General features: G+C 72.6%; 93 protein-coding genes, 1 tRNA gene and 8 pseudogenes (2 of these 102 running past the window's edge). 40 read left to right on the top strand and 62 right to left on the bottom strand.

What is annotated here, in order from left to right; genetic code table 11:
• Both mycP and ACOBQU_RS31615 read right to left on the bottom strand, forming a co-directional pair.
• Positions 1 to 738, bottom strand: partial view of a type VII secretion-associated serine protease mycosin gene (gene mycP / locus ACOBQU_RS31620; protein ID WP_423631813.1) — the 5' portion only. The gene continues 438 nt to the left of window position 1, outside the view; only the first 738 of its 1,176 coding nucleotides appear in the window; its start codon is at positions 736 to 738; its stop codon lies beyond the left edge, outside the window.
• A complete protein-coding gene (locus tag ACOBQU_RS31615; protein WP_423631811.1) occupies positions 738 to 2,186 on the bottom strand; it encodes a hypothetical protein in 1,449 nt (482 codons plus the stop codon). Before ACOBQU_RS31615 ends, mycP begins: the two co-directional genes overlap by 1 nt.
• Before the next feature lie 209 nt (positions 2,187 to 2,395).
• Here ACOBQU_RS31615 and ACOBQU_RS31610 point away from each other — a divergent pair, with 209 nt between their 5' ends.
• On the top strand, positions 2,396 to 3,658 hold the full coding sequence (locus tag ACOBQU_RS31610; protein ID WP_423631809.1) for an amino acid deaminase/aldolase: 1,263 nt from the start codon (positions 2,396 to 2,398) through the stop codon (positions 3,656 to 3,658).
• Between the two features lie 74 nt (positions 3,659 to 3,732).
• Here the strand turns inward: ACOBQU_RS31610 and ACOBQU_RS31605 are convergent, their stop codons facing one another.
• The 5 genes from ACOBQU_RS31605 to ACOBQU_RS31585 all read right to left on the bottom strand — a co-directional run bounded on the left by ACOBQU_RS31605 (position 3,733) and on the right by ACOBQU_RS31585 (position 9,697).
• Positions 3,733 to 4,674, bottom strand: coding sequence for a DUF2510 domain-containing protein (locus ACOBQU_RS31605; protein ID WP_423631807.1), 942 nt, complete (start codon positions 4,672 to 4,674; stop codon positions 3,733 to 3,735).
• A 74-nt stretch (positions 4,675 to 4,748) separates the two neighbouring features.
• Positions 4,749 to 6,050 carry a haloacid dehalogenase-like hydrolase gene (locus tag ACOBQU_RS31600; RefSeq protein ID WP_423631805.1) on the bottom strand — a complete coding sequence of 434 codons (1,302 nt, stop codon included), beginning with the start codon at positions 6,048 to 6,050 and terminating at the stop codon, positions 4,749 to 4,751.
• 121 nt (positions 6,051 to 6,171) lie between these two features.
• Complete coding sequence (locus ACOBQU_RS31595; RefSeq protein WP_423631804.1) at positions 6,172 to 6,951, bottom strand: 3-oxoacyl-ACP reductase; 780 nt, start codon at positions 6,949 to 6,951, stop codon at positions 6,172 to 6,174.
• Entirely contained in the window at positions 6,948 to 8,360 is a 1,413-nt protein-coding gene (locus ACOBQU_RS31590) for an aldehyde dehydrogenase family protein (protein WP_423634841.1), read from the bottom strand. Before ACOBQU_RS31590 ends, ACOBQU_RS31595 begins: the two co-directional genes overlap by 4 nt.
• On the bottom strand, positions 8,327 to 9,697 hold the full coding sequence (locus ACOBQU_RS31585; RefSeq protein WP_423631802.1) for a glutamine synthetase family protein: 1,371 nt from the start codon (positions 9,695 to 9,697) through the stop codon (positions 8,327 to 8,329). Before ACOBQU_RS31585 ends, ACOBQU_RS31590 begins: the two co-directional genes overlap by 34 nt.
• A 78-nt stretch (positions 9,698 to 9,775) precedes the next feature.
• Between ACOBQU_RS31585 and ACOBQU_RS31580 the strand changes: the two genes are divergently transcribed.
• From ACOBQU_RS31580 to ACOBQU_RS31570, 3 genes are all read left to right on the top strand, one after another.
• Positions 9,776 to 10,498 (top strand): FadR/GntR family transcriptional regulator, encoded by a 723-nt coding sequence (locus ACOBQU_RS31580; RefSeq protein ID WP_423631800.1) that lies wholly within the window; start codon positions 9,776 to 9,778, stop codon positions 10,496 to 10,498.
• Between the two features lie 106 nt (positions 10,499 to 10,604).
• Complete coding sequence (eat, locus tag ACOBQU_RS31575; protein ID WP_423631798.1) at positions 10,605 to 12,050, top strand: ethanolamine permease; 1,446 nt, start codon at positions 10,605 to 10,607, stop codon at positions 12,048 to 12,050.
• A gap of 45 nt (positions 12,051 to 12,095) precedes the next feature.
• Positions 12,096 to 12,797, top strand: a complete 702-nt coding sequence (locus ACOBQU_RS31570) for a gamma-glutamyl-gamma-aminobutyrate hydrolase family protein (protein WP_423631796.1) — start codon at positions 12,096 to 12,098, stop codon at positions 12,795 to 12,797.
• A gap of 135 nt (positions 12,798 to 12,932) precedes the next feature.
• On the opposite strand, the gene ACOBQU_RS31565 is transcribed toward ACOBQU_RS31570, so the two are convergent.
• Positions 12,933 to 13,835 carry a LysR family transcriptional regulator gene (locus tag ACOBQU_RS31565; RefSeq protein WP_423631794.1) on the bottom strand — a complete coding sequence of 301 codons (903 nt, stop codon included), beginning with the start codon at positions 13,833 to 13,835 and terminating at the stop codon, positions 12,933 to 12,935.
• Between the two features lie 142 nt (positions 13,836 to 13,977).
• On the opposite strand from ACOBQU_RS31565, the gene ACOBQU_RS31560 reads away from it, so the two are divergent.
• Positions 13,978 to 15,108: a TDT family transporter gene (locus ACOBQU_RS31560; RefSeq protein WP_423631792.1), complete on the top strand. Its 1,131-nt coding sequence runs from the start codon at positions 13,978 to 13,980 to the stop codon at positions 15,106 to 15,108.
• Here the strand turns inward: ACOBQU_RS31560 and ACOBQU_RS31555 are convergent.
• The 4 genes from ACOBQU_RS31555 to ACOBQU_RS31540 all read right to left on the bottom strand — a co-directional run bounded on the left by ACOBQU_RS31555 (position 15,077) and on the right by ACOBQU_RS31540 (position 20,492).
• Positions 15,077 to 15,817: a helical backbone metal receptor gene (locus ACOBQU_RS31555; protein WP_423631790.1), complete on the bottom strand. Its 741-nt coding sequence runs from the start codon at positions 15,815 to 15,817 to the stop codon at positions 15,077 to 15,079. The two genes, ACOBQU_RS31560 and ACOBQU_RS31555, sit on opposite strands and share 32 nt — an antisense overlap.
• A 3-nt stretch (positions 15,818 to 15,820) precedes the next feature.
• Positions 15,821 to 16,396 (bottom strand): helix-turn-helix domain-containing protein, encoded by a 576-nt coding sequence (locus tag ACOBQU_RS31550; RefSeq protein ID WP_423634839.1) that lies wholly within the window; start codon positions 16,394 to 16,396, stop codon positions 15,821 to 15,823.
• 240 nt (positions 16,397 to 16,636) lie between these two features.
• Positions 16,637 to 19,255 (bottom strand): ABC transporter permease/substrate binding protein, encoded by a 2,619-nt coding sequence (locus ACOBQU_RS31545; protein WP_423631788.1) that lies wholly within the window; start codon positions 19,253 to 19,255, stop codon positions 16,637 to 16,639.
• Complete coding sequence (locus tag ACOBQU_RS31540) at positions 19,248 to 20,492, bottom strand: quaternary amine ABC transporter ATP-binding protein (RefSeq protein WP_423631786.1); 1,245 nt, start codon at positions 20,490 to 20,492, stop codon at positions 19,248 to 19,250. Before ACOBQU_RS31540 ends, ACOBQU_RS31545 begins: the two co-directional genes overlap by 8 nt.
• Before the next feature lie 416 nt (positions 20,493 to 20,908).
• On the opposite strand from ACOBQU_RS31540, the gene ACOBQU_RS31535 reads away from it, so the two are divergent.
• Together ACOBQU_RS31535 and ACOBQU_RS31530 are read left to right on the top strand one after the other, a co-directional pair.
• On the top strand, positions 20,909 to 21,823 hold the full coding sequence (locus ACOBQU_RS31535) for a 5'-3' exonuclease (protein ID WP_423634837.1): 915 nt from the start codon (positions 20,909 to 20,911) through the stop codon (positions 21,821 to 21,823).
• A 50-nt stretch (positions 21,824 to 21,873) separates the two neighbouring features.
• A pseudogene (locus ACOBQU_RS31530) lies at positions 21,874 to 22,718 on the top strand (siderophore-interacting protein).
• 181 nt (positions 22,719 to 22,899) lie between these two features.
• Here the strand turns inward: ACOBQU_RS31530 and ACOBQU_RS31525 are convergent.
• A complete protein-coding gene (locus tag ACOBQU_RS31525; RefSeq protein WP_423631784.1) occupies positions 22,900 to 23,502 on the bottom strand; it encodes a GNAT family N-acetyltransferase in 603 nt (200 codons plus the stop codon).
• Positions 23,503 to 23,558: 56 nt separating this feature from the next.
• Between ACOBQU_RS31525 and ACOBQU_RS31520 the strand changes: the two genes are divergently transcribed.
• On the top strand, positions 23,559 to 24,512 hold the full coding sequence (locus ACOBQU_RS31520) for a pseudouridine synthase (protein ID WP_423631782.1): 954 nt from the start codon (positions 23,559 to 23,561) through the stop codon (positions 24,510 to 24,512).
• A gap of 42 nt (positions 24,513 to 24,554) precedes the next feature.
• On the opposite strand, the gene ACOBQU_RS31515 is transcribed toward ACOBQU_RS31520, so the two are convergent.
• The 17 genes and pseudogenes from ACOBQU_RS31515 to ACOBQU_RS31435 form a co-directional block, all read right to left on the bottom strand.
• On the bottom strand, positions 24,555 to 25,976 hold the full coding sequence (locus ACOBQU_RS31515; protein WP_423634836.1) for a cytochrome P450: 1,422 nt from the start codon (positions 25,974 to 25,976) through the stop codon (positions 24,555 to 24,557).
• Between the two features lie 141 nt (positions 25,977 to 26,117).
• Positions 26,118 to 26,747: a GTP-binding protein gene (locus ACOBQU_RS31510; RefSeq protein ID WP_423631780.1), complete on the bottom strand. Its 630-nt coding sequence runs from the start codon at positions 26,745 to 26,747 to the stop codon at positions 26,118 to 26,120.
• A complete protein-coding gene (locus ACOBQU_RS31505; protein ID WP_423631779.1) occupies positions 26,728 to 27,165 on the bottom strand; it encodes a DUF742 domain-containing protein in 438 nt (145 codons plus the stop codon). Before ACOBQU_RS31505 ends, ACOBQU_RS31510 begins: the two co-directional genes overlap by 20 nt.
• A complete protein-coding gene (locus ACOBQU_RS31500) occupies positions 27,162 to 27,569 on the bottom strand; it encodes a roadblock/LC7 domain-containing protein (RefSeq protein ID WP_423631777.1) in 408 nt (135 codons plus the stop codon). The genes ACOBQU_RS31505 and ACOBQU_RS31500 overlap by 4 nt, the downstream gene beginning before the upstream one ends.
• A pseudogene (locus ACOBQU_RS31495) lies at positions 27,566 to 29,199 on the bottom strand (ATP-binding protein). Before ACOBQU_RS31495 ends, ACOBQU_RS31500 begins: the two are co-directional and overlap by 4 nt.
• 608 nt (positions 29,200 to 29,807) lie before the next feature.
• Complete coding sequence (locus tag ACOBQU_RS31490; protein WP_423631775.1) at positions 29,808 to 32,654, bottom strand: DEAD/DEAH box helicase; 2,847 nt, start codon at positions 32,652 to 32,654, stop codon at positions 29,808 to 29,810.
• Positions 32,655 to 32,693: 39 nt separating this feature from the next.
• Positions 32,694 to 33,584: a diacylglycerol kinase gene (locus ACOBQU_RS31485; protein ID WP_423631773.1), complete on the bottom strand. Its 891-nt coding sequence runs from the start codon at positions 33,582 to 33,584 to the stop codon at positions 32,694 to 32,696.
• 88 nt (positions 33,585 to 33,672) lie between these two features.
• On the bottom strand, positions 33,673 to 34,569 hold the full coding sequence (tatC, locus tag ACOBQU_RS31480; protein WP_423634834.1) for a twin-arginine translocase subunit TatC: 897 nt from the start codon (positions 34,567 to 34,569) through the stop codon (positions 33,673 to 33,675).
• Positions 34,570 to 34,665: 96 nt separating this feature from the next.
• On the bottom strand, positions 34,666 to 34,953 hold the full coding sequence (tatA, locus tag ACOBQU_RS31475) for a Sec-independent protein translocase subunit TatA (protein ID WP_423631771.1): 288 nt from the start codon (positions 34,951 to 34,953) through the stop codon (positions 34,666 to 34,668).
• 239 nt (positions 34,954 to 35,192) lie between these two features.
• A complete protein-coding gene (locus ACOBQU_RS31470) occupies positions 35,193 to 35,390 on the bottom strand; it encodes a hypothetical protein (RefSeq protein ID WP_423631769.1) in 198 nt (65 codons plus the stop codon).
• A 9-nt stretch (positions 35,391 to 35,399) separates the two neighbouring features.
• On the bottom strand, positions 35,400 to 35,654 hold the full coding sequence (locus ACOBQU_RS31465) for a hypothetical protein (protein WP_423631767.1): 255 nt from the start codon (positions 35,652 to 35,654) through the stop codon (positions 35,400 to 35,402).
• A gap of 133 nt (positions 35,655 to 35,787) precedes the next feature.
• The gene (locus tag ACOBQU_RS31460) at positions 35,788 to 36,840 is read right to left on the bottom strand and encodes a helix-turn-helix transcriptional regulator (protein ID WP_423631765.1); all 1,053 of its coding nucleotides are present in this window, start codon (positions 36,838 to 36,840) and stop codon (positions 35,788 to 35,790) included.
• Positions 36,841 to 36,856: 16 nt separating this feature from the next.
• A complete protein-coding gene (locus ACOBQU_RS31455) occupies positions 36,857 to 37,870 on the bottom strand; it encodes a helix-turn-helix transcriptional regulator (RefSeq protein ID WP_423631763.1) in 1,014 nt (337 codons plus the stop codon).
• A 166-nt stretch (positions 37,871 to 38,036) separates the two neighbouring features.
• Positions 38,037 to 38,411: an FKBP-type peptidyl-prolyl cis-trans isomerase gene (locus ACOBQU_RS31450; protein WP_423631761.1), complete on the bottom strand. Its 375-nt coding sequence runs from the start codon at positions 38,409 to 38,411 to the stop codon at positions 38,037 to 38,039.
• 58 nt (positions 38,412 to 38,469) lie between these two features.
• On the bottom strand, positions 38,470 to 39,465 hold the full coding sequence (locus ACOBQU_RS31445; RefSeq protein ID WP_423634832.1) for an FKBP-type peptidyl-prolyl cis-trans isomerase: 996 nt from the start codon (positions 39,463 to 39,465) through the stop codon (positions 38,470 to 38,472).
• A gap of 174 nt (positions 39,466 to 39,639) precedes the next feature.
• Positions 39,640 to 41,001, bottom strand: a complete 1,362-nt coding sequence (pafA, locus tag ACOBQU_RS31440; RefSeq protein WP_423631759.1) for a Pup--protein ligase — start codon at positions 40,999 to 41,001, stop codon at positions 39,640 to 39,642.
• Positions 41,002 to 41,010: 9 nt separating this feature from the next.
• Positions 41,011 to 42,270: an MFS transporter gene (locus ACOBQU_RS31435; protein ID WP_423631758.1), complete on the bottom strand. Its 1,260-nt coding sequence runs from the start codon at positions 42,268 to 42,270 to the stop codon at positions 41,011 to 41,013.
• 183 nt (positions 42,271 to 42,453) lie between these two features.
• On the opposite strand from ACOBQU_RS31435, the gene ACOBQU_RS31430 reads away from it, so the two are divergent.
• On the top strand, positions 42,454 to 43,527 hold the full coding sequence (locus ACOBQU_RS31430) for a LacI family DNA-binding transcriptional regulator (protein WP_423631756.1): 1,074 nt from the start codon (positions 42,454 to 42,456) through the stop codon (positions 43,525 to 43,527).
• Positions 43,528 to 43,587: 60 nt separating this feature from the next.
• On the opposite strand, the gene prcA is transcribed toward ACOBQU_RS31430, so the two are convergent.
• The 6 genes from prcA to arc all read right to left on the bottom strand — a co-directional run bounded on the left by prcA (position 43,588) and on the right by arc (position 49,712).
• A complete protein-coding gene (prcA, locus tag ACOBQU_RS31425) occupies positions 43,588 to 44,370 on the bottom strand; it encodes a proteasome subunit alpha (RefSeq protein WP_423631754.1) in 783 nt (260 codons plus the stop codon).
• A 57-nt stretch (positions 44,371 to 44,427) separates the two neighbouring features.
• Positions 44,428 to 45,273 carry a proteasome subunit beta gene (prcB, locus tag ACOBQU_RS31420; RefSeq protein WP_423631752.1) on the bottom strand — a complete coding sequence of 282 codons (846 nt, stop codon included), beginning with the start codon at positions 45,271 to 45,273 and terminating at the stop codon, positions 44,428 to 44,430.
• Entirely contained in the window at positions 45,225 to 45,458 is a 234-nt protein-coding gene (locus ACOBQU_RS31415) for an endonuclease VII domain-containing protein (protein WP_423634830.1), read from the bottom strand. Before ACOBQU_RS31415 ends, prcB begins: the two co-directional genes overlap by 49 nt.
• Positions 45,459 to 45,835: 377 nt before the next feature.
• Complete coding sequence (locus tag ACOBQU_RS31410) at positions 45,836 to 46,054, bottom strand: ubiquitin-like protein Pup (protein WP_006350198.1); 219 nt, start codon at positions 46,052 to 46,054, stop codon at positions 45,836 to 45,838.
• A gap of 120 nt (positions 46,055 to 46,174) precedes the next feature.
• Positions 46,175 to 47,686 (bottom strand): depupylase/deamidase Dop, encoded by a 1,512-nt coding sequence (gene dop / locus ACOBQU_RS31405; RefSeq protein ID WP_423631749.1) that lies wholly within the window; start codon positions 47,684 to 47,686, stop codon positions 46,175 to 46,177.
• Positions 47,687 to 47,945: 259 nt separating this feature from the next.
• Positions 47,946 to 49,712 (bottom strand): proteasome ATPase, encoded by a 1,767-nt coding sequence (gene arc / locus ACOBQU_RS31400; RefSeq protein WP_423631747.1) that lies wholly within the window; start codon positions 49,710 to 49,712, stop codon positions 47,946 to 47,948.
• Between the two features lie 254 nt (positions 49,713 to 49,966).
• On the opposite strand from arc, the gene ACOBQU_RS31395 reads away from it, so the two are divergent.
• Positions 49,967 to 50,281 carry a ferredoxin gene (locus tag ACOBQU_RS31395; RefSeq protein WP_423631745.1) on the top strand — a complete coding sequence of 105 codons (315 nt, stop codon included), beginning with the start codon at positions 49,967 to 49,969 and terminating at the stop codon, positions 50,279 to 50,281.
• Positions 50,282 to 50,389: 108 nt separating this feature from the next.
• Here ACOBQU_RS31395 and ACOBQU_RS31390 read toward each other — a convergent pair whose 3' ends face one another.
• From ACOBQU_RS31390 to ACOBQU_RS31380, 3 genes and pseudogenes are all read right to left on the bottom strand, one after another.
• The gene (locus ACOBQU_RS31390) at positions 50,390 to 50,965 is read right to left on the bottom strand and encodes a hypothetical protein (RefSeq protein ID WP_423631743.1); all 576 of its coding nucleotides are present in this window, start codon (positions 50,963 to 50,965) and stop codon (positions 50,390 to 50,392) included.
• A 256-nt stretch (positions 50,966 to 51,221) separates the two neighbouring features.
• Positions 51,222 to 52,124 carry a tRNA (adenine-N1)-methyltransferase gene (locus ACOBQU_RS31385; protein WP_423631741.1) on the bottom strand — a complete coding sequence of 301 codons (903 nt, stop codon included), beginning with the start codon at positions 52,122 to 52,124 and terminating at the stop codon, positions 51,222 to 51,224.
• Positions 52,125 to 52,169: 45 nt separating this feature from the next.
• Positions 52,170 to 53,708: pseudogene (locus ACOBQU_RS31380) on the bottom strand (site-2 protease family protein); the annotation flags it as partial.
• A gap of 660 nt (positions 53,709 to 54,368) precedes the next feature.
• Here ACOBQU_RS31380 and ACOBQU_RS31375 point away from each other — a divergent pair.
• Entirely contained in the window at positions 54,369 to 55,256 is an 888-nt protein-coding gene (locus ACOBQU_RS31375; protein ID WP_423631739.1) for a RecB family exonuclease, read from the top strand.
• A gap of 15 nt (positions 55,257 to 55,271) precedes the next feature.
• Positions 55,272 to 55,943 (top strand): response regulator, encoded by a 672-nt coding sequence (locus tag ACOBQU_RS31370; RefSeq protein WP_030356234.1) that lies wholly within the window; start codon positions 55,272 to 55,274, stop codon positions 55,941 to 55,943.
• Between the two features lie 105 nt (positions 55,944 to 56,048).
• Here ACOBQU_RS31370 and ACOBQU_RS31365 read toward each other — a convergent pair whose 3' ends face one another.
• The 4 genes from ACOBQU_RS31365 to metH all read right to left on the bottom strand — a co-directional run bounded on the left by ACOBQU_RS31365 (position 56,049) and on the right by metH (position 64,163).
• Positions 56,049 to 57,626 (bottom strand): ABC transporter substrate-binding protein, encoded by a 1,578-nt coding sequence (locus ACOBQU_RS31365; RefSeq protein WP_423631737.1) that lies wholly within the window; start codon positions 57,624 to 57,626, stop codon positions 56,049 to 56,051.
• A gap of 41 nt (positions 57,627 to 57,667) precedes the next feature.
• Complete coding sequence (locus ACOBQU_RS31360) at positions 57,668 to 59,275, bottom strand: ABC transporter substrate-binding protein (RefSeq protein WP_423631735.1); 1,608 nt, start codon at positions 59,273 to 59,275, stop codon at positions 57,668 to 57,670.
• 436 nt (positions 59,276 to 59,711) lie between these two features.
• The gene (locus tag ACOBQU_RS31355) at positions 59,712 to 60,407 is read right to left on the bottom strand and encodes an HAD family hydrolase (protein ID WP_423631733.1); all 696 of its coding nucleotides are present in this window, start codon (positions 60,405 to 60,407) and stop codon (positions 59,712 to 59,714) included.
• 225 nt (positions 60,408 to 60,632) lie between these two features.
• Positions 60,633 to 64,163: a methionine synthase gene (gene metH / locus ACOBQU_RS31350; RefSeq protein WP_423631731.1), complete on the bottom strand. Its 3,531-nt coding sequence runs from the start codon at positions 64,161 to 64,163 to the stop codon at positions 60,633 to 60,635.
• 300 nt (positions 64,164 to 64,463) lie between these two features.
• Between metH and ACOBQU_RS31345 the strand changes: the two genes are divergently transcribed.
• The 15 genes and pseudogenes from ACOBQU_RS31345 (at position 64,464) to ACOBQU_RS31275 (ending at position 79,443) form a co-directional block, all read left to right on the top strand.
• Positions 64,464 to 65,228: an IclR family transcriptional regulator gene (locus ACOBQU_RS31345; protein WP_423631729.1), complete on the top strand. Its 765-nt coding sequence runs from the start codon at positions 64,464 to 64,466 to the stop codon at positions 65,226 to 65,228.
• Positions 65,229 to 65,606: 378 nt separating this feature from the next.
• Entirely contained in the window at positions 65,607 to 66,392 is a 786-nt protein-coding gene (locus tag ACOBQU_RS31340) for an MIP/aquaporin family protein (protein WP_423631727.1), read from the top strand.
• A 46-nt stretch (positions 66,393 to 66,438) separates the two neighbouring features.
• Entirely contained in the window at positions 66,439 to 67,977 is a 1,539-nt protein-coding gene (gene glpK, locus ACOBQU_RS31335) for a glycerol kinase GlpK (RefSeq protein WP_423631726.1), read from the top strand.
• Positions 67,978 to 68,013: 36 nt separating this feature from the next.
• Positions 68,014 to 68,535 (top strand): FAD-dependent oxidoreductase, encoded by a 522-nt coding sequence (locus ACOBQU_RS31330; RefSeq protein WP_423631724.1) that lies wholly within the window; start codon positions 68,014 to 68,016, stop codon positions 68,533 to 68,535.
• Positions 68,484 to 69,125 (top strand): annotated as a pseudogene (locus ACOBQU_RS31325) (FAD-dependent oxidoreductase); the annotation flags it as partial. The gene ACOBQU_RS31330 and the pseudogene ACOBQU_RS31325, both read left to right, overlap by 52 nt.
• Before the next feature lie 27 nt (positions 69,126 to 69,152).
• Positions 69,153 to 69,632, top strand: a complete 480-nt coding sequence (locus ACOBQU_RS31320) for a glycerol-3-phosphate dehydrogenase C-terminal domain-containing protein (protein ID WP_423634828.1) — start codon at positions 69,153 to 69,155, stop codon at positions 69,630 to 69,632.
• A gap of 118 nt (positions 69,633 to 69,750) precedes the next feature.
• Positions 69,751 to 70,815: an LLM class flavin-dependent oxidoreductase gene (locus tag ACOBQU_RS31315; protein ID WP_423631722.1), complete on the top strand. Its 1,065-nt coding sequence runs from the start codon at positions 69,751 to 69,753 to the stop codon at positions 70,813 to 70,815.
• Between the two features lie 116 nt (positions 70,816 to 70,931).
• Positions 70,932 to 71,699, top strand: a complete 768-nt coding sequence (locus tag ACOBQU_RS31310; RefSeq protein ID WP_423634826.1) for a purine-nucleoside phosphorylase — start codon at positions 70,932 to 70,934, stop codon at positions 71,697 to 71,699.
• Between the two features lie 85 nt (positions 71,700 to 71,784).
• Positions 71,785 to 73,113: an amidohydrolase gene (locus ACOBQU_RS31305; RefSeq protein WP_423631720.1), complete on the top strand. Its 1,329-nt coding sequence runs from the start codon at positions 71,785 to 71,787 to the stop codon at positions 73,111 to 73,113.
• Between the two features lie 88 nt (positions 73,114 to 73,201).
• Complete coding sequence (locus ACOBQU_RS31300) at positions 73,202 to 73,759, top strand: sulfite oxidase-like oxidoreductase (protein WP_423634825.1); 558 nt, start codon at positions 73,202 to 73,204, stop codon at positions 73,757 to 73,759.
• Positions 73,760 to 73,781: 22 nt separating this feature from the next.
• Positions 73,782 to 74,528, top strand: coding sequence for a ferredoxin reductase (locus tag ACOBQU_RS31295; RefSeq protein WP_423634823.1), 747 nt, complete (start codon positions 73,782 to 73,784; stop codon positions 74,526 to 74,528).
• 123 nt (positions 74,529 to 74,651) lie between these two features.
• Entirely contained in the window at positions 74,652 to 75,323 is a 672-nt protein-coding gene (locus ACOBQU_RS31290; RefSeq protein WP_423631718.1) for a FadR/GntR family transcriptional regulator, read from the top strand.
• A gap of 131 nt (positions 75,324 to 75,454) precedes the next feature.
• Positions 75,455 to 76,654, top strand: coding sequence for a PAC2 family protein (locus ACOBQU_RS31285; RefSeq protein WP_423631716.1), 1,200 nt, complete (start codon positions 75,455 to 75,457; stop codon positions 76,652 to 76,654).
• Between the two features lie 286 nt (positions 76,655 to 76,940).
• Positions 76,941 to 78,698 carry a S8 family peptidase gene (locus ACOBQU_RS31280; RefSeq protein WP_423631714.1) on the top strand — a complete coding sequence of 586 codons (1,758 nt, stop codon included), beginning with the start codon at positions 76,941 to 76,943 and terminating at the stop codon, positions 78,696 to 78,698.
• A 52-nt stretch (positions 78,699 to 78,750) separates the two neighbouring features.
• A complete protein-coding gene (locus tag ACOBQU_RS31275; protein WP_423631712.1) occupies positions 78,751 to 79,443 on the top strand; it encodes a hypothetical protein in 693 nt (230 codons plus the stop codon).
• 106 nt (positions 79,444 to 79,549) lie between these two features.
• On the opposite strand, the gene mshC is transcribed toward ACOBQU_RS31275, so the two are convergent.
• From mshC to ACOBQU_RS31255, 4 genes and pseudogenes are all read right to left on the bottom strand, one after another.
• Positions 79,550 to 80,779: a cysteine--1-D-myo-inosityl 2-amino-2-deoxy-alpha-D-glucopyranoside ligase gene (gene mshC, locus ACOBQU_RS31270; RefSeq protein WP_423631710.1), complete on the bottom strand. Its 1,230-nt coding sequence runs from the start codon at positions 80,777 to 80,779 to the stop codon at positions 79,550 to 79,552.
• Between the two features lie 102 nt (positions 80,780 to 80,881).
• Positions 80,882 to 81,811, bottom strand: a complete 930-nt coding sequence (locus tag ACOBQU_RS31265) for an SCO1664 family protein (protein ID WP_423631708.1) — start codon at positions 81,809 to 81,811, stop codon at positions 80,882 to 80,884.
• Positions 81,775 to 82,364 (bottom strand): annotated as a pseudogene (locus ACOBQU_RS31260) (DUF3090 domain-containing protein). Before ACOBQU_RS31260 ends, ACOBQU_RS31265 begins: the two are co-directional and overlap by 37 nt.
• Positions 82,365 to 82,494: 130 nt before the next feature.
• A complete protein-coding gene (locus ACOBQU_RS31255) occupies positions 82,495 to 83,181 on the bottom strand; it encodes a histidine phosphatase family protein (RefSeq protein ID WP_423631706.1) in 687 nt (228 codons plus the stop codon).
• A gap of 62 nt (positions 83,182 to 83,243) precedes the next feature.
• On the opposite strand from ACOBQU_RS31255, the gene corA reads away from it, so the two are divergent.
• Positions 83,244 to 84,242 (top strand): magnesium/cobalt transporter CorA, encoded by a 999-nt coding sequence (gene corA, locus ACOBQU_RS31250; protein ID WP_423634821.1) that lies wholly within the window; start codon positions 83,244 to 83,246, stop codon positions 84,240 to 84,242.
• 84 nt (positions 84,243 to 84,326) lie between these two features.
• Here corA and ACOBQU_RS31245 read toward each other — a convergent pair whose 3' ends face one another.
• Together ACOBQU_RS31245 and ACOBQU_RS31240 are read right to left on the bottom strand one after the other, a co-directional pair.
• A complete protein-coding gene (locus ACOBQU_RS31245) occupies positions 84,327 to 85,115 on the bottom strand; it encodes a ferritin-like domain-containing protein (protein ID WP_423631704.1) in 789 nt (262 codons plus the stop codon).
• A 305-nt stretch (positions 85,116 to 85,420) separates the two neighbouring features.
• Positions 85,421 to 86,476, bottom strand: coding sequence for an LLM class F420-dependent oxidoreductase (locus ACOBQU_RS31240; protein WP_423631703.1), 1,056 nt, complete (start codon positions 86,474 to 86,476; stop codon positions 85,421 to 85,423).
• A gap of 266 nt (positions 86,477 to 86,742) precedes the next feature.
• Here ACOBQU_RS31240 and ACOBQU_RS31235 point away from each other — a divergent pair.
• A pseudogene (locus tag ACOBQU_RS31235) lies at positions 86,743 to 87,730 on the top strand (aldo/keto reductase).
• Positions 87,727 to 90,192, top strand: a complete 2,466-nt coding sequence (locus ACOBQU_RS31230; RefSeq protein ID WP_423631701.1) for a helix-hairpin-helix domain-containing protein — start codon at positions 87,727 to 87,729, stop codon at positions 90,190 to 90,192. Before ACOBQU_RS31235 ends, ACOBQU_RS31230 begins: the two are co-directional and overlap by 4 nt.
• A gap of 324 nt (positions 90,193 to 90,516) precedes the next feature.
• Here ACOBQU_RS31230 and ACOBQU_RS31225 read toward each other — a convergent pair whose 3' ends face one another.
• Positions 90,517 to 91,446: a hypothetical protein gene (locus ACOBQU_RS31225; RefSeq protein WP_423631699.1), complete on the bottom strand. Its 930-nt coding sequence runs from the start codon at positions 91,444 to 91,446 to the stop codon at positions 90,517 to 90,519.
• A 47-nt stretch (positions 91,447 to 91,493) separates the two neighbouring features.
• On the opposite strand from ACOBQU_RS31225, the gene ACOBQU_RS31220 reads away from it, so the two are divergent.
• Positions 91,494 to 91,682, top strand: coding sequence for a DUF5703 family protein (locus ACOBQU_RS31220; RefSeq protein WP_016641768.1), 189 nt, complete (start codon positions 91,494 to 91,496; stop codon positions 91,680 to 91,682).
• Positions 91,683 to 91,811: 129 nt separating this feature from the next.
• Here ACOBQU_RS31220 and ACOBQU_RS31215 read toward each other — a convergent pair whose 3' ends face one another.
• The 3 genes from ACOBQU_RS31215 to ACOBQU_RS31205 form a co-directional block, all read right to left on the bottom strand.
• Positions 91,812 to 92,753, bottom strand: a complete 942-nt coding sequence (locus tag ACOBQU_RS31215; RefSeq protein WP_423631697.1) for a chaplin family protein — start codon at positions 92,751 to 92,753, stop codon at positions 91,812 to 91,814.
• Between the two features lie 188 nt (positions 92,754 to 92,941).
• Positions 92,942 to 93,175 carry a chaplin ChpH gene (chpH, locus tag ACOBQU_RS31210; protein WP_423631695.1) on the bottom strand — a complete coding sequence of 78 codons (234 nt, stop codon included), beginning with the start codon at positions 93,173 to 93,175 and terminating at the stop codon, positions 92,942 to 92,944.
• Between the two features lie 238 nt (positions 93,176 to 93,413).
• A complete protein-coding gene (locus ACOBQU_RS31205; protein WP_423631693.1) occupies positions 93,414 to 94,757 on the bottom strand; it encodes a M20/M25/M40 family metallo-hydrolase in 1,344 nt (447 codons plus the stop codon).
• Positions 94,758 to 94,943: 186 nt separating this feature from the next.
• On the opposite strand from ACOBQU_RS31205, the gene ACOBQU_RS31200 reads away from it, so the two are divergent.
• Positions 94,944 to 95,030: transfer RNA gene (locus ACOBQU_RS31200), tRNA-Leu, on the top strand.
• 68 nt (positions 95,031 to 95,098) lie between these two features.
• Here the strand turns inward: ACOBQU_RS31200 and ACOBQU_RS31195 are convergent.
• From ACOBQU_RS31195 to ACOBQU_RS31185, 3 genes and pseudogenes are all read right to left on the bottom strand, one after another.
• Positions 95,099 to 97,917, bottom strand: a pseudogene (locus ACOBQU_RS31195) (peroxidase family protein).
• Positions 97,918 to 98,265: 348 nt separating this feature from the next.
• A complete protein-coding gene (locus tag ACOBQU_RS31190) occupies positions 98,266 to 98,676 on the bottom strand; it encodes a YchJ family protein (RefSeq protein WP_423631691.1) in 411 nt (136 codons plus the stop codon).
• A gap of 898 nt (positions 98,677 to 99,574) precedes the next feature.
• Complete coding sequence (locus ACOBQU_RS31185) at positions 99,575 to 100,321, bottom strand: FadR/GntR family transcriptional regulator (RefSeq protein WP_423631690.1); 747 nt, start codon at positions 100,319 to 100,321, stop codon at positions 99,575 to 99,577.
• 135 nt (positions 100,322 to 100,456) lie between these two features.
• Between ACOBQU_RS31185 and ACOBQU_RS31180 the strand changes: the two genes are divergently transcribed.
• A complete protein-coding gene (locus ACOBQU_RS31180; protein WP_423634819.1) occupies positions 100,457 to 100,975 on the top strand; it encodes a gluconokinase in 519 nt (172 codons plus the stop codon).
• A 181-nt stretch (positions 100,976 to 101,156) separates the two neighbouring features.
• A complete protein-coding gene (locus ACOBQU_RS31175) occupies positions 101,157 to 102,554 on the top strand; it encodes a GntP family permease (protein ID WP_423631688.1) in 1,398 nt (465 codons plus the stop codon).
• Between the two features lie 132 nt (positions 102,555 to 102,686).
• On the opposite strand, the gene ACOBQU_RS31170 is transcribed toward ACOBQU_RS31175, so the two are convergent.
• The 3 genes from ACOBQU_RS31170 to ACOBQU_RS31160 all read right to left on the bottom strand — a co-directional run bounded on the left by ACOBQU_RS31170 (position 102,687) and on the right by ACOBQU_RS31160 (position 107,370).
• The gene (locus tag ACOBQU_RS31170) at positions 102,687 to 104,312 is read right to left on the bottom strand and encodes an APC family permease (protein ID WP_423631686.1); all 1,626 of its coding nucleotides are present in this window, start codon (positions 104,310 to 104,312) and stop codon (positions 102,687 to 102,689) included.
• 247 nt (positions 104,313 to 104,559) lie between these two features.
• Positions 104,560 to 105,516: a hypothetical protein gene (locus ACOBQU_RS31165; RefSeq protein ID WP_423631684.1), complete on the bottom strand. Its 957-nt coding sequence runs from the start codon at positions 105,514 to 105,516 to the stop codon at positions 104,560 to 104,562.
• Positions 105,517 to 105,714: 198 nt separating this feature from the next.
• Positions 105,715 to 107,370 carry an FAD-binding dehydrogenase gene (locus ACOBQU_RS31160; protein WP_423631682.1) on the bottom strand — a complete coding sequence of 552 codons (1,656 nt, stop codon included), beginning with the start codon at positions 107,368 to 107,370 and terminating at the stop codon, positions 105,715 to 105,717.
• 174 nt (positions 107,371 to 107,544) lie between these two features.
• Between ACOBQU_RS31160 and ACOBQU_RS31155 the strand changes: the two genes are divergently transcribed.
• The 3 genes from ACOBQU_RS31155 (at position 107,545) to ACOBQU_RS31145 (ending at position 108,843) form a co-directional block, all read left to right on the top strand.
• Positions 107,545 to 108,075 carry an NUDIX hydrolase gene (locus ACOBQU_RS31155; protein WP_423631680.1) on the top strand — a complete coding sequence of 177 codons (531 nt, stop codon included), beginning with the start codon at positions 107,545 to 107,547 and terminating at the stop codon, positions 108,073 to 108,075.
• 64 nt (positions 108,076 to 108,139) lie between these two features.
• The gene (locus tag ACOBQU_RS31150) at positions 108,140 to 108,532 is read left to right on the top strand and encodes a YidH family protein (protein WP_423631678.1); all 393 of its coding nucleotides are present in this window, start codon (positions 108,140 to 108,142) and stop codon (positions 108,530 to 108,532) included.
• Positions 108,529 to 108,843 (top strand): DUF202 domain-containing protein, encoded by a 315-nt coding sequence (locus ACOBQU_RS31145; protein WP_423631676.1) that lies wholly within the window; start codon positions 108,529 to 108,531, stop codon positions 108,841 to 108,843. Before ACOBQU_RS31150 ends, ACOBQU_RS31145 begins: the two co-directional genes overlap by 4 nt.
• Positions 108,844 to 108,867: 24 nt before the next feature.
• Here ACOBQU_RS31145 and ACOBQU_RS31140 read toward each other — a convergent pair whose 3' ends face one another.
• Positions 108,868 to 109,818 (bottom strand): NADP-dependent oxidoreductase, encoded by a 951-nt coding sequence (locus ACOBQU_RS31140; RefSeq protein ID WP_423631674.1) that lies wholly within the window; start codon positions 109,816 to 109,818, stop codon positions 108,868 to 108,870.
• 180 nt (positions 109,819 to 109,998) lie between these two features.
• On the opposite strand from ACOBQU_RS31140, the gene ACOBQU_RS31135 reads away from it, so the two are divergent.
• The 3 genes from ACOBQU_RS31135 to ACOBQU_RS31125 all read left to right on the top strand — a co-directional run bounded on the left by ACOBQU_RS31135 (position 109,999) and on the right by ACOBQU_RS31125 (position 112,740).
• Entirely contained in the window at positions 109,999 to 110,295 is a 297-nt protein-coding gene (locus tag ACOBQU_RS31135) for a hypothetical protein (RefSeq protein WP_423631673.1), read from the top strand.
• A gap of 156 nt (positions 110,296 to 110,451) precedes the next feature.
• Positions 110,452 to 111,504 carry a phosphotransferase family protein gene (locus tag ACOBQU_RS31130; RefSeq protein WP_423631671.1) on the top strand — a complete coding sequence of 351 codons (1,053 nt, stop codon included), beginning with the start codon at positions 110,452 to 110,454 and terminating at the stop codon, positions 111,502 to 111,504.
• Between the two features lie 6 nt (positions 111,505 to 111,510).
• Positions 111,511 to 112,740 (top strand): acyl-CoA dehydrogenase family protein, encoded by a 1,230-nt coding sequence (locus ACOBQU_RS31125; RefSeq protein ID WP_423631669.1) that lies wholly within the window; start codon positions 111,511 to 111,513, stop codon positions 112,738 to 112,740.
• A 212-nt stretch (positions 112,741 to 112,952) separates the two neighbouring features.
• Here ACOBQU_RS31125 and ACOBQU_RS31120 read toward each other — a convergent pair.
• A pseudogene (locus tag ACOBQU_RS31120) lies at positions 112,953 to 113,545 on the bottom strand (TetR/AcrR family transcriptional regulator).
• Between the two features lie 105 nt (positions 113,546 to 113,650).
• Positions 113,651 to 114,288, bottom strand: partial view of an SDR family oxidoreductase gene (locus tag ACOBQU_RS31115; protein ID WP_423634817.1) — the 3' portion only. The gene runs 115 nt beyond the window's last position; the window shows 638 of its 753 coding nt (coding positions 116-753); its start codon lies off the right edge, out of view; the stop codon is at positions 113,651 to 113,653.

Below are 114,288 nucleotides of genomic sequence, written 5' to 3'. Positions count from 1 at the left end.
GCTCACCGTGGCGTACCAGCGGCGGGTGGAGAACGAGGCCCGCTCCCCGTTCTCGTCGACGGCGGTCGCGGCGATCACGCCGGGGTACGCGGCCGGGTAGGAGATGTGGTCGCCGCGCTCGCCGCCGTTGCCCGCGGAGGCGACGACGACGGCACCTTTCTTCAGGGCGTACTGGACGGCGGCGTCCTCGGCCGGTTCGGGGTGCGCGGACTTGGAGTCGTCGCCGAGGGAGAGGTTGATGACGTCGGCGCCGTGGTCGACGGCCCAGCGGATGCCCTCGGCGAGGGCGTTGCCGCGGGTGGAGCGGGCCCGCTTGCGGGCCGGGTCGCCGTCTTCGAGGATCACCCGCACCGGCAGGATCCGCGCCTCGGGGGCGATCCCGAGGACGCCGTCGCCGCGCCCGGCGCCGTGCCCGTGGCCCGCGACGATCCCCGCCATGGCGGTGCCGTGCCGCGCCCAGGTGCGGTCGCCGCGGCGGGCGCCGAAGCCGACCATGTCCCGGCCGGGCAGCACGTTGTCCCGCAGGTCGGGGTGCGAGCCGTCGACGCCGGTGTCGAGGACGGCGACGGTGACGCCCTCGCCCTTGGTCGTGCGCCAGACCTCGTCGGTGTCCATCACGTCGAGGGCCCACTGCTGGGCGCGGATGCCGTCGTCGGCGTACGCGGGAGCGGCGGGCAGCAGCGCGAGGAGCGCGGCGAGCGCGGTGACCGCGGGGGCGGTGGTTCTGCGGGGGGTCATCAGGGCCGCTCCGGGTCCGCGGTGGCGGTCTTGCGCAGGCCGCGCTCGACGCGGTCGGCGATGCCCTTGGCGTCGTTGCCGAGCCCGGACTGCGCGGGCGCCGACGTGGCCCCGGCCCGTACCGCGTCGGCGGCGGGCTCCGGCTCGGTGACCACACGGCCGTCGGCGAACCCGGAGACGGCGTACGCGACGACGGGCGCGTCCGGCAGCACGGACAGGCTCCAGGTGGCCCGCTGCGCGTCGCCGAACCGGGCGGCGACGGTGCCGTCCACGGCGTACGGACGGGGCATCAGGTCGGTGCGCCGGTCGAGTCCCTGGTCGGTGAAGCGGGCGCGCAGGGCGCTCATCGCGTCGGCGTCGGCCTTGGTGAACAGCAGGCCGACGGTGGTGACGTGGCTGCGGGTGGCGTCGGCGTAGGTGGCGCGCAGCAGCCGCAGGCAGCCGACGGGCGCGAGCGCCTTGCGCAGCAGCGGGTCGAAGGCGCCCTGGCAGCCGCTGTCGGGGGCGACGGCGACCCGGTTCCAGGTGCGGTCGGCGCCGCCGGGGCCCGCGCCGTCGCCCGCGAGGGTCGGCGGGAACAGGTCGTCGACGGGCACGCTGTGCCACAGCTGCCCGGCCCGCGCGTACGCGTCCCGGGTCCCGGCGGCGTCCGGCTCGCCGGTCAGCCAACTCCCCGTCACGGCCCCGCCGATCAGGCCGAGCCCGAGCACGGCGCAGCCGACGGCGGCGGCCAGGCGCGGCCTCAGCCAGGCGCGGACGGGGCGCAGCCGGGTGGTGGTGTCGTCGTACAGGGTGGGCCGCGCGAGGAACACGAAGGGGCGCCCCGCGTCGGGGCGCGGCCGCAGGTCGACCGACCCGACGGGCCTGCGGGCGGCGGGAGTCGGGACGGGCGGGCGGTCGCTCTCCGCCGCGTGCGGGGCGTCGGCGGCCGGGCGCGGGGGCGTGGCGGGCCGCGGCGGCGGCACGGACGGGGCGGCCGCGGGCCGCGGCGGGGCGTCGGGCAGCCGCGCTGAGGCGGGCGGCGGCGGAGGCGCCTGCCCCGCACCGGGCACCGCGGCGGCGTCGGCGCCCCCGGCCTCCTCCGAGGCGGCGTCCGAAGCCGCGTCCGAGGCGGCGTCCGAAGCCGCGTCCGAGGCGGCGTCCGGTGAATCCGCCGCGGGAGCGCCGTCCGGCCCGGGCACCGGCTCCGCGGGCTCGTCGGGCTCGTCGGGCTCGTCGGCGGCAGTGGCGTCCGCGTCCGCGGTCCGGGGCCGTGCCCGGTCGAAGGGGGCCAGCAGACCGGCCAGTATCGCGTCGGGCGACTCGTCGGGGGCGCCGCGCGGGGCGGTGACGCGGGGGCCCGGCGCGGCCGGAGGGCGTGCGTCGGGGAAGCGGGCGCTGGCGGGCGGGGGCGGTGGCGCCGGGGTGTCCGCCGGGTCCGGCACGTCGGCGGCGTCCTGCGGCGGCACCCCTGGTGGCGTGCCCGGACGTGGGGGGACGGGGGGCCGTCGCGCCTCCGTGCTCATGCACCCCCCGTTTCCGTCGCGTCGCGCGCTCCCTGCGTGCGCGTCACTCTACGGGCTGACATGACCGCCACGGGAACCCAGTCCTGGCCACCGGGTGATCTGCCCGGATCATCCCCCTACCCTCGGGTAGCCGCGTCTGGCAGGCTGCGCCCATGACAGGCCGAGCCGCAGACAGAGCCACGCACAGGGCCGCTGACCGTGCCGCTGACCGGGCCACTGACCGGGCCACTGACCGGGCCCGCTACGACCGGGCCACCGCCGCCCATGACGCGCCCCTCGCCCTCGTGGACCTGGCGGCGTTCGACGCCAACGCCGCCGATCTGACGCGCAGGGCGGGCGGCAAGCCGATCCGGGTGGCCAGCAAGTCCGTGCGCTGCCGGGCCCTGTTGGAGCGGGTGCTCGCCCGGGACGGCTTCGCCGGGGTCATGTCGTTCACGCTGGCCGAGTCGCTGTGGCTGGCCCGCTCCGGCTTCGACGACGTGCTGCTGGCCTATCCGTCGGCGGACCGCGCCGCGTTCGCCGAGCTGGCCGCCGATCCGAAGCTGGCGGCGGCCGTGACGGTGATGGTGGACGACCCGGCGCAGCTGAACCTGATCGACGCGGCGCGCGGCGGCGGCCGTGAGGAGCTGCGGGTGTGCCTGGAGCTGGACACCTCCCTGCACCTGCTCAAGGGCCGGGTGCGGGTCGGGGCGCGGCGCTCGCCGCTGCACGACCCGGCCCAAGTGGCGGCGCTGGCGCGGGCGATCGGCCGCAGGCGGGGGTTCCGGCTCGTGGGCGTGATGGCGTACGAGGGCCATGTGGCCGGGGTCGGCGACGACGTGGCGGGGCGCCCGGCGCGGTCGCGGGCGGTCCGGGTGATGCAGTCCGCGGCCCGCAGGGAGCTGGCGGCGCGGCGGGCGGAGACGATCCGCGCGGTGCGGGAGGCGGTGCCGGACCTGGAGTTCGTCAACGGCGGCGGCACGGGCAGCGTGCAGCACACGGCGGCGGAGGACGCGGTCACCGAGGTGGCCGCCGGGTCGGGGCTGTACGTACCGCGGCTCTTCGACCACTACACGTCGTTCAGCGGGCGTCCGGCGGCGCTGTTCGGCCTGCCGGTGGTGCGCAGGCCGGGGCCGGGGGTGGTGACGGTGCTCGGCGGCGGCTATCCGGCCTCCGGGGTGGCGGGGGCGGACCGGTCGCCGGTGCCGTACCTGCCCGAGGGGCTGCGGTACGACCCGCAGGAGGGCGCGGGCGAGGTGCAGACCCCGCTGCTCGGCCCGGCGGCGGACGACCTGCGGATCGGTGACAAGGTCTGGTTCCGCCACGCCAAGGCGGGCGAGCTGTGCGAGCGCTTCGCGGAGCTGCACCTGGTGGAGGACGACCGCGTCACGGCCGTGGTCCCCACGTACCGGGGTGAGGGCCGCACGTTCCTGTGACCCGGGCCCGCGCGCCCGTTGGGCCGACGCCGACCCGGACGCCCCTTGGGCCGCCCGCCCTTCGGCCCGCGCCGCTACGGCGTCGGCCCCACGCTGCTGCCCACTCCGCCGCCCATCTCGCTGTCGCCGACCGGCCTGATGCCGTCGATGACCTCGTCGAAGTCGGACAGCGGCGGCGCCTCGTCGCTCGCGTCGAGGTGGAAGCGGACGATGACCATGGCCTCGGAGCCGGTGCTGGAGGGGAACGCGAGGGACTGGACGTAGCCGCCGGGGCCCTTGGCGGTGTGGACGCGCCAGCGGACGAAGTAGCCGCCGCGGCCCGCGACGGCGACGGTACCGCTCTTGACCTGCCGGTGGCTCGTGATGCCGCCGAACGGCTTGCGGTCCAGGGTGTCGTGGTCGTACGCGGCGTCGGCGGCGTCGGCGATGTCGGCGCGGGCCAGCTTGCGGGGTGAGCGCTCGTCGGTGCCGGTGACCGTGCGGGTGCTGATGCTGCCGTGGCGGCAGAAGCCGGTGTCGCCGGGGCAGTCGTAGGTGTCCGGTGTGTGGAGGGTCAGTTCGTCGCCGACGACGTTGTCCGCCTTCTCCCAGCCGTCGGGCACGGGCAGGGTGATGCCGTTGAGCTGGTCGACGAGGGTGTCCGGGTCCGGGTCGGACGCGGAGGTCGTCGGCTCGGGCGCCGAGGTGGTCGGGTCGGGCGAGGGCGGCTGCGAGGTGCTGGGCGGGGGCCCGGCGGTGGGGTCGCCGTCGTCGTCCTGGAGCACGAGGACGCCCGTGACGATGGCGGCGATCAGGACGGCCGCGGCCGTGCTGAGCGCGATGACCCGGGCGCGGGCGCCGCCGCCGGTGGACGGCGGCTGGACCAGGGCGGGGTCGAGGCCCGGCAGTCCCGGCGCCGTGGGCGGCAGGTCGGCGGGCGTGCGCCGGTGCTCGCTCCACGCGGACCCGTCCCACCAGCGCTCGACGCCGGGCGTGGACGGGTCCGGGTACCAGCCGGGCGGGGGCGACATGCTCATCCCGGCACTCTAGGGCGTGCCGCGGCGGCCGGTACACCTGCGTCCGGCCGCCGCCGGCGGATGCGCGCGGAGCGTCAGTACACCCGGTCCGTCTGGTCGGGGACCACGGAGCCGTCCTCGCGCAGGACGGGGCCCTTGCGGCCGTCGGGCTCGTTGTACGCGGACGTCGAGCACGGGTAGGTGCCCTGCTTGCGCGGCAGCGGCTCGATGAACATCGGGTTGATCACCCAGCGGCCGTCGGCGTTGTCGTAGGCCCGGCACATGAACTCGCCCTTGTTGCGGTTCAGGACCAGGTGGGCGCCGGTGGCGTCGCCGACGAAGGTCACGTCGGTGTCGGCGTCGCCGCCGCCGACCGCGATGCGCTTGCTCCAGCGCTGCTTGTCCCAGGCCTTGTCGCCCTTGACCTTGTAGATCTCCTGGTTGATGAAGCAGCGCTTGCCGTCGATGTACGGGATGACCTCGCCCTTGTTGGCGCCGACGCCGCCGCAGCCCTGGTTCCAGGTGGTGATGCGGCCCTCGCGGTCCAGGACGGAGCGGATCGCGATGGTGTGCTTCCGGTCGATGCCGACGCCGCGCGACCACACCTCGGCGACGGGCTCGGAGCCCGCGGAGACGATGTAGACGTCGAATCCGGCCTTCTTCAGGGTGCGGATCAGGTCGCGCTGCTGGTCGTAGTAGCGGGCGTAGCCGGGCACGGTGTGGCTGCCGATGGTGCGGGTGGTGCCGACGGGCGCGGCGAGGGCCTCCGTGCGGGCCTTCTTCGCGTACGACTCCACCTCCTTGACGGTGTGTCCGGCGAACAGCTGGGGCACCCAGGCGTACTGCGGGACGGTGCGCCGGTGGTTCCAGGTCCCGGCGAACGCGGCGGCGCCGCTCATGGTGGTGCCGTCCTCGCGGATCTGGAGGATCTCGTCGGCGCAGGCGGTGTTCGTGGAGGTGGGCAGCGGCTTGCCGACGGGCACGGTGGTGCCGCAGGCCCGGGTGAGGGCGCGGTGGCCCGCGTCCGTCATCCACTTGCTGGAGGACTTCCAGCTCTTGGGGCGCAGGATCTTGTCGTGCCGGAGCGCCCAGCTGATGGTGGCGTCGGTGACGTCGTTCTTGACGACCGTGTTGTCCCAGTCGAACGCGGCGACGGGGCGCTTGTGCGTGCCGTGGTCGAGGTGCGGGTTGGAGCAGGTGCCCCGCTCGTCGATGACCTTCTGGAGGCGGGCGCGGTTGTCGCCGTACCAGGAGAGCTTCTTCGACAGCTGGGGGCAGTGGGCGCCGGGGTGCGACGCGGGTGCGGCCGTGGCGGCGGCAGCGGGGAGCGCGACGGGCCCGGCCACCAGGGCGGCGGCCGAGACCAGCGTCAGCGCCAGAACGTTTCTGTTACGCATGTGCGTGGACGCTACAGCAGTGTTACGGGGCCGTCGACGCCCCGTGCTCCGTGTCCTGTTGATCCCGAAAAGCCGGGCGTCGGATGACGCCCGGCTGTCGGCTGGGTGACGTCGGGGTGGACTACAGGGGCGTGACGTACGCGCCGGAGATACCGCCGTCGACGAGGAAGTCCGTGGCGTTCACGAACGCGGAGTCGTCGCTGGCGAGGAAGGCGACCGCGGCGGCGATCTCCTCGGCCTCGGCGAAGCGACCCACGGGGATGTGCACCAGGCGGCGGGCGGCCCGCTCGGGGTCCTTGGCGAACAGCTCCTGGAGCAGCGGGGTGTTGACCGGCCCCGGGCACAGCGCGTTCACGCGGATGCCCTCGCGGGCGAACTGCACGCCCAGCTCCCGGGACATCGCGAGCACGCCGCCCTTGGACGCGGTGTACGAGATCTGCGAGGTGGCGGCGCCCATGCGGGCCACGAAGGAGGCGGTGTTGATGATGGAGCCCTTGCCCTGGCGGCGCATGTAGGGGATGGCGGCCTTGCAGCACAGGTACACGGAGGTGAGGTTGACCTCCTGGACGCGCTTCCAGGCATCGAGGCCGGTGTCCAGGATGGAGTCGTCGTCGGGCGGCGAGATGCCCGCGTTGTTGAAGGCGATGTCGACGCTGCCGTAGGTGTCGTACGCCGTCTTGAACAGCGCCTCGACCTGCTCGGCGTCGGTGACGTCGACCTTCACGTACGTCCCGCCGACGTCCTCGGCGGCCTTCTTGCCCGCGGTCTCGTCGATGTCGCCGCAGACCACGTGGGCGCCCTCGGAGGCGAGGCGGCGGGCGGTGGCGAGGCCGATGCCGCTGCCCGCGCCGGTGATGACGGCGGTGCGGCCGACGAGGCGACGGCAGATGTTCTCGGTCACTGGGCGGGCCCTTCCGTGCTGATGAAGACGTTCTTGGTTTCGGTGAAGGCGGCGAGGGCGTCCGGACCCAGCTCGCGGCCGAGCCCGGACTGGCCGTAGCCGCCGAAGGGGGTCCAATAGCGCACGCTGGAGTGCGAGTTGACGGACAGGTTCCCGGCGCGCACGGCCTGGGAGACGCGCAGCGCGCGGCCCACGTCCCGGGTCCAGATGGAGCCCGACAGGCCGTAGTCGGTGGCGTTGGCGAGGCGCACCGCCTCGGCCTCGTCCGCGAACGGCAGCACCACGGCGACCGGCCCGAAGACCTCCTCGACGGCGACCGGCGAGGTGGGGGCGGCGTCGGTGAGGACGGTCGGCGGGAACCAGAAGCCGGGGCCCTCGGGGGCGCTGCCGCGGATGCCCGTGCCGGACGGCACGTAGGAGCGCACCCGCTCCAGCTGGGCGCGGGAGATCAGCGGGCCCATCTGCGTCTTCTCGTCCGCCGGGTCGCCGACGACGTACGACTCGACGACGGGCGCCAGGACCTCGACGAAGCGGTCGTAGACGGAAGCCTGGACGAGGATGCGGGTGCGGGCGCAGCAGTCCTGCCCGGAGTTGTCGAGGAACGAGCCGGGCGCGGCGAGGGCGGCGGCCTCCACGTCGGCGTCGGCGAAGACGATGTTCGGGCTCTTGCCGCCGAGTTCCAGGGTCAGGCGCTTCACCCGGTCGGCGCACTTGGCCATGATCCGCTTGCCCACGCCCGTCGATCCGGTGAACACGATCTTGGCGACGCCGGGGTGCTCGACGAGCGCGTTCCCGGCGACGGCACCCTCGCCGGGCAGGACCTGGAACAGGCCCTCGGGCAGGCCCGCCTCCAGGGCGAGTTCGGCCAGGCGCAGCGCGGTGAGCGGGGTGGTCTCGGCGGGCTTGAGGACGACCGCGTTGCCCGCCGCGAGCGCGGGGGCGGTGCCCCAGGCGGCGATGGGCATGGGGAAGTTCCAGGGCGCGATGACGCCGACGACGCCGAGGGGTTCGAGGATCGTGACGTCCAGGCCGCCGGGCACCGGGATCTGACGGCCATTCAGGCGCTCGACGCCGCCCGCCGCGTAGTCGAACAGGTCGCGGGCGTTGCCCGCCTCCCAGCGGGCGTTGCCGATGACGTGCCCGGCCTCGCGGACCTCAAGGCGGGCCAGCTCCTCGATGTGCCCGTCGATGACGGACGCGAAGCGGCGCAGGAGGCGGGCGCGGTCGGCGGGGGCGACGGCGGCCCACGCGGTCTGCGCGGCGGCGGCGCGGGCGACGGCCGCGTCGACGTCGGCCGGGGTGGCGGCGGGGACGGTCGCGACGACGTCCTCCGTGGCCGGGTTGAGTACCTGGAGTTGTTCGAGCAAGTCGTGCCTCACATGCGTTCGAAGGAGCGGCGCAGCTCCCAGTCGGTCACCGCGGAGTCGAAGGCGTCCAGCTCGACCCGCGCCATGTTGCGGTAGTGCGCGACGACGTCGGCGCCGAACGCGGCCTTGGCGATGGGGCTGTTCTCCCACAGCTCGGCGGCCTCGCGCAGGGTCGTCGGGACGTGTGCGTAGTCGGCCGTGTAGGCGTTGCCCTCGCAGGCCTCGGGCAGTTCGAGGCCCTGCTCGATGCCGTGCAGGCCCGCGGCGACGAGTCCGGCGACGGCCAGGTGCGGGTTGACGTCGCCGCCGGGCAGGCGGTTCTCGAAGCGCAGGGAGCGGCCGTGGCCGACGACGCGCAGCGCACAGGTGCGGTTGTCGTAGCCCCAGGCGGCGGCGGTCGGGGCGAAGGTGCCCGGCTGGAAGCGCTTGTAGGAGTTGATGTTGGGCGCGTACAGCAGGCTGAAGTCGCGCAGCGCGGCGAGCTGTCCGGCGAGGAAGTGCCGCATGACGGGCGACATGCCGCCGGGGTCGTCCGGGCCCCCGGCCATGGCGTTGTTGCCGTCGGCGTCCTGGAGCGAGAGGTGGATGTGGCAGGAGTTGCCCTCGCGCTCGTTGTACTTCGCCATGAAGGTGAGCGAGACGCCCTCCTGCGCGGCGATCTCCTTGGCGCCCGTCTTGTAGATGGCGTGCTGGTCGCAGGTGACGAGGGCCTCGTCGTAGCGGAACACGATCTCGTGCTGGCCGGGGTTGCACTCGCCCTTGGCGGACTCCACGGTCAGGCCCGCGGCGGCCATCTCGTTGCGGATGCGGCGCAGCAGCGGCTCGATGCGGCCGGTGCCGAGGACGGAGTAGTCGATGTTGTACTGGTTCGCCGGGGTCAGGCCCCGGTAGTCGGCGTCCCAGGCCTGTTCGTAGGTGTCCTTGAAGACGATGAACTCCAGCTCGGTGCCGACGTGCGCGGTGTAGCCGTGCTCGGCGAGCCGGTCCAGCTGGCGGCGCAGGATCTGGCGCGGGGCGGCGGCGACCGGGGAGCCGTCGCTCCAGGCCAGGTCGGCGATGAGCAGGGCGGTGCCCGCGTTCCAGGGCACCCGGCGCAGGGTGGCCCGGTCGGCGTGCATGGCGAAGTCGCCGTAGCCGCGCTCCCAGGAGGACATCGCGTATCCGTCGACCGTGTTCATCTCCGTGTCGACGGCCAGGAGGTAGTTGCAGCCCTCCGTGCCGTGCTCCAGGACCTCGTCGAGGAAGAAGCGGGCGGCGAACCGCTTGCCCTGGAGCCGCCCTTGCATGTCGGGGAAGGCCAGGACGACAGTGTCGATCTCGCCGCTCGCCACGAGGGCTCTCAGCTCCTCGACGCCGAGCGGGGGTGTGCGGTCTGCCACGGGAAAAGCCTCCTTGGGTCAGCCGAGTGGCCATAAGGTATGGGGAGAAACCATTGCTTGGGAAGGGGGTCCGGCAACATGTCGCACACGGATGCCGACGGCGGCCTCGCGACGGTACTGCGGCCCGTGCGGGCGGGCAACGGCTTCGAGGAGGCCCTGGAGCAGATCCTCCAGGTGGTCCGCCTCGGCCTGGTGCCCGGGGGCGAACGGCTGCCGTCGGAACGGGAGTTGGCCGACCGGCTCGGCATCAGCCGGGTCACCCTGCGGGAGGTCCTGAAGGTCCTCCAGGACCAGGGGCTCGTGGAGTCGCGGCGGGGGCGCTACGGCGGCACGTTCGTCCGCCCGCGCCCCGAGGCGCCGGGCGAGGACGAGCTGCGCCGCCGCATCCGGGGCGTCGACGTCGAGGACGCGCTGCGCTTCCGCGAGGTCCTGGAGGTCGGCGCGGCCGGTCTGTGCGCCGACGGCCTCGACGACGAGCAGGGCGGGCGCCTGCGCGCCGCCCTCGCGGACACCCACGACGCGCCGCTCGCCGACTACCGCAGGCGCGACACGTTCCTGCACCTCACGCTGGCCGAGCTGTCCGGCTCGCCGACGCTCGCCGCGCAGTACGCGGCGGTCCGCGCGACCGTCAACGACCTGCTGGACTGCATCCCCCTGCTCGTACGCAACCTGGAGCACTCCCAGCGCCAGCACACCGCCCTGGTGGAGGCCGTGCTCGACGGGGACCCGGACGGGGCGCGGGAGATCATGCGGGAGCACTGCGCGGGCACGGCGGCGCTGCTGCGCGGCTTCCTGACCTGAGCGGCACGGGTTCACCAGCACGTTGCGCACGGGGCTTGATTTCTGCCCGCCCGCACCGCAAAGGTATGGCCCCAATCCATTAACGCCGCCCCAGGGGAGCTCCCTCATGACGCTGGAGTCCGCCAAGCCACGTGCCGCCGACGAGGGCGACGACTACCTCCGGCGGCGTGCCCTGCGCCGCGGCAACGCGGGCTGGGTACTGCTCACCGGCCTCGGCGTCGCGTACGTCGTCTCCGGTGACTACTCCGGCTGGAACTCCGGCCTGAAGGAGGGCGGCTTCGGCGGCCTCGCCATCGCCATGGCGCTGATGGGCCTGATGTACACGTGCATGGTGTTCTCGCTGGCCGAGCTGTCGTCCGTGCTGCCGACGGCGGGCGGCGGCTACGGCTTCGCCCGGCGCGCGCTCGGCCCCCTGGGCGGCTTCCTGACGGGCACGGCCATCCTCATCGAGTACGTCCTGGCGCCCGCCGCGATCTCCATCTTCATCGGCGACTACGTGGAGTCCCTCGGCCTGTTCGGCCTGGAGTCCGGCTGGCCCGTCTACCTGGCCTGCTTCACGCTCTTCATCGGCATCCACCTGTGGGGCGTGGGCGAGGCGCTGCGCTTCAGCTTCGCCGTCACGGGCATCGCCGTGGCCGCGCTGCTCGTCTTCGCCGTCGGCGCCCTCAGGGAGTTCGACGGCTCACGGCTCAACGACATCCCCGTGGACCACGGCGCGTTCGGCGCCAACTCCTGGCTGCCGCTGGGCATCCTCGGCATCTGGGCGGCGTTCCCGTTCGGCATGTGGTTCTTCCTGGGCGTGGAGGGCGTGCCACTGGCCGCCGAGGAGACGAAGGACCCGGCGCGGACGCTGCCCCGTGCGATCCGCTGGTCGATGGGCATCCTGGTGGCGCTCGCGCTGCTCACCTTCCTCGCCGCGGCCGGGGCGCGCGGCTCCGCCGCCATCCAGGCCACGGGCAACCCGCTGGTGGACGCGCTCAAGACGGACGGACGGCAGACGGCCCTGAGCCGGATCATCAACTACGCCGGTCTCGCGGGCCTGGTGGCGTCGTTCTTCTCCCTGATCTACGCGGGCTCCCGGCAGCTGTTCGCCCTGTCCCGCGCGGGCTACCTGCCCCGCTTCCTGTCCCTGACCAGCCGCCGCAAGGCGCCCTATCTGGGCCTGCTCGTGCCGGGCGCGATCGGCTTCTCGCTGGCGGCCGCCACCGGGGACGGGCCGCGCATGCTGAACGTCGCCGTCTTCGGCGCCACGATCTCGTACGCCCTGATGTCCCTGTCGCACATCGTGCTGCGCCGCCGCGAGCCGGGCCTCGCCCGCCCCTACCGCACGCCCGGCGGAATCCTCACCTCGTCGGTGGCGCTCGTCCTGGCGTGCGCGGCACTGGTGGCGACGTTCCTCGTGGACGTGACGGCGGCCCTCATCGCGCTCGGCGTGTACGTCGTGGCGATCGCGTACTTCGGCCTCTACAGCCGCAAGCACCTGGTGGCGCGGGCCCCCGAGGAGGAGTTCGCCGCGCTCGCCGCGGCCGAGGCCGAACTGGAACGGAACTAGCAGGACGAGAGCAGGACGAGAGAGGGACGGGAGAAGGAGTTGACGGTGAACGGGAACGGCAAGCGGCCCCTGATCGGCGTGAGCACGTATCTGGAGGCCGAGGCCCGCTGGGGCGTGTGGGCGCTGCCCGCGGCGCTGCTGCCCGCCGGGTATCCGCGCCTGGTGCAGGCGGCGGGCGGCCTCGCGTCGATGCTGCCGCCGGACGATCCGGCGTACGCCGCCGAGGTCGTCGCCCGGCTCGACGGCCTCGTCGTCTCGGGCGGCCCCGACGTGGCGCCCGAGCGGTACGGCGCGGTCCGCGAGGAGCGCACCGGGCCGCCCGCGCGGGAGCGGGACGCCTGGGAACTGGCCCTGATCGAGGCCGCGCTGGCGACGGACACGCCGCTGCTCGGCATCTGCCGCGGCATGCAGCTGCTGAACGTCGCGCTCGGCGGCACGCTGGTCCAGCACCTGGACGGCCACACCGAGTCCGTCGGCGTCTTCGGCACCCACCCGGTCAAGCCGGTCCCCGACACGCTGTACGCGTCGATCGTCCCGGACGCGACGACGGACGTCCCCACCTACCACCACCAGGCCGTGGACCGCGTCGGCACCGGCCTGCGCCCCAGCGCCCACGCCGAGGACGGCACCGTGGAGGCCATCGAACTCCCGGACCGGACCTGGGTCCTGGGCGTCCAGTGGCACCCCGAGATGGGCACGGACACACGGGTGATGGCGGCGCTGGTACGGGCGGCAGCCGTGCGGTAGCCGTTGTGGGCGGTCGTTCCGCTGGGGCGGAACGGGTGGGCACAACGGACGGCGCCCTTTCCGCCGCCGGGCAGCCCCACCGCGGGCAGCCCCACCGCGGGCACGCGCCGCAGGCGCCCACCGCGGGGCACCCGCCTACCGATCCCCCCGCGTGAGCCCCAGCAGCTCCCGCGCGGGCCCGGTCGGCACGTGCCCCGTCGGCCACACCGCCCGCAGGTCCCGCCGCAGCCGGATCCCCTCCACGGGAACCCGCACGAGCCGCCCCGCCCCCAGCTCCTCCCCCACCGCCAGCTCACTGAGCACGGCGGGCCCGGCCCCGCTGACCGCGGCCGACTTCACGGCGGTGGTGGAGGACAGCTCGAGCAGCGGCGCCGCCAGCCCGCCGAGCGCCGCGTCGAGGACCTGCCGGGTGCCGGAGCCCTCCTCCCGCAGGATCAGCGGCGTCGCCGCCAGCTCCGCGGCGCCGAGCGGCGCCCGCCGCCGCGCCCAGGGGTGCCCCGGCGCGGTCACCACCAGCAGCCGGTCGTGCCCGACGACGGCCGCGTCGAGCCCGGCGGGCACCCCGACCCCCTCCAGGAACCCCAGGTCGGCCTCCCCGCCGAGCAGCTTCCGCGCGACCTGCGCGGAGTTCCCCGCGAGCAGCGACACGGCCGTGTCGGGCCGCCGCGCCCGCAGCGCGATCAGCCAGCCCGGCAGCAGGTACTCGGCGATGGTCATGCTGGCGGCGACCCGAAGCCGCGAGTCCCGCCGGTCCCGCAGCGCCTGCGCGCCCGCGTCGAAGGCCTCCGCAGCCTCCACGATCCGCCGCGCCCAGTCGGTGACCAGCGCCCCGGCCTCCGTCAGGCGCGAACCGCGCGGCGAGCGGTCCACCAGGGCCACGCCGAGCTGCCGCTCCATGGACCGGACGCGTCCGCTCGCGGCGGGCTGGGTGATGCCCAGCTCGCGCGCCGCCCGCCCGAGGCTCCCCAGGCGCGCCACGGCGAGCAGCAGCTCAAGCGCGGCCAGGTCCGGCACCCGGTGCGCGAGCCGCACCCCCATGGACGTATCCGACGTAGACGTAGCCGACGTAGGCGTATACGACGTAGACGTATCCGACGCACCTGAGGTCATAAGCCCAGGTTATGCCCCCATAGCCCGAAGATCCCTACTGGCGCCGCCCCGCCGGGCGCACCGTGGACTCATGGTCACCGCAGCACCCAGCCGCCCCCGCGCCCGCCTCCGCCCGGCCCCCCGCCCCGGCACCGCCCGCGCCGCCGTCCGCCACCTCGGCCCCAACTGGTACGCCGCCGTCATGGGCACCGCGATCATCGCCAACGCGGGCGTCGCGCTGCCCTGCGCGATACCGGGCCTGCGCACGGCCTGCGCGGCGATATGGGCGCTCGCCCTGCTGATGCTGACCGCCCTGCTGCTCGCCCGCGCCGCGCACTGGGTCCACCACCGGGACCAGGCCCGCGCGCACCTCCTCGACCCGGCGATGGCACCGTTCTACGGCTGTCTGTCCATGGCGCTGCTCGCGGTGGGCGCCGCCACCGTGCTCGCGGGCCGGGACTGGATCGGCCTGGACACGGCGGTGGCGCTGGACGCGGCGCTGTTCACGGCCGGTGCGGCGATCGGCCTGGCCGCGGCCGTGGCGATCCCGTACCTGATGGTGGTCCGGCACCGGATCACCGCCGAGCAGGCGTCGCCGGTGTGGCTGCTGCCCGTCGTGGCGCCCATGGTCGCGGCGGCCGTGGGCCCGCTCCTGGTGCCGCACCTGCCGTCCGGGCAGGCTCAGCGGACGCTGCTGTACGCCTGCTTCGCGATGTTCGGCATGAGCCTGCTCGCCACCCTGGTCATGCTGCCGCTGATCTTCGGCCGCCTGGTGACGGGTCCCGCGCTGCCGCTCGCGCTCACCCCGACCGTGTTCCTGGTGCTGGGCCCGCTCGGCCAGTCCACGACGGCCGCAGCCAAGTTCGCCGACGCCGCCCAGGGCCCGCTGCCCGCCCCCTACGACCAGGGCTTCGCCGTCTTCGCCGCGCTGTACGGGGTGCCGGTGCTGGGCTTCGCGCTGCTGTGGCTGGCCCTGGCGGCCGCGCTGGTGGTGCGCGCCCGGCGCGCGGGCATGGGCTTCGCGATGACCTGGTGGGCGTTCACCTTCCCCGTGGGCACCTGCGTCACGGGCGCCGAGGGCCTGGGCAGGCACACCGGCCTCGCCGCGTACGACTGGCTGGCCGTCGCCCTGTTCGCCCTGCTTGTGGCCGCCTGGGCGGTGGCCCTGACGCAGACCGCTCGCGGCCTGCTCAGCGGACGGCTGCTCGCAGCGCCGCGCTGAGCACGGCGGGGGCCTCGGCGAGGGACGGCCCGTACCAGGTCAGGTGGCGGCCGCTGACCAGCGCGACCGGCACGCTCGCCGGGAACGCCTCGGGGCCGTCGTCGCGCGTGAAGCGGTACGGCTCGTCCGGCAGGACCACCAGGTCCAGGTCGGCGGCGCGCAGGTCGTCCAGGGGCACGCGGGGATAGCGCTCATCGTGCCTGGCGTACGCGTTGTCCACGCCGAGGCGGGCCAGCAGGTCGCCCGCGAACGTGTCCCGGCCGAGCACCATCCACGGCCTGCGCCAGATGGGCACCGCCGCTCTCGGTCTGATGGCCGGGCGCGCCGGGTCGAGCCAGGCGGCCTCCGCCCGGTCGAGCCAGGGCGGGCGCGCGGGGCCGCCGCAGGCCGCGAGGACCCGCGCCAGCTCGGCGAAGGCCTGGTCCAGGCCGCGCACCTCGGTGACCAGGACGTCCAGGCCCGCGGCGCGCAGGGCCGCGAGGTCGGCGGGGCGGTTCTCCTCCTCGTTGGCGATCACCAGGTCCGGGGCGAGCGCGACGATCGCGGGCACGTCCGGGTTCTTGGTGCCGCCGACGCGGACCACCCCGAGGTCGTCGAGGTCCGCGGGGTGGCTGCACCAGTCGGTGGCGCCGACCAGCGCGCCCGGCACCGTCACGGCGACCGCCTCGGTCAGCGACGGCACCAGGGAGACGACCCGCGTGTCCGCCACCGCTCAGTGCCGCCGGTCGTCGACGGCCTCGATGTGGTCTCCCACGGCGACGACGAGGACCCGCGCGTCGGCGGCCGTCGCCCGCCACCGGTGGCGCACCCCGCCCGTCAGGTACAGCGAGTCCCCGGGCCCCAGGCGGTAGGCGCGACCCTCGGCCTCGACCTCGACGGCGCCGCCGATGACGTACATCAGCTCGTCGTTGCGGTGCTGGAACTCGCGGCCCTCGTCGTGGTCCCCCACGTACTCGAAGGCGTGCAGCTGGTGGTGGCCGCGCACCAGGTCCCGCACGTGCGTCTCGGGCGTGCCGCCCTCCAGGCTCACCTCGTCGGCGGCGCGCACCAGGTCGACCGTGCCGGTCGGGTCGGCGGCGGCCAGCAGCTCCACGGCGGTGGTGCCGAGGGCGTCGGCGACCCGCTCCAGGGAGCGCATGCTGGGCCGGGCCCGCTCGTTCTCCACCTGGCTCAGGAACGGCACCGACAGGCCGCTGCGCCCGGCGACGACCGCGAGGGTGAGCTCAAGCTGGCGGCGGCGCCGCCGTACGGCCGAGCCCACCCGGAGGTTGTCCTTGTGCTCGTCCATCGCCTCGGCTCCCTTCTTCTTCTCTGCGCGCATCGGTCAACTTGCCGTGCCTGTCCGGTCACCCTGAAGGGTTTTCTGCACCCTACGCATGTTCGCCAAACGGTTTTACCCAGTTGGGCGGTTCCGGCCGGGCGCGAGGGGCGCGCGCGAACGCCGGACGGGCCCCATTCAAGCCCGTCCGGCGTTCGAGGACGAGGCGCCGAGCGCCGACGAAGAAGACGAAGAAGACGAAGAAGGGGCCTACTGCGGAGCCATCCGCCCGGGAACCTCCGGGTGCTCCTTCAGCCACGCGGCCACGGCCTCCTCCTCGTGCCCCTTGCCGCGCTTCTTGATCTCGTTCTCCAGGCCCGCCAGCTCCGCCTCGCTCATCTTGAAGTTCTTGAACCACTTCGTGAGCTGCGGGTACTGCTTCGGGAACTGCTTGCTGGCGATCGTCCGGATCGTGTCGCCCTTGCCGAAGGCGCCCTTGGGGTCCTTCAGCTTGGTCAGGTCGTACTCGTTGTACGCCCAGTGCGGCGACCAGAGCAGGACCGCGACCGGCTCCTTCTTGGCGTACGCGCGCTTCAGCTCGGCGAGCATCGCGGGCGTCGAGCCGCTGGCGATCTTGTACTCGCCGTCCAGGCCGTAGCCGGGCAGCACCTCGTCCTTGAGCTTCTGCATGACGCCGGTGCCCGGCTCGATGCCGACGATCTTGCCGCCGAACTTCCCGGCCTTGCCCTTGAGGTCCGCGAGCGACTTCACGTCCTTCACATACGACGGCACGGCGACCTCGAGCGACGTCGGGCTGTACCAGGTGCCCAGGTCGACGAGGTTGTCCTTGTGCTTGTCCCAGTAGTTCTTCTGGGTGCTGGGCAGCCAGGCGTCGAAGTTCACGTCCAGGTCGCCCTGCGCGAGGCCGGTGTAGACCGGGCCGACGTCGGACTGCGACAGCTTCAGCTTGTAGCCGCGCCGCTCCAGGACGTTCTTCCACAGGTAGGTGACGGCGACGTCCTCATCCCAGGGGAACCAGGCGACGTTCAGCGTCCGCTTGGCCTCGGCGGGCGTCGACCCCTTGCCGCCCGCGACGGGGGCCCACTTGTCGACCAGGCCGGGGTGCCGCTTCAGCCAGGCGCGCACGGCGTCCCGCTGGTTGCCCTTGCCCGCCTTGTTGATCTCCGCTTCCAGACTCGTGAGCTGCTTCTCGCTCATCTTGAAGTCCTTCAGCCACTTGGCGACCTCGGGGTGCTCGCCGCCGAAGCCCTCGCGGGCCAGCGTGTGCACGCCGTCGCCCTTGCCCCAGGCGCCCTTGGGGTCCTTCAGCTTCTTCAGGTCGAAGTCGCTGTACGCCCAGTGCGGCGACCACAGCGTGACCAGGATGGGCTCCTTCTTGGCGTACGCGCGCTTCAGCTCGGCGAGCATCGCGGGCGTGGAGCCGTCGACGACCTCGTAGTCCTTCTCCAGGCCGTACTCCTTGAGGACCTTGTCCTTGAGGAGCTTCATCATGCCCGCGCTGGACTCGATGCCGATGACCTTGCCCTTGAAGGTGCCCTTCGCGCCCTTGAGGTCATCGAGGGAGTCGACGTCCTTCATGTACGACGGCACGGTCAGCTCCAGCGATGTCGGGCCGTACCAGGCGCCGAGGTCGTCCAGCTTGTCCCCGTACTTCTTCCAGTACGACTCGTGCGTCACCGGCAGCCAGGCGTCGGTCTGGAAGTCGATGTCGCCCTGGGCGAGCGAGGTGTACAGCGGGCCCGCGTCGAGCTGCTTGGTGTTCACCTTGAAGCCGCGCTGCTCCAGGATCTCCTTCCACAGGAAGGTGGAGGCGACGCCCTCGTCCCAGGGGATGTAGCCGACGTTCAGCTCCTTGCCGTGGCCGACGTTGCTGCCGCCGGACGCGGCGGTCGCCTCGTCGTCGGAGCCGCCGAAGACGCCCACGCCGCCCGCGACCAGCGCCAGCACGACGACGCCGACCACGGCGAACGCCGGGCGGGGCCGGTAGTTCCAGGGCTTGACGCCCTGCGCGGCGCGCGCCTTGGCGGCGGCGCGGCGGCCGAGCGGGGACACCTGGGTGCCCAGGGCGCTGGTCATGCGGTCCAGGTAGATCGCGAGGATCACGATGGAGACGCCGGACTCGGCGCCGAGGCCCACGTCGAGCTGGCCGATGGCCTCGTTCACGTCGGCGCCGAGGCCGCCGGTGCCGACCATGCCCGCGATGGCGGCCATGGACAGGCCGAGCATGATGACCTGGTTGACACCCGCCATGATCGTCGGCAGGGCCAGCGGGAGCTGCACGCGGAACAGGATGTTGCGGGGCGTGGTGCCGAACGCGTCGGCCGCCTCCACCAGCTCCTTGTCGACCTGGCGGATGCCCAGCTCCGTCATGCGCACGCCCGGGGCGAGCGCGAAGATCAGCGTCGCCACGATGCCCGCGGGGCCGCCCATGCCGAAGAACAGGATGGCCGGAATGAGGTAGACCATCGCCGGGAGCGTCTGCATGAGGTCAAGGACGGGCCGGAGCAGCGCGCTGACCCGGTTCGAGCGGGCCGCCCAGATGCCGAGCGGCACGGAGATCACCAGCGCGATCACCGTGGCCACGAGCACCAGCGAGAGCGTGATCATCGCGTTGTCCCACAACTCCAGGGAGTCGATGAACGCGAAGCCCACGAACGCCAGCACACCGGCGCTCAGACCGCGCAGCCAGAACGCGATGACGGCGAAGATGCCCGCGAGCAGCAGCGGCTCGGGGGCCTGGAGCAGGTCGACCAGGTTGTCGTTCATGCCGCTGAGCACGGACTTGACGAAGTCGAACAGCCAGTCGAGGTGCTGGGTGAGCCAGTCGACCGCGTCGTTGACCCAGTCGCCGAGATGAATCCTAGGCACCGCTGCTCACCTTGCCCACGCTCTTGCCGCCGTCGCTCCCGGCGCGCCGGGCGCCCTCGACGTCGTCCTTGCCCGCGTCCTTGCCCGCGCCCTTGCCGCTCTTGTCGGGACCCCTGTCGGCGTCCCTGACCTGCGCCGGGACGGCGGCGTTCGGGGCCGCCTCCTGCTGCGTGCTGGGCTCGCCGAGCACGGCGAGCAGCCGGGCCCGCGGGACGACGCCGATGAGCGCGCCGCCCTCGTCGGTCACGGCGACGGCGACGCCGCTGGTGGAGCACGGCGTGAACAGCTCGATGATGGGCGTGTCCGCCGAGACGGTCGCGGGCGCCGCCGCGAGCACGTCGGCGGCGGTGTGCAGTTCCTTGCCGTCGGGCGTGGTGGTGCCGTACGCGGTCTCGGGGTCGGCCATGATGGCGCCCGCGGTCAGCACCCGGGAGCGGTCGACGTCCTGCGTGAACGCGGCGACGTAGTCATTGGCCGGGGTGACGAGGATGTCCTCGGCGGTGCCGGTCTGCACGATGCGGCCGTCGCGCATGACGGCTATCTGGTCGCCGAGGCGCATGGCCTCGTTCAGGTCGTGGGTGATGAAGACGATGGTTTTCTTCAGCGTCTTCTGCAGCTCCAGGAGCTGGTCCTGCATGTCGCGCCGGATCAGCGGGTCGAGCGCGCTGAAGGACTCGTCCATCAAGAGCAGGTCGGCGTCGGTGGCCAGCGCGCGGGCGAGGCCCACGCGCTGCTGCATGCCGCCGGACAGCTCGTCGGGCCAGGACTTCTCCCAGCCCTTGAGCCCGGCGAGCTCAAGCGCCTCGGTGGCCCGCTTCTCGCGCTCCGCGCGCGGCAGGCCCTGCACCTCCAGGCCGTACGCGGCGTTCTCCAGGACGCTGCGGTGCGGGAAGAGCGCGAAGTGCTGGAAGACCATGCTGATCTTTTTGGAGCGCACCTCGCGCAGCTCGCGGGGGCTGAGCCCGGTCAGGTCCTGACCGTCGAAGAGCACCTGTCCGGCTGTTGGCTCCGAAAGACCGTTGAGCATGCGCAGCAACGTGGACTTGCCGGATCCGGAGAGACCCATCACGACGAAGATCTGGCCCGGCTCGACGGTGAAGGACGCGTCGATCACCGCGGCGGTGGTTCCTTCGGCGCGCAGTTCCTCACGGTCGGCTCCGTGGCGGAGTCTCTCCACCGCGTCAGCGGGTCGTCTGCCGAACACCTTGTACAGGTGCTCGGCTTGCAGCCTGGACACATACACCTCTCGGGTTGAAGCACGACGGCCCGCCTCCCCCGTTGGCGGGCCGTGGAGCGGCGCGGGGTCTGCCCGCTTCCCGGTCGGTCGACCTCAAGAATCCACACTTCAAGAAGTTGAAAACGCGACCGAGCCCGCTCCGCGTGCGCGCCTGCCCCCACTGGCGTGGCGCAAACCAAAGAGTGCCCCAGGTCACACCGGCCTCCTCATCGGCGCTTCGCGACGGCGCGTGCGGTAGATCCAGCCCGTCCGGCGTTTGAGGACGAGCCGCGCAGCGGCAATCAAGCGGGGTGTCAGGGGCGGCAGCCCCTGGTTTCGGTGAAGGGGCGGGCCTGGGGCGCCACCCGCGAGGCCACCCCCCGGCTGTCGTACCCGTGCGGCAAGATGCCCCCGTGACTCAGCAACCGCGGCGGCTCATGCTGCTCGACACGGCATCCCTGTACTTCCGCGCCTACTTCGGCGTGCCGGAATCCGTCCGCGCCCCCGACGGCACCCCGGTCAACGCCGTCCGCGGCCTCCTCGACTTCATCACCCGCCTCGTCCAGGACCACCGCCCGGACGACCTGGTGGCCTGCATGGACGCGGACTGGCGCCCGCACTGGCGGGTGGAGCTCATCCCCTCGTACAAGGCGCACCGCGTCGCCGAGGAGGCCCCCGCCGACTCCGCGGCCCCGGACGTCGAGGAGACCCCGGACACCCTCTCCCCGCAGGTCCCGGTCATCGAGGACGTCCTGGACGCGCTCGGCATCGCCCGGGTGGGCGTCGCGGCGTACGAGGCCGACGACGTGATCGGCACGTACACGGCGCGCGCCACGGGCCCGGTCGACATCATCACGGGCGACCGCGACCTGTTCCAGCTGGTGGACGACGCGCGCGGCATCCGCGTCCTGTACCCCCTGAAGGGCGTCGGCACCCTCCAGGTGACGGACGAGGCCCTGCTGCGCGAGAAGTACGGCGTGGACGGCCCCGGCTACGTCGACCTCGCCCTGCTGCGCGGCGACCCCAGCGACGGCCTGCCCGGCGTCCCCGGCATCGGCGAGAAGACCGCGGCCAAGCTGCTCGACGCCTACGGCGACCTGGCGGGGATCATGGCCGCGGTCGACGACCCGTCGTCCAAGCTGACGCCGTCGCAGCGCAAGCGGCTCGACGCCTCCCGGGCGTACGTGGCGGTCGCGCCGAAGGTGGTCCGGGTCGCCGACGACGTGCCGCTGCCGGACGTCGGCACCGCGCTGCCCCGCGAGCCCCGCGACCCGGTCGCCCTGGACGACCTGGCGGCCCGCTGGGGGCTCGGCGGTTCGCTGGAGCGCCTTCTCAGCACGCTGCGGCAGTGAGGTGTTAGGTTAGGTAAACCTAACAAATAGTAGATCAGGGGAGGCACGTCATGGCCGAGCGGCCCGCACGCAAGGCTCCGAAGCCCCATCTGGCACAGGTCGTCCGCACGGAACGCCTGACCCCCCATATGCAGCGCGTGATCCTGGGCGGCGACGGCCTCGCGGAGTTCAGCGCCGAGGAGTTCACCGACCACTACGTGAAGATCCTCTTCGCCCCCGAAGGCGTGACCTACCCGGAGCCCTTCGACATCCAGCGCGTCCGCGCGGAGCTGCCGCGCGAGCAGTGGCCCGTGACGCGGACGTACACGGTGCGCTGGTGGGACCCCAGGGCCCGCGAGCTGGCCATCGACTTCGTGGTGCACGGCGACGAGGGCCTGGCCGGGCCCTGGGCGCTGCGCGCCGAGCCCGGCGACACGGTCCGCCTCCTCGGCCCCGGCGGGGGTACGCCCCGGACCCGGCCGCCGACTGGCACCTGATCGCCGGTGACGAGAGCGCCCTGCCCGCGATCGCCGCCGCGCTGGAGGCGCTGCCCGACGGCGCCGAGGTCCGCGCCTTCGTGGAGGTCGAGGGCCCCGACGAGGAGCAGCCGATCAAGACGGGCGCGGAGGTCGTCTGGCTGCACCGCGGCGCCCGGCCGGTCGGCGAGATGCTCGTCGAGGCCGTCCGCGCCCTGGACTTCCCGGCGGGCGACGTGCAGGCGTTCGTCCACGGCGAGGCGGGCTTCGTGAAGGAGCTGCGCCGGATCCTGCGCGTGGAGCGCCAGATCCCGCGCGAGCGGCTGTCCATCTCGGGCTACTGGCGCCTCGGCCACAACGAGGACGGCTGGCAGGCCTCGAAGCGGGAGTGGAACGCGCAGGTGGAGGCGGAGCAGGAACCCGCTGCTGCGCAGGGCTGAGCCGTTTTCTGGCGTGGGCGCCCTTTCCTGGCGTGGGTGCCCTCTGCCGGGCATCCGCTGCCCGGCGCCCCCCTGTCATCGGCCTCCGGCCTCGTCCTCAAACGCCGGACGGGCTTGATTTCCTACCGGCGCCGCAGGCTCGCGGAAGGCGGCCTCAGAAACCCCGGGCGCCGGGGTGGCCTCAGGTGCCGGACGGGTCTGGTTCCCTGGCGGCGATCCGCGCGTGCAGGTGCATGTCGTGCCAGCCGTCCTCGTGCAGCAGGGCGCTGCGCTTGGTGCCCTCCGCCGCGTAGCCCGCCCTCAGGGCCACGCGGCACGACGCCTCGTTCTCCGTCGAGTGAGTCAGCTCCAGGCGGTGCAGGCCCACCTCGTCCAGGGCCCAGGACGTCAGGGCCTGCACGCCGCGGGACGCGACACCGCGGCCCCGCGCGCCCGGTGCCGTCCAGTACGCCATCTCCGCCTGGCCGTCGCCAAGGGCGATCATCCGCAGGGCGACCCGCCCCAGCACGGCGTCGGAGTCCGCGTCGACGACGGCCCACTGCGCGGACTTCTCCTCGTACCACTCCTCACGCCAGGTCTCGATCCACGCGCGGGCCTCGTCGACGGAGTCCGCGACCCGCGCGTGCCAGCGCTGGAGCAGCGGGTCCTGGAAGGCCGCGTACACGGCGGGCGCGTCCTCGGGGTCCCACGGGCGCAGGCGCAGGCCGCCGGACGCGGGCAGGGCGGGCTGGTCGCGCTCGGCGAACGTACCCGGGCGCACGACGTCGGAGATCTTGTAGGGCATGGGCTCATCCTGCGCCACGGCCCGGCCCCCGCCCCAGCGAATTACGCTTGCCCCTTGTGAGACGCAAGACCCGCATCCCGCCCGCTCCCCTGCCGCAGCGCGACGGCGTCGACCCCGTGCGGGTGCGGCTCCCGCAGGGCGGGGCGTGGCCGACCGTGCGCGACCACCTCGTGGCGCGGCTCGCGGCCGGGCCCGACGTCATCGACGGGATGTTGCGCGCGGGCCGGATCGTCGGCGCGGACGGGACGCCGGTCACGCCGGACACCCCGTACGCGGCGGGCCTGTACGTGTGGTTCCACCGCGACCTGCCCGCGGAGCCCCGCGTCCCGGGCACCCTGGACGTGGTGTACCGCGACGAGCACATCGTCGTCGCCGACAAGCCGCACTTCCTGGCGACCATGCCGCGCGGCAGCCACGTCGCCGAGACCGCCCTGGCCCGGCTGCGCGCCCGGCTCGGCGTCCCCGCGCTCAGCGCCGCCCACCGCCTGGACCGGCTCACCGCCGGGCTGCTGCTGTTCACCGTGCGGCCCGAGGAGCGCGGCGCGTACCAGGCGCTGTTCCGCGACCGGCGGGTGCGCAAGGAGTACGAGGCCGTGGCCGCGTACGACCCCGATCTCGCGCTGCCCCGCACGGTCCGCAGCCACCTCGTCAAGGACCGCGGTGTGCTCGCCGCGTACGAGGTGCCGGGCGCCGAGCCGAACAGCGAGAGCCGCGTCGAACTCCTCGCGCACGACGGCCGCCTAGGGCGCTACCGGTTGATCCCGCACACCGGCCGCACCCACCAGCTCCGCGTCCATATGAACGCCCTCGGCCTGCCCCTGCTCGGCGACCCGCTGTACCCCGCGGTGCGCCCGCCCGCGGCCCCCGACGACTTCCGGCGCCCGCTCCAACTGCTCGCTCGCGCCCTGGAGTTCACCGACCCGCTCACCGGCGTCGCGCACCGCTTCGTCAGCGGGCGGGCCCTCGGCGCGTGGACGTCGTACGAGACCTGGGCCGACGGCGGCGCCTGACAGCCGCGCCGCCGTTCCCGACGCTCCCGCCGCTCCCGGCGCTCAGTAGCCGCGCCACCACTCCAGGAACCGCCGCCAGGCGCCCTTGCGCCGCGCGGGCTCCGGCTCCGGCTCCGGGGCGGCGGCGGGGGCGGGGGCCTCGGCCACCGGCGGCGGGGCCACCGGCGGCACCGGCTGCGGCAGCGGCGACGACACCTCCCAGCCCTTGCGCGGCCCGGGGACATGCGCCGCGGGCCGGGCGGTGACGTCCTGCGGCGGCCGGGCGCCGAACGTCACCGGCAGCGCCACCAGGTGCCGCGACATGATGGTCGAGCGCCAGCTCAACTCGCTCTCGTCCACGGCGAGTTCCACGTCGGGCAGGCGCATCAGGAGCGCGTCCACGCCGGTGTCGGCGATGGCGCGGCCGATGTCCTGGCCCGGGCACTCGTGCGGCCCGCCGCTGAAGGCGAGATGGGCGCGGTTGCCCTGCATGCTGGCGCTCAGGTCGGGGCGCACCACGGGGTCGACGTTGCCCGGCTGGATGCCGAGCAGCAGGCCGTCGCCCGCCTTGATGTGCTGGCCGCCGAGCTGGGTGTCCTGCTTGGCGAAGTAGCCGACCATCGCGCTGAACGGCGGCTCGTCCCACAGCGACTGCTCGACCGCCTCCGGCACGGTCATCTGACCGCCGCTGAGCTGGGCGCGGAAGCGGGGGTCGGTGAGCACCATGCGCAGCACGTTCGCGATGAGGTTGGCCGTCGCCTCGTACGCGGCGATCAGGACCAGGCGCAGATGGGCGGCGACCTCGTCGTCGGTGAGCTGCTGGGGCTGGGCGATCAGGGCGCTGGTGAAGTCCTCCTCGGGCTGGGCGCGGCGGCGCACCACGTGCCGGGTGAGGGCGTCCATCACGAACTGGTTGCTGGCGATGGCCGTCTCGGTGCCCTTGATCATGTCGCGGGCGGCCTGCACCATGCGCTCGCTGTAGTCCTCGGGCATGCCGAGGACGTGCAGCATCACCATCATCGGCAGGTGCTCGGCGAACTGGCTGACCAGGTCGGCCGTGCCGCGCTCGCAGATCTCGTTGAGCAGCTTGTTGCTGTAGCGGTTGATGTGGCGGCGGATGCCGCGGTGGTCGATGGTGTCCATGGCACCGGTGACCGCGCCGCGCAGCCGCTGGTGCTCGGCGCCCTCGGCGAAGGTGCACATCGGCTGCCAGGTGAAGACGGGCGCGAGCGGGTGGTCGGGGCCCGCGGTGCCGTCCTTGACCGCGGTCCAGATGCGCGAGTCGCGGCAGTACTGGGACGGCGTGCGGACCATGTGCAGGTTCTCGCTGTGGCCGAGGACCGCCCAGACGCGTACGTCGTTGTGGATCAGCGCGGGCGCCACGGGGCCGTGCTCGGCGCGCAGCTTCTCGTACACGCCCGCGAGGTCCTCGTCGGCCTCGGGGCCGTACAGCCTGCGCAGGCCGCCCGCGCCGATGCCGGAGATCCGATGGGCCGGGCAGCCCGGCGGGGCCTGGTCGGTGCCCGGCGGGGGCTGGGCGGGAAGAGGGGAACGGGAGGAACGGGAGGGGCTGGGGGAGGCGTCACGGTGGTCGCTCCGGGGGTTCGCTGACGTTGCTGGGATGGCTCAGGCCTTGGCCATGGCGAGGGAGTGCAGATACCGCATGAGGGTCATCAGGGTGTCCCGGCTGGAGGCGCGGCGGCGCGCGTCGCAGTGCACGATCGGCACCTCCGGCTCCAGGTCGAGCGCGGTGCGCAGGGCCTCTATCGGGTGCCGGGGCGCGTCGGGGAAGTCGTTGACGGCGATGATGAACGGCACGCCCTTCTCCTCCAGGCGTCCGATCACGTCGAAGCTGACCTGGAGGCGCCGGGTGTCGATGAGCACGACGGCGCCGAGCGCGCCTTCGAACAGGCCGTTCCACAGGAACCAGAACCGCTCCTGGCCGGGGGTGCCGAACAGGTACAGGACCAGCTCCTCGGAGATGCTGATCCGGCCGAAGTCCATCGCCACGGTGGTGGCGGTCTTGGTCTCGGAGCCGTAGTTGTCGTCGACGCCGATCCCGGCCTGCGTCATGGTCTCTTCGGTGGTCAGCGGGCGGATCTCGCTGACGGAGCCCACCATCGTCGTCTTGCCCACGCCGAACCCGCCCACGATGACGACCTTGACGGCCGCGGCGGCCGTCGCGGGCAGCACGTCCTGCTCGCGCGGCCCGGTGATCGTGCCGGAGGTGAGCGTGTCAGAGCTTTTGAAGTCCATGCATCACCGCTTCGAGAAGGGAACGGTCGGGGAGCGCGGAGCGCACGATCGGGGCGCGCGCCTGCACTAAGTCCGCCGCGAGCAGCTCCGTCAGGAGCACGGTCACCACGCTGAACGGCAGCGCCAGATAGGCCGAGACCTCCGCGACGGACAGCGGTGTCTGGCACAGCCGCAGCACGGCGGACTGCTCCGGCTGCGCCGTCGGCGACGGGTCGCCCTTGGCGACGATCAGCGTGACCAGGTCGAGCGGGGCCCGTTCGGTGTCCTCTCCGGTGAGGATGTACAGCCGCGCGGGGTTCGTCGACAGCTCCGGGCTCTCGGGGGGCACGGGGCTGCGGCGCTCCCGCCGGACCGGCACGTCGGCCTGGAAGCGGGGATCGGTCGGATCGTGGTGGACGGGGTCTTGCGGATGAGTCATACGGCCTGCCCGTCTCGCCGGGGCGGGCTCGTCAGATGGGCGCCGATCCGTACGACGAGGTCACGCATGCGGTTGCCGATGAGGCCCGCGTCGACGGTCTCCTCGGCGAGCACCGCCAGATAGGCACCGGCTCCGGCGGCCATCATGTAGAAGTAGCCGCCGTTGACCTCGATGATCACCATGCGCATCTTGCCGTCGCTCTCGGGGATCTCGGTGGCGACGGCCGCCGCGAGGCTCTGCAGTCCGGCGCAGGCGGCGGCGAGGCGGTCGGCCGCGTCCGGGTCGCCGCCGTAGCGGGCGATGCGCAGGCCGTCGGCGGAGAGCACCACGATCTGCCGGGTGCCGTGCACGCCGTCGGCGAGTTCCTTGAGCATCCAGTCGAAGTTGGCCCGCTGCTGGATCACTTCCAGCCTCCCTCGTCGGCGTGGTCGGTGCTGCCGTGGTCGTTCTCGGTGCGGACCTGCCCCGGTGCCGCCGGGCCGCCCGGCCGGTCACCCGCGCCGGGGTCCTCGCCGTTCACGCCCTTCATGAAGGCCTCGATCCACAGGCCGGGTTCCTTCTCCTCGTGCTTGCGCACCGGTTCGGGCGGGGGCGGCGGGGCGGCCGCCATGGCCTCCTCGGCGCGCCGCTGCGCCTCGGCCTCCTGGGCGTAGCGCTCGCTGAGCGGCATCTTGACTCGACTCCTGCGCTGCGGGAGGCCGTTGGCCGTCCACTCGGTGACTTCGGGGATCTCGTCCTCCATCGACGCGGTGAGCGGCATGGAGGGGCGCGGCACCGTGGTGACCTTCCGCGGCTTCTTACGCCGGATGCCGCGTTCCTCCACGATGATCGTGCCGTCCGCGTCGACGCGCGGCACCGCGGAGGCGCCGATGCCGTGGGCGAGTCCGGGCGCGGGCTCGGTGGTGAGCATGTCGCGCGGGACGATCAGGACGGCGCGCACCCCGCCGTAGGCGGACTGCCGCAGGGACACCTGGAGGTTGTACATCTGCGAGAGCCGTCCGACGACGGCCATGCCGAGCCGGGGGGTCTCGCCGAGGTCGTTGAGGTCCATGCCCTCCTTGGCGCGCTCCAGCATCCGCTCGGCACGGGCGCGGGCCTCCTCGCTGAGGCTCACGCCGCCGTCCTCGATCTCCACGGCGATGCCGGTCTGCACCTCGACGGCGGTGACGTGCACCCGGGTCTGCGGCGGCGAGTAGCGCGTCGCGTTGTCGAGGAGTTCGGCGCAGGCGTGGATGAGCGGCTCGACCTTGGTGCCGTGGATGTTGACGTTGGCGATGGAGTGCAGGTCGACGCGCTGGTACTCCAGGATGCGGGACATGGCGCCGCGCAACACGCTGAACAGCGGTACGGGCTTGGGCCACTGGCGTCCGGGGCGGGCGCCGCCGAGCACGGTGATGGAGTCGGCGAGGCGGCCGATCAGCGCGGTGCCGTGGTCGATGCGCAGCAGGTCGTCGAAGACCTCGGGGTTGCGGCCGTGGAACTCCTCCATTTCGCGCAGTTCGGCGGACTGCTGGTGGACGATGGACTGCACCCGGCGGGCGATGTTGACGAAGGCGCGCTGGGAGTTCTCCCGCATCGCCTCCTCGCGGTCCAGGATGTCCAGGATGGAGCGCAGCAGGATGCGCTGGGACTGCGGGATCCCGCGGTTGGCGGGGTCGCCGTCGATGACGCGCCGGATGACCTCCGAGGGGGCTCGCCCTGCCGGACCCGGTGGAGGGTGACGGGCAGCAGCTCGCGGCCCAGGCGCACGGTGTCCTCGTCGAGGGACTCGATGCGCCGCCGCAGCTGGGCGACCTGTTCGGCGTGGCTGCCGCGCAGGTCCCGGATGACGCGGCCGCGGCGGGCGGCCTCGGCTCCGACGGCGATCACCAGGAGGGTGGCGACGGCTCCGCACAGGGCCACGGCGCTCCGGGCGGGCACCGCCACCACGGCGACGGCGGCTCCGGAGGCGGCCGCCATCAGCAGGGCGGGCAGCAACAGCACACGTGCGTAAGGGACTTCTCGGCCACCGGGAGGCGATTGAACACTCACCATGTATGCCCTCTGAACACTCGTCTTGGGGAGGAAGGTTGGGGGAAGTTGCGGGGGATGTCGTGGGGGAAGCTGAGGAGGAGATCGGGGAGGAAGCCGACCAGGACGTCGAGGAGGAGGCGGGGAGGAGGCGGGGAGGAGGCGGGGGAAGAAGCTGAGGCGATGGGCAGGGAGGAAGGGGAGGAAGCAGGGAAGGAAGCAGGGGAGGAAAACGACCTATCGAAAAATGACGAACAAGCGCGCGAATCTAACGCAACTCGTTCAACTCGCCGCGCTCCGGGCGAGCTTAGTCCGCTCACATCACCCTGGAGTCATATTCGGCAACCCTCTGCGAGCGCCCGCCAACACCCCTAGACTCGTCTCTATTTACACGCTTGGCGATCACTCGAACGCGGGTGGTGAGCACCTCGAACGCGGCCGCGCCGAGCCCTCGGGGCCGGTGACCCCCGCTCTTCGCCCCCGCCCCGCCCTCCGGCCGCCCCGTCCCGCGCCCCGCGTGTACGAAACCGGAGTCAATGCCCCGCGCCCGCGACCGGCCCTCCTCCGTACACGAGTGGCCCCCGCCGAGTCACCCGGCGGGGGCCACACAGAGTGCGCGCTGCGGCGGCGCCTCAGCCCACGGAGCTGTACGCCACGACGCCGCGCAGCAGTTGGTCGACCGCCTTGCGGGCGTTCCTCCCGACCGTGCTGTTCTCGCGCGGTGCCGCCGCCGAGATCTGCCCGAGCACGTCGATGACCTGCTTGCACCAGCGCACGAAGTCACCCGCGGGCATCTCCGCCTCGCGCAGCACCTCGTCCAGACCCTTGTCGGACGCCCACATGTACGCCGCCCAGGCGAAGCCCAGGTCGGGCTCGCGCTGCCCGACGCCCTCGGCCTGACTGATCCGGAACTCCTCCTCCAGGCCGTCCAGGCGGCCCCAGATGCGGACCATCTCGCCGAGCGCGGCCTTGGCCCTGCCGGAGGGCAGCTTCGGCGCGAGCGCGTCGTCGCCTACCCGCGCCTCGTACACCAGCGCCGAGACGCACGCCGCCAGCTCCGCAGGGGCCAGGCCCTCCCAGACGCCCGCGCGCAGGCATTCGCTGGCGAGCAGGTCCAGCTCCCCGTACAGCCGGGCCAGGCGCTTGCCGTGCTCGGTGACCTCGTCGCCGCGCAGGTAGTCCAGCTCGGTCAGCAGGGCCACGATGCGGTCGAAGGTGCGCGCGATGGTGTTGGTGCGGCCCTCGATGCGGCGCTCCAGCTGCTGGGTGTCGCGCAGCAGCCGGTAGTACCGCTCGGCCCAGCGGGCGTGGTCCTCGCGGTCGTCGCAGCCGTGGCACGGGTGGGCGCGCAGCTCGGCGCGCAGCCGGGCGATCTCGCGGTCGTCGGCGGCGGCCGCGCGGCCCTTGCGGTGCCGCTCCGGCACGATGTGCCCGGCCTTGGTGCGCAGCGCGGAGGCCAGGTCGCGGCGGGACTGCGGGGAGCGCGCGTTGAACGACTTGGGGATGCGCATCCGCTCCACCGGCTCCACCGGCACCGGGAAGTCCATCGCCGCGAGCCGCTTGACCTGCCGCTCGGCGGTGAGCACCAGGGGGCGCGGGCCGTCCTGGTGGTCGAAGCCGCGGTGGCCGTTGGCCCGGCCCGCGGGCAGGCCCGGGTCGAGGACCAGCGCCAGGCCCGCGTACTTGCCCGTCGGCACGTGGATCACGTCGCCCGGCTTGAGCTTCTCCAGGGCGGCCGCGGCGGCGGCCCTGCGCTGCACCGCGCCCTGCTTGGCCAGCTCCGTCTCGCGGTCCTTCAGCTCGCGGCGCAGCCGCGCGTACTCCTCGAAGTCGCCCAGGTGGCAGGTCATCGAGGCCTTGTAGCCCTCCAGGCCCTCCTCGTTCTTCTGCACCTGGCGGGAGATCCCGACGACCGACTTGTCGGCCTGGAACTGCGCGAACGACGTTTCGAGCAGTTCGCGCGAGCGGTGGCGGCCGAACTGCTCGACCAGGTTCACCGCCATGTTGTACGACGGCTTGAAGCTGGAGCGCAGCGGGTAGGTGCGGGTGCCCGCGAGACCCGCCAGGTGCTCGGGGCTCATGGCGCGCTGCCACAGCACCACCGCGTGGCCCTCGACGTCGATGCCTCGGCGGCCCGCACGGCCGGTGAGCTGCGTGTACTCGCCGGGGGTGATGTCGGCGTGCTGCTCGCCGTTCCACTTCACCAGCTTTTCCAGGACCACGGAGCGGGCGGGCATGTTGATGCCGAGCGCCAGGGTCTCCGTGGCGAACACGGCCTTGACCAGGCCGCGCACGAACAGCTCCTCCACGACCTCCTTGAAGGTCGGCAGCATGCCCGCGTGGTGGGCGGCGATGCCGCGCTCCAGGCCCTCCAGCCACTCGTAGTAGCCGAGGACGTGCAGGTCCTCGTTCGGGATGGAGGCCGTGCGCTCCTCGACCAGCTCGCGCACCGCGACCCGGGCCGCGTCGTCGTTCAGCCTGAGCCCCGCGTACAGGCACTGCTGGACGGCGGCCTCGCAGCCCGCGCGGCTGAAGATGAACGTGATGGCGGGCAGCAGGCCCTCGGCGTCGAGCCGCTCGATGACCTCCGGCCGCGACGGCGTCCAGATCCGCGACCGCTGGCGGCGCTCCCGCTCGCGGTCCGCCTCGCGGACCATCTTGCCCTTGCGGCGGTCGCGCGGGTTGTACCCCCGGCTGGCCTCCAGGCGGGCCATGCGGGTCAGGTCCGGGTTGACCGTCTTCTTGCGGCCCGCGCCCTCCTCCTCGAACAGGTCGTACATCCGCCGTCCGGCGAGGACGTGCTGGAACAGCGGCACGGGCCGGTGCTCGGACACGATCACTTCGGTGTCGCCACGGACCGTGTCCAGCCAGTCACCGAACTCCTCGGCGTTCGACACGGTGGCCGACAGGGACACCAGCGTGACCGACTCCGGAAGGTGGATGATTACTTCCTCCCAGACGGCGCCGCGGAAGCGGTCGGAGAGGTAGTGCACCTCGTCCATGACCACATGGCCGAGGCCGAGGAGCGACTGGGAGCCCGCGTACAGCATGTTCCTCAGGACCTCGGTGGTCATGACGACGACCGGGGCCTCGGAGTTGACGCTGTTGTCGCCGGTGAGCAGGCCGACGCGGTCCGCGCCGTACCGCTTGGCGAGGTCGGCGTACTTCTGGTTGGAGAGCGCCTTGATCGGCGTGGTGTAGAAGCACTTCTTGCCCTGCTGGAGCGCGAGGTGCACGGCGAACTCGCCGACGATCGTCTTGCCGGAGCCCGTGGGGGCGGCCACCAGCACGCCCTTGCCCGCTTCGAGCGCCTGACACGCCTCGATCTGGAAGGGGTCGAGGCCGAATTCGTACATCTCGCGGAAGGACGCGAGCGCGGTGGCCTGCTCGGCAGCGCGCTGCCGCGCTGCCGCATACCGCTCGGCCGGAGAGAGGTCCTCTGTCATCGTGCTTTCGAGCCTACCGGCCACCACTGACATCGGACGATCATTATCCGGACCAGCGCATATGCCCGCTGGTCAGGGCCCGAGGACCCGCACGGCGCCGCGCACGCACTCCGCGGTCAGCGGCAGCGGCCCGAGCCGCTCCCCGTCCGCGTAGCCGGTCACCCCGGGCGCCGCGATGCTCACCTTCGCGGCGCGGTACACGCTGACCCTGGGGTGGTCCAGGTGGGTGCCCCGGTAGACGCGCGGGAAGACCCTCAGGAGCGTGGCGCGGCCGCACGCCCCGACGACCGTGACGTCGAAGAGCCCGTCGCTCAGGTCGGCCCCGGCGCAGATCCTCATGCCGCCGCCGTACGAGGACCCGTTGCCGACGGCGACGAGCGTCGCCTCGATCTCGCGCACCGCCCCGTCGTCGAGCGTGAGCCGGTACGGGATGGGCTTGAGCGCGGCGAGTTCGGCGACCATCGCGAGGTCGTACTTGAAGCGCCCCGCGGGCCAGCGCATCCGGTTGCCGCGGTCGTTGACCCGGGAGTCGAACCCGGAGGCGAGCACCGACCCGAACCAGGTGCCGCCCACCCGCCCGAGGTCCACGTCCCGCGTCCGGGCCCCCTTCAGCGCGTCAGCGACCAGCGCACCGGCGGCGGCCGGGTCCCGCACGGGCAGCCCGAGGGCCCGCGCGAAGTCGTTGCCGGTGCCCACCGCGATCACGCCGAGCGGGGTGCGCGTCCCGGCGACGGCCTGGAGGGCGAGGCTCGCCATGCCGTCGCCGCCGACGGCTATCAGCGCGCCGGTGCCGCCGTCGACGGCGGCGCGGGCCCGGCGCAGCGCGTCCCCGGCGTCCTCGCCGACGACGGTGCGTACGGAGAATCCGGCGCTCCGCAGCGCCGCCGCGGCGGGCTGAGCGGCGTGCGCGCCCCGGCCGCGGCCCGCGGCGGGATTGACGAAGAGGGTGATCTCGCTGGTCACGGCCCGGACCCTACAAGGCCCCGCCGCACCCAACCAGCAGGGACCGGACGCGACGGGCGTCCGGTCCCTGTGCCGTGGGTGGGCTCGGTCAGGTCACGTCGTCGTAGCCGTTGTACTTCGCGGAGCGGGAGTCGTCGCCGTTGACCTGCTCCGGCAGGGCCTTGGCGGCGGGCACGGGCTTGATGTCGCCGATGGGCTCCGGCGTGAGGTCGAGGTCGGAGGCCTCGTCGTCGTCCAGGTCCGCGTCCGGGTTGGCGCGGCGGCGGCGCTTGTCGTTGAGGAGGGAGAAGCCGACGGCGAGGAAGTAGAGGACGACGATGGGGCCCGCGAGGGCGATCATCCCGAACGGGTCGGTCGTCGGGGTCGCGACCGCGCCGAACACGAACACGCCCATCACGACACCGCGCCACCAGCCGACCATGCGGCGCCCGCTGACCATGCCGGTCATGTTCAACATGACGAGCAGCAGCGGGAGTTCGAAGGAGACACCGAAGACCAGGACCATCCGGACGCTGAAGTCCAGGATCTTGTCCATGGGCAGGATGTTCTCCGAGCCGTCCGGAGTGATGCTCAGCAGCACCCGCATGCTGATGGGCATGATCTCGTACGCGAGCCAGGCGCCACCCATGAACAGCGGCACGGCAGCGCCGACGAAGGCGTAGGTGTACTTGCGCTCGTGCTTGTGCAGCCCGGGCGCGACGAAGGCCCACAGCTGGTAGAGCCACACCGGACTGGCCACCACGACGCCGACCATGAGGGACACCTTCACTGTGGTGGTGAAGGGTGAGAGCAGGTCCATGTACGCGACCTGCGCGCAGACGCCGCCCGTGGTGGGCTTCCCGTTCTCGCAGCGCGGCACGGGGTCGGCGAGGAACTCCATGAGCTCCTCGCTGTAGAACGCGGCGACGATCGACACGACGACGATCGCCAGCATTCCCTTCGCAAGCCGGTTGCGGAGCTCGCGCAGGTGGTCCGCGAGCGGCATCCGCCCCTCGGGATCCCGCTCCTTCTTGCGGGCAGACTTAAGCAACCCACGTCCTCATCTCGTGCGGCAGGCCGACGCGTCGGCGTCGGCCTTGGGTCAGCGCTTCGTCGTGTGGTCGGTCGGCTCGGCGACGGGGCGCGAGCTGGTCACGTCGCCGGGCGCGGCCTGGATGGTGCGCTGCTGCGGTGCGGAGGCGTCGGCGGGCGGGTCGGCCGGGGCGGCCTCGTCCTTCTTGCCGTCCGACTTCATCGCCTTGGCCTCGCTCTTGAGGATGCGCGCCGACTTGCCGAGGGACCGGGCCATGTCCGGGAGCTTCTTCGCACCGAAGAGCAGGACCAGGATGACGAGGATCAGAATGATCTCGGTGGGGCCGAGCCTACCCATAGCTGTCTACCTTCTTCACCGAGGCGTCAGATTTCGGGACCGGCCGTCGGACAGGCGTCCGAACCACCGGGCTTGGCAGCGATCGTAACCCCCTGCGGTAAACGCGGGGCAATCCCCGTGCATACTCCCAGTTGCGGCCCGCGCCTCACATTTCGGGCCACTTCAGCAGCGTACCCGCACCATCAGGACGGTTGACAGACCGCACCGCGCCACACCTCGCCCCACGGGCGCCGCGCGCCTCAGGTCAACTCGCGGCCCGCCCTGGCCACTCCGGCCGCCGCGCGCTCCAGGTCCTCGGCCGCGCTGTTGATCCGGCGTGTGGTCTCGGTCACTTGGCGCCCGAGCCGCTGGGCCTCCACGAAGACCTTGATCGCGAACACACCCAGTACGGCGAGACCGCAGAATCCCACGGCCACCGCCAGCATCGCCCAGAACATGCGCCGAGCCTAGACGGTCGAGTGCAGCCGCAGGGTCCGCACCCCTCCGCCGGTGAGGAGCTCCACGATCCGCTCCCCCGCGGGCTTGCGCACGGCCGTGCCGCACTCGGGGCAGGTGAAGGAGTAGAAGGTGGTGCGGCGGCTGGCGCCGATCGCGAGGCGCAGGGCGCCCGCGGCGAGCTCGAAGCGCGCACGGCAGTCGGGGCACGCGGCCTTGAAGAGGACCGCGGCCACCGGGCCGGACGCAAGGGACGTCAGCGACATACTGTGCAACTCTCCTCAGCTCGGTTCTCCACGCGGGCCCGCGTCTCCACGCGCCACACGCCCCCGCCGGTCCCCCGGCCGGGCCGGACCCGCCGCGGGGCCGGGCCGGACACCACGCCCGCGCCCCGCACCCTCACACCCCGGTCCCGCCGGACTCCGGCCCGCCGGTGCGGCCCGCGCCGGGCCCCGGCGGGGCCTCCCGGGCCACGCCGTCGTACGCCACGTCCTCGTACGCCACGCCGTCGTACGCCGCCAGCGCCTCGCGCGCCGCCGCGCGGGCGCTGTCCGCGAGGTCCTGCGGCGCCACGATGCGCCCGTCGCCGCCCAGGCGCAGGGCCAGGCGGCGCAGGGACGCCGGGTCGGGGGTGCGCAGCGTGATGCGCAGGCCGCCGTCGGGCAGCTCCTCCGCGCTGTCGTGCGGGTAGTACTCGGCGACCCAGCGCCCGCCCGGACCGACCTCCACGACCACCTCGGGATCCTCGGCGGCGGGCTGCACAAGCCCCGCCGACAGGTCCCGCAGCTCGATCTCCGGCGGCGCCGACGGCTCGTCCAGGACCTTGATCTCGGCGACCCGGTCAAGCCGGAAGGTGCGCCGCGCCTCGGAGCGGCGGCACCACGCCTCCACATAGGTGTGGCCGACGCTGACCAGCCGGATCGGGTCGATCTCCCGCTCGGTGACCTCGTCGCGCGCGGGCGAGTAGTAGCGGATCCACAGCCTGCGCCGCTCCGAGATCGCCCGGTCGACGTCCGCGAAGACACCGCCCTCGGACTCGAAGGTCACCGACAGGCGGGAGCTGGCCCCGGCCGCCTCACCGGCGGCGGCCTCCAGCTTCGCGGTGGCGCGCAGCAGCGCGAGCCGGTCGCTCTCCCGCAGCCCCGGCAGCGTGGCCACCGCGCGGGCCGCCACCAGCAGCGCCGTGGCCTCGTCGGCGGCGAGCCGCAGCGGCGCCGCGACGTCGTCCGGGTTGTGCCACCAGATGCGCTCGCCGTCCGTGTCGATGTCGAGCAGGTCACCGCCGCGGAAGCTGGTCCCGCACAGCGGCAGCACGTCCAGGTCGGAGATCAGCTCGTCCTCGCTGATGCCGAAGGCACGCGCCACGTCCGCGACCCGGGCCCCCGGGCGCTCACGCAGATAGGTCACCAGGGACAGCATCCGCCTGGTCTGGTCGATGGCGTTCGCGGCCATGCTCGGTACGCTCCCCTCAGCCCTTGGCCACGGCACGCAGCCGGTCCACCACGTCGGCCCGCAGCTCCGCGGGCTCCAGGACCACCACATCCGGCCCGAACTCCACCAGCCAGGCATCCAGGCCGTGCCCGTACGGGATCTCCAACTCGTCCCAGTCGCCGTCCAGTTCCCGCGCGCCCACGGCCTTGGCGCGCAGCGGATAGCCCGCGCCCTTGCGCAGCCGGATCAGCGCGGTCCGGTCGGCCTTCTCCCCCGCCCACATCGCCACGGTCTCCCGCACGGTCACCACGTCGGGCACATCGGCGCGGAACCTCCCGGCCCGCGAGCGCACCTTGCCCGTGATCCGGGAGAGCCGGAACACCCGCTCCGCCTCCCGGTCGCGGTCCCAGCCCGCCAGATACCAGTGGCCGCGCCAGCACTCCAGCGCCCACGGCTCGACGTGCCGCTGCTCGGGGCGCGCCGCCGTCGCCTTGCGGTAGTCGAACACCACCGGCCTGCGGTCGCGGCAGGCCAGCATCAGCGGCTCGAAGGCCGCCTCGTGCACGGGGATGCGCGGCTCCAGAGCGCCGTGCGCCTCGTACGGATCGACGTCCTCCGGCAGCCCCGCGGCCCGCAGCTTCTGCAGTGCGCCGCTGGCCGCGCCCGCAAGGCGGGCCTGCTGCCACACCTTCGCCGCCAGGCCGAGCGCGGCGGCCTCCTCGGCGTCCAGGGTGATGGGCGGCAGGCGGTTGCTGTCCCGGCGCGCCAGATAGCCGGTCTCCCCGTCGAGGTTCTCCACCGTCTCGATGACCAGACCGAGTTCGCGTAGATCGTCCTTGTCGCGCTCGAACATCCGGTTGAAGGATTCCTCGGCGGCGGCAGCGGCACCCGTGACACCGGCACCCCGGCCCGACCCCGCACCCCGGCCCGGCCCGAAGGCCTCGACATAGGCCTCGATGGACTCGCGCAGCTCCCGCTTGCTGAGCGGCCGCCTCGTCCCGAGCAGGCACAGCGCCAGGTTCATCAGCCGCTCGGCCTTGGCAATGGCCATCGACGCCCTTTCTCGGCCCACTCACCCATGCTTCCGGTACTTCCGAACGATGACCGTACCGCCCCGGCGTGTCGTGGCAAAAGCCGAGGGCCCTTGCCACAGCAGGCAGGGCCCTCGACGGACACGTTCGGTCACGCGCGGTCGCGCCACCGGGAAACGCACGGGGTCAGACGGACACCAGGTCGCAGACGAAGATCAGCGTCTCGCCCGGGGCGATGCGGCCGCCACCGGCGCCACGGTCCCCGTACGCCAGGTGGGCCGGAATGGTCAGCTTGCGGCGCCCGCCGACCTTCATGCCCTGCACGCCCTGGTCCCAGCCCGCGATGACCTGACCGGCGCCCAGCTGGAACTCCAGCGGCTTGCCGCGGTTCCAGGAGGCGTCGAACTCCTCACCGGAGGAGAAGGACACGCCCACGTAGTGGACCTTGACGAAGTCACCCGCCTTGGCCTCCGCGCCGTCGCCCTCCCAGATCTCGTCGATCTGCAGCTCGGTCGGGGCCGGGCCCTCGGGGAAGTCGATCTCGGGCTTGTCGATGTTCACGTGACTAGCTCCTGCTCATGTGCGATAGGACAACCGGGACAGTCTGCCATCCCCGGCCTCACATCTTCGCGAGGATGTCCACGGAGAAGACGAGCGTGGAGTCCTTCTTGATGGGGGTGCCCTGCGGCGGCTTGTCGCCGTACCCCTCCTTCGGCGGGACGACGACCAGGACGCGGCTGCCGACCTTCTTGCCCGTCAGGCCCTTCCGCCAGCCCGGGACGACCTGCTGCAGCGAGAACTGCGCGAGCTGCTTGCGCTTGTACGAGGAGTCGAACTCCTTGCCGCCGTCCCAGAGCACACCCTTGTACTGGCACAGGAGCGAGTCGCTCTCCTTGACCTCGTCCCCGTCGCCCTCGATGACATAGCTGGCGACGACCTTCTTCGGAGCGTCCGCCTTCGGGACCTCGATGGAGGGGGCCTTGCCGTCCGTGTCGGTCCCGACCTTCGGCAGGTCCTTGGCGTCCTGCGCGACGGTCTTGCCCTTGGCGGCGCTCTTCGGGCCGTACGTGTTCACGATGTCGACGACGAAGACCAGGGTGTCCGTGCCCTTGATGCCCGCCTGCTTGTTGCCGTCCTTGCCGTACCCGAGGGCCGGGGGGATGGCCAGCTCGACGCGGCTGTCGACCTTCTTGCCGACCAGGGCCTGGTCCCAGCCCGGGATGACCTGGCCGACACCGATCGGGAAGATCGTGGGCGCCTTGCGGTCGTACGAGTTGTCGAAGACCTTGGCGGTGTCCCAGATCTGGCCCAGATAGTGGGCCTGGAGGTAGTCGCCCTTGGCGACCTCGACGCCCTTGCCCGCGATGACCGTCTTCACCGCGAGGTCGGACGACGGCTTGCCCGAACCCTTGGCGACCGTCGGCTTCTCGCCGAACTTCGTGCCCTTGGTGATCTCGGGCACGGGGCCGTCGACGATCTTCGCCTTCGGGGGCGTGGAGTTCGTCGGGCTGGTGCTGTCCTTGGACTTGGCCTTGTCGGACTTCTTGTCGTCACCACATCCGGCCAGGGTCAGCAGGCCGGCCGGAACGGCCAGGAGAAGAGAGCGTCGGCGCACGGTGGGGGCCTCGTATCGGTCGATCTTGTCGGTTGGCGTGCGCGCAACTCTACGCATGGAGCAGGGCACCGTACGAGGAACGTACGATGCCCCGCGTTGCGTTCCCGCCAGACACCACCGTCTCAAGGCCCCCACCGGACCGGGCCAAAACGGCACCCAACGGGCACTGCGCCCCTACATGCCAGCGATCAACTTCTCCACCCGGTCATCCACCGAACGGAACGGGTCCTTGCACAACACCGTGCGCTGCGCCTGGTCGTTGAGCTTCAGATGCACCCAGTCCACCGTGAAGTCCCGGCGCTGCTCCTGGGCCCGGCGGATGAAGTCGCCGCGCAACCGCGCCCGAGTCGTCTGCGGCGGCACCGACTTCCCCTCGAAGATCTTCAGATCGTTGCAGATCCGCGCCGCCTGCCCCTTCTTCTCCAGCAGGTAGTACAACCCACGACGACGGTGGATGTCGTGGTACGCGAGGTCTATCTGCGCGACCCTCGGGTGCGACATCGTCATGTTGTTCTTCGCCCGGTACCGCTCGATGAGCTTGTACTTCATCACCCAGTCGATCTCCGTGGCGATCCGGTCCAGGTCCTCCGACTCGATCGCCTCCAGCGTGCGCCCCCACAGCTCCAGGACGCGCTCCACCGTGCCCGTGCGGATACCGCGGCGCTCCACGAAGTCCACGGCCTTCTCGTAGTACTCGCGCTGCACCTCAAGGGCCGAGGCCTCCCGGCCGCTGGCCAGACGCACCTTGCGGCGGCCCGTCGTGTCGTGACTCACCTCGCGGATCGCCCGGATCGGGTTCTCCAGCGTCAGATCCCGCATGACCGTGCCCGCCTCGATCATGCGGAGCACCAGATCCGTCGCCCCCACCTTCAGGAGCATCGTCGTCTCCGACATGTTCGAATCGCCCACGATCACATGCAGGCGGCGGTACCGCTCCGCGTCCGCGTGCGGCTCGTCCCGCGTGTTGATGATCGGCCGCGAACGCGTCGTCGCCGACGACACGCCCTCCCAGATGTGCTCCGCACGCTGACTCACGCAGTACACCGCGCCCCGCGGGGTCTGGAGCACCTTCCCCGCACCACACAGCAACTGCCGAGTGACCAGGAACGGAATCAGGATGTCCGCGAGCCGCGAGAACTCCCCGTGCCGCGCCACCAGGTAGTTCTCATGGCACCCGTAGGAGTTTCCCGCCGAGTCGGTGTTGTTCTTGAACAGATAGACGTCGCCCGCGATTCCCTCCTCGTGCAGGCGACGCTCGGCGTCGACGAGCAGGCCCTCCAGAATCCGCTCGCCCGCCTTGTCGTGCGTGACCAGCTCCGTCACGTTGTCACACTCGGGTGTTGCATATTCCGGATGTGAACCCACGTCGAGATACAGGCGGGCGCCGTTCCGCAGAAAGACGTTGCTGCTGCGGCCCCATGACACAACACGGCGGAAGAGGTAGCGCGCCACTTCGTCAGGCGACAGACGGCGCTGTCCCCTGAACGTGCACGTGACACCGTACTCGTTCTCCAGCCCGAAAATGCGGCGGTCCATGACTGAACATTACGCCTGATGCCCCGCACTGAAACCGGGTTCGACAGCACGGCTTCGATCATTTTCCGATGAATCCTCAACCGTCCCGCCACCGCCGGGAACTGCGAGGACCCGCCGCGTCCCCACCAGCACGAGCAACGCCGCCGCACCCGCGAGCCCCGGCACCGCGTACCCCCACACCGCACCGCCCCACTCCACCACCGGGCCACCGGCGGCCGTCCCCACCGCCGTCCCCACCGTGAACGTCGTCACCAGCCACGAGAACGCCTCCGTCACCGTCCCCCGCGGCGCATGCCGGTCCACCACCACGAACGCACACGCCAACGACGGCGCCAGGAACACCCCCGCCAGCGTCGACAACCCCACCATCGCCACCGCCCCCGGCGTCAGCACCAGCGGCACATAGAACACCGCCAGCAACCCCACCAGCACCACCAGCCGCCGCTCCGGCACCCCCGCCCACTGCCGCGCCCCGTACACCACACCACCCACCAGCGCACCGAGCCCCAGACCCGCCACCATCGCGCCGTACACCACGTCCCCACCGTGATCATCGGCGTACGACACCCCCGCCACCGTGATCGCCCCCAGCGCCGTGCCCACGAACAGGAACGCCCCGAGCAGCGCCAGCAGCCCCGGCGACCGCAACGCCCCCAGCCAGTGCGCCTCCCGCGGCGCCGAACGCCACGCCCGCGACGGCCGCGACAGCACCACCGACAGCGCCCCCAGCACCCCCAGCACGTTCACCGCCAGCAGCGCCGCCCGCTCCGACCACAGCGACACCATCCCCGTCACCAGCAACGGGCCCACCGTGAACATGACCTCCTGCGCCACCGCGTCCATCGCGTACGCCGTGTGGACCTGCTCCTCCTTGCCCAGCACATCCGGCCACAGCGCCCGAAGGCCGCCCTCCAGCGGCGGCGTGAACACCCCGGCGACCACCATCGCGGCATACGCGGCCCCCCGCGCGTCCGGCCCCACCACCGCGAACGCCGCCATCCCGAGCGCCGACACCACCGCCGACGGCAGCATCACCCGCGGCTGCCCGTACAGGTCCACCAGACGGCCCAGCAGCGGCTGCCCCACCGCCGTGGCCACCGCGTACACCGCCGCGAGCCCGCCCGCCAGGCTGTACGTACCGCCCTCCGCCCGCACGAACAGCACGATCGCGATCGCCGCCGTCGCGTTCGGCAACCGCCCCACCAGCGTGCCCACCAGCAGCCGCGTCGCGTGCCGCGCCCGCAGGATCTCCCCGTAACCGGTCGCCATGACCACGCCTCCCAGCCCGCCCGCGCTCCACAGCGCCCGAAGTTGTACGTATAACCTCGCGCAGCATACGTACCATGAGCGCTGTTCACCAGCCCACCGACCGCCCCCCCCCGCTCACACCCGGCACCCCCCGATCACCCCCGATCACCCTCAGCAACCCCCGACACCCACCAGGAGACGTCCGTGGCCGGACCCCAGCACGACACCACGGCCCCCCGCCCCACCAGCCGCGACGTCGCCCGCGCCGCCGGAGTCTCCCAGGCCACCGTCTCCCTCGTCCTCGGCGGCAAATGGCACGGCCGCGTCGCCGAACGCACCGCCGAACGCGTCCGCGCCACCGCCAAGGAACTCGGCTACCGCCCCAACCTCGCCGCCCGCAACCTCCGCCTCGGCCGCACCCGCACCGCCCTCCTCGTCGTCCCCGCCCTCACCAACGAGTTCTTCGCCCGCCTCCACACCGGCGCCGCACGCGTCGCCGCCCGCCACGGCTTCAGCGTCGTCCTCTACCCCTCCCCCGACAGCGTCAGCCCCAGCGGCCACCCCACCCAGACCCCCCGCGTCAGCGACCCCTTCGACTCCGCCCGCGCCGCCCTCGACGGCGTCCTCGCCTCCTCCATGGCCTCCGACGCCCTCGCCACCCTCCGCGGCGACGCCCTCCCCCTCGTCATGCTCGACAGCGACCCCACCCACAGCCTCGGCGCCGCCACCGTCAACCTCGACATCGCCGACGGCACCCGCCAACTCGCCGCACACCTCCTCGCCCTGGGCCACCGCGACTTCCTCCACCTCGCCGCCGACATCGACTCCTGGACCTTCCACGTACGCCGCGACGCCCTCGCCGCCGCACTCCGCGGCACCAGCGCCACCCTCCGCACCAGCAAAGCCGCCCTCACCGTCGACGACGCCCGCACCGCCACCGAAGCCGCCCTCACCGCCACCGGCCCCCGCCCCACCGCCCTCATCAGCGACGACGACGTCCTCGCCGCCGGCGCCTGCAAAGCCGCCCGCCGCCTCGGCCTGCACGTACCCCACGACCTCAGCGTCACCGGCTTCGACGACCTCACCCTCGCCACCGCCGTCGAACCCGAACTCACCACCGTCCGCCTCCCCGCCGAAGACTTCGGCGAGCAAGGCATGGCCACCCTCCTCGCCGTCCTCGACGGCCACACCCCACGCCCCGAACCCCTCCCCGTCCACCTCGTCGTCCGCGGCTCCACCGCACCACCCCCCACAGCACAACGCCCCGCACCCCGGTGACCACACCGGAGCACGGGGCAACCGCGCCGCGCGCTACCAACTAACGCACTGAAACACCCACTACTCCTCGGACGAACCGCCCTCCGAGCCAGCGCCCTCGGACCCGCCCTCCGCCTCAGCGGCCTCCGCGTCCGACGCCGAACCCTCCTCGCCGAGCAGCCGCTCCAACTGACGCCCCACGATCCGCTTGAACTTCCGCTGCTGCGGCCGCGTCCGATCCAGCACCGCCACCTCAAGGCGCTCCGCCGGAATCTCCCGCTCACTGCCGTTCGTATCCCGCGACAGCGCCTGCACCGCCAGCTTCAACGCCTCCGCCAGCGACATCCCGTCCCGGTGCCGCTGATCCAGATACGTACTGATCTGCTCGGCATTGCCACCCACCGCGACCGAACCGTGCTCGTCCACGATCGAACCGTCATGCGGCAACCGATAGATCTGGTCACCCTCCGGAGTCGCCCCCACCTCGGCGACCACCAGCTCCACCTCGTACGGCTTCTCCGCGTTGCTGGAGAAAATCGTGCCCAACGTCTGCGCGTACACGTTCGCCAGGCCACGCGCCGTCACATCGTCACGGTCATACGTATACCCACGCAGATCCGCGTAGCGCACACCGCCGATACGGAGATTCTCGTACTCGTTGTACTTACCAGCCGCCGCGAAACCGATCCGGTCATAGATCTCGCTGAACTTGTGCAGCGCACGGGACGGATTCTCACCGACGAACACAATGCCGTCGGCATACTGGAGCACAACCAGACTGCGACCACGGGCGATGCCCTTCCGGGCATACTCCGCCCGGTCGGCCATGGCCTGCTGGGGTGAGACATAGAACGGCGTCGACACCGGCTTCCGTCCCTTTCTGTCAAGACGTCACAACAACAAAACGAGACACTCAGCCGCTCAGAGCAACGCGGCCCGCGGGCCGTCCGGCTGCTCAAGCCGCCGCTCCAGGATCGACCGCGCGATCGCGGACGTCTCCTCCTCCGACAGCCTGCGGAACCCCTCCTCCGAGATCACCGTCACGATCGGATAGATCCGCCGCGCCACATCCGGACCGCCCGTCGCCGAGTCGTCGTCCGCCGCGTCGTAGAGCGCCTGCACCACCAGCGTCGTCGCCTCGTCCTGGGACAGGTCGTCGCGGTACAGCTTCTTCATCGACCCGCGCGCGAACACCGAACCGGAGCCCGTCGCCGCGAAGCCCTGCTCCTCACTGCGGCCACCCGTCACGTCGTACGAGAAGATCCGGCCCTTCGCCCGGTCCACGTCGTACCCCGCGAACAGCGGCACGACCGCCAGGCCCTGCATCGCCATGCCCAGGTTCGACCGGATCATCGTCGACAGCCGGTTGGCCTTGCCCTCCAGCGACAGCTGAGCGCCCTCGACCTTCTCGAAGTGCTCCAGCTCCAGCTGGAAGAGCTTCACCATCTCCACGGCCAGACCCGCCGTACCGGCGATGCCCACCGCCGAGTACTCATCGGCCGGGAACACCTTCTCGATGTCCCGCTGCGCGATCACGTTCCCCATCGTCGCCCGCCGGTCACCGGCGAGCACGACGCCACCGGGGAACGTCGTCGCGACGATGGTCGTCCCGTGCGGGGCCTCCACGACACCCTGCACCGGGGGCAACTGGCGGTTCCCCGGCAGCAGTTCCGGCTGGTGCGCGGAGAGGAAGTCCACGAACGAGGACGACCCCGGTGTCAGGAAGGCAGCCGGTAGACGCCCGGTGCTACGAGTGTTGGCTTCCACGGGTTTCCTTCCAGATAGCTAATGGCCCGACGGAGTGCGTCGGGATCATCTCCCAACTTGCCGATGGCCGAATTGCAGTTGAAGCACAGTACGCCACGGACCCTACCCGTCTCGTGACAGTGGTCCACATGCACGGGATCCCTCTTGAGGCAGATCACGCAGAGCCACTTCTGCTCGGCGATCATCTCGTCACGCTCTTGCATCGTGATGCCGTAGGTGCGCTTGAAGTAGCTCTGCTGATTCCGCTCAGCCCGGCACGGCTTGCAGTAGCTGGCGTAGCCGTCCGACGACGTGGAGTTCCGTTCCCACTCAGAGTGCGGCTTGACCTCCTCACACTGAGGGCAACGCTTATACCCGTCCGGTACGTCCACCTTCGCCCGGACCGCTTTCCCGATGGCCTCCCTGCGTCGGCGGTAGTGCGCAGCGCTATATTCCGCTACGCACTCCCGACAACGCACCTGAAGGCCGTCACGCCGATTCTTGTCCCGAGCGAATGAAGCGAGGGGCAATATTCGCCGACATCCCGAGCATTGCTTCCCCGCCCCAGAATCGGACATTAGGGTCATTCTCCACCTTTTTGCACAAATGACCGCACAAAGTCCTCTGCGTTCTCCTCGAGTACATCGTCAATTTCGTCAAGAACCGAGTCGACGTCGTCGCTCAGCTTCTCCTGGCGTTCCTTGAGGTCCTCCGAGGCCTGCGCGTCCTGCGTCTGCTCCTCGACCTCCTCGGTGGAGCGCGTCGCCTTCTGCTGTCCGCCGCCGGTGTCCTTGGTCGCCATCTACCTCACCCCGCTCGGTTAGACGTTCTTGATCAGACCCTACAATCCGGGTCCGACATCGGCCCCGCACTTCCGTCAACGTGCGGGGCCCACCTCTGTGATTCCCCGGCCGCCGGGCTTTCAGCCCCCGGACAGGACCCTGACCAGATCCTCCGCCGTGCGGCACCGGTCGAGCAGTTCCTTGACGTGATTACGCGTTCCGCGAAGCGGCTCCAGGGTCGGGACGCGCTGGAGGGAGTCCCGGCCGGGCAGGTCGAAGATCACGGAGTCCCAGGAGGCCGCGGCCACGTCGTCGGCGTACTGTTCCAGGCAGCGGCCGCGGAAGTAGGCGCGGGTGTCCTCGGGCGGCTTGGAGCGGGCCCGGTCGACGTCGGACTCGTCCAGGAGGCGCTTCATCTTGCCGCGGGCCGCGAGGCGGTTGTAGAGGCCCTTCTCGGGGCGCACGTCGGCGTACTGGAGGTCGACCAGGTGGAGCCGGGCGGCGTCCCAGTCGAGGCCGTCGCGGCGGCGGTAGCCCTCCATGAGTTCGCGCTTGGCGACCCAGTCGAGCTCGCCGGAGAGGCTCATGGGGTCGTGCTCCAGGCGGTTGAGGACGTCCTCCCAGCGGGTGAGGACGTCCTTGGTCTGGGCGTCGGCGTCGGCCCCGTACCGCTCCTCGACGTACTTGCGGGCGAGTTCGTAGTACTCCATCTGGAGTTGTACGGCGGTGAGCGAGCGGCCGCTACGGAGAGTGACCAGGTGCTGGAGGGTCGGGTCGTGGGACACCTGGTGGAGGGTGCGGACGGGCTGGTCGACGGCGAGGTCCACGGCGATGAAGCCGTCCTCGATCATGGCGAGGACGAGGGACGTGGTGCCGAGCTTCAGGTACGTGGAGATCTCGGAGAGGTTGGCGTCGCCGATGATCACGTGCAGGCGGCGGTACTTCTCGGCGTCGGCGTGGGGCTCGTCGCGGGTGTTGATGATGGGGCGCTTGAGGGTGGTCTCCAGGCCGACCTCGACCTCGAAGTAGTCGGCGCGCTGGCTGAGCTGGAAGCCGTGCTCGTGGCCGTCCTGGCCGATGCCGACGCGTCCGGCCCCGGCGAAGACCTGGCGGGAGACGAAGAACGGCGTGAGGTGGCGCACGATGTCCGAGAAGGGGGTCTCCCGCTTCATCAGGTAGTTCTCGTGCGTGCCGTAGGAGGCGCCCTTGTTGTCGGTGTTGTTCTTGTAGAGGTGGATGGGCTGGGCGCCGGGGAGCTGGGCGGCGCGCTCGGCGGCTTCGGCCATGATGCGCTCGCCCGCCTTGTCCCAGAGGACGGCGTCGCGGGGGTTGGTGACCTCCGGGGCGCTGTACTCGGGGTGGGCGTGGTCGACGTAGAGGCGGGCCCCGTTGGTGAGGATGACGTTGGCGAGGCCGATGTCCTCGTCGGTGAGCTGGCTGGCGTCGGCGGCTTCGCGGGCGAGGTCGAAGCCCCGTGCGTCCCGCAGCGGGTTCTCCTCCTCGAAGTCCCAGCGGGCGCGTCGCGCCCGGTGCATCGCCGCCGCGTAGGCGTTGACGATCTGGGACGAGGTGAGCATGGCATTGGCGTTGGGGTGGCCGGGGACGGAGATTCCGTACTCCGTCTCGATGCCCATTACTCGCCGTACGGTCATGCGGCCCTCCTTGCCCGGCGGCGCCCTCGGTCGGGGGCGCAGCTCAAGTACCGCTGGTTCTCCGGTGCGTGTGCGGTGCCCGTCCCCGCACTGCGCGACTCGGCGGTACGGAAGAGCCTAGAACGCCTTTGCGCTGGTGGGGAGATCATTTCCTGCATTGCTCTCGCTGGGTTGGTGACGGGGCTGCGAGGGGCCCGTGACCGGCGGAAAACAGTCGGCTGCGGGTACCCGAGGTGGGCACCCGCAGCCGCCCTGTCGCCTACAGGTACTGACCGGTGTTGGCCACCGTGTCGATGGAGCGTCCGGTGTCGGCGCCCTGCTTTCCGGTGACGAGGGTGCGGATGTAGACGATCCGCTCGCCCTTCTTTCCGGAGATGCGGGCCCAGTCGTCCGGGTTGGTGGTGTTGGGCAGGTCCTCGTTCTCCTTGAACTCGTCGACGCAAGCCTGGAGGAGGTGGGAGACCCTGAGGCCCTTCTGGTTCTGTTCGAGGAAGGCCTTGATGGCCATCTTCTTGGCGCGGCCGACGATGTTCTCGATCATGGCGCCGGAGTTGAAGTCCTTGAAGTAGAGGACTTCCTTGTCGCCGTTGGCGTACGTGACTTCGAGGAAGCGGTTCTCCTCGGATTCGGCGTACATCTGCTCGACGACGGACTGGATCATGGCGTGTACGGTGGCGGCCTTGTCGCTGCCGTGTTCGGCGAGGTCGTCGCTGTGCAGCGGGAGGCGCTCGGTGAGGTACTTGGCGAAGATGTCCTTGGCCGCTTCGGCGTCCGGGCGCTCGATCTTGATCTTCACGTCGAGTCGGCCGGGCCGCAGGATGGCCGGGTCGATCATGTCCTCGCGGTTGGAGGCGCCGATGACGATGACGTTCTCCAGGCCTTCCACGCCGTCGATCTCGGCGAGCAGCTGGGGGACGATGGTGTTCTCCACGTCCGAGCTGACGCCGCTGCCGCGGGTGCGGAAGAGGGATTCCATCTCGTCGAAGAAGACGATGACGGGGGTGCCTTCGCTCGCCTTCTCGCGGGCGCGCTGGAAGACCAGGCGGATGTGCCGTTCGGTCTCGCCGACGTACTTGTTGAGGAGCTCGGGGCCCTTGATGTTGAGGAAGTAGCTCTTCCCCGCGGGCTGGCCGGTGACTTCGGCGACCTTCTTGGCGAGGGAGTTGGCGACGGCCTTGGCGATGAGGGTCTTGCCGCAGCCGGGCGGGCCGTAGAGCAGGACTCCCTTGGGGGGCCTGAGTTCGTGCTCCTTGAAGAGGTCGGGGTAGAGGTAGGGGAGCTCGACCGCGTCGCGGATCATCTCGATCTGGCCGCCGAGGCCGCCGATCTTGTCGTAGCTGATGTCCGGGACTTCTTCGAGGACGAGTTCCTCGACTTCGCTCTTGGGCACGACCTCGTAGACGTAGCCGGAGCGGGGTTCGAGCAGGAGGGCGTCGCCGGGGCGGATGGTGACGTCCAGGAGCGGCTCGGCGAGCCTGACCACCCGTTCCTCGTCGGTGTGTCCGAGCACGAGGGCTCGTTCGCCGTCCTCGAGGATCTCCTTGAGGGTGACGATGTCTCCGACGCGCTCGAACTCCATGGCTTCGACCACGTTGAGGGCTTCGTTGAGCATGACCTCTTGGCCGCGCCTGAGCTCGTCGAGTTCGACGCTCGGGCTGACGTTCACGCGGAGTTTGCGGCCGCCGGTGAAGATGTCGGCGGTGCCGTCCTCGTTCGCCGTGAGGAAGACTCCGAAGCCGGCCGGTGGCTGTGCGAGCCGGTCGACTTCCTCTTTGAGGGCCACGATCTGGTCGCGGGCCTCGCGGAGGGTGTTGGCGAGCCGTTCGTTCTGGGCGGACACGCCTGCCAGGTTGGTCTGCAGCTCGACGATCCGCTCTTCGAGAATCCTCGTGTGTCGCGGAGAGTCGGCGAGCTTGCGTCGCAGGACGGCGATCTCCTGCTCTAGGTAGGCAACCTGACCGGCTGGGTCTTCAGACCCTCGCCCCGGCCGGATGCCGCGGTTGATGTCGTCGTCGTGGGCTGCCACGGTCCTCACCTCCTCCAAGGGGAGCTGGACGCTTCCTGACCCTACCTGGGTGGGTGCTGATTGAAACCCCTAGATCACAAAGACGGTGGGGGTGTGTCCGATCTTCACCCTTGCGCTCTCCCTCACGCCAGGGGAATACCCACCCAACAACATCGGAAAGCCGCCGGTTGTAGGGTCGAACTGTTCAACACCCGTCGGGGTTGGCCGGACTTGCGGCAGAGTCGGGCTTCTTCGGCGCAGTTTCGGCAGGAGAGATGACCGTGCGGCACGACGCGGAGACCGTCGGCGAGAGCCAGGACCAACTGGAGGTCTGGATCGATCAGGACCTGTGTACGGGTGACGGCATCTGTGCCCAGTACGCGCCGGAGGTCTTCGAGCTGGACATCGACGGCCTGGCGTATGTGAAGGACGGGGACGACGAGCTGTTGCAGGCCCCGGGGGCGGCGGCGCGGGTTCCGCTTCCGTTGCTGCGGGACGTGGTGGACTCGGCGCGGGAGTGTCCGGGTGACTGTATTCACGTACGTCGGGTTTCGGACAGGGTCGAGGTGTACGGGCCGGACGCAGAGTGACCGAATAGTTTCACTGGGTGAGCTACGTGGGGCCCGCATGCGCTGTCGGAGGCGCGTGCGGGCCCTGTGTGTGCGGCTCGGCGGTCGGCGGGTGATGTGCGCGGGGCGTTACACGCTGCGGGCGTCGGCGCTTGTCGAGCGGGTGAACGCGCCGTTCTTCCACTGCCACTTGGTCTTCTCGTGCCGGTCGGGGCAGCAGCGGGGGACGTCGGGCGAGGAGTAGCCGAGGAGGGTGGCGGTCACCGCGGTGCCGGTGATGCGCAGGTCGCGGGCGGTGAGCCGGTCCTTGGGGTCGACGAGGGTGGCGACGACGCGGGGGGTGCCCGCGCGGTTTCTGGCGATGACGTAGACGCCGTCGGGCGGGGTGCCGGAGCCCGCGGCGCAGTGGACGGCGGCGACGGTGTCGGGGCGGCCGTCGGCGTCGAGGTCGCCGGTGGCCTTGGCGGAGACCATGGGTTCGGCGGTGCCGCAGTCGAGGGGGTAGTGGAGGGCCGTGGGGTCGGGGGCGGGTCCGGCGGCGGCCTTGGGGGTGGGTTCGGGGGCCGTCTGGGCGGCGGTGGCGTGGTCGGGCTGGAGGAAGGCGGCGCCCGCGATGACGGCGGCGATGGCGGTGGCGGTGGCCACCCAGTGGATGGGGCGTGTCGTGGTGTGGGCCAGCAGTTCCGGGACGGCGGGGTGCTGCACGAGGAGTGTCTCCTGTGAGGGCTGTGCCGGGGGGTGTGGGTGGCCAGCATCGTGCCACACGTCACAGGGCGGGGGAACACCGGGGTCGGGGTGGGTGGCGGTCGGTCAGGCGGAGGGCCGGGCGGGGGGCCGGGTGGGCAAAGGGGCGGCGCCGTCGCCGAGTTCCGCTTGGGTGGGAAGTCGGTGACGGCGCCGGTGCGTTGCCTGGTGGCCGGGCGGAAGGCTTCGGGTGCTGCCGGGTGCCTTCGCGCGCGGGTCAGCGGGGGGTGCCTCCGTCGGCGTTGGGGCCGCTGTAGTCCTCGCCGTAGGCGCCCTTGGCGGGGCGGCGGCGCCGCATGGGCGGCTCGACGCCGTCGGCGAGGCGGCGGGCGGTGAGGAGGAAGCCGGTGTGTCCGATCATCCGGTGGTCGGGGCGGACGGCCAGGCCTTCGATGTGCCAGTTGCGGATCATCGATTCCCAGGCGGTGGGTTCGTTGAACCCGCCGAGTTCGCGGATGGACTCGACGGTCCGGGCGAGCTGGGTGGTGGTGGCGACGTACGCGCAGAGGATGCCGCCGGGCACGAGGGCCTTGGAGACGGCCTCCAGGCACTCCCAGGGGGCGAGCATGTCGAGGATGACGCGGTCGACGTCGGTGTCGGACAGGTTGTCCTGGAGGTCGCCGACGGTGAGCTGCCAGGCGGGGTGGGGGCCGCCGAAGTAGCGCTCGACGTTGGCCTGGGCGATCTCGGCGAAGTCCTGGCGGCGCTCGTAGGAGTGCAGCATGCCCTGGTCGCCGATGGCGCGCAGCAGGAAGGAGCTGAGCGAGCCGGAGCCGACGCCCGCCTCGACGACGCGGGCGCCGGGGAAGATGTCGGCGAAGGCCAGGATCTGCCCCGCGTCCTTGGGGTAGACCACGGCGGCGCCGCGGGGCATGGACAGGACGTAGTCGGGGAGCAGGGGGCGCAGCGCGAGGTAGGCGACGTTCCCCGTGGTGCGGACAACACTGCCCTCGGGCGCGCCGATCAGCTCGTCGTGCGGGAAGGACCCCTTGTGGGTGTGGAAGTTCTTCCCGGCTTCGAGCGTGAACGTGTAGTGGCGTCCCTTGGGGTCGGTGAGCTGGACCTGGTCCCCGACCTTGAAGGGCCCGCGACGGCGGGCGGCACCGGTCGGTTCGGACATGTGACCAGCCTACCGGCCGTGGCGGGTGCCGCCGACCATCCGGGTTCAGCTGGGGCGGGCCATGGCCTTGACGAAGGCGCGTTCGACGTCGGCGGCGGAGAGGACGCCGTAGATCTCGCCGGAGGGTTCGACGACGAGGTACTCGGTGGCGGGGGTGGCGCGGAGCCGGTCGAGCAGTTCCTCCCCGGCCAGCTCGGCGGGGACGCGCATGCCTTCGGTGATGTCCTGGGCGAGGCCGCTGACGGTGACCCAGGGGCGGCGGTGTTCGGGGACGCCGACGATGGCGGCTTCGCGGACGACGGCGAGGGGGTCGCCGTCGGCGTCGACGACGACGAGGGCGCGGGCTCCGGCGGCGTTGGCGCGGCGCAGGGCTTCGGAGAGGGGGGTGTCGGTCTCGACGGGGACGGCGCGGCGGGTGAGGGCGCGGGCGCGCAGTTCGGGCAGGTGTTCGCGCAGGCGGGCCATGCGGAGGCTGTTTCCGGCGCCGGTCCAGATGATGGCGGCGAGGATGGCGGCGAGCAGGGCGTCGGTGACGGTGTCCATGCCGCCGATGTCCTGGGGGTCGCCGCCGAGGGCGCCGGACTGGTTGAGGAGGGGCAGGCCGACGAGGACGGAGATGGCGAGGGCGCGGCCGACCCAGGCGGCGGCGATGGTGCCGCTCATGGGTTTGCCGGTGATCTTCCAGACGACGGCGCGGAGCATGCGGCCGCCGTCGAGGGGCAGGCCGGGCAGCAGGTTGAAGGCGGCGACGATGAGGTTGGAGACCATGAGTCCGGCGAGCAGGACGCCGGGGACGGTGTCGGGTTCGACGGCGCGCAGGGCGGCGTAGAAGACGCCGGAGAGGACGAGGGAGAGCAGGGGGCCGACGAAGGCGAGGACGAATTCGCGGCCGGGGGTCTCGGATTCCTTCTCGATCTCGGACACGCCGCCGAAGAACTGGAGCTGGATGCGGCGCACCGGCAGTTTGAAGCGGAGTGCGGCGACGGTGTGGGCCAGTTCGTGGACGAGTACGGAGGCGTAGAAGGCGACGGCGAAGAACAGGGAGACCAGGTACCGGGCGCCGCCGAGTTCGGGCAGTACGCGGTCGAGCTGGTCGCCGAAGACCCAGGTGATGAGGGCGGCGACGAGGAACCAGCTGGGCGCCACGTAGACGGGCACGCCGAAGGGCCGCCCCATGAGCAGCCCGCCTCCGGGGTTCTTGGGCTCTTCTTTGGGCGTGCGCTCCTGGGGGGCCTGCTTGGCGAAGGAGGGCCGGGCGGGCGCTTGGCCGGACGGGGGTGTCGCGGGCTCATCGCTGCCGGGTCCGGGCTCGGCCCGGGCGGGCCGCTGGGCGGCGGGGCCGTCCGCGGGGTGTGCCGCCGGGGTGCTGGCGGGGGGCTCGGCGGCGTCCGTGGGGCGGGCTGGCGCGTGGGGTCGTTCCGGCGGTGTCGGGCTGGCCGGGGCGCGGTGGGGGCCCGGGGCGTCCGGGGTCGCCGGGGTGTTGGGCTGGGGCGGGTCGGCCTGGGGGTGGTCCTGGGGCGCGGGGGTGCCGGGCTGGGGGCGGGGTGACTCGGGGTGGTCCTGGGCCGCCGGGGCGCCGGGCTGGGGTCGGGCCGCCTCGGGGTGATCCTGAGCCGCTGGGGCGCCGGGCCGGGGTCGGGCCGCCTCGGGGTGGTCTTGGGCCGCTGGGGCGCTGGGCTGGGGCCGGGCCGACTCAGGGCTGTCCTGAGCCTGCGGGGCGCCGGGCCGAGGCGGGTCTACCTGGGGGTGGTCCTGGGCGGCCGGGGCGCTGGGCCGGGGCCGGGGCGACTCGGGGTGGCCTTGGGCCGCCGGGGCGCTGGGCCGGGGCCGGGCCGACTCAGGGTGGTCCTGGGCCGCCGGGGCGCTGGGCTCGGCCGGGGGCGCCTCGGGGTGGTCCGGGGTGTCGGCCGCCGTGGGGGCGGGTTCCGGCTCCGGGGTGCCGCTCGCCGTGCCGACGGGGCCGGGGCCCGGGGCGTCCGGGGTCGCCCGGGCCCGTTCGGTGCTGCCGGGTGTCCGGGTCGCGTCGTCCGCCTGGGTGGGCGTGTCGGTCGCGCCCTCCGCCCGGGCGGGCACGTCCTCGGACCGCGGCCTGCCGCTCCCGCCGCTCTCGTCCACGCTGTCCCCTCGTTCGAAGCGTCCCCCGCGCCTGCCGCCGCGCGGTACACGCACGATCATGCAGGGCGGATGGGTCTGTCGTCGATGGTATGCGGCCGTTGTCAGTGGCGGGTCGTAGGGTCTGTGGTCATGGAGACCAGGACCGACGCCGTCGTGGCGGCCGCGGCCGCGCGCCCGGATTCGCTGTCGCCCTCGCGCGCCAGCGATTTCATGCAGTGTCCGCTGCTGTATCGCTTCCGGGTGATCGACAAGCTGCCGGAGAAGCCGAGCGAGGCGGCCACGCGGGGCACGCTGGTGCACGCGGTCCTGGAGAGACTCTTCGACGCGCCCGCGCCGGAGCGCACCGCGCCGCGGGCGAAGTCCCTGGTCCCGGGCCAGTGGGAGCGGCTGCGGGAGGCGAAGCCGGAGCTGGCGGAGCTGTTCGCGGACGACAGCGAGGGCGAGCGCCTGGCGGGCTGGCTGGCGGACGCGGAGCGCCTGGTGGAGCGGTGGTTCACGCTGGAGGACCCGACGCGCTTGGAGCCCGCGGAGCGGGAGCTGTTCGTGCAGGCCGAGCTGGACTCGGGCCTGAAGCTGCGCGGCATCATCGACCGGGTGGACGTGGCTCCCACGGGCGAGGTCCGGATCGTGGACTACAAGACGGGCAAGGCCCCGCGCCCGGAGTACGCGGAGGGCGCGCTGTTCCAGATGAAGTTCTATGCGCTGGTGGTGTGGCGGCTGAAGGGGGTGCTGCCGCGGCGCCTGCAGCTCGTGTATCTGGGCAGCGGCGACGTGATCACGTACGACCCGGTGCCCGCGGACCTGGAGCGGGTGGAGCGGAAGCTGCTCGCGCTGTGGGAGGCGATCGTGCGGGCGACGGAGACCGGTGAGTGGCGGCCGCGGCCGACGAAGCTGTGCGGCTGGTGCGACCACCAGGCCGTCTGTCCGGAATTCGGCGGCACTCCCCCGCCGTATCCGCTTCCGGTGAGGGCGCCCGCGTCGGGCGGCGGGGAGCAGGGCAGAATGGGCCCGGGCTAGGCGAAGGAGAGTTACGTGGCCATCCGCGTCCTACTGGTCGACGACCAGCCGCTGCTGCGCACGGGTTTCCGGATGATCCTGGAGGCCGAGCAGGACATCGCGGTCGTCGGCGAGGCCGGAGACGGCCTGCAGGCTCTGGATCAGGTGCGGGCGCTCCAGCCCGACGTGGTGCTGATGGACATCCGCATGCCGCGGATGGACGGCGTCGAGGCGACGCGGCAGATCACGGGCCCCGGCCGGGACGGTCCGGCGAAGGTGTTGGTGCTGACGACGTTCGACCTCGACGAGTACGTGGTGGAGGCGCTGCGGGCGGGTGCCAGCGGCTTCCTGTTGAAGGACGCCCCGGCGAACGAGCTGGTGCAGGCCATCCGGGTGGTCGCCGCGGGTGAGGCGATGCTGGCGCCGAGCATCACGCGGCGGCTGCTTGACAAGTACGCGGGGCATCTGCCGTCGGGTGACGAGCCGGTGCCGGACACGTTGCACACGCTGACGGACCGGGAGGTGGAGGTCCTCAAGCTGGTCGCGCGGGGGCTTTCCAACGCGGAGATCGCCGCGGACCTGTTCGTGAGCGAGACGACGGTGAAGACGCATGTGGGGCATGTGCTGACGAAGCTGGGGCTGCGGGATCGCGTGCAGGCCGCGGTGTACGCGTACGAGAGCGGCCTCGTCCGGCCGGGCGCGCAGTAGGCAGCTGCAGGCAGGAGACAGCGGCAGCCGTAGGCAGCGGCAGGCAGTCGGACGGACGGAAGGCCCGCTTCCCTCGGGAAGCGGGCCTTTCGCGTGGGGCGCGGCTCAGTCCTTGCTGAGTTCCCAGAAGCGGAAGACCGTGGAGGCGTCCAGGCAGGACTCCACTCCGTAGACGCCGTCGCGGACGACGGCGTACTGCTTGGCCTGCCACACCGGCAGGATCGGCAGTTCGTCGGCGACGATGTCCTGGAGGCGGCCGTACTCCTTGTCGGTGGCGGTGCGGTCGCCCTGGGCGGCCGTGCTCGGGATGATCTTCCCGGTGATGGTGCTGTTCTGGTAGCGGTTCGACAGGACGTTGCCCTTGCCGAAGAACGGCTGCGTGAAGTTGTCCGGATCCGGGTAGTCCGGCACCCAGCCCTTGACGTAGACGCCGTACTTCCCGGCCTTGATGTCCTTCTCGTACTGGTCGAAGGCGACGGACTTCACGTCGGCCTCGAACAGGCCGCTGGCGTTGAGCTGCTTGGCGATGGCGCGCAGTTCCTCGTCGGTGGCGGGGCCGTAGCGGGACGGCGTGGACCAGAGGGTGAGGCGGACCTTGTCGGTGATGCCCGCGTCGCGCAGGGCGGCGGCGGCCTTGGCGCGCTGCGGGCGGGCGCCGTAGGTGTCGAAGAAGGCGGTGTTGTGGCTGCCGATGCCCGCCGGGACGATGGAGTACAGCGGGGTGGCGGTGCCCTGGTACACCTGGTCGACGAGGGCCTCGCGGTCGAGCAGGTAGGCGATGGCCTGGCGGACGCCGAGCTTGCCCGCCACGGGGTCCTTGACGTTGAAGACCAGGTGCTGGACCTCGGCGCTGGTGCCCTCGACGACCTGGGTCCGCTGGTCGGAGTCCCGTTCGATGTCGGCGATGTCCGTGGCGGCGAGGCCGCGGTAGGCGACGTCGATCTCCTCGTTCTCGACGGCCTGCTTCAGGGCCTTGCGGTCGCCCTTGAAGAACCGCAGGGTGACGCCCTCGTTGCGGGGCTTGGCGTCGCCGCTGTAGTCGGAGTTGACGGAGAACACCGCCTCGTCCTCGTCGAAGGAGTCGAGCTTGTAGGGTCCGGAGCCCACGGCCTGGCCGTCGGTGCGGAGCCGGTCCTCGGGGTACTCGCGGTGGTCGACGATGGAGCCCGCGCCGGAGGCGATCTTGCTGGGGAAGGTCGCGTCGGGGAACTTCAGCTGGAAGACGACCGTCTTGGCGTCGGGCGTCTCGACACGGTCCAGCATGGGGAACATGATCGCGGGGCCGGTGCCGTTCTTGATGCGCATCATGCGGTCGAAGGAGTACTTGACGTCCTTCGAGGTGAGCGTGTTGCCGTTGCTGAACTTCAGGCCGTCGCGCAGGGTGCAGCGGTAGACCTTGGTGCTCTGGTCGGTGAAGCCGCACTTGCGGGCGGCTTCGGGCTCCGGCTGCGTGGCGCCCTTGGGGAAGCTCAGCAGCGACTGGAAGACGTTGTTGAACAGCAGCCACGAGCCCGGGTCGTAGCCGGAGGCCGGGTCGGTGGCCAGGACGTCGTCGGACATGCCGACGACGACGGAGTCGCTGTCCTTGGCCGAACTCGCCGACTGCGTGCCGCAGCCGGTCAACAGGGCCGCCGCCAAGCCTGAGGAGAGAGGCAGGGTCAGCCACTGGTTGCGCATTTTCACTTACGTGCCTTGTCGTTGTTTCGTCTCGGGTGCGGCGCCGGTCAGTCGCCCACACCTCGGGCCAGCTCCCAGAGCTGCAGGTTCGAGGAGGAGTTGAGGGCCCACTCGACACCCGTGATGTCATCGCGCGCGGCGATGTACTGCTTGCCCTGCCAGAGCGGGAGGAACGGGACGTCATCGGCCACGATGTCCTGCATCCGCTCGATGCTCTTGGCGGCGCTGAGGCGGTCGGCCTCGCGGCGGGAGGTGGGCAGCAGTTCGTTGATGATGGCCTTGCTGCGGTAGGGGGACTTCAGGAAGTTGTCCGGGGCGAGGAACGGCGCGATGAAGTTGTCGGCGTCCGGGAAGTCGGGGAACCAGCCCATGCCGTAGACGTCGTACTCGCCCTTGCTGACGGCGGCGCGGAAGGTGTTCCACACGACGCCCTTGATCTTGACGTCGAAGAGGCCGCTGTCGTTGAGCTGCTGCTGGAGCGTCTCGAATTCCTTCTTGGTGCCCGGACCGTAGTGGTCGGTGGTGTAGGTCAGGGTCAGCTTCACCGGGGTGCTGATGCCCGCGCCGCTGAGGATGTCGCGGGCCTTCTTCGGGGACGGGTTCTCGTACTTGTTGAAGAACGCGTTGGAATGCCCGGTGATGGTGGTCGGGACCAGGGAGTACAGCGGGTCGGCGGTGCCGGGGTAGACCTTGCCCGCGAGGGCGCCGCGGTCGACGACCTGGGCCATGGCCTGGCGGACGGCCTTGTCCTTGACGCTGGCGGCCTCGGTGTTGAAGCCGAGGTAGCGGATCTCCAGGCCGGGCATCTCGACGAGGTCGATGTTCTTGCCGGGCTTGGTGCTGAGCTGCTTGATCTGCTCGGGCGACATGGTGCGGGTCATCAGGTCGATGTCGCCCTTTTCGAGGGCCTTGCCCATGCTGGTGGCGCTGTCGAAGGCGCGCAGCTCGACCTTCTCGTTCTGGATCTCGAACGAGCCCTTGTAGTGCGGGTTCTTGGTGAACTTCGCCGCGACGAGCTGGTTGTTCTTCACTTCCTGCTTGACCGTGTACGGCCCGGAGCCATCGAGGTCGAAGCCCTCGCGGAGCTTGTTCTTGGGGTAGTGCTCGGGGCTGACGATGCTCGTGCTCGGCGTGGCGAGCTTGTACGGGAAGGTCGCGTCGGGGGTCTTCAGGTGGAAGACGATGCCGCGCTCGCCCTGGACCTCGATGGTCTCGACGTTGGAGACGAGGCCGTCGGAGCCGCTGGGGTTGGCGACCTTCATGTCGCGGACGCGCTCGATGGAGAACTTCACATCGGCGGCGGTCAGCGGCTTGCCGTCGGCGAACTTGAGGTCCTTGCGGAGCGTGCACGCGTAGCGCTCGTTGCCGGTGTCGGTGAAGCCGCACTTCTGGGCGGCCTCCGGCTCGGGCTCGCCGCCGCCGCGCGGCAGGGCCATCAGCGTCTGGAGGGTCTGGCGCAGCACGTTCCAGGAACCGGCGTCGTAGGCGTACGCCGGGTCGAAGGGCGCCGGCACCTCCTTGGAGACGCGGAACCGGTCGGTGGTGCCCGCGGTGATGGGGCCGTCGTTGTCCCCGCTGCCCGAACCGCCACACGCGGCAAGCGCGGGGGCGAGCAGACCTATGACGGCCGGCAGCACCAAAGTCTTGCGGTTCATGCTCGACGTTCTCCAGAGCTCTTGATCCCGTGGTTCCGGCAACGGCGGGGTGGGGTTGGGTGGGTCACGGGGGGTGGGGCGGTGTTGTCGCGACGAGATTAGTCCGCACCCTCATGGGCGTTGACGGGGACCGGAGTTGGGTTGCCATCACGCAGCGATACGGCGTGGGGACGCACCGAGACCCCGACACCGGAAGGTTTCGTGCACGGGTGGCGCAATCGGGACACAAGGGCATGCGCCGTCCGGGGGGCGGGGGCTCCCCTGCACAGCTTCGCACCCCTGTCGACCCCCCTTGGCGTGGGAAACGTCACACTGGGAACGGGCGTGCGGTCCGGGGGTTTCGGCCATGGGCGACCGGTTCGGGAGTTCCGCGGCGCGGTGTCACTCCTGCCTCAGGCCTGCCTCAGGCCTGCCTCAGGCCTGCCTCAGGCCTGCCTCAGGCCTCCATCAGTCCGTGCAGGAACGGCAGGTCCACGTGTTCGAGTGAGGGTACGACGGTCCTGCCGGGGGCCGGGGCGATGGGGGCGACGGACGGCACGGCCACGACGCGGCAGCCCGCGGCCTCGGCGGCGGCCACGCCGGTGGCGGTGTCCTCGATGACGGCGCAGCGGGCGGGGTCGACGCCGAGTCCGGAGGCCGCGAGGAGGTACGGGTCGGGGTGCGGCTTGGTGCGGGGCACCTCGTCGCCCGCGACGGTCAGGGCGAAGTGGTGGGCGCCGACGGACTCCAGGACGCGGTCGATGATGCGCCGGTGGGAGGCGGAGACCAGGGCCGTGGGCACCTCGTGGGTGGCCAGTTCGGCGAGGAGGCGGGCGGCGCCGGGCATCAGCGGCAGGGTGCGGCTGATGCGGTCCTCGAAGCCCTGGTTGAGCAGGACGGTGAGTTCGTCGAGGGTGATGTCGGCGCCGGTGGCGTCGATGAGGAAGCCCGCGCTGCGGGACATCGGGCCGCCGACGACGATGTCCCGCCAGGACTCGTCGAGGGTGTGGCCGAGCGCGCCGAACACCTCGACCTCGGCGTCCCACCAGAAGCCCTCGGTGTCGACGAGCGTGCCGTCCATGTCGAGGAGTACGGCCTGCAGGGCGGAGCCCTCGGCCGTTCGCGTACCGAGCGCGGGAACCGTGCTGGTCATCCTGGCGCACCTCCGTAGGTCCATAAGGGACGAGAAGGCCGGTCCCCGGGAAGGGACCGGCCTGCACTGGACCGACCAGTGTACGACTGCTCGGCCCGTGGCGCCTTGGGATAACTGGGGGAACCGGGTCGGTGGTGTCCGCGGGGGCGCGGGGAACCGCGGGACCGGCCACGACGGCGCCGCGGGCGGACGGCGGGGGTGCCCTTCGGTCCGCCCGCGGCACGCTCAGCGCGCGTTGAAGTAGGTGGCTTCGGGGTGGTGGATGACGATGGCGTCGGTGGACTGCTCGGGGTGGAGCTGGAACTCCTCGGAGAGGTGGACGCCGATGCGTTCGGGCTGCAGCAGTTCGGCGATCTTGGCGCGGTCCTCCAGGTCGGGGCAGGCGCCGTAGCCGAGGGAGAAGCGGGCGCCGCGGTACTTGAGGGCGAACATGTCCTCGACGTCGGCGGGGTCCTCGCCGCCGAAGCCGAGTTCGGCGCGCACGCGGGCGTGCCAGTACTCGGCGAGGGCCTCGGCGAGCTGGACGGACAGGCCGTGGAGTTCGAGGTAGTCGCGGTAGGAGTCGGCGGCGAAGAGTTCCGCGGTGGCCTCGCCGATCTTCGAGCCGACGGTGACGACCTGGAGGCCGACGACGTCCGTCTCGCCGGAGTCCTCGGCGCGGAAGTAGTCGGCGAGGCACAGGCGGCGGCCGCGGCGCTGGCGGGGGAAGGTGAAGCGGGTGCGTTCGTTGCCCTGTTCGTCGAGGATGAGCAGGTCCTCGCCCTTGGAGACGCAGGGGAAGTAGCCGTAGACGACGGCGGCTTCCAGGAGGTTCCTGGTCTGGAGGTCGTCGAGCAGGCCGCGAAGGCGGGGCCTGCCCTCGGTCTCGACCAGTTCCTCGTAGGTGGGGCCGTCGCCGGTGCGGGCCTGCTTGAGGCCCCACTGGCCCTTGAACAGGGCGCCTTCGTCCAGCCAGGAGGCGTACTCCTTGAGCTGGATGCCCTTGATGACGCGGGTGCCCCAGAACGGCGGGGTGGGCACGGGGTTGTCGGTGGCGACGTCGGAGCGGGCGGGGCCCTCGGGCTCCTTGACCTCCAGGGCGGGGGTGTCCCGCTTGGGCACGCGGCGCTGCTTGAGTTCGGGCAGGGTGGCGCCGGGCACGCCGCGCTTGACGGCGATGAGGGCGTCCATGAGGCGCAGTCCCTCGAAGGCGTCGCGGGCGTAGCGGACCTCGCCCTCGTAGATCTCGTGGAGGTCCTGTTCGACGTAGGCGCGGGTGAGGGCGGCGCCGCCGAGGATGACGGGGTAGTCGGCGGCCAGCTGGCGCTGGTTCAGCTCCTCCAGGTTCTCCTTCATGATCACGGTGGACTTCACGAGGAGGCCGGACATGCCGATGACGTCGGCCTTGTGTTCCTGGGCGGCGTCGAGGATCGCGGCGACGGGCTGCTTGATGCCGAGGTTGACCACGTTGTAGCCGTTGTTGGACAGGATGATGTCGACGAGGTTCTTGCCGATGTCGTGGACGTCGCCGCGCACGGTGGCGAGGACGATGGTGCCCTTGCCCTCGGCGTCGGACTTCTCCATGTGCGGTTCCAGGTAGGCCACGGCCGTCTTCATGACCTCGGCGGACTGGAGCACGAACGGCAGCTGCATCTGGCCGGAGCCGAAGAGTTCGCCGACGACCTTCATGCCGTCCAGGAGGGTGTCGTTGACGATGTCGAGGGCCTTGCGGGTCGTCAGGGCCTCGTCGAGGTCGGCTTCGAGGCCGTTGCGCTCGCCGTCGATGATGCGGCGCTTGAGGCGCTCCTCCAGGGGCAGCGCGGCCAGTTCCTCGGCCTTGCCCGCCTTGAGGGACTTGGCGGTGGCGCCCTCGAACAGCTCCATGAGCTTCTGCAGCGGGTCGTAGCCCTCGCGGCGCCGGTCGTAGATGAGGTCGAGGGCGGTGGTGACCTGCTCCTCGTCGAAGCGGGCGATGGGGAGGATCTTGGAGGCGTGCACGATCGCCGAGTCCAGGCCCGCCTTGACGCATTCGTCGAGGAAGACGGAGTTCAGCACGATGCGGGCGGCCGGGTTGAGGCCGAAGGAGATGTTGGACAGGCCGAGCGTGGTCTGGACGTCCGGGTGGCGGCGCTTGAGTTCGCGGATGGCCTCGATGGTGGCGATGCCGTCCTTGCGGGACTCCTCCTGGCCGGTGCAGATGGTGAAGGTCAGGGTGTCGATGAGGATGTCCGACTCGCGGATGCCCCAGTTGCCGGTCAGGTCGGCGATCAGCCGCTCGGCGATCTCCACCTTCTTCTCGGGGGTGCGGGCCTGGCCCTCCTCGTCGATGGTCAGCGCGATCAGCGCGGCGCCGTGCTCCTGGGCGAGGCGGGTGACCTTGGCGAAGCGGGAGTCGGGGCCGTCGCCGTCCTCGTAGTTGACGGAGTTGATGACGGCGCGGCCGCCCAGCTTCTCCAGGCCCGCCTGGATGACGTCGACCTCGGTGGAGTCCAGGACGATCGGCAGCGTGGAGGCGGTGGCGAAGCGCCCGGCCAGCTCCTCCATGTCGGCGACGCCGTCGCGGCCCACGTAGTCCACGCACAGGTCGAGCATGTGCGCGCCCTCGCGGATCTGGTCGCGGGCCATCTCCACGCAGTCGTCCCAGCGGCCCTCCAGCATGGCCTCGCGGAACTTCTTCGAGCCGTTGGCGTTGGTGCGCTCGCCGATCGCCAGGTACGAGGTGTCCTGACGGAACGGGACGGTCTGGTAGAGCGAGGCGGCGCCGGGCTCGGGGTGCGGCTCGCGGGCGGTGGGGGTGAGGCCGCGGACGCGCTCGACGACCTGGCGCAGGTGCTCGGGCGTGGTGCCGCAGCAGCCGCCGACCAGGGACAGGCCGTACTCGCGTACGAACGTCTCCTGGGCGTCGGCCAGTTCGGGCGCCGTCAGCGGGTAGTGGGCGCCGTCCTTGCCGAGGACGGGCAGGCCCGCGTTGGGCATGCAGGCGAGCGGGACGCGGGAGTGGCGGGAGAGGTAGCGCAGGTGCTCGCTCATCTCGGCGGGGCCGGTCGCGCAGTTGAGGCCGATCATGTCGATGCCGAGGGGTTCGAGCGCGGTGAGCGCGGCGCCGATCTCGGAGCCGAGGAGCATGGTGCCGGTGGTCTCGACGGTGACCGAGCAGATGAGCGGCAGGTTCGCGCCGGTGGCGGCCAGGGCGCGGCGGGCGCCGAGGAGGGCGGCCTTGGTCTGGAGGAGGTCCTGGGTGGTCTCCACGAGCAGCGCGTCGGCGCCGCCCGCGATCATGCCCTCGGCGTTGCGCTGGTAGGCGTCGCGCAGGGTGGTGTAGGGGGCGTGGCCGAGGGTGGGCAGCTTGGTGCCGGGGCCCATCGAGCCGAGGACCCAGCGCTGCTGGCCGGTGCTCGCGGTGAACTCGTCGGCGACCTCGCGGGCGATGCGCGCCCCGGCCTCGGACAGTTCGAAGACCCGCTCGGGGATGTCGTACTCGCCGAGGGCGGCGTGGTTGGCGCCGAAGGTGTTGGTCTCGACGCAGTCGACGCCCGCGGCGAAGTACTCGCGGTGGACGGAGGCCACGATGTCGGGGCGCGTGACGTTGAGGATCTCGTTGCAGCCTTCGAGGTTCTGGAAGTCGTCGAGGCTGGGGTCCTGCGCCTGGAGCATCGTGCCCATCGCGCCGTCGGCCACCACCACGCGGGTGGCGAGGGCTTCGCGGAGGGCGTCGGCTCGGTTCCCGGCGGAGGGCTCCGCCGTGGAAGCGGACGAGGGGGTCGGCGACGAGGCCATGAATGAGCTCCCTGGAGTGCGACGGCTGTCGGCTTTGCGGCTTCCCGTGGAAGGCGCACCCGGCCAGGGTAGCCGGGGGTGGCGTGCTTGCGTCAGGGCGTCCCAGCGGTCGGACGGTGGCCGGAAGTCGTCGTGGGCGCGGTGTCCGGGTGAAACGCGAGATGCTCACCCTTAGCCACAGGTCGGCAACGACCGATAGTGTTCAGCATTGCCGAACGGCGTCCCCGTTCGGTGGGTAGCCGCGGGATCGAGTGCCCGGCGCAGGGACGTGCGGGGCACGGGACGGAGGGACAGGCCGCGATGGCACGGAACATCCAGTCGCTCGAACGGGCCGCCGCGATGCTGCGCCTGCTCGCGGGCGGTGAGCGTCGCCTTGGCCTCTCGGACATCGCCTCCGCCCTGGGGCTCGCCAAGGGCACGGCACACGGGATCCTGCGCACGCTCCAGCAGGAGGGCTTCGTCGAGCAGGACCCGGCGTCCGGGCGCTACCAGCTGGGCGCGGAGCTGCTGCGCCTCGGCAACAGCTATCTGGACGTGCACGAGCTGCGCGCCCGCGCCCTGGTGTGGACCGACGACCTGGCCCGCTCCAGCGGCGAGAGCGTCTACCTGGGGGTGCTGCACCAGCAGGGCGTGCTGATCGTGCACCACGTCTTCCGGCCCGACGACAGCCGCCAGGTCCTGGAGGTCGGCGCGATGCAGCCGCTGCACTCCACGGCGCTCGGCAAGGTCCTCGCGGCGTACGACCCGGTGGCGCACAGCGAGGCCCTGGAGGCGGAGCGGATCGCGTTCACCGACCGCACGGCGTGCGACGCGGCGGCGTTCGAGAGCGTGCTCGACGTGACGCGGGCCCGGGGGTACGCCACCGACGTGGAGGAGACCTGGGAGGGCATCGCCTCCGTCGCGGCGCCCATCCACGACCGGCGGCGGATGCCGGTGGGGGCCGTGGGGGTCACCGGGGCGGTGGAGCGGGTGTGCCCGGGGGGCGAGCTGCGGACCGAGCTGATCGCCGCCGTGCGGGACTGCGCGCGGGCCGTCTCCCGGGACCTGGGGGCCAGCCGGTTCTGAGGGGGCGTGGGTGCGGGTCCTCGCGGGGCGCCCCAGGCCCACCCCTTCACCGAAACCAGGGGGCGCCGCCCCTGGACCCCGCCCTCATCGGCGCTTCGCGCCTCGTCCTCAAACGCCGGACAGGCTGTCTTCGGGTTGCGCTTCGCTGATAAGGCGGAACGATCAATAACGATCGTGTTTTCAATTACAGAAGTCTTGACGCGCCGGTAACCCCAGGGACAGACTCGCGTCCACCGGTCGGCATTGTCGAACAGCTAACGGCATTACGCGTTAGAGTGGGGCAAGCCAAGGGCCGGAGAACGCCCTCACCTGAGGGCGCGGACCACCGGAGGGACCCGGGGTTCGGCTTCCCCTGGACGAAGGACAAAGGAGTCGCGGGTGTCCAGCCACGACATCTTCCTCGGCGAGACCATCGGTACCGCCATTCTCATCCTGCTGGGCGGTGGCGTGTGCGCCGCCGTCACGCTCAAGCGCTCGAAGGCCAAGGACGCCGGCTGGCTCGCCATCACCTTCGGGTGGGGCTTCGCGGTCCTGACGGGCGCCTACCTGGCCGGTGGCGTCTCCGGCGCCCACCTGAACCCGGCGGTCACCATCGGCCTCGCCGTCGAGGGCGGCACCAAGTGGAGCGACGTTCCGGTCTACCTCGGCTCGCAGCTCCTGGGCGCCATGATCGGCGCCGTGCTGGTCTGGGCGACGTACTACGGGCAGTTCCAGGCCCACCTCACCGACCCCGAGATCATCAAGGCCCAGCCCGCCGAGGAAGGCCTGGTCGACCAGAAGGCCGCGCCCAAGGCCGGTCCCGTGCTCGGCATCTTCTCCACCGGCCCGGAGATCCGCAACGCCGCGCAGAACCTCATCACCGAGATCATCGCCACGACCGTGCTCGTCCTGGCGATCCTCACTCAGGGCCTCAATGACGGCGGCAACGGCCTCGGCACCCTCGGTGCCCTGATCACCGCGCTCGTCGTGGTCGGCATCGGCCTCTCGCTCGGCGGCCCCACCGGGTACGCCATCAACCCGGTCCGCGACCTCGGCCCCCGCATCGTCCACTCGCTGCTCCCGCTCCCCAACAAGGGTGGCTCCGACTGGTCGTACGCGTGGATTCCCGTGGTCGGTCCGCTGATCGGCGGCGCTCTCGCCGCGTACATCTTCAAGCTGTTCTGAGCGAACCCGCCGACCACCCGACCACGACGCACTCCAGGAGCACACCGTGACCGACGCGCACACCGCAGGGCCCTTCATCGCCGCGATCGACCAGGGCACCACGTCCTCGCGCTGCATCATCTTCGACCGGGACGGCCGCATCGTCTCCGTCGACCAGAAGGAGCACGAGCAGATCTTCCCCAAGCCGGGCTGGGTGGAGCACAACGCCACCGAGATCTGGACCAACGTCCAGGAAGTCGTCGCCGGGGCGATCGAGAAGGCGGGCATCACCCGCGACGACATCAAGGCCATCGGCATCACCAACCAGCGCGAGACCACGCTGCTGTGGGACAAGAACACCGGCGAGCCGGTCCACAACGCCATCGTCTGGCAGGACACCCGCACCGACGCCCTGTGCAAGGAGCTGGGCCGCAACGTCGGCCAGGACCGCTTCCGCCGCGAGACGGGCCTGCCCCTTGCCTCGTACTTCGCCGGGCCCAAGGCCCGCTGGCTGCTCGACAACGTCGAGGGCCTGCGCGAGCGCGCCGAGGCGGGCGAGATCCTCTTCGGCACCATGGACACCTGGGTCATCTGGAACCTGACGGGCGGCGTCAACGGCGGCAAGCACGTCACCGACGTCACCAACGCCTCCCGCACCATGCTGATGAACCTGCACACCATGGAGTGGGACGAGCGCATCGCCGAGTCCATCGGCGTGCCCCTCGCGATCCTGCCCGAGATCCGCTCCTCCGCCGAGGTCTACGGCGAGGTCACCGGCGGCAAGCTCGGCGAGCTGCTGGGCGGCATCCCCGTCGCGTCCGCGCTCGGGGACCAGCAGGCGGCCCTGTTCGGCCAGACCTGCTTCGCCGCGGGCGAGGCCAAGTCCACGTACGGCACCGGCACCTTCATGCTGATGAACACCGGCGAGAAGGCCATCAACTCGTACAGCGGGCTGCTCACGACGGTCGGCTACCAGATCGGTGACAAGAAGCCCGTCTACGCCCTCGAGGGCTCCATCGCCGTCACCGGCTCCCTGGTGCAGTGGATGCGCGACCAGATGGGGCTCATCAAGTCGGCCGCCGAGATCGAGACGCTGGCCTCCAGTGTCGAGGACAACGGCGGCGCCTACTTCGTCCCGGCCTTCTCCGGCCTGTTCGCCCCGTACTGGCGCTCCGACGCCCGCGGGGTGATCGCCGGTCTGACCCGGTACGTCACCAAGGCGCACATCGCGCGCGCCGTCCTGGAGGCCACGGCCTGGCAGACCCGTGAGATCACCGACGCCATGACGAAGGACTCCGGCGTCGAGCTCGCGGCCCTCAAGGTCGACGGCGGCATGACCTCCAACAACCTGCTGATGCAGACCCTCTCGGACTTCCTGGACGCCCCCGTGGTGCGCCCGATGGTGGCCGAGACGACCTGCCTCGGCGCCGCCTACGCCGCCGGTCTCGCCGTCGGCTTCTGGTCCTCCACCGACGACCTGCGCGCCAACTGGCGCCGGGCCGCCGAGTGGACCCCCCGCATGGACGCGGACACCCGCGCCCGTGAGTACAAGAACTGGCTCAAGGCCGTGGAGCGGACCATGGGCTGGCTCGAAGACGAGAGCTGACCACACCCCACAGCTCGCTGACGAGGAGCAACAACCATGACCACCCTAGAGAGCGGCCCCGTCACCTCGGCACTCGGGACGCCGCCCGCCGACGGCCGCAACCCGAGCCGTGCCGAGACCCGGGAACGCCTGTCCAAGGCGGCGTACGACCTCCTGGTGATCGGCGGCGGCATCCTGGGCATCTCCACGGCCTGGCACGCCGCGCAGTCGGGTCTCAGGGTGGCCCTGGTGGACGCCGGCGACTTCGCCGGCGCCACCTCCTCCGCCTCCTCCAAGCTGCTCCACGGCGGTCTGCGCTACCTGCAGACCGGCGCGGTGAAGCTGGTCGCGGAGAACCACTTCGAGCGGCGTGCGGTGTCGCGCCAGGTGGCACCGCACCTCGCCAACCCGCTCACCTTCTACCTGCCGGTGTACAAGGGCGGCCCGCACGGCGCCGCCAAGCTCGGCGCGGGCGTCTTCGCCTACTCGGCGCTCTCCGCGTTCGGCGACGGCGTCGGCCACCTGCTCTCCCCGCCAAGGCGGCGCAGGACGTGCCGGAGCTGCGCACCGACAACCTGAAGGCCGTCGCGGTGTACGGCGACGACCAGATGAACGACGCCCGCATGGCCCTGATGACGGTCCGCGCGGCCGTCGAGGCGGGCGCCGTCGTCCTCAACCACGCCGAGGTCACCGGGCTGCGCTTCACGGGCGGCCGGGTCACCGGCGCCGACCTCAAGGACCGGCTGTCCGGCGACGAGTTCGGCGTCAACGCCCGGCTCGTCCTGAACGCCACCGGCCCCTGGGTCGACCACCTGCGCACGATGGAGGACCCCAACGCGGCCCCCTCCATCCGCCTGTCCAAGGGCGCGCACCTCGTCCTCAAGCGCACCTCCCCCTGGAAGGCCGCGCTGGCCACGCCGATCGACAAGTACCGCATCACGTTCGCCCTGCCGTGGGAGGACATGCTGCTGCTCGGCACGACCGACGAGGAGTACGAGGGCGACCCGCGCGGCGTCGCGGTCAACGAGAAGGACACCGCCCAGATCCTGGACGAGGCCGCGTTCTCCATCCGCGACCAGCAGCTGTCCCGCGACCTGATCACGTACTCCTTCGCGGGTCTGCGGGTGCTGCCGGGCGGGCCCGGCGACACCTCCAAGGCCAAGCGCGAGACGGTCGTCACCGAGGGCCGCGGCGGCATGCTGTCCGTCGCGGGCGGCAAGTGGACGACGTTCCGCCACATCGGCCGCACCATCATGAAGAAGCTGGAGTCGCTGCCGGGCCACCCGCTCGGCGACGCCTACGAGCCGATCTCCTCGCTGCCGAAGAAGCTGCCGCTGCCCGGCATCGCCAACCCGCGCGCCGTCGCCCACCGCCTCCTGGTGGACGGCCCGGCGCCCGGCCCGCGCATGGCGCCGGACACCGCCCGCCACCTGGCGACGCACTACGGCTCGCTGTCCTTCGACATCGCCCGCCTGGCCAACGAGAACCCGGAGCTGGCCGAGCGCGTCCACCCGGACGCCCCGGAGATCTGGGCGCAGGTCGTGTACGCGCGTGACAACGAGTGGGCCGAGACGGCCGACGACGTGCTGCGCCGCCGTACGACGCTGACGATCCGCGGCCTGGCCACGGACGAGATCCGCGGCAAGGTCGAGGACCTGCTGGGCAAGAAGAGCTGACCCCAGGGCAGTGGGTGAGGGGCGGTCGCCGTACGGGCGGCCGCCCCTCGCGCGTGCCCGGGCAGGGGTGCCACACCGCCGCCACACCGCCGCAACGTTCGGCGCGCACAGTTGAAGCATGAAGTTTCAAGTGCTGTCCCTCATCTCCCACGCCCCGCACCCGCTGACCGGTGAACGGCCCACCGCCGCCGAGCGGTTCGCGGAGGTCGTCGAGGTCGGCGTCGAGGCGGAGCGGCTCGGGTACGACGCGTACGCCGTGGGCGAGCGGCACGCGGGCGACTTCCTGTCGTCGAGCCCCACGGTCGTGCTCGGCGCGCTCGCGGCGCGGACCTCCCGGATCAGGCTGCTCACGGGCGTCACCGTCGTCGCGATCCTCGACCCCGTGCGGATCGCCGAGGACTACGCCACGCTCGACCAGCTCTCCCGGGGGCGCGTGGAGCTGGTCATCGGCAAGGGCGCGGAGGCGGGCCACTTCGACCTGTTCGGGCTCGACGAGGCCCGGCAGTGGGACCTCCAGAAGGAGAAGTACGAGCTGCTGCGCCGCCTGTGGCGGGAGGAGGACGTCGACTGGGAGGGCGAGTTCCGGCCCGCCCTGAAGGGCGTGACGACGGTGCCGCGCCCGTATGCGGGCCCGCCGCGGGTCTGGCACGGCTCGGCGACCTCCCTCAACTCCCCCGAACTCGCCGCCCTGCACGGCGATCCGCTGTTCACCGCCAACGCCATCCAGCCGCGGGAGGCGTACGCCCGGCTCATCGCGCACTACCGGGAGCGGTTCGAGGCCCACGGGCACGACCCCGCCCGCGCGCACGTGGCCGCGGGCTCGGGCGGGCTGCTCATCGCCGACAGCGCGGAGGAGGCGGTGCGGCGCTACCGGGATCTGTACGAGGCCAAGGTGCGCCAGACGTTCCGGCCCGACCTGGAGGGGCGGGCCGGTTACAACACGCCCTTCCGCACGATCGAGGACGCCATCGCCGACGGGCCCCAGCTCATCGGGTCGCCGCAGCAGATCATCGACAAGATCCTCGGGTACCACGAGGTGTACCGGCACGACCTCCAGTCCATCACCGTGGACGGCTTCGGGCTGTCCCGGGGGGAGCAGGTGGAGACGTTGCAGCGGTTCGCTGAGGAGGTGGCGCCGGTGGTGCGGAGGGAGGCGCCGTCGGGGTTGTGGGAGGACGCGTAGGGATGCCCTCGCGCCCCCGTGAATTGTCGCTCCGCGGCTCGTCCTCACGCGCTGGACGGGCTTGAGGACCCGCTGGCACCGGGGCGCACCCGTGAGGGCAGAGTGGGCTCATGATGATGACACTGCCCCTCACCGGGGTGCCCCGTACGGGGTTGCCCGGTCACGCCGTGGTCGTGGGTGACCCCGCCCGCGCCGCCCAGCTCGCCGCCCTGCTCGACGCTCCCAAGGAGGTGGCGCACCGCCGCGAGTACCGCACGTTCACCGGCACCTGGCAGGGCCTGCCGGTGGTGGTGGCCTCGCATGGCATCGGCGCGCCCGGCGCCCTCATCCTGTTCCAGGAGCTGGCGCGGGCGGGTGTGACGCACCTCATCCGCCTGGGCACGGCGGGGGCGATCCGCGACGGCGTCGGGGACGGCGACCTCGTCATCGCGGACGCGGCGGTGCGCGACGACGGCGTGACCCAGCAGCTCGTCCCCGCCGAGTACCCGGCGTTCGCGGCGCCGGAGGCGGTGCTCGCGCTCCAGCGGGCGGCCCGCGCGGCCGAAGCCCCGTACCACCGGGGCGTGGTGTGGACGCGAGCGGCGTTCCAGCCGGGGTTCCTGCCGCTGCCGGGCGAGGCGTACGCGCGCGCCGGGGTCGCCGCCATCGAGATGGAGCTGAGCGCCCTGTACGTGTTCGCCGCCACGCACGGCCTGGTCGCGGGCGGCGCCCTGGTGGTGGACGGGGCGAACGCCGACGAGTTGGTCGACGAGGAGGCCACCGGCGGCTACGACCCGCACCGCGGGGTGGTCGCCGACGGAGTCACCCGCGGCGCCCGGATAACCTTGGACGCACTGCGCCTGCTGGCCGCCGACGTCCCGGCGCCACCCCGGCACGCCCGGTAGCCCGGCGGTCCGGTCGCCCCTGTCCCCGCCCCCGCCCCCACCCCCGTACCCGTATCTCGTACCCGTCAGCCCCTTGGAGTCGCCCATGCCCGCGATCGACCTGCTCGTGCACGGCGGTGACATCGTGACCGTCAACGCGTCCGGCACCGTCGTGGCCGACGGGGCCGTGGCGGTGCGCGACGGGGAGGTCGTGGCGGTGGGACCGGCCGCGTGGCTGCGTGAGCGGTTCGTGGCCGCCGAGGAGATCGACGCGCGCGGCTGCCTGGTGCTGCCGGGGTTCGTCAACGCGCACACGCACCTGGGCATGACGCTGCTGCGGGGCACCGCCGACGACGTCACGCTCCAGGAGTTCCTGGAGCGGATTGTGCCGCGCGAGGCCGCGCTGCTCACCCCGGAGACCGTGGCGGCGGGCACGCGGGCGGCGATCGCCGAGTCGGTGCGCGGCGGGGTCACGACCGCCCTGGACATGTTCTGGTACCAGGAGGCGGCGGCTCGGGCGGCGGGCGAGGCCGGGTGGCGGCTGCTGACCGGGCCGACGTTCATGGACGTGCCGGAGCCCCCGGACCGCCGCCCGTACGCGGAGCGGCACGCCTGGGCGGGCGCCTGGCTGGCCGCCCGCACCCCGGCGCCGGGCACCCGGCCGGTGGTCTTCGCGCACTCGGCGTACACGCTCGCGCCCGACCAGCTCGCCGCGGTCAGCGCGCTCGCCCGCGCCCATGACGCGCTGCTTCACCTGCACGCCGCCGAGAACGCGGCCGAGGTGGCGCAGGTCCGCGAGCGGCACGGCATGCGGCCCGTGGAACTCCTCGACGCGCTCGGCGTGCTCGGGCCCGACACGCTGCTCGCGCACGCCGTGGACCTGACGGACGCGGAGATCGCGGCGCTGGCCCGCACGGGCACGGCCGTGGCGCACTGCCCGGCGTCGAACCTGAAGCTGGGCTGCGGCATCGCCCGCGTGCCCGACCTGCTCGCGGCGGGCGTCACCGTGGGCCTCGGCACGGACGGCGCGGTCAGCTCCAACACCCTGGACGTGCTCGGGGCGGTGCGGCTCGCGGCGCTGGTGCACAAGGCGGGCGGCGACCCGACGGCGGTCGGCGCCGAACAGGCCGTGCGGATGGCGACGATCGAGGGCGCGCGGGCCCTCGGGCTCGGCGATCAGCTCGGCTCCCTGGAACCGGGCAAGCGCGCCGACCTGGTGGTGCTCGACCTCGCGCGGCCGCACCTGGCGCCGCGCCACGACCCGTACGCGACGCTCGCGTACGCCGCGTCGGCCGCCGACGTGCGCGACACCGTCGTCGACGGCCGCGTCCTGATGCGCGACCGCGTCCTGCTGACCCTCGACGAACCGCAGGTGCTGCGCGCCCTCGAAGCCGCCGTGAGCGGCGCGGCCCTGCCCGAACCGGCTGTGCGATGACCCCTGACGACACTCCCCCACCAGCGCCGCCGTCGAGCCGACGCGCGGCTTCACCGGGTGCGCCCGCGCCGCCGAGCGCGATCCGCGCCTGCCGCCGGGCCAGTACGACGCCCGGGACACCTGGCCCGTGCTGTCCGCCGAGGTGACGCCGCGGATCGCCACCGCCGACTGGACGTTCCGTATCGGCGGGCTCGTGGCGCGGCCGCGCACCTGGACCTGGGACGAGGCGCACGCGCTGCCCCCGTCCGAGTACCGGGGCGACATCCACTGCGTGACGAGCTGGTCCAAGTTCGGCGTCCGCTTCGGCGGCGTCCGCCTGGACGCGTTCCTCGCCGGGGCGGGCGGCCCGCTGCCCGGCGCCACGCACGTCGTCGCGTACTCCCACACCGGCTACACCGCGAACCTGCCGCTCGCCGACGTCACCGGCGGGCGGGCGTGGATCGCCTGGGAGTACGAGGGCGAGCCGCTGGCGCCCGAACACGGCGGACCGGCCCGGCTGATCGTGCCGCACCTGTACTTCTGGAAGAGCGCCAAGTGGATCGCGGGCCTCGAGGTCCTCGACCACGACGAGCCCGGCTTCTGGGAGAAGAACGGCTACCACCACCGGGGCGACCCGTGGCGTGAGGAGCGTTACGCCGGTGACTGAGGTGACTGAGGTGACTGAGGCGATGGGGACCCCGTACGTCCCCTTCGTGCCGCCGACGGCCTTCGCGGTGCCCGGCCGCATCGCGGTGAGCGAGCAGGCCGCCTCGCACTGGCAGCGGGCGCTGATCACGGAGATCCGCCGCGAGACGCGGGCCGCCGCCACGTTCCGGCTCAAGGTGCCCGACTGGGCGGGCCATCTGCCGGGCCAGCACCTGATGCTGCGCCTGACCGCACCGGACGGCTATGTCGCCCAGCGGCACTACTCGCTGGCCTCCGCGCCCGACGGCAGCGGCGAGATCGAGCTGACCGTGGACCACGTCGACGGCGGCGAGGTCTCCGGGCACCTGCACACGGTGGCGTGCGTCGGCGACACCGTGGAGGTGCGCGGCCCGCTGTCCGGGTTCTTCGCCTGGCCGGGCGACCGGCCCGCGCTGCTGCTCGGCGGGGGCTCGGGCGTGGTGCCGCTGATGTCGATGGTCCGCCACCACCGGCGCGCGGGCCTCGCGGTGCCGCTGCGCCTGATCGTGTCGGCCCGCACCCGCGCGGACCTGATCTACGCCGACGAGTACGGCGGCGAGACGGATGTGCTGCTCACCCGCGCCGAGGGCAGGCTGAGCGCCGCCCATCTGGCGCCGTACCTGAGCGCGCCGCCGGACGGCGGCTGGGAGGCGTACGTCTGCGGCTCCAACGGGTTCGCCGAGCACGCCGCGCGGCTTCTGGTGGACGCCGGGCAGCCGGTGGACCGGATCAGGATCGAGCGCTTCGGCTGAACCCGCCGCTCCCCCGCCGCCCGGGGCCATAATGTGCCGACACATCGGATGTCTCATTCCGGTGGGCCGCACCGGCCCCGCCCCACCCGCCGCGGCGGCCGGTCCTCACGAGGCGAGGTCGCCATGGCTGTCACCGACGAGGCCATCGAAAAGATCAAGGGCATGATCGTCTCGGGTGTGCTGCGCCCCGGCGACAGGCTGCCCAAGGAGAGCGAACTGGCCGCGGAGCTGGGGCTGTCCCGCAACTCGCTGCGCGAGGCGGTGCGGGCGCTGTCCCTGATCCGCGTCCTGGACGTGCGCCAGGGCGACGGGACCTATGTGACGAGCCTGGACCCGCAACTGCTCCTGGAGGCGCTGAGCTTCGTCGTCGACTTCCACCGGGACGACACGGTCCTGGAGTTCCTCGCGGTGCGCCGCATCCTGGAGCCCGCCGCCACGGCCATGGCGGCCAGCCGCGTCTCGGACGCCGAACTGGACGCGCTGACGGCCCAGTTGGACGCGCTCGGCGCGGCGCCGAGCGTGGCGGAGCTGGTCGCCTGCGACCTGGAGTTCCACCGGGGCATCGTGCGGGCGGCGGGGAACTCCGTGCTGTGCTCGCTGCTCGACGGCCTGTCGGGGCCGACGACGCGGGCCCGGGTGTGGCGGGGCCTCACCCAGGAGGACGCGGTCAGCCGCACCCTGCACGAGCACCGGGCGATCCTGGCGGCGCTGCGCGAGCGGGACGCGGAGGCGGCGCGGTCCTGGGCGACCGTGCACATCGCGAGCGTGGAGCAGTGGCTGCGGTCCACTTTGTGAGGCATGCGTGACGAGCGGTTGACCTGGGCAGTGATCCGGCACCCGGCGCCGCCGGGGGGCTGCGGAGGCCCCCGCGGGACGCCGTAAGGTTGGGGCGTACTTATAGCGGAGAACGTCGGAAGGAGGCCCGGGTGATCGAGCTCGAAGGGGTACCCGAGCTGATCGACCCGGTCATGGTGGCCGCGTTCGAGGGCTGGAACGACGCCGGCGACGCCGCCTCCACCGCGGTCGCACATCTCGACAAGGAGTGGAAGGGCGAGGTGTTCGCGGCGCTGGACGCCGAGGACTACTACGACTTCCAGGTCAACCGCCCCACGGTGTGGCTGGACGGCGGAGTGCGCAAGATCACATGGCCGACGACCCGCCTCTCCGTGGTCCGCGTCGGCGGTGACAAGCCGCGCGACCTGGTCCTGGTGCGGGGCATCGAACCGTCCATGCGCTGGCGCTCGTTCTGCAACGAACTGCTCGGCTTCGCCCACGAGCTGGGCGTCGAACTGGTCGTGATCATGGGCGCGCTGCTCGGTGACACCCCGCACACGCGGCCGGTGCCGATCAGCGGCGTCACCTCGGACCCGGACCTGGCGCGCACCATGGACCTGGAGGAGACCAAGTACGAGGGTCCGACGGGGATCGTCGGCATCCTCCAGGAGGCGTGCACGCACGCGGGCGTCCCCGCGGTGAGCCTGTGGGCGGCGGTGCCGCACTATGTGTCGCAGCCGCCGAACCCGAAGGCCACGCTGGCCCTCCTGAACCGCCTGGAGGACCTGATCGACCTCAGGATCCCCCTCGGCGAGCTGACGGAGGACGCCCGTGCCTGGCAGCTGGGCGTCGACCAGCTCGCGGCCGAGGACAGCGAGGTCGCCGAGTATGTGCAGTCCCTGGAGGAGGCGCGGGACACCGCGGAGCTTCCGGAGGCCTCCGGCGAGGCCATCGCCCGCGAGTTCGAGCGCTATCTGCGGCGCCGGGACGGGGGCGCGGGCCCGGTCGCCGGGACCGGGCCGGTGGGCGGCCACGCCACGGAGGGCGGCGACGGGGCGGCGTACCTGCGGGACACCCCGAGCGAGCGCACGCGCCCGCCGAAGCCGAAGCCGCGACCGGACGCGAGCGCCGAGGCAGGCACCGAGGCAGGCACCGGCACCGGCGCCGACGGGAGCGCCGACACGGGCACCGGCGCCGCCAAGGAGGAGGCCCCCGGTAACGCCAAGGACCCCGAAGCCTCCGGCGGCGACGCCGACAGCAGCGGCGGTGACAGCAGCGGCAGCAGTGGCGGCGACGGCGGCGACGGCGGACACGGCGGCGACTCCCCGGCAGGAGATTCGTCCGAGGACTGAGGCGGCGGCGTCGGCGGACGCCCGGCCCTGAGGGGCGGCACCCGAGCGGGTGCCGCCCCTTTCGCCGCGTACGCCCCAGAACGTCACAGGCTCCTCGTAGGCCTTTGGCCTGTTTGGGGCGTGACATGGATTTCTTGATGAAATGCACACGGTTCCCCACTCAACTTCTTCTCAAACACCGTTGAGGCACAGACCCCTGGACGACTCGCCCCGGCGGTAGCAGGGTGTGCAGCGACCGGACGGTGACGCGTCCGGACGCGCGGGAACCGAAGGGAGTGGTGCGGCGATGACCGACCAGGTGCAGCAGGGCAGCGACCCGGGAGGCGGTGGCCCCGGGCCCGACGGAGCGGGCTTCACCTACCGGCCCGCCGAGCAGGAGCTGATCGTCGTCGCCCGGCCCGAGGCCCGGCTGCGCGCCCAGGAGCACGGCGTCCGCTCGGCCACGGGCGCCGACGTATCGGCCCTGAACATGTTCCTCAGCGACGAACAGCTCGCCCTTGAGCCGCTGTTCGGCAACGAGGACCGGCTCCAGGCGGCGCTGCCGGACGCGGCCGACGACGTACCCGACCTCACGCTGTTCTACCGGGTGCGCGGCGGCGACGAGCGCGCCCAGGAGCTGCGGGCGCGGATCGCGGCGCTGCCGGGCATCGACACGGCGTATGTGAAGCCCGGCGCCGTACCGGCGACGCTCGACTCACTGGGGCAGGGGCAGCGGAGCGGCGACGAGCGGGACGAGACACGGCGCCGCAAGGAGGGCATGCCCGTCACCCCCGACTTCACCGGCCGCCAGGGCTATCTGGGCGCGGCGCCCGAGGGCGTGGACGCGCTCTGGGCCTGGCAGCGGCTCGGCGGCGGGGGCGACGGCGTGACCGTCATCGACATCGAGGGCGCCTGGCAGCTCAGCCACGAGGACCTGTCGGCGAAGCTCGCGGGGGTGGTCATCGGCACCCCCGTCCAGGACGTGGCGTGGCGCAACCACGGCACGGCCGTGCTCGGCGTGCTGGGGGCCGACCGCGGCGGGTCCGGCGTGACCGGCATCGTGCCGGACGCGGTGACGGCGGCGGCGTCCTTCCTGCCCAGCGGCACGGCGGCGACGATCCACGCGGCGGCGGACCGGCTCGCGCCGGGTGACCTCATCCTGGTCGAACTGCACCGCCCGGGGCCCCGGTTCGACTTCGACGAGCGAGACGACCAGCGCGGCTACATCGCCCTGGAGTGGTGGCCCGACGACTACGCGGCGATCCGGTACGCCACGGCCAAGGGCGTCGTCGTGGTGGGCGCGGCGGGCAACGGCGGCGAGTCGCTGGACGACGCGGTGTACGAGCGGCGGCCCGACGAGTTCCCGTCGTGGTGGCGCAACCCGTTCAACCCGTCCAACCCGCCGTCGGAGGCCGTCCTGGTCGGCGCGGGCGCGCCGCCGCCCGGCACGCACGGCCGCGACCACGGCCCGGACCGCTCGCGCCTGGCGTTCTCCAACTACGGCGCGCGCGTGGACGCCCAGGGCTGGGGCCGCGAGACCACGTCGACGGGCGGCTTCTGGAACCAGCCGGGCGACCTCCAGGGCGGCGTCGACGAGATCGCCTGGTACACGGACACGTTCTCCGGCACCTCGTCGGCGTCCCCGATGGTCGTCGGCGCGCTCGCCTCGCTCCAGGGCATGCTCAAGGCGGCGGACCAGCAGCCGTTGACGTCGCCCCGGGCGCGGGCGCTGCTGCGGGCCACGGGCTCGCCGCAGCAGGACGCGCCGGGCCGCCCGGCGTCCCAGCGGATCGGCAACCGCCCCGACATCAGGGCGGCGGTCGCCAAGCTGCTGCCGTCGGCGGTGGGCTCCGGCCGCGCCGAGCGCTACTGGGACGAGCTGATCCCGTATCCGCCCGAACTCCCGCCGCGCCTGCGGCTGTTCGTCGCCGGGGAGTGGCGGAACCTGAACCATCCGACCCCCGAGATCCGCCAGGCGGTGCACGCCGCGTTCGCGGGCGGGTCTCCCGACGTACGCGTCTGGTTCTCCGAGGACGAGGTCGTGGGCCTGGTCGTGACGGGCTGAACCAGCGAGGGACATCAAGACACAGAGACGATTGAGGGAAGGTGGCACCCGCATGAGCACCACCCCGCAATTGAGCCAGCAGAGCCAGCAGTACGGGCAGCAGCAGCCCTTCGGGCAGCAGCCGTTCGGGCAGCAGCAGTTCCCCGGCCAGCAGCAGTTCCCGGGCCAGCAGGGCATGGGCCAGCAGCAGCCGTTCGACCAGCAGGGCATGGGGCAGCAAGGCGGCCAGGGCATGGGCCAGCAGGGTCCGAGCACCGCGCCGCCGCAGCTCCAGCAGCAGTACGGCCAGCAGCGCCCGTTCGGCCAGCAGGGCATGGGACAGCAGGGCGGCCAGGGCATCGGCCAGCAGAGCATGGGGCAGCAGGGCACCGGCCAGCAGGGCATCGGTCAGCAGATCCCGCCGCACCTGCGCCAGCAGATGCAGCAGCTCGGTCAGCAGCAGCCCTTCCAGGGGCTGCTCCAGCAGCTCGGCCAGCGGCAGGTCCCGCAGGCGCAGGCGCCCGAGGTCTCCACCACGGCCCTCGCCGCGGCGGTGTCGGAGACCTTCTGGGACGTGGTGCAGCCGCTGCCGGGGCAGGCCCCGCTCCTGTACCTGTACGTCGACGGCGACTGGCGGGTCTACGTCGACCCCAGCGACCGCACCCGCGAGGAGGTGCAGCACGCCTTCGCGTACGGGCAGCCGGTGATCGGCTACTACGACAGCAACAACCCGGGGCTGCTGCTCGCCATCGTCGTCACCAGGTGACGCACCTCGGAACCCACCGTGCACGACGGCGCCGGGCGGAACTCCGCCCGGCGCCGCTCATGCCTGCCGGGAACGCCCCGAAGGGGCGCGGGGAACCGCGCGGCGCCTAGAGCGCGACCCCCAGCAGCGCGTCCACGGCACGCGAGACGACGCCGGGCGCCCCCTCGTCCGTGCCGCCCTCGGCGTCCTGGCGGGCGGCCCAGCGGTCGACGGCGGCGAGCGCGGCGGGCGCGTCCAGGTCGTTGGCGAGGGCCTCGCGCAGCTCCTCGACGAGCTGGTCGGCGGGCGGCCCGTCCGGCCGGGAGACGGCGGCGCGCCAGCGGCCGAGCCGGGCCACGGCGTCCTGGAGGACCTGGTCGGTCCACTCCCAGTCGGCGCGGTAGTGGTGGGCGAGGAGGGCGAGGCGGATGGCGGCCGGGTCGACGCCGTCGCGCCGGAGCTTCGACACGAACACCAGGTTGCCCTTGGACTTGGACATCTTGGCGCCGTCCAGGGCGACCATGCCCGCGTGCACATAGGCCTTGGCGAAGGGGTGCTCGCCGGTCAGGGCCTGCGCGTGCGACGCGCCCATCTCGTGGTGCGGGAAGGCCAGGTCGGAGCCGCCGCCCTGCACGTCGAAGCCCATGCCCAGGTGCTCCAGGGCGATGGCCACGCACTCGATGTGCCAGCCGGGGCGGCCGCGTCCGAGGGTGCCGCCGTCCCAGCTCGGCTCGCCCTCGCGGGCGGCCATCCACAGCATCGGGTCGAGCGGGTTCTTCTTGCCGGGCCGGTCGGGGTCGCCGCCGCGCTCGGCGGACAGCAGCCGCATGGCGGCGGCGTCGAGCCCGGAGACCTCGCCGAAGTGCGGGTCGGCGGCGACGGAGAAGTAGACGTCCCCTTCCAGCTCGTACGCGGCGCCGATGTCCCGCAGGCGCTCGACGAGCGGCACGATGCCCGGTATGGACTCCACGGCGCCCACGTAGTGCTGGGGCGGGAGGAGGCGCAGGGCGGTCATGTCCTCGCGGAACAGCGCGGTCTCGCTCTCGGCGAGCTCCACCCAGTCCTTGCCGTCGCGCTCGGCCCGCTCCAGGAGCGGGTCGTCCACGTCCGTGACGTTCTGTACGTAGTGAACCTGCCGCTTGGTGTCGAGCCACACGCGCTGGACGAGGTCGAACGCGTTGTAGGTCGCCGCGTGACCCATGTGGGTCGCGTCGTACGGGGTGATGCCGCAGACGTAGAGACGGGCGACGGGACCGGGCTCAAGGGTGACGAGGCCACCGGTCGCGGTGTCGTGAATCCGGAGGTCGCGGCCCTTGCCGGGCAGGGCGGGAACCTCAGAAGCGGGCCAGGCATACATGCCTTGAGCCTAACCGGATGCACCGTCCACATACGACCCAGGGCGACGGGTTTACCTGCGCCCTTACCCGGGCAGGGCGGCCGGTCCGCCCTGCCCGGCGGGTCACACCGGGGGCCAGGGGATGGCGGGCCAGTCGCCGGACGGCTCCGGGTGCCGCCCGGCCGCCAGGAGCGCGGCGACCCGGGCGCGGGTGGCGGCCACCTCGGCTTCGGTGAGCAGTTCCCCCAGGCGTTCGGCGAGGGGCTCGCCCTCCGCCAGGGCGTCCCGGAGGGTGCCGAGGGCGGCCACGGCGTCCTCGGGCAGCTTCTCCCCTGCCCAGCCCCACAGCAGGGTGCGCAGCTTCGGCTCGGTGTGGAAGGTGACGCCGTGGTCGATGCCGTAGAGGCGGCCGGTGGCGTCGGTCACCAGGTGGCCGCCCTTGCGGTCGGCGTTGTTGATCACCGCGTCCAGGACGGCGAGGCGCCGCAGCCGGGCGTCGTCGGCGTGCACGAGCAGCGCGGTCCTGTCCTCCCCGACGGCGGCGAAGCCGACGGCCTTCCAGCCGTCGCCGGGCTCGTCGCCGTCGACGAGGGCGAGCAGTTCGGGGCCGCCGTCGCCGTCGGGCGTCTCGGGGGCGTCGATCCAGAGCTGGACCATGCCCTGGCCGTAGGGGCCGTCGCGCAGCACGGTGGGCGGCACCAGGCCCCAGCCGAGGGCTTCGGACACCTCGTAGGCGGCGACCTCGCGCTGGGCGAGGGTGCCGTCGGGGAAGTCCCACAGGGGGCGCTCCCCCGCGACGGGCTTGTAGACGCAGGCCACCGGGTGCCCGGCGGCGCCGGTGTCCCCGTCGGTGGCGGCGACCGTGCCCGGGGAGACGACCGTGCCCGGGGCGGCGACCATGTCCGGGGAGGCGACCGCGTCCGGGGCGGCGACCGTGCAGTACAGGACCGCGTTCGAGGCCTCCCTGATCTGCCCGCGCACGGTCAGCTCGCCCCGGGCGAGCAGTTCCGCGGCGGTCACGCTCCCCGCCGGTATCCGTTCTGGCGCGGGCATACGTGTCCTTCCGGGTCGAGCGGCAGGCTGCACAGGGGGCACGGGGGCGGCCCGCGTTCACGACGTCCAGGGCGCGCTTGGCGAAGGCCCTGGCCTGGACGCCGGTGAGGCGCACGCGGAGCATCGGGGGGCCGTTCTCCTCGTCCTGGAGGAGCCTTTCCTCGGCCTCCGCGAGGTCTTCGTCGGAGTCCGCGTCCAGTTCGACGAGGGCCTGGGCTTCGACGATCATCCGCTGTTCCTCGCTGTCCCAGGCGAGGGCCATGGTGCCGACCCGGAACTCCTCCTCCACGGGCGAGTCGAGCGGCGCGCTGTCGGTGGCCTCGGCGGGCGCGACGGCGGGCACCGCCGCGCTGCCGCCGCTGCGGCGCACCACTTCGTCGAGGAGTTCTTCCATGCGCTCGGCGAGCGCGGCGACCTGTGTCTTCTCCAGGGCGACGCTGGTCACGCGCACTCCGGCGGACGCCTGGAGGAAGAAGGTGCGCCGCCCTGGGAGCCCGACGGTTCCGGCCACGAAGCGTTCCGGCGGGTCGTAGAGGAACACCTGACGGGGCACGTCCTGTCTCCATTGGAATCGACTGCGGGTGGGGTCGCCGTCGCGTACGGGCTTCCGGGCGACGGCGGGCGGGTGGAGCGACGACTGCACTGCACCCTACTGCGGGGAACGATCACGGTCCTCCCGCGTGTCACGGGGCACCGGTGTCTCCCCCGACCTGAGCGTCGTCGCCCGGCGGCTGCTCGCGGGGGACCAGCGACGCGAGGTCGCCGGTGTCCCCGAGGCGTACGAGGAAGGGGCGCAGACGGGTGTAGCGGATCACGGTGAGGGAACACGGTTCCACCGAGATGCGCTGAAAGAGGTCCAGATGCAGTCCGATGGCGTCCGCCACCAGGGATTTGATGATGTCGCCGTGGGAGCACATGAGATACACGGCGTCGGCGCCGTGGTCGCGCTCCACGCGGGCGTTCCACTCCCGTACCGCCTCGGCGGCGCGGGTCTGCATGGCGCGCAGGGACTCGCCGCCGGGGAAGGCGGCGGCGGAGGGGTGCTGTTGGACGATCTCCATCAGCGGTTCGTCGGCGAGTTCGGCGAGCTTGCGGCCGGACCAGTCGCCGTAGTGGCACTCGCCGACGCGGTCGTCGGTGTGGACGGTGAGGTCCGGGCGGGCGGCGAGCAGCGGCGCGAGGGTCTCCTGGCAGCGCTGGAGGGGGCTCGTGACGGCTTCGGCGAGCGGCACGTCGGCGAGGCGGCCGGGGAGCGCCGCGGCCTGCCGGGCGCCGCGCTCGTCCAGGGCGACGCCGGGCGTCCAGCCTGCGAGCAGGCCCGCGGTGTTGGCGGTCGAGCGTCCGTGCCGGACGAGGATCAGCGTGGGCATGCGGGTCAGCCTAAGCGGCGGAGGGGATGCGGCAGGAGTCAGGCTTGGGAAGAATCCGGGACGTGATCGTCGACTGCGCCATCTACCGGCACGGGCGCCGTACCGAGGGCCCCGCGGACTTCTCCGACGCCTTGGACGAGGCCCGCGCGTTCGGTGACGCGTTCGTGTGGATCGGTCTGCACGAGCCGACGGAGGCCGAGTTCGACCAGGTCACGGAGGAGTTCGGGCTGCACCCGCTGGCGGTGGAGGACGCCTTGAAGGCCCATCAGCGGCCCAAGCTGGAGGTGTACGACGACTCGCTGTTCGTGGTGCTGAAGCCGGTGGTGTACGAGCCGGACAGCGACACGGTGTCGTCGGGCGAGCTGATGCTGTTCGTGGGCGACTCGTTCGTGGTGACGGTCCGGCACGGCGAGGGCGCGCCGCTGGGCAGCGTGCGGCACCGCCTGGAGGCGGAGCCGGAGGTGCTCGGGCACGGGCCGACGGCGGTGCTGTACTCGGTGGCGGACGCGGTGGTCGACCACTACTTGGAGGTGGCGGACGAGCTGCAGACGGACCTGGAGGGCCTGGAGGCGGAGGTGTTCTCGCCGGACGGGGGCGGCTCGCGGCACACGGCGTCGCGGATCTACCGGTTCAAGCGGCAGATCCTGGAGTTCCGGCGGGCCACGGGGCCGCTGGCGATGCCGGTGGCGCGGCTCGCGGGTGTCGGTCCCGCGGCCCGCGCGGTGCCGTTCGTGGACCAGGAGGCGCAGCCGTACCTGCGGGACGTCAGCGACCACCTGACGCGGGTGAACGAGTCCGTGGAGGGCCTGGACCGCCTGGTGACGGACATCCTGTCGGCGCATCTGGCGCAGATGAGCGTGCGGCAGAACGACGACATGCGGAAGATCTCCGCGTGGGCGGCGATGGCGGCGGTGCCCACCATGATCGCGGGTGTGTACGGCATGAACTTCGACCACATGCCGGAGCTGCACTGGTGGTGGACGTACCCGGCGGTGATCCTGCTGATGGCCGCCCTGGAGGTGGTCCTGTTCCGGCTGTTCAAGCGGCGGGGGTGGCTGTAGGGCGCACGTGCCCGGCGCGGGCACGCGCGCGTGCGGGCGGGAGTGCCGGGGACCGGCTGGGGATCAAGCGCGGGCAGGCGGGGGTCAGGCGAACTCGGGGGCCGAGGTGGCGGGGCCGCCGAGGGCATTGCGCCGCTCGGGCATCCTCAGGGACACCATGCGCCGCCAGCCGCCGAGGCGCTCGTACGCGTACATGGCGTGGATGCCCGCGGTGAGCAGCGCGGACTTGGCGCGGGACCAGCCGAGGATGCGGCCCATGCGGGCCATGACGGCGAGGCTGACGTCGCGGTAGATGCGGATCTCGGCGAGCGCGCACTCGCGCAGGGTGGCCTGGATGGCGCGGCCGTGCCCGGCGGCGGCGAAGCGCAGCAGTTCCTCGTGCGTGTACGCGAGGTGGTTGTCCTCGTCGTTGGAGATCATCCTGACGGCCTTGCCGACCTCGGGGTGGTCGGCGAAGAACTTCCGCAGCATCACCATCTGGTCGGCGGCGCGCTGCTCGGTGACCCTGCTGTGCGCCAGGTACGTGATGATGTCCCGCTCCGTGAGCGGCTGGTCGGCGCGGAGCTTGTCGTGCGCGAGGCCGATGCCGTGCCGCTCCAGGATGAGCGTGTAGTCCGTCTCGTACGGCACGGGACAGGCGTCGAGGCCGCGCTTCTTCAACAGCGCGTTGAAGATCCGGCCGTGCTTGTCCTCGTCCGCGCCGTGCCGGGCGATCTTGGGGGCGAGCGCGCGCTGGCTCTCGGGGACCAGTGCGGCGATGCGCCCGTTCTCCCAGCCGCCCTGGGACTCGCCGCTGGCCGCGATGGAGCAGAACAGCCGGAACGACTCGTCGTTGTCGAGGATCTCCTGGAAGAGACTCTTGGCCGAAAGCATCGCTGGCACCTCCATGCCTGCACGGACCGCGCGGGGTTCTCGGACTTCCGCAAAGAACGAGTCAAATGCGCGGTGGAGCAGGAGGCAACAGGTGTACGGGCCAGCTCAGCCGAACGGAGGACTTTCACGGCCGAACGGGGCCGTAACCGGACGGCGTGTCGCGGCGTTGTGATGCGTGACGGCCGTGGCGGGGAAGACCCCCGAGCCCCCACCACGGCCGCGGAAACCTCCCCCGGCACTCCCTTCCGGTCCCTTCCGGTCCCTCCCGGTCCCTCCGGGCGCCGCCAGGCCCCTGCCGCGGCTCCTTACGCGAGGCCCGCGCGCTCCAGCGCCTCCGTGCCCGCCCGCAGCGCGGCGATCCGCTCCTCCAGGGTGAAGCCCGCGGGCGACAGGGTGAGCGTGGTGACCCCGGCCTCGGCGTACGCGCGCATGCGGTCGGCGATGCGGTCGACGGAACCGAGCAGCGTCGTGGAGTCGATCAGCGAGTGCGGCACGGCGGCGGCAGCGCCGTCCTTGTCCCCGGAGAGATAGCGGTCCTGGATCTCGGCGGCCTCCTTCCCGTACCCCATGCGCGTCGCCGCCTGGTGGTAGAAGTTCTGCTTCCGGCTGCCCATGCCGCCGACGTACAGGGCGGTGTACGGGCGGAACATGTCGGCCAGCCTCTCGACGTCCGCGTCCTCGCCCACCGCGAGCGGCAGGGTCGGCACCACGTCGAAGCCCTCCATGGTCAGCCCCGCCTTCTCGCGCCCGGCCCGCAGATGCCGGACCGCGGTCTCCTCCAGGTGCTCCGCCGCCGGGAAGATCAGCAGGGCTCCGTCGGCGATCTCACCGGTCTGCTCCAGGTTCTTCGGGCCGATCGCCGCGATGTACACCGGGATGTGCTCGCGCTGCGGATGCACCGTCAGCTTCAGGGGCTTGCCCGGGCCGTCCGGCAGCGGCAGCGTCCAGTGCTCGCCCGCGTGACTCAACCGCTCCCGGGCCATGGCCTTGCGTACGATCTCCACGTACTCGCGGGTGCGCGCCAGCGGCTTGTCGAACTTCACGCCGTACCAGCCCTCGGAGACCTGCGGCCCCGACACGCCGAGCCCCAGACGGAACCGGCCGCCGGACAGCGAGTCCAGGGTCGCCGCCGTCATCGCGGTCATCGCGGGCTGCCGGGCGGGGATCTGGAAGATCGCCGAGCCCACGTCGATGCGCTCGGTGCGGGCCGCGACCCACGCGAGGACGGTGGCCGCGTCCGACCCGTAGGCCTCGGCCGCCCAGCAGACCGCGTAGCCGAGCCGGTCGGCCTCCTGCGCGACGGCCAGGTTGTCCGCGTCCATCCCGGCGCCCCAGTAGCCGAGGTTGATCCCGAGCTGCATGCCCGATCCCCTTACCCGTGAGTAACGTCTGTGTGCCGGGACTGTAGCGCGCGGGTGCGGGATCCGACAGGCGGGCGGCGCCCACGGGGTGCGGAGGGCCGGGGCGGTCCTCTCACGCGTGAGGGCCGACCCACAGGGCGATGGCGGCCCGAGCGGCGGGCCCGGCGGCCCTCTCGCGCGTGACGGCCGGGTGACGGTGATGTCCACAACCGCGCGTTTGTCCACAGGAACACCCGCTGTGGAGGCATGGCCAGTAATCTCGCGCCATGGAACAGAGGCATCTCGGCCGTACAGGTCTGCGTGTGTCCCGGATCGGACTCGGCACCCTGACCTGGGGGTACGCCGACGAGATCGGGGAGAGCGACGCCGCGGACCTGCTCAAGGTCTTCTGGGAGGCGGGCGGCACGCTCATCGACACGGCCGATGTGTACGGCGACGGGGAGGCCGAGTACCTCCTCGGCCGCCTCGTGGAGCGCCTCGTCCCCCGCCGTGACCTCGTCATCGCGACCAAGGCGGGCAGCGTCCCCGACCCGGACCGGCGCTTCGACGGCTCCCGCGGCCACCTGCTCGCCGCCCTCGACGCCTCCCTGGCCCGCCTGGGCACGGACTATGTGGACCTGTGGCAGGTCCACGCCTTCGACCCGGAGACACCCCTCGAGGAGACGCTCCAGGCCCTGGACATCGCGGTCAGCACCGGCCGCGCACGGTACGCGGGCGTGTCCAACTTCAGCGGCTGGCAGCTCGCCAAGGCGGCCACCTGGCAGCTGGCCTCCCCCGGCACCCGCACCCGCCTCGCCAGCACGCAGATGGAGTACAGCCTGCTCCAGCGCGGCGTCGAGCGCGAGGTGCTGCCCGCCGCCGTCGACCTGGGCGTGGGGCTGCTCCCTCCTCCCCCTCGGCCGCGGCGTCCTCACCGGCAAGTACCGGCACGCCACGCCCGCCGACTCGCGCGGCGCCTCCGAGCAGTTCGCCCCCTTCGTCGCGCCGTACCTGGACGACGCCGCGGGCCGGGTCGTCGACGCGGTCGCGATAGCGGCCGACGGCCTCGCCGTGACGCCGCTCCAGGTGGCCCTCGCCTGGGTGCGCGACCGCCCCGGAGTGACCGCCCCCCTCATCGGCGCGCGCACCGCCCAGCAGCTCACGGCGGCGTTGTCAGTGGAGACCCTTAGTCTTCCTGACGAGATCTGCCAGGCGCTCGACGACGTGTCGGCGCCCGTGCACCGCTACCCAGACCAGGACTGGAGCACGCTGTGAGTACGGAGTCCGCCGCCGCGGAGGTTGCCGAGCCGAGGAGCCCGGACGCCGCGGTTCCAGGACCGGGGGCCCAGGGTGGCCCGGACGGTGCCCCCGAGGCCGCGGGCCCCGAGGCCGAGAGCGGCGCGGAGGCCGCTTCCGAGGCCGATGCGGAGGCGGCGTCCGAGGGCGGCTCCGGCCAGGCGGCCGAAGGCGCCGCGGACGGCGGGACCGCGGAAGGTCAGGCCGAGGGCGGCGCGGGCGGTGAGGTGTCCGAGGCCGAGGCCGAGCTTGCCGCGCAGCGAGAGCTGCGGGAGCGGATCGAGCAGCGCAAGGCCGCGAAGAAGGGCCCGGTCGCGGCCGGAGGGAAGCTCCAGGGCACGGCGGCCGACCTGCTGGCGGCGGTGCGGGCCGTGGAGAGCGGTGAGAAGCCCGTCGCCTCCGCGTTCCGTGCGCCCGAGCCGGTCGCGCCCCGCAGGCCCGCGCCCGAGCCGGTGCGCCGACCGGCGCCCGAGGCCCCGCCGCGCCCGGCCGAGCCCGCGCCGGAGGCCGTGGCGGCGGTGGCCGCCGTGCTGGCCGAGGGCGGGGCGCCCGCCGCGCTCGCCGCCCGGACGGCGGCCGCGCTCGGCGAGGGCGCCGACGGACAGCTGCGCGAGGACCCGTGGCAGCTGCTGCGCGTCACCGGGGTGCGGCCCGAACAGGCCGACGGGTTCGCGCGGGCGCTGCTCGGGCCCGAGTGCGGCCCCGACGACGAGCGCAGGGGCCGCGCCCTGACCGTCTGGCTGCTCGACCAGGCCGCGGTCGCCGGGCACACGGCCCTGGACTCGGCCGCACTCACGGCGGCGCTCGGCCAGCGCGGGGTGCCGGACCCGGACGCGGCGGTGCAGAGCGCGATCGCCGAGGGCGACGTGCTCGTCTTCCAGGACGCGCTGGACGGCGCCCCCGTGGCGGAGGCACCCGCCGTGAGCCCGGAGGGCGCGGACGGTGAGGGCGGCGCGGACGCCCCGGACGGCGAGCAGGCGGCGGTGCCGGTCCGCGTCCTGTTCGGCCTTGAGCGGTACGCGCTCGCGGAGGAGAGCCTCGCCGACGGACTGGCCCGCCTCCTCAACACGGCCCTGCCGACCGCGTCGGCGGCATCGCGCGCGTCGAACAGCTCGGACACCTCGGGCTCCCCGGACTCCCCGGACTCTCCGGATTCCCCGGGCTCTCCGGACGCTTCCGCGGCGGGCGACGGCGCCGGGCCGGGGGCCGAGGCGTGGGAGTCCGCGGCGGGCGCGGCGTCCGGTTCCGCGGCCGAGCTGATCCGGGCCGTCGCCGGGCACGGCCTGGTCCTGCACACGGGCGGCGAGGCGGCCCGCGCCGAGCCCGCCGCGCTCGTGGCCGCCGCCCGGTCCCTGGGCCTGCGGGTCTGCGCGGCGACGCACAGCGCGGACGGGCGGCGACGGCTCGCCGAGCACATCGGAGCACCGGACGCCACCGGACTGGACGCCCCGGGTGGCCCGGGCGCCCCAGCCGCCGCCGAGCCGACCGCCGTGGTGACCGTGGCGGGGCTGCTGTCCGGGCGCGAGGGCCCCGGGAGGGACGCGGACGGCGCGCTCGCCCTCGACGTCCTGGTGGTCCTGGACGCCCCGCAGATGGACGTGGAGACGGCGGCGATGCTCGTCGAGTCGCTGCCGGACGGCGCCCGGCTCGTGCTCAGCGGCGACCCCGGAGTGCTGTGGTCGGCGGGCCCCGGCCGGGTGTTCGCGGACCTCCTCGCCGCGCGCTGCTGCCCCCAGATCGCCTCGCGCACCCCGGACCCCGGCCCCATCGGCGAGCTGGTCTCCGGGATCGGCGTCGGTGAGCTGGGCGAGGTCTCCGCGCCGGACAAGGAGGTCGTGATCGTGCCGGTGCGGGACGCGGCCGACGCGATCCACCGCACGGTGCAGCTCGTCGCCGACTCGGTGCCGCGCGCGCTCGGCGTGCCCTCCGAGGACACCCAGGTCATCACGCCGGGCCACGGCGGCGCCGCGGGCACGCGCGCCCTGAACGCGGCCCTGAAGGAGCGGCTGAACCCGGGCCCGGGCCGGTTCGGCGGCTTCGACCCCGGCGACCGCGTGGCCCACGCCCCCGTCCCGGGCCGCACGGCGCTCGGCCGGGTGGTCGGGGCCGACGCGGAGGGCCTGCACCTGGAGTGCGACGGCGCCCCCGTGGTCGTACCGAAGGAGCGCGTGGAGCAGACCGTGCGCCACGCCTGGGCGCTGACCGCGCATCAGGCGGTGGGGCGCCGCTGGCCCGCGGCGGTGGTCGTGCTGCCCGGCGACGCGGCGGCGGCCCTGACCCGGCCCTGGGTCTACACGGCGTTCAGCCGTGCCGGACGCCACCTGTCGGTGGTCCAGGGCGTCGGCCAGGCCCTGCCCCAGGCAGTGGCGGAGCGCCCGGCGAAGGACCGTACGACCCGCCTGATCACCCTGCTGCGACCGCAGGTGCCCGCGACGCGGTAGCGCGCCGGGGCGGACGTGGAACCCCCGCGTCCGCCCCGGCCGGGCGCGGAGCCTTCGATTCCGCGCGCCGCGGGCCGTGGGCCGCGAACCGCACGGTGTGGGCGCCCTCGTGGCCCCCCACCCGAGAGCCCGGCTCGCGGTGTGCACGACGGCGTTGGTGACCGGCACCGTGGCATGGGTGACCAACACCGTCACGCCGAGCGTCGCCATGTCACAAGCCCCGGGGCGCCGACCGCGAGGAGACGCTGCGAGCCGGTCACGCGTCAACCGCCGGGCGCGCGCGGCGGAACCGGGCCGCGCACCCCCTCGCGCGCGGCCCCAGCCCTACGCGGACGCGTCGCGCTTCCGCCGCTCGAAGACCTCCACGTCCTCCATGCCATCCACGTCATCGCCGCCATCGCCGCCATCGCCGCCATCGGTGTCATCGGCGTCATCGGCGTCATCGCCGTCGTCCGGGGCGTCCGGGTCGTCGACCTCGTCCACCACGTCGTCGACGCCGTTCAGGGACCCGGTCTCGTCCAGGTCGTAGTCGAGGTCCCCGTCGTCGATCTCCGCGTCCAGGACCGCGTCGGCCCGGTCCGCGTCATCGAGGTCGTCAAGGTCGTCTGCGTCGTCGTCGAGGTCGTCGAGGTCGCTGTCGGCCTCCTCGTCGAAGACCGCGCTCACGTCGAAGCGGCACACGACGCGCTGCGGGTCCGCCTGTTCGAAGGGGGACTCCAGCCACTCCCCGGCCTCCGCTGGCTCGTCCAGGGCGGTGACCCACAGCGTGGAGTCGCCCTCCTCCAGGCCGAACTCCTTGTGCCGGGAGGCGATCTCGTCCGGTTCGAACTCGCCGAAGAGCAGGCCGATCGCACCGGGGAGCGTGCCTCCCTGCCGGTCGGCGTCCGCGTCCCCGTCGTCCCCCTCCGCGGCCTCGACCCGCGCCGCCTGCGCGAGGAGCCGCTGCGGCTCCACGACGGCGTAGTCGCGCCGGATCAGCACGCTCAGCGCGGTCGGCTCCGCCGGGCCCTGGTACGGCGGCAGGCTGTCCTCCGCTCCGGGGATCTCGAACGGGGTGACCTCGTCGTAGCCGTCGTAGAGCAGTTCGTCGTAGGTCTCGGCCGCGGCGGCCAGTTCGTTGAACGCCTCGTAGACGGCCGGATCGTCCTCGCCCGACCTGCGTTCGACCGCCGCAAGGTGGCGGTCGAGCGCGGTCTTGACCGCCTCGGCGGCGGCGCGTACCTCGGCAGCGGTCGGCTGCGCAGCATCAGACATAGTGCAGACGCTATCCGTACGGGGCCGGTGCCCGCACAATAGATGCGATGCCGGAATACGAATTTGTCGACGTGTACGTTCCGCGCGGGGTGTCCCGCAAGGAGGCCACGCGTCTGCTGACGGACCACGCAGAGTACGGACACTGGGAGTTGGACCGCCTCAGCCTGCACGCCGACGGCAGTCGGCGGGTGCGCCTGCGGCGACGGATCATCCGCCAGGTACGGGCCACGTGGTGACCGGTGCCTGAGCGCTCGGGACGGACCGTGAGGGCGCCTTGAGGGGGCCGCGACAGGGCCCGGAGCAGGAACGGAGCGGGCCCCGCGATCGCGGGGCCCGCTCCGTTTCCGCTCACCGGTCGGACCGCGTCAGGCGCGGGCCTTCCGGTACAGGATCGAGCCCGCCACCAGCATGCCCGCGCCCAGCGGCAGGGCGGCACCGGCCGGGAGCGAGCTGCCGGTCTGCGCCAGCTGGTCCTTGCCCTCGGGCGGGGCGATGACCTGCGTGGCGGGCTGGTTGGCGCCGCCGCTGTCGGCCACGTCGGCGTGGTCGCTCCCGTCCCCCGGCCGGTCGCCGCCGGGCTGCCCCGGCCCGCCCGGGTGGCCCGGCTGACCCGGCTGGCCCGGCTCACCGGGCTGCGTGGGGTTGCCCGGCTCGCCGGGGTCGCCCGGCTTCCCCGGCTTCCCCGGGTTGGTCGGCTTCTCGCCGTTGCCCGGCTTGGTCGGGTGCCCCGGCCCACCGGGCTCCCCTGGCTCACCGGGCTGACCGGGTTTCCCAGGCTGTCCGGGCCTACCCGGCTCGCCCGGCTTACCCGGCTCGCCCGGCTGACCGGGCTGACCCGGCTCCCCGGGCGGCGCCGTCTCGCCGCCACCCCCGTGGTTGGCGCAGTCGTTGCCCACCGCCGCGTTGCCCGCGCCGCCGATGGTGACGGTGTTGCCGCACAGGTTGATCGGTGCGTACACGGGCGCCTGCACGGTGTTGCCGGAGCCGACGCCGGGCGAGTGGGTGGCGTGGCCGTCGGACGAGGAGCCGCCCGGGTGCTCGTCGCCGTAGCCACCCCCGTCTCCGGGGGAGTTTGTACAACGGTTGCCGATCGCGGGATTCAGCACCCCGACCACGTTCACGGTGTTGCCGCACGCGTTGACCGGCGCGTGCACCGGCGCCTGCACCGTGTTGCCCGACAGGACGCCGGGCGCGTGGGAACTCCCGCCCTCCGCGCCCGCGTCGGCGTGCGCGTAACCGCCGGTGACCGCGAGGACACCACCGGCGGCCGCCGCCGTGATCAGGGTCTTTCGTGTGGCCTGTCGCATGGTTCTCCCTGCCTCCTCTGCCTGCTCTTCCGTTGCCTGCTCTTCCGTCCGGAAAGGGGCGCACGGGCGGGACCTCGCCGTGCGTCCAATGCCCGTCGGCCCCGGAGTGCGTGGCAAGCACTCCGGGGCCGACGGACTCAAGAGACCCTCAGGGGGTGAGGCCCCTCACGGGGTGGGGCACGGCGGCGTCACTTGTTGACGCAGTAGTTGCCGAAGGCGGGGTTGAGCACGCCGATCACCGAGATGGTGTTGCCGCAGGCGTTCACCGGCACGTGCACGGGGATCTGCACGACGTTGCCGGAGGCCACGCCCGGGGAGTGCACGGCGGCACCCTGCGCACCGGCGTCGGCAGCGGCGACGCCCGCGCCAGCGAGTACGAGGCCACCCGTGACGGCCGCGGCGGCGACAACCTTCTTGATCATTAGTTCCTCCTAGTAGGCCATGCGGTCCCAGCCGCGGACCGCACCACCTGTAACGAGGAGGCCGAAGGGGGGCTACGAGCCCCGATCTGCTTTCACTCTTTTCAGTCAAACGCGCACACGCGGCCGATTGCTGAAGTGTCGTTTCGGCTGGTGAACCGACGTGTGCGCCGCCCCGGAGGTCGACTTGTGGACAGGGACACGGGGGTGTCGGCTGCCCCCTCGGGGACGGCGTACCGGGTCAGGAGGCGTCGATGAAGCGGTCCAGGACGCGCACGCCGAACTTCAGGCCGTCCACCGGCACCCGCTCGTCGACGCCGTGGAACATGCCCGCGAAGTCCAGCTCCGGCGGCAGCTTGAGCGGAGCGAAGCCGAAGCCGCGGATGCCCAGGTCGTCGAAGGACTTGGCGTCCGTACCGGCGGAGAGCATGTACGGCACGGCGCGCGCGATGGGGTCCTCCGCCTGGAGCGCCGACTGCATGGCGTCCACCAGGGCGCCGTCGAAGGTGGTCTCCAGGGCCTTGTCCGCGTGCACGTCCTCGCGCTTCACGTTCGGCCCGAGGATCCGGTCGAGGTCGGCGAGGAACTCCTCCTCGTACCCCGGCAGGAACCGCCCGTCGACGTGCGCGGTGGCCTGGCCCGGAATCACGTTCACCTTGTAACCGGCGCCCAGCTGCGTGGGGTTCGCGGTGTTCTGGAGCGAGGCACCGATCAGCTTGGCGATGCCGCCGAGCTTGGCAAGGGTCTCGTCCATGTTCTCCGGGTCCAGCTCGGTGCCCAAGGCGTCGCCCAGCTCGTCCAGGAAGTGCCGCAGCGTCTTCGTCACCCGGATCGGGAACTTGTGCCGCCCGAGCCGCCCGACGGCCTCGGACAGCTCCGTGATGGCGTTGTCCTTGTGGATCATCGAGCCGTGCCCGGCGGTGCCGTCCACGGTCAGCTTCATCCAGTGCATGCCCTTCTGGGCCGTCTCCACGAGATACAGCCGCAGCTGCTCGTTGACGGTGAAGGAGAAGCCGCCGACCTCGCTGATCGCCTCGGTGACGCCCTCGAAGAGCTCCGGGTGGTTGTCGACGAGGTAACGCGCCCCGTACGTCCCGCCCGCCTCCTCGTCCGCCAGGAACGCGAGCACGATGTCCCGCGGCGGCTTGCGGCCGCTGCGCAGGCGATCGCGGACGACCGCGAGGGTCATCGCGTCCATGTCCTTCATGTCGACGGCGCCCCGGCCCCACACGCAGCCGTCGGCGATCTCCCCGGAGAAGGGGTGGTGCGTCCAGTCCTGCGCATTGGCCGGTACGACGTCGGTGTGGCCGTGGATGAGCAGCGCGGGCCGCGACGGGTCCTCGCCCTCGATGCGGGCCACGGTGGAGGCGCGCCCCGGGTGCGACTCGAAGATCCGCGGTTCGAGCCCCACCTCCGCGAGCTTCTCCGCGACGTACTCGGCGGCCTTGCGCTCGCCCGGCCCCGAGTGGTCCCCGTAGTTGCTGGTGTCCATCCGGATCAGGTCCCGGCAGAGGTCGACGACCTCGTCCTCGCCGGAGACGGCCCGCGCCCCGTTCGCCCTGCCGCCCGTGGTCGGCTCGCTCACGCTGTTCCTCCCGCTGTCGCGCTCTCGGTCTCCCCCATCCTCCCGCGCCGACCGTCCAGGCCCAAGGCCGGGCGGCTCTCGTCATACGCCGTTCACGCACATCACCCGCGTGATCAGGCACCCCCGAATGTTTGCTATGGTTTTCCACGTCGCCGCGGGAACGCCCCGCAAGGCGGCAGACACCTGGTCCGGGTGGCGGAATGGCAGACGCGCTAGCTTGAGGTGCTAGTGCCCTTTATCGGGCGTGGGGGTTCAAGTCCCCCTCGGACACCAGTGAGAAGGCCCCCTCGTGAGGGGGCCTTCTTCGTGTTCGGGGTCCCGGGGGCCGGTGCCGGGTGGGGTCAGCTGTCCTGCTGGGTCGGGGGGACCGTGCGCCACGGGGTGAACGGGGTCGCTCCCCTGGGGAGGAGGGACGCGAGGTCGGGGCAGTGGTGGAGGATGACGGAGGTCATGCTGCCCTGCTGGACCCAGTCGAGGCCCAGGGGGGTGTAGATCTCGGGGCGGAAGTCGACGGTGAGGAAGCGGTCGCTCTGGAGGCGGCGGGCGGCCATCAGGAGGAAGACGCGGAACGCCGTGTCGCTGAAGCCGAAGCCGGTCGGGGGTTCTCGGCGAAGAGGCCGATCACGGTGTCCACGTCGTCGACGGAGTCGTAGACGTCCCGCAGCCGGGCCAGGGTGTCCGGGGACTCGGTGAGGTCTTCGAAGCGGCGGACGCGCTGCTTGTGCAGGCCCTCGCGGAAGTCGTTGTAGCGGGGCACGCCGCGGCGCCGGGTGCGGACGAGGTCGACGACGGACAGGTCGATGATCTCGCCGTCGCGCTCGAACCGCTGGAGCGCGCGCGGGAAGTTGTGCAGCGTGATCGCTCCGGGGTGCGCGATGCCGAGGGAGTACAGGGTGTTGGCGAGGCCGGTCTTGCGCAGGGCGCCCTCGGTGGCCGCGCCCTGGACGTCGAGGAAGCCGACGGTCTCCAGGCGCTGCCCGAAGTGGTGCTCGCGCAGCTCGAAGTCGTCGGGGATGAGCGGGTGCATGCGGTAGACGGTGACGAAGTCCTCGGTGAGGGAGTACGGGGTGCCGTGGTGGTCGGGCAGGCTCGTCGGGACGCCGGTGAGGGCCTGGGCCTCGAACAGCCACAGGCCGAGCTTGTTCAGCCAGCCCGAGGGCGTGCCGCCCCAGGTGGTGTGCGCGCCGACGTCCATGGCCTCGGTGGCGAGGACCGCCGGGGTCCACTCCACGGTGTGGATCTTGGCGATGAGCGCGGAGACCACGAGCCGGGCGGTCTGGTAGACGGCGTCCTCGCTCATCGAGGGGTACGTGGAGCGCAGCGCGTCGCACACCGCGTTGTGCTCGCGGGCGAACAGGGTGTGCAGGGCGCTCAGCCCCAGCCACCAGCTGTCGGTGAAGCCGCTGAGCGGGGCGCCGCTCCGGGTGAGCGGCAGGTGGCCCTGTTCGAGGCGGAGGTGGGCGCCGCCGGGGACGCGCAGGGACTTCGCGGTGGCCTCGTCCGCGCCGTACACCTCGGAGCCGTCCCACCAGTGGGAGGTGGTGTTGGCGAAGCGGAGGGGAGGGCGGCCGTCGGGGGTGGGCAGCGGCTCGTTCTCGGCGAAGCGCATCACGCGCTCGGCGGGGCCGCCGGGCGTGTTGTGCCAGGCCATTCCGGCGGGCAGCGTCACCTCGACGGTCTTGGTGCCCGGCGGGTAGCGGCGGTGGTTGACCCAGTCGTGGACCTGGAACTGGATCCAGGCGGCGGCGAGCACGTTGAGGGACGTCGCGGGCAGGAACGTCTCGCGGTACAGGAGTTCGCGGCTGACCGTCACCGGGTTCGGGGTGTCGAAGAGGTCGGGCCGGTAGACGGGCGCCACGTTGCGCCCGAAGGGGGCGCCGACCGCGCCCATGGCGGGCGCGGACAGGTCGTTGTACGAGCCGTCGTAGGACCGGGCGGTGCGCAGCGTCCCGTCGGCCGGAGGGGGCGGCACGGGCACGGCCCGCGGCGGCGCCTCGTGCGCGTCGGTGTCGAGGAGGTTGCGGCGGCGCAGCGCCTTGCGCAGGAAGAGCACGTTGAGCACGCTCGCCGGCGGTGGCAGGCGGTGCCAGGGCACGAAGCGGTTGAGCAGGCCGAAGGCGGCGCCCGCGGGGACGCTCAGGATCCGGTTGCGCAGGGGCCGCGGGGGCAGGAAGCGCAGGCCCTGGCGGTGGGCGGCGCTGGCTTCGTAGGCGGCCTTGCGGGCCCGGTTGAGGTTGCCGAGCGGGCGGAAGTCGTCGGTGGTGTACCAGGGGTTGAAGGCGAGGTCCTCCACGCGTGCGGCGGCCGCGCGGGCCGCCGCGGAGTCGAGGTCCTGGCTCGGGATGGTGAGCCGGGCGACGGGCACGGCGGGGGCGATGGCCTCGCGCCACTCGACGGAGGCGTCCTCCACCGGCGTGCGCGTCTCGTCGACGTACGCCTGGACGCACAGGTCGAAGGTCACGTCGCCGGTGGCCAGGCGCAGCGCCAGCTCGCGGTGCAGCCGGTTGGGGTCGTGCCGGTCGGGCCGCGGGGCGTGGGCGGCGCTGCCCGCGGGGCGCAGCAGATAGCGCACGGGCCCGGTCGGGCCCCACAGGATGGCGCCGCCGCTGAAGTACGTCTCGCGCGCGAGGCTGGCGACGGTGTGCCGGGTGGCGGCCCGGAGGTCGCGGCGCATGCGCGTGGCGCTGGTCCGGCCGACGGCGAGCGGCAGCCTGACGTGCAGGGCGAGGGCCTGCTGGAGGCGGGTCCGGGCGCCCGCGAGGGCCTTGGCGCAGGCGACGAACTCGATGGCGTCCCTGGCGTGGGACGCGGCCCGGTTGGTGGCGAGCAGGTCGTGGCTCTCGTCGGCGCCGACGCCGACGCGTACGGCGATGCCGCGCAGGTCGGGGGCGCCGTCGGGCCCCCGGATGCCGCTGGCGTTGGAGAACCGCACGGTCGCCGGGTACTCGGCGCCGGGCCGCGCGTAGCCGTGGCACAGGGCCTCCGGGAGGTCGTCACGGAAGCGGAGGCGGGCGTTCTCCACGCCGAGTACGGCCTTGGCGTGCTGGGCGCGCGCGAGGGAACCGGCGCCCGCGGCGCGCCTGTTGGCGGCCTGGACCCGCGTCAGCTCGCGGGCGAGCCGGTCGAAGACGAGCCGCTCGGCCGCGGGGCCGCCGCCCAGGTAGCGCTCGTGGGTCTGTTCGGGCCGGTCCGGGCGGTCCGGCCCGCCGTGCTCGCCGGGCCGGTCCGGCTGGTCGGGTGGTGCGGTGTGGGCCATCGGGCGCTTCCCTTCGCACGAGGACGCGTACGCGGCGGGGGAAAGCGTAGAGGCTACTGGCGGCGGTGGGCGGCCGCAGGAGGCGATCGCGCCTATGTACGCGGGAGCGCGTGGCGTCGAACTGGCGCGCGGGCCGCGCTGTTCGGGCCCGTCAGGGGCGCGGGCGGGCCGGGCGCGCGGATGGGGCCGGGCCCCTGCGGACCGTCGGCCCCATCCGTTTCCGCGCGCGGTGGCCGGGTCGCGGCGGTCTCGTCAGTCGAGGAACGCGCCGTCCACGTACACCCACGCGCCGTTGACACGCTCGAAGCGGCTGCGTTCGTGCAGGGAGTCGGGACGGCCGCCGTCGGTGTAGCGGGCGCGGAAGGTGACGGTGCCGGTGCTGTGGAAGGCCGTGCCGTCGGCCGTGTCCTCGATCTCCAGGCCCGTCCAGCGCAGCGCCGGGTCGAAGCCGATGTGCGGCGGGCGGGTGCGGGGGTGCCAGGTGCGCAGCAGGTACGCCTCGTCCCCGCGGGCGAAGGCGCTGTAGCGGGACCGCATCAGCTCTTCGGGGCTCGCGGCGGCGGCCTCGCCCCGGTGCAGCCTGCCGCAGCACGACGCGTACGGGAGGGGGTGACCGCAGGGGCAGGGTTCGGGGCGGGGGGTGCGTCGGGGCATGGGAGCCATTGTCGCCGACGGGGGTGGTCGCGGGTCAGCGCCCCTGCGGGGTGCCTCCCGGCGAGGGGCACCGCCCGGTGAGGGACGCCTCCCGGCGAGGGGCACCGCCCGGTGAGGGGCACCGCCCGGTGAGGGGCACCGCCCGGTGAGGGGCACCGCCCGGTGAGGGACGCCTCCCGGCGAGGGGCACCGCCCGGTGAGGGGCACCGCCCGGTGAGGGACGCCTCCCGGCGAGGGGCACCGCCCGGTGAGAGGCACCGCTCGGTGAGGGACGCCTCCCGGCGAGGGGCACCGCCCGGTGAGGGGCACCGCTCGGTGCCAGTGAGCACGCCCGGCAGGGGGGCGGCGCCCGGCGCGGGACGCCCCCGGGGTCGGGACACGGCCCGGCGCCGGTCGGCACGCCCGGCGCGGATCAGCGCCCGGCTACGGAACGCCTCCCGGCGCGGGACGCCGCCCGCGTGGGGCGCTTCCCAGCGCGGGACACCGCCCGGCGCCCGTCCTACACCCGGCACGGGTAAACGCCCGGCAACGGAACGCCTCCTGGCACGGGACACCACCCGCGTGGGGCGCTTCCCAGCGCGGGACACCACCCTGTGCCGGTCAGTACATCCGGCGCGGGTCAGCGCCCGGCACGGCACGCCTCCGGGGTCGGGACACCACCTGCGCGGGACACATCCCGGGGCGGGGCGCATCCCCGTGCTGGTCAGTACGCCCGGCACGGGGCGCCCCCGAACGCGGAATTCCCCCGGCGCTGGACACTGCCCGTGCGGGACACCGCCCGTGTGGGACGCCTCCCGGCGCTGGATGCCTCCGGGGCTCGGGGCACCTTCCGACGCGGGACACCTCCCCCTGCCGGTCAGCGCGCCCGGCACAGGTCAGCGCCCGGCGTGGGACACCCCGGGACGAGTCAGCGCCCGGCGCGGGGCGCCCCCGGGCGCGGGGCGGTTTCCGGAGGTGGTGCCAGGATGTCCAGCTCGCGCAAGGCGCCCTCGGCGATCTCGCGGGTCAGGGCCTCGGCGCGGGACGCGTCGCCCTCGCGGACGGCCTCGGCGACGCGTACGTGCAGCGTGACGGCGGCCGGGTCCGGGTCCTCGAACATCACGTCGTGCTGGGTGCGGCCGGTGAGGACCTCGGCCACCACGTCGCCGAGGCGGGCGAACATCTCGTTGCCGGACGCGTTCAGGACCGTGCGGTGGAAGGCGATGTCGTGCACCAGGTACGCCTCCAGCTGGCGGCCCCGGGAGGTGGCGACCATGCCGAGGGCGCACTCGGTGAGGGCGGCGCACTGCTCGGCGGTGGCGTGGCGCGCCGCCAGGCCCGCGGCGGCGGGCTCGACCGCCGAGCGCAGCACGGTCAAGGAGCGCAGCTGGCGCGGCCGGTCGGTGCCCGCGAGGCGCCAGCGGATGACCTGCGGGTCGTAGACGTTCCACTCCTCGGCGGGACGCACCGTGACGCCGACGCGGCGCCGGGACGCGACCAAGTGCATGGACTCCAGGACGCGGACGGCCTCGCGCATCACCGACCGGGACACCTCGAAGCGCTGCGCCAGCTCATCGGTGCGCAACACGCTGCCGGGAGGGTACTCGCCCGCCGTGATGGCGGGCCCGAGGCTGTCCAGTACGCGGGCGTGAAGGCCACGGGCCGGTGCGGTCATGAGGTCAGCGTACGAGGGGCCACCCGACCCCAAAAAGTCAGACTTTTAAGTCACAGGGTCTTGAATTCGTCTGACCTAATAGGTTTCAGTGGCGTGAACGTCGAAGAGGACGAACAGGACAGCGAGGCAGCAGCGATGAGCACCCCCCACGTCGTCGTAGTGATGGGCGTCGCAGGAACGGGCAAGACCACCGTCGGCGCGTTGCTCGCGGCCCGGCTCGGCGTCCCGTACGCCGAGGGCGACGGCTTCCACCCCGAGGCGAACATCGCGAAGATGTCCGCCGGGACGCCGCTCACCGACGAGGACCGCTGGCCCTGGCTGGACGCCATCGGCCGGTGGGCGCACGGCCGGGCCGGGCTCGGCGGCGTGGTGAGCTGCTCGGCCCTGAAGCGGAGCTACCGCGAACGGCTGCTCGCGGCGGCCCCCGGCCTGGTCTTCCTCCATCTCACCGGCGACCGCGCGCTCATCGAGGAGCGGATGGCCCAGCGCAAGGGCCACTTCATGCCGACCGCGCTGCTCGACTCGCAGTTCGCCACGCTCCAGCCGCTGGGGCCCGACGAGCCGGGCGTCGCCGTGGACGTCTCGGGCACGCCCGAGGAGATCACGGAGCGGTCCGCGGCGGCCCTCGCCGCGCTCACCCCCGGCGCCGCCTGACCTCCACCACCCGCCGCCGCCCCTTCTGCTCCGCCCCGCCAGTCCCTTCAGTCCCTTCAGCCTCTTCAGCCACTCCAGCCTCTTCAGTGCGCCGTACATCCGTACGTCCGTACGTCCACCCCCGACTCGTACGCGCCCATGAGCCGTACGCCCCCACCCCGTCCACGCACAAGGAACCACCGTGACCAGTCTCAGCGTCGAGATGCTGGCAGCGGATCCCGTCGAGCCGATCACCTCGGCGGGCCACGCCCAGCTCGGGATCGCCGTCCTCGCGGGCATCGCCGTCATCGTCGTGCTCATCACCAAGTTCAAGGTCCATGCCTTCCTGGCGCTGACCATCGGCTCGCTGGCGCTCGGCGCCTTCGCCGGGGCCCCGCTCGACAAGGCGATCAGCAGCTTCACCACCGGGCTCGGCTCCACCGTGGCGGGCGTGGGCGTGCTCATCGCGCTCGGCGCGATCCTCGGCAAGCTGCTCGCGGACTCCGGCGGCGCCGACCAGATCGTCGACACGATCCTGGCGAAGGCGGGAGGGCGCTCGATGCCCTGGGCCATGGTGCTCATCGCGTCCGTGATCGGGCTCCCGCTGTTCTTCGAGGTCGGCATCGTGCTGCTGATCCCGGTCGTCCTGATGGTCGCCCAGCGGGGCAACTACTCCCTGATGCGCATCGGCATCCCGGCGCTCGCGGGCCTGTCCGTGATGCACGGCCTGATCCCGCCGCACCCCGGCCCGCTCGTCGCGATCGACGCGGTCAAGGCCAACCTGGGCGTCACGCTCGCCCTCGGCGTGCTCGTCGCCATCCCCACCGTCGTCGTGGCGGGGCCGCTGTTCTCCAAGGTCGCCGCGCGCTGGGTCGACGTGGCGCCTCCGGAGCGGATGATTCCGCAGCGGGCCTCCGAGGACCTGGAGAAGCGGCCCGGCTTCGGCGCGACCATCGCCACCGTGCTGCTGCCGGTGGTGCTGATGCTGGCCAAGGCCCTCGTCGACATCGTCGTGGACAACCCCGAGGCCACCGTGCAGCGGGTCTTCGACGTCGTCGGGTCGCCGCTGATCGCGCTGCTCGCCGCGGTGCTCGTGGGCATGTTCACCCTCGGCCGGGCGGCCGGGTTCACCAAGGAGCGGCTCTCCGCCACCGTGGAGAAGTCCCTCGCGCCCATCGCGGGCATCCTGATGATCGTCGGCGCGGGCGGGGGCTTCAAGCAGACCCTCATCGACTCCGGCGTGGGGCAGATGATCCTCGACATCTCCGAGGACTGGTCCATCCCCGCGCTGCTGCTCGCCTGGCTCATCGCCGTGGCGATCCGGCTCGCCACGGGGTCCGCCACGGTGGCGACGATCTCCGCCGCGGGTCTTGTGGCGCCGCTGGCCGCGGACATGTCCACGGCGCACACCTCGCTGCTCGTGCTGGCCATCGGGGCCGGGTCGCTCTTCTTCAGCCATGTGAACGACGCCGGGTTCTGGCTGGTGAAGGAGTACTTCGGGCTTGACGTGGGGCAGACCGTCAAGACGTGGTCGGTGATGGAGACGGTCATCTCTGTGGTGGCGGGTGGGGTGGTGCTGCTGCTGTCGCTGGTGATCTAGCCCCCACCCCGCCCCTTCCCGAAACCGGGGCTCCGCCCCGGGCCCCGGTTTCGGATGGGGCTTCGCCCCTTTCCCCCTCGTTGGCGCTTCGCGCCTCGTCCTCAAACGCCGGACGGGCTTGAAGCCTCGTCCTCACACGCCGGGCGGGCCTGAGGTGCTTGCCGCCTTCTCCAGTTGGAAGGCCTCGTTGCCCAGGCCGATCCTCGCGTGGGCCTGGGGGCGGCGGGCCCGCATCACGCTGCCGTGGACGAGGCCCACCACGGCCGCCGCGACGATGATGCCCGGCAGGACCCAGCTGAGGGCGGAGTCGGGGCCCGCGGCCACCAGGACGTCGAAGTCGCGGATCGTGTAGGCCGCGATGACCAGCAGGGCCGCCCCGGCCAGGCCGGACGCGACGATGCGCCAGAACTGCGTACGGGCCGCGCCGCGCCGGACGAAGAAGACGATGACGGCGATGGACGCGGTCGCCATCAGGAGCAGCACGCCGAGCGCGCCCACGTTGCCGCCCCAGGTGAACAGGTGCAGGACCGGCGCCGTGGGGTCACCGGTGGGCTTGTCGTCGGTGACCGCGAAGACCACGACCACCACGGCGGCCACCACGGTCTGGAGCAGGGAGCCGGTGCCCGGCGCGCCGCTCGCGCCGTTGGTGCGGCCGAACGCCGCGGGCAGCAGCCCCTCGCGGCCCATCGCGAAGGCGTACCGCGCGACGACGTTGTGGAAGCTGACGATCGCCGCGAACACCCCGGTCACGAACAGCACGTGCAGCACGTCCGTGAAGGTGCCGCCGAGCCGGGGCTCCGTGAGGCCGAACAGCAGGCCCGCGCTCTGCTCCCGCGCGGCGGGGACGATCCCGTCGGGCCCGGCCGCCACGGTCAGCGCCCAGGAGCTGAGCGCGAAGAACACGGCGACGAAGCCGACGGCGAGGAACATCACGCGCGCCACCACGACATGGGGCTTGCTGGTCTCCTCCGCGTACACCGGCGCCTGCTCGAAGCCGGTGAACGCGGCGATGCAGAAGCACAGCGAGGTGGCGACGCCCGCGCCAGTGAGCGTGTCCGGGTTGAAGGCGTGCAGCGAGAGGCCCTGGTCGGAGGGGTCGGACACGGCGGCGATGTCGAAGATGACGACGAGCGCGACCTCGATGAGCAGCAGCACGCCGAGGACCCGCGCGTTGAGGTCGATCTTCAGCCAGCCGAGGACCGCGACCAGGGCGACGGTGATCAGGGCCGGTATCCACCAGGCGACGGTGACGTCGAGGTGCTTGTCGAGCAGCACGGACACCTCGAAGCCGAGCATGCCGTACAGTCCCGCCTGCATCACGCTGTACGCGACGAGGGCCACGACGGACGCGCCCGCGCCCGCGGTGCCGCCGAGGCCCCGCGAGATGTACGCGTAGAACGCCCCCGCGTTGTGGACGTGGCGGCTCATCTCCGCGTACCCGAAGCTGAACAGGGCGAGGACGACGCCGAGCGCGAGGAACAGCAGCGGCTGGCCGACGACGCCCATGACGCCGTACGTGGTGGGCATGACGCCCGCGACGACCATGAGCGGGCCGGTGGCGGCGAGCACCGAGAGCAGCAGGCCCGCCGTGCCGAGGCGACCCGCGCGCAGGGCGCGCTCCTGGCCCATGTACGTGCTGATCCGGCCGCCGCCCGCCGGGGCGGGCCTGCCCCGCGTTCCGGTGCCGCGGCCCGTGGCCGCGTGACCGGCTCTGTCGCCGCCGCTGTGTGCGCTCGTGCTCGAACTGCCCGTCGCCATGGCGCGGTCGTCCTTTCCGCTCGCTCGTCGTGCGTGGTCAGTCGTGGGGTGCCACTCGTGCGGCGCGCGCCCGGGGGGCGCGCTGGGGCGGTGCGCTGTGTGCGTTGTGGGTTGCGTGCGTTGCGTGCGTTGTGCGCTGTGTGCCTTGCGTGTGCTGTGTGCTGTGTGCTGTGTGCTTCGTGCGCTGTGTGCGTTGCGTGTGCTGTGTGCTTTGTGCGCTGTGTGCGTTGTGCGTGCGCTCGGGTCGTCACGCCGTGCCGAGGGCCGCGGTGCGCGCCGCCGCGTGGGCCTCGCGCGGGTCGCGGTCCGGGTACGACCAGGGCGCCTCGGTCACATGGCGGCCGATGCGCTGGAGGAGGGCCCCGGACTCGGCGTGCCGACCCGCGCAGTACGTGGCGTGCGCGAGGTAGTTCAGGTCGACGTAGGCGCGGGGGTGGCCCTGGTCGCCGGGGATGGCCCACTCCAGCCACCAGTCGAAGGACGCCTTCATCACCTGCCGGGCGCGGCGGCTCGTCCAGTGCGCGGACGCGAGGGGGTCGCTGGTCTCGCTGCCCACGGCGGCGAGCACGCGGTAGCGCTCGGTGTGCGCGATGACCGGCAGGAGCGCGAGCGGCGAGTGGTCGGGGGCCTGTTCGGCGGCCCAGTACGCGAAGTCGTACACCTCGTGCAGCGGGTCCTGGCCCGCCGCGGGGCGGCGCTCGGCGAGCCGCGCGATCATCAGGTGGTGGGCGTGGTGGTGCTCCGGGTGCCGGTGTCTGACCTCGTCGAAGAGGCGTACGACGTCCTCCTCGCGGCCCAGGGAGCGCTCCAGGAGCAGCAGCGCGAGCCAGGGCGTCGGGTCGGCGGGGACCTTGACCATGGCCTCGCGGCAGGCGGCGCGGGCCTTCTCGGAGCGCTCCTTGCCGCGCAGCGCGCGGTGCACGGCGGCGTAGGCGAGCAGCACCACGGCGTCGGCGCTCTCCGGCTCGAAGAGCCGCCAGTCGCGGGCCCAGGCCGTGGTGGTCGGCTCCCGGGCGAGCACGTCGATGCGGTGGCCCCTGCGGTCCCAGTCGTCGCCGGTGGCGGCGAGCAGCTCCCTCACCTCGGTCCAGCGTCCCTGGGCCAGCGCCGTGCGTGCGGCGACGAGGTCGGAGTCGTCGAGGGCGGCGTCGAAGACGTGCGCCGCCCGCTTGCGGGACCGACCGAGGGGCGGAGGTGGAGACACCGCGGGACGTCCTCCCCAACGCGGTAGGCGAGCGTGCGATCACGCACAGCCAACCGGCAGCCAGCGCTCCACGTCAAGGGTCATGTGCGCCGCTCATTGGACCACTGCGCCATTCGCCGTAGCTGAACTCGCCGGTACGGCTTACCAGTTCGGCGCGCACGGCGCGCTGGGGGCGCGCGGGCGGCGCGGGCGGGCGCGCTATCCCACGGCTTTCGCGGCCGCCCGCCCCGCCGCGCGCCCCGAGAAGAGGCAGCCGCCGAGGAAGGTGCCCTCCAGGGAGCGGTAGCCGTGCACCCCGCCGCCGCCGAACCCGGCGGCCTCCCCCGCCGCGTACACGCCCGGCAGCGGCGCGCCGCCCTCCTGGAGCACGCGCGAGGACAGGTCGGTCTCCAGGCCGCCGAGGGTCTTGCGGGTGAGGATGTTTAGGCGGACGGCGATGAGCGGGCCCGCCTTCGGGTCCAGCATGCGGTGCGGGGCGGCGGTGCGGATGAGGCGGTCGCCGAGGAACCGGCGGGCGCCGTGGATCGCGGCGACCTGGAGGTCCTTGGTGAAGGGGTTGACGATCTCGCGGTCGCGGGCGGCGAGGGTGCGGTGCAGGGCGGCCTCGTCGATGAGGGGCTCCTTGGTGAGGGCGTTCATGCCGCGCACCAGCGCGCCGAGGTCCCGCTCGACGACGAAGTCCACGCCGTGCTGCATGAACGCCTTCACCGGGCCCGGCACGTCGGCGCGGGCGCGGTCGATGACGCCGCGCACGGACCTGCCGGTGAGGTCCGGGTTCTGCTCGGAGCCCGACAGCGTGAACTCCCTGCCGATGACGCGCTGGTTGAGCACGAACCACGTGTGGTCGTACCCGGTGCCCATGATGTGGCTGAGGGTGCCGAGCGTGTCGAAGCCGGGGAACAGCGGCACGGGCAGGCGGTTGCCGCGCGCGTCCAGCCACAGCGAGGACGGGCCGGGCAGGATGCGGATGCCGTGCCGGGCCCAGATGGGGTTCCAGTTCTCGATGCCCTCGGTGTAGTGCCACATGCGGTCGCGGTTGATGAGGTGTCCGCCCGCGCGCTCGGCGACGCCGAGCATCAGCCCGTCGACGTGCGCGGGCACGCCGGACAGCAGCTTCTCGGGCGGGCGGCCCAGGCGCTTGGGCCAGTTGGCGCGGACCAGGTCGTGGTTGCCGCCGATGCCGCCGGAGGTGACGATCACCGCCTGGGCGCGGAACTCGAAGGTCCCGGCGACCTCGCGGCCGCTGGCCGTGCCCCGCTCGGCGTCCGACGGCTCGAGGACCTCGCCGGTGACGGTGTCGACGACGCCGCCCGTGCGGGCCAGGCCCGTCACCCGGTGCCGGAACCGCAGCTCGACCAGGCCGCGCGCCACACCCTCGCGCACGCGCCGCTCGAAGGGGGCGACGAGGCCGGGCCCGGTGCCCCAGGTGATGTGGAAGCGCGGCACCGAGTTGCCGTGGCCCTGCGCGTCGTACCCGCCGCGCTCGGCCCAGCCCACCACCGGGAAGAACCGCACGCCCAGGCCGTGCAGCCAGGCCCGCTTCTCGCCGCTGGCGAAGTCCACGTACGCCTGAGCCCAGCGGCGCGGCCAGTGGTCCTCCTCGCGGTCGAAGCCCGCCGTGCCCAGCCAGTCCTGGAGGGCCAGCTCCCGGTGGTCCTTCACGCGCATCCGCCGCTGCTCGGGGGAGCCCACGAGGAACAGGCCGCCGAACGACCAGTGCGCCTGGCCGCCGATCGACTGCTCCGGCTCCTGGTCCAGGAGGATCACCCTGCGGCCCGCGTCGACCAGTTCGGCGGTCGCGGTGAGGCCCGCGAGGCCCGCGCCGATCACGATGACGTCCGCGTCGTAGGCCATGACGGCGGCTCCCTGGGGGTTGGGGCGGGCGGGGAGTTACTGGTCAGTCAGATCCTTCAGAGCGGGGGGTCCTACGTCAACCAGGCGGTAGGGAGAAGTGGCCGTCTCCGGGGGCCCGGAGCGCGCCCCGGGCCCCCGGGCAAGGGAAAGGGCACAGGTGCGTACGGTGGGGGCATGAGTGGTGTGGTGGATCCCGCGCGGGAAATCGTGAGCGTCGTCGACGAGCACGACGTCGTCGTCGGCCAGGCCCCCCGGGCCGAGGTCTACGCCCGGGGCCTGCGGCACCGGTGCGCGTTCATCGAGGCCCGCGACCCCGAGGGCCGCGTCTTCGTGCACCGGCGCACCCCGACCAAGCTGGTCTACCCCTCCCTGCACGACATGTTCGTCGGCGGCGTCGTCGCGGCGGGCGAGTCGTACGACGACGCGGCGCTCCGCGAGGCGCGGGAGGAGCTGGGCGTGGCGGAACTGCCGCGCCCCACGCCGCTGTTCAAGTTCCTGTACGACGACGGGGCGGGCCGCAGCTGGTGGTCGTACGTCTATGAGGTGCGGGTCGGCGCCCCGGTGCGCCCGCAGGTGGAGGAGGTCGCCTGGCACGGCTTCCTGACGGACGAGGAGCTGGCGCGGCGCGTGCCGGAGTGGGAGTGGGTGCCGGACGGCCTGGAGGCGTACCGCCGTCTGCTGGCCTTCCGGGAGCGCGGGGCGTGAGCGCGGCGGGGCGGCCGCGGGCCGGTCAGCGGCGGCGCGGGGACCGGCGCCTACAGTGCGACGGGTGATCACCTTCGTACAGAGCCTGCGCCTGTGGTTCAGGCCCGACCGGGTCCGGGCCGAGGGCGAGACGCCCGACTACCGCTTCTCGCTGGCCAACGAGCGCACCTTCCTGGCCTGGCTGCGCACCGCGCTGGCGCTGATCGGCGGCGGGTTCGCGGTGGACCAGTTCCTGCCGGACCTGCGCTGGGGCGTGCGGGTGGGCCTGGCGCTCGCGCTGCTCGGGGCGGGGGTGCTGTGCGCGCTGCGCGCGGTGCACCACTGGGTGCGCTGCGAGCGGGCGATGCGGCGCGGCGAGGACCTGCCCGCGACGCGCTTCCCGGCGCTGCTGGGCGTGGTGGTGGCGGCGGTCGCGGTGGCGATGGTGGTGGTCGTCCTGTTCGGCTGGGAGGGGTGACCGGCGTGGGCGCTCGGGATCCGGGGCTCCAGCCGGAGCGCACGCGCCTGGCGTGGCGGCGTACGACGCTGGCGTGCACGGTCGCGGCGGTGCTCGCGGCGCGCACGGCGCTGCACGACGGGGTCACGGCGGCGGGCCTGCTGGCGTGCGCGCTGTGCCTGCTGGTGTGGCTGGGCTTCCTCGCGGTGGCGCACCTCCGGATCGCGGCGCTGGCGGTGGCGCGCCCGCGCCCGCTGGCGCCGCGGGCGGCGACGGCGGCAGTGCTGTGCACGGTCGGGCTCGCGGCGGGGGCGGCGGCGATGGTGCTGTGAGCGCCCGGTGGGCGGGGGCTCGGGCTAGGTCTGGCCGGGGGTTTCCGGCCAGTTGACCGTGACCGCGATCTTGCCTCGGGTGCGGCCCTCTTCCAGGAGGCGGTAGGCGTCGGCCGCCCGCTCCAGCGGGAAGACGGCCTCTACGTGCACGCTCAGCGCGCCCCGCTCGGCGAGTTCGGTCAGGCTGCGCAGGTCGTCGGCGTCGGGGCGGACGAAGCAGTAGCGGCCGCCGAGGTCGATGACGGAGCCGTCGGCGACGGAGGCGAGGCGGCCGCCGGGGGCGAGGAGGTCCGCGGACACCTTGAGGGTGTCGCCGCCGATGGTGTCGAAGGCGGCGTCGACGCCCTCGGGGGCGAGGGCGCGGACCCGGTCGGCGAGCCCTTCGCCGTAGGTGACGGGCTCGGCGCCCAGCTCCCGCAGGTAGCCGTGGTTGCGCTCGCTGGCGGTGCCGATGACGCGGGCCCCGGCGTGCCGGGCGAGCTGCACGGCGAAGGAGCCGACGCCGCCCGCCGCGGCGTGCACCAGGACGACGTCGCCGTCGGTGACGCGCAGTGCCCGGTGGATGACCTGGTAGGCGGTGAGCCCGGCCAGCGGCAGGCCCGCCGCCTCCTCGAAGGAGAGGTTGCGGGGCTTGCGGGCGAGGGTGCGCACGGGCGCCGCCACGTACTCGGCGAGGGTGCCGCGGGACAGGAAGTCCTCCCGTACATAGCCGATGACCTCGTCGCCGACGGCGAACTCGGGGACGGCGGCGCCGGGCTGGACCACGACGCCCGCCACGTCCCAGCCGGGGACGACGGGGAACACGGGGTCCAGGACGGCGTCCAGGTACCCGGCGCGGCACTTGAAGTCCACGGGGTTGAGGGCCGCGGCCCGCACCTTCACCAGGACGGTGTCGGGGCCGACCTTCGGATCGCGTACGTCGCCGTACTCCAGGACCTCGGGGCCGCCGTACGCGCGGTAGCTGATCGCCTTCATTCCGTCGCCTCACAGAGTCAGGGCACTACCGGCAAAGCTCGCACACCGGGAGCGCCGGGGCATCGAGGGCTAGCCTGAGAGGGTCATCCGGTTCACGGGAGACGTGCGCGCGCTTCGGCGGCACACCCGGCGGCACACGCGCGCTCCGGTGGCGCACCCCGCCGCACGGGAGGCACCCTCATGACCACGCCCCACCAGGAACACCCGGTCCACGACCACGCGCACGGCCCCGTCTGCGGGCACCCCGAGGTCCCGCACGGCGACCACGTCGACTACGCGCACGACGGCCACCTCCACCGCGCGCACGGCGACCACTACGACGAGTGCGAGCCGGACGGGCACGTCCGCCACGACGGCCACGACCACCAGCACGGCGAGGGGTGCGGGCACGCCTGTGTGGCGCACGGCGACCACGTCAACTACGTCCACGACGGGCACCGGCACGCGGAGCACGACGGGCACTGGGACGACCACTGACGACCTGCCGGTCGAGGGCGGCGGCAGCGCGCTCAGGCCCCCGCACCTCAGTCGGCTTCGCCACACCCGCTCGGACCCTCTGGACGACATACCGACCGGTCGGCATCATGAGGCGAGCAGTACGGCCCGACCTCACCGATCAGGAGCGATCCGCCCATGAGCGCTGACCACCCGCCCGGCCTCGACCTCGACCGGCTGCGCGGCCACCTCGACCGCGTCCGCCCCGGCCTGGTGGGGCCGGGGCCGCTCACGGCCGAGCTGATCGAGGGGGGCCGCTCGAACCTCACGTACGCCGTGACGGACGGCACCGGCCGCTGGGTGGTGCGCCGCCCGCCGCTCGGGCACGTCCTCGCCACCGCGCACGACATGAAGCGCGAGCACCGGGTGATCAGCGCGCTGCACCCGACGGCCGTGCCGGTGCCGCGCCCGGTGCTGCTGTGCGAGGACACCGCCGTGCTGGGGGCGCCGTTCTATGTGATGGAGCACGTGTCCGGCACGCCGTACCGCACGGCGGAGCAGCTCGCCGCGCTCGGGCCCGCGCGCACCCGCGCCACGGTGCTCGGCCTCGTGGACACGCTGGTGGACCTGCACGCCGTGGACCCGGAGGCGGTCGGGCTCGGCGACTTCGGGCGGCCCGAGGGCTTCCTCGACCGGCAGCTGCGGCGCTGGGGCAAGCAGCTCGACGCCTCCCGCGGGCGCGAGCTCGCCGGGATCGACGAGCTGCACGCGGCGCTCGGCCGCTCGCTGCCCGTCTCCCCGGCGCCGACGGTCGTGCACGGCGACTACCGCCTGGACAACGTCCTCATCGCGTCGGCCGCCTCCGCCGACGGCACCGGCGTGACCGACCGCATCGCGGCCGTGCTCGACTGGGAGATGTCCACGCTCGGCGACCCGCTGACCGACCTGGGCCTGCTGGTGATGTACAGCTCGCCGCTCCAGGTGCCCGACTCGCCCGTCAGCACCACCGCGGGCGCGCCGGGCCACCCCGAACCGGCCGAGCTGGTGGAGCGGTACGCGGCCCGCTCGGGGCGCGACGTGTCCGCCGTCGCCTGGTACACGGCGTTCGGGTGGTTCAAGCTCGCCGTGATCCTGGAGGGCATCCACTACCGCTACACGCTCGGGCAGACCGTCGGCGCGGGCTTCGACCGCATCGGCGCGCTGGTGCCCGCCTTCATCGAGCACGGCCTGACCACCCTTCAGGAGAGCTGAGCCGCCATGGACTTCGCCTACGACGCCCGCACCGAGGAGCTGCGCGCCGAGCTGCTCTCCTTCATGGACTCCCATGTGTACCCGGCCGAGCAGACCGCCGACGAGCAGCGCGCCCGGCTCGCCTCGCCGTGGGACCAGCCGCCCGTGGTGGAGGAGCTGAAGGCCGAGGCCCGCCGCCGCGGCCTGTGGAACCTGTTCCTGCCCGACGCCGAGTACGGCGCCGGGCTGACGAACCTCCAGTACGCGCCGCTCGCCGAGATCACCGGCCGCAGTCCGCAGCTGGCGCCCACGGCCCTCAACTGCGCGGCCCCGGACACCGGCAACATGGAGGTGCTCGCCCAGTTCGGCACGGCCGAGCAGCGCGAGCGGTGGCTGAAGCCGCTGCTCGCGGGCGAGATCCGGTCGGCGTTCGCCATGACCGAGCCGGACGTGGCCTCGTCGGACGCCACCAACATCACCACGCGCATCCGGCGCGACGGCGACGCCTACGTCATCACCGGCCGCAAGTGGTACATCTCCGGCGCCATGAACCCGGACTGCCGGGTCTTCATCGTCATGGGCAAGACCGACCCCGACGGGGACGTCCGCCGCCAGCAGTCGATGGTCCTGGTCCCCCGCGACACGCCGGGCGTCGAGGTGCGGCGCGCGATGCGGGTGTACGGGTACGAGGACCACTACCACGGCGGGCACGCCGAGGTCGTCTTCGACGAGGCGCGCGTGCCGGTGGCGAACCTCGTCGGCGAGGAGGGCGGCGGCTTCGCCATCGCCCAGGCGCGGCTCGGGCCCGGCCGCATCCACCACTGCATGCGGCTCATCGGCATGGCCGAGCGCGCCATCGAGCTGATGTGCCGCCGGGCCCTCGACCGCACCGCGTTCGGCCAGCCGCTGGCCCGGCAGGGCGTGGTGCGGGAGTGGATCGCGGACGCCCGCGTGGCGGTCGAGCAGCTGCGGCTGCTCGTCCTGAAGACGGCGTGGCTGATGGACACCGTGGGCAACAAGGGGGCCCACACCGAGATCCAGGCCATCAAGATCGCCACGCCCCGGGCCGTCGTCGACATCCTGGACAAGGCCGTGCAGCTGCACGGCGCGGGCGGGGTCAGCCAGGACTTCCCGCTGGCGGAGCTGTGGGCGGCGGCGCGGACGCTGCGCTTGGCCGACGGGCCGGACGAGGTGCACCAGCGGTCGTTGGCGCGGCGGGAACTCGCCCTGCACTCCCCGGGGTCCGCCCGGTCCTGAGCGCGTAGCGGTCGACCGTCGACGGTCTCCGCCGCTCCCGGGCGTCTCTTGGGCGCCGCCCCGTCTGTGTGGGGTGTGCCACGCCAGGCCGTCTCCCGGGCGCGATCGCCGTCGTGGCTGGGCGCGCCGTTCCCCGCGCCCCTTCGGGGCGCTCACCGTGCCCGGAATCAGGCGTTCCCCGCGCCCCTTCGCGGCGCTCGGCGCACCCGGAGTCAGGGGCGAAGCGCCCGCAGCAGGAGGTCGGCCAGGTGGTCGGCCACCTGCTGGGGGACAGGGGGCCGTCGGGGCGGTACCACGTGGACAGGTGGTGGACGGAGCCGAAGTGGTAGTCCACCACCAGGTCCGCGGGGGTCGCCGAGGAGAACACCCCCGCCTCCTGCCCCTCCTCCACGAGCGCCCGGAAGCGCTCGTGGTACCGCCGCCGCTCCGCCCGCACCTGCTTGAGCTTCTCGGGGCTCAGGTGGTGCATCGAGCGGAAGAAGATCGCGGCGTCGTCCAGGTTGGCGATGGTGGTCACCACGACGTCGGCCGCCGCGTCGCGCAGCCGCCGCTCGACGGGCGCGTCCGCGTCGGCGAAGGCGTCGAGGCGCTCCTGCTGGACCCGCAGCATCCGCGCGTACACCTCGTGCAGCAGGTCGTCCTTGGAGCCGAAGTAGTGGTAGAGCGCGCCCTTGGTGACCCCGGCCGCCTCGACGATCTCCTGTACGGACGTGCGGTCGTAGCCGCGGTCGGCGAAGAGGCGGGTGGCGGCGGCGAGCAGCCGCTGCGGGACGGGTGGGCCGTCACCGTCCGTCGTCCTGGTCACTGCCGCCACCTGCCTTCCGGGTTCGTGAGACGCTCTGCGATCTTGCGCGGGGACACCGTGACAACGCGGTTCCCGCCGCAGGATCTTCCCACTGGCCGCACCCGGTCACGGGGCCGCCTCCCACTTCTGCTGGAGGTGGTTCATGTTGGCGAGCCAGGCGTCGGGGGCGAAGGCCCGCGCCTGGTAGTACGCGGAGACCTCGGCGTGCGGCAGGATCAGGAAGCGGTCCTCGGCCATTCCGGCGAACAGCGCCTCGGCGACGTCCTCCGGTTCGATGGCGGTGGGCGCGAGGACCAGCTCGCCCGCGGAACCGGCCGCCGCGAGCATGTCGGTGCGCACGCCCTGCGGGCAGACCGCGTGGACCTTGAGGCCGCGGTGGCGGTAGGTCAGGGACAGCCACTCGGCGAAGGCGTACGCGCCGTGCTTGGTGACGCTGTACGGCGCGGCGCCGATCATGCTGAGGAGCCCGGCGGCGGACACGGTGGACACGAACCGGCCCTCGCCGCGCTCCAGCCAGCCCGGCAGCAGCGTCCGCGCGGCGCGCACATGGGCCATGACGTTGACGTCCCAGGCGGCGGCCCACACGTCCTCGGGCGCGGCCTCGGTGCCGCCCGCGGCGAGGCCCGCGTTGGCGCAGTACACGTCGATGGTGCCGCCCAGCGCGACGGCCGCCGCGGAGACGATCCGCGAGGCGTCGCCCGGCACGGCGGTGCCGCCGACCGCCGCGGCGACGGCGGCGGCCC

Origin of the sequence: Streptomyces sp. G45, from assembly GCF_049542095.1 — a bacterium.
In the GTDB taxonomy this organism is placed as follows: Bacteria; Actinomycetota; Actinomycetes; order Streptomycetales; family Streptomycetaceae; genus Streptomyces.
This window is presented reverse-complemented; position numbering and strand designations above follow the sequence as displayed.

Bases quoted from the DNA above. Each gene is read 5' to 3' on its own strand.
- ACOBQU_RS31610 (WP_423631809.1), top strand. From the start codon at position 2,396: ATGACAGGCCGAGCCGCAGACAGAGCCACGCACAGGGCCGCTGACCGT.
- ACOBQU_RS31605 (WP_423631807.1), bottom strand. From the start codon at position 4,674: ATGAGCATGTCGCCCCCGCCCGGCTGGTACCCGGACCCGTCCACGCCC.
- ACOBQU_RS31600 (WP_423631805.1), bottom strand. From the start codon at position 6,050: ATGCGTAACAGAAACGTTCTGGCGCTGACGCTGGTCTCGGCCGCCGCC.
- ACOBQU_RS31580 (WP_423631800.1), top strand. From the start codon at position 9,776: ATGTCGCACACGGATGCCGACGGCGGCCTCGCGACGGTACTGCGGCCC.
- eat (WP_423631798.1), top strand. From the start codon at position 10,605: ATGACGCTGGAGTCCGCCAAGCCACGTGCCGCCGACGAGGGCGACGAC.
- ACOBQU_RS31565 (WP_423631794.1), bottom strand. From the start codon at position 13,835: ATGGGGGTGCGGCTCGCGCACCGGGTGCCGGACCTGGCCGCGCTTGAG.
- ACOBQU_RS31560 (WP_423631792.1), top strand. From the start codon at position 13,978: ATGGTCACCGCAGCACCCAGCCGCCCCCGCGCCCGCCTCCGCCCGGCC.
- ACOBQU_RS31550 (WP_423634839.1), bottom strand. From the start codon at position 16,396: ATGGACGAGCACAAGGACAACCTCCGGGTGGGCTCGGCCGTACGGCGG.
- ACOBQU_RS31535 (WP_423634837.1), top strand. From the start codon at position 20,909: ATGCTGCTCGACACGGCATCCCTGTACTTCCGCGCCTACTTCGGCGTG.
- ACOBQU_RS31525 (WP_423631784.1), bottom strand. From the start codon at position 23,502: ATGCCCTACAAGATCTCCGACGTCGTGCGCCCGGGTACGTTCGCCGAG.
- ACOBQU_RS31510 (WP_423631780.1), bottom strand. From the start codon at position 26,747: ATGGACTTCAAAAGCTCTGACACGCTCACCTCCGGCACGATCACCGGG.
- ACOBQU_RS31505 (WP_423631779.1), bottom strand. From the start codon at position 27,165: ATGACTCATCCGCAAGACCCCGTCCACCACGATCCGACCGATCCCCGC.
- ACOBQU_RS31490 (WP_423631775.1), bottom strand. From the start codon at position 32,654: ATGTCAGTGGTGGCCGGTAGGCTCGAAAGCACGATGACAGAGGACCTC.
- tatC (WP_423634834.1), bottom strand. From the start codon at position 34,569: ATGCCGCTCGCGGACCACCTGCGCGAGCTCCGCAACCGGCTTGCGAAG.
- tatA (WP_423631771.1), bottom strand. From the start codon at position 34,953: ATGGGTAGGCTCGGCCCCACCGAGATCATTCTGATCCTCGTCATCCTG.
- ACOBQU_RS31470 (WP_423631769.1), bottom strand. From the start codon at position 35,390: ATGTTCTGGGCGATGCTGGCGGTGGCCGTGGGATTCTGCGGTCTCGCC.
- ACOBQU_RS31465 (WP_423631767.1), bottom strand. From the start codon at position 35,654: ATGTCGCTGACGTCCCTTGCGTCCGGCCCGGTGGCCGCGGTCCTCTTC.
- ACOBQU_RS31460 (WP_423631765.1), bottom strand. From the start codon at position 36,840: ATGGCCGCGAACGCCATCGACCAGACCAGGCGGATGCTGTCCCTGGTG.
- ACOBQU_RS31455 (WP_423631763.1), bottom strand. From the start codon at position 37,870: ATGGCCATTGCCAAGGCCGAGCGGCTGATGAACCTGGCGCTGTGCCTG.
- pafA (WP_423631759.1), bottom strand. From the start codon at position 41,001: ATGGACCGCCGCATTTTCGGGCTGGAGAACGAGTACGGTGTCACGTGC.
- ACOBQU_RS31435 (WP_423631758.1), bottom strand. From the start codon at position 42,270: ATGGCGACCGGTTACGGGGAGATCCTGCGGGCGCGGCACGCGACGCGG.
- ACOBQU_RS31415 (WP_423634830.1), bottom strand. From the start codon at position 45,458: ATGATCGCCGAGCAGAAGTGGCTCTGCGTGATCTGCCTCAAGAGGGAT.
- ACOBQU_RS31410 (WP_006350198.1), bottom strand. From the start codon at position 46,054: ATGGCGACCAAGGACACCGGCGGCGGACAGCAGAAGGCGACGCGCTCC.
- dop (WP_423631749.1), bottom strand. From the start codon at position 47,686: ATGACCGTACGGCGAGTAATGGGCATCGAGACGGAGTACGGAATCTCC.
- ACOBQU_RS31395 (WP_423631745.1), top strand. From the start codon at position 49,967: ATGACCGTGCGGCACGACGCGGAGACCGTCGGCGAGAGCCAGGACCAA.
- ACOBQU_RS31385 (WP_423631741.1), bottom strand. From the start codon at position 52,124: ATGTCCGAACCGACCGGTGCCGCCCGCCGTCGCGGGCCCTTCAAGGTC.
- ACOBQU_RS31375 (WP_423631739.1), top strand. From the start codon at position 54,369: ATGGAGACCAGGACCGACGCCGTCGTGGCGGCCGCGGCCGCGCGCCCG.
- ACOBQU_RS31360 (WP_423631735.1), bottom strand. From the start codon at position 59,275: ATGAACCGCAAGACTTTGGTGCTGCCGGCCGTCATAGGTCTGCTCGCC.
- ACOBQU_RS31355 (WP_423631733.1), bottom strand. From the start codon at position 60,407: ATGACCAGCACGGTTCCCGCGCTCGGTACGCGAACGGCCGAGGGCTCC.
- metH (WP_423631731.1), bottom strand. From the start codon at position 64,163: ATGGCCTCGTCGCCGACCCCCTCGTCCGCTTCCACGGCGGAGCCCTCC.
- ACOBQU_RS31345 (WP_423631729.1), top strand. From the start codon at position 64,464: ATGGCACGGAACATCCAGTCGCTCGAACGGGCCGCCGCGATGCTGCGC.
- ACOBQU_RS31330 (WP_423631724.1), top strand. From the start codon at position 68,014: ATGACCACCCTAGAGAGCGGCCCCGTCACCTCGGCACTCGGGACGCCG.
- ACOBQU_RS31320 (WP_423634828.1), top strand. From the start codon at position 69,153: ATGCTGTCCGTCGCGGGCGGCAAGTGGACGACGTTCCGCCACATCGGC.
- ACOBQU_RS31315 (WP_423631722.1), top strand. From the start codon at position 69,751: ATGAAGTTTCAAGTGCTGTCCCTCATCTCCCACGCCCCGCACCCGCTG.
- ACOBQU_RS31310 (WP_423634826.1), top strand. From the start codon at position 70,932: ATGACACTGCCCCTCACCGGGGTGCCCCGTACGGGGTTGCCCGGTCAC.
- ACOBQU_RS31305 (WP_423631720.1), top strand. From the start codon at position 71,785: ATGCCCGCGATCGACCTGCTCGTGCACGGCGGTGACATCGTGACCGTC.
- ACOBQU_RS31295 (WP_423634823.1), top strand. From the start codon at position 73,782: ATGGGGACCCCGTACGTCCCCTTCGTGCCGCCGACGGCCTTCGCGGTG.
- ACOBQU_RS31290 (WP_423631718.1), top strand. From the start codon at position 74,652: ATGGCTGTCACCGACGAGGCCATCGAAAAGATCAAGGGCATGATCGTC.
- ACOBQU_RS31280 (WP_423631714.1), top strand. From the start codon at position 76,941: ATGACCGACCAGGTGCAGCAGGGCAGCGACCCGGGAGGCGGTGGCCCC.
- ACOBQU_RS31275 (WP_423631712.1), top strand. From the start codon at position 78,751: ATGAGCACCACCCCGCAATTGAGCCAGCAGAGCCAGCAGTACGGGCAG.
- mshC (WP_423631710.1), bottom strand. From the start codon at position 80,779: ATGTATGCCTGGCCCGCTTCTGAGGTTCCCGCCCTGCCCGGCAAGGGC.
- ACOBQU_RS31265 (WP_423631708.1), bottom strand. From the start codon at position 81,811: ATGCCCGCGCCAGAACGGATACCGGCGGGGAGCGTGACCGCCGCGGAA.
- ACOBQU_RS31255 (WP_423631706.1), bottom strand. From the start codon at position 83,181: ATGCCCACGCTGATCCTCGTCCGGCACGGACGCTCGACCGCCAACACC.
- ACOBQU_RS31245 (WP_423631704.1), bottom strand. From the start codon at position 85,115: ATGCTTTCGGCCAAGAGTCTCTTCCAGGAGATCCTCGACAACGACGAG.
- ACOBQU_RS31240 (WP_423631703.1), bottom strand. From the start codon at position 86,476: ATGCAGCTCGGGATCAACCTCGGCTACTGGGGCGCCGGGATGGACGCG.
- ACOBQU_RS31225 (WP_423631699.1), bottom strand. From the start codon at position 91,446: ATGTCTGATGCTGCGCAGCCGACCGCTGCCGAGGTACGCGCCGCCGCC.
- ACOBQU_RS31220 (WP_016641768.1), top strand. From the start codon at position 91,494: ATGCCGGAATACGAATTTGTCGACGTGTACGTTCCGCGCGGGGTGTCC.
- ACOBQU_RS31215 (WP_423631697.1), bottom strand. From the start codon at position 92,753: ATGCGACAGGCCACACGAAAGACCCTGATCACGGCGGCGGCCGCCGGT.
- chpH (WP_423631695.1), bottom strand. From the start codon at position 93,175: ATGATCAAGAAGGTTGTCGCCGCCGCGGCCGTCACGGGTGGCCTCGTA.
- ACOBQU_RS31190 (WP_423631691.1), bottom strand. From the start codon at position 98,676: ATGGCTCCCATGCCCCGACGCACCCCCCGCCCCGAACCCTGCCCCTGC.
- ACOBQU_RS31185 (WP_423631690.1), bottom strand. From the start codon at position 100,321: ATGACCGCACCGGCCCGTGGCCTTCACGCCCGCGTACTGGACAGCCTC.
- ACOBQU_RS31180 (WP_423634819.1), top strand. From the start codon at position 100,457: ATGAGCACCCCCCACGTCGTCGTAGTGATGGGCGTCGCAGGAACGGGC.
- ACOBQU_RS31170 (WP_423631686.1), bottom strand. From the start codon at position 104,312: ATGGCGACGGGCAGTTCGAGCACGAGCGCACACAGCGGCGGCGACAGA.
- ACOBQU_RS31160 (WP_423631682.1), bottom strand. From the start codon at position 107,370: ATGGCCTACGACGCGGACGTCATCGTGATCGGCGCGGGCCTCGCGGGC.
- ACOBQU_RS31155 (WP_423631680.1), top strand. From the start codon at position 107,545: ATGAGTGGTGTGGTGGATCCCGCGCGGGAAATCGTGAGCGTCGTCGAC.
- ACOBQU_RS31140 (WP_423631674.1), bottom strand. From the start codon at position 109,818: ATGAAGGCGATCAGCTACCGCGCGTACGGCGGCCCCGAGGTCCTGGAG.
- ACOBQU_RS31135 (WP_423631673.1), top strand. From the start codon at position 109,999: ATGACCACGCCCCACCAGGAACACCCGGTCCACGACCACGCGCACGGC.
- ACOBQU_RS31130 (WP_423631671.1), top strand. From the start codon at position 110,452: ATGAGCGCTGACCACCCGCCCGGCCTCGACCTCGACCGGCTGCGCGGC.
- ACOBQU_RS31125 (WP_423631669.1), top strand. From the start codon at position 111,511: ATGGACTTCGCCTACGACGCCCGCACCGAGGAGCTGCGCGCCGAGCTG.